The following is a 114,908-nucleotide window of genomic DNA, read 5'->3' on the forward strand; positions in this document are numbered from 1 at the left end:
TCCGCCGAGGGTCGCGGCCATGCTGGCGAAGCTGTCGGTCCAGGCACGCAGACGCGCCTGGTCGCGCGCTTCCAGTGCCTCCTGCAGGTCGGCATGGGCCTGCTGCAGCGTCTCGGCGAGGGCGGCGGCGCGCTGTTCCAGGCTGGCCGTGGCGGTGTCCAACGCCTGCGCGTTGCGCGTGGCCAGGGCCTCGTTGACCTCGCGTTGCTGCGCCAGCGCCGCGCTCCACGCCTGTTGCACGGCCTCGACGGTGGCGTCCAGGCGGGTCGCCACGGTCTCCAGCGCCTGCGTCGTGTGCGTGGCGAGGGTGTCGTTGATCGCGCGCTGCTGGGCCAGCGCAGCGTCCCAGCCCTGCCGTGCGGCCTCGGCGGTGGCGTCCAGCCGCGTCGCCACGGTGTCCAGTGCCTGCGCGTTGCGTGCGACCAGGGCCGCGTTGGCCTCGCGCTGCTGTTCCAGCGCCGTGCTCCAGGCTTGCTGGGCAACTTCGGCGGTGGCATCCAGGCGGCTGGCCACTGCGTCCAGTGCCTGTGCCTGGCGCGCGGCGAGGCCGTCGTTCGCTTCGCGTTGCTGCGCCATCGCCTCGGTCCAAGCCTGCCTGGCGTCGTCGCTGGCGGCTTGCAGGCGTGCCGCGGTCGCCTCGACCAGCGTGGTGGCACGTTGCTCCAGGCCGTCGCCGGCGCGTTGCAGCGCGCCGCCCAGTTCCTGCAGCAGTGCGCCGTTGACGCGTTGCTGCTCGGCCAGCGCGCTGTCCCAGCGCTGCGTGGCCTGCTCGGCGGCCTGGGCGAAGCCGCTGGCCAGGCCGTCCAGTTGCCGCTGCACCGCCTGGCCGACGCTGTCCTGCAGCGCGGCGGTCTCGCGTGCCACGCCGTCGAGCGTGCGTTGCACCACCGGTTCCAGCGCGTCGCCGAACGCCCGCGCGTGCGCGGCCACGCCGGCCTGCAGGGCGTGTTCGACCGCGCCGGCCAGGCGCGTGTAGGCGGCCTCGGTGCGGCTGTGGAAGGCGTCCTGGCTGCTGGCCAGGCGTTCGCCGCTGACCGCGCTGTGCTGTTCCAGCGCCGCCATCATCGTCTGCATGCGCTCGATCAGGCCCGGCATCAGCGTGGCCTGGGTCTGCAGCAGCCTGAAGGCCTCGTTGCGCTGGTAGGCCAGCGAATGCGTGCGCAGCGCGGTCGCCGCGTGCAGGTCCAGGTGCTGCACCGCCTGCAGGCGCTCGCGCCGGCACAGTGCGGCGAGCAGGCCGAGCATCGCCGAGGCGGCGACGCCGGCGATGGAGGTGCCGAAGGCGAAGCCCAGGCCCTTCAGCGGCGCCGCCAGCGAGGCGCGGATGGCATTCAGATCGGTGGCGCTGTCCAGTGCCAGGCCGGTGCCGCGCAGGGTGGCCATCATGCCCAGGAAGGTGCCGAGCATGCCCAGCAGCACCAGCAGGCCGACCAGGTACGGGGTCAGCGCCGGCACCGGCAGGGCCGCGCGCTCGCCTTCGATGCGCAGGCGCACCGCGTTGCGCAGGCTCAGGTGCAGCCGTTGCAGCCAGCCGCCCAGGTCGTCGCGCGCGGACTCGGCCTCGATCAGCGCGGTCTGCAACGTCGCCGTGGCTTGGCGATAGCGGTACAGCTCGGCGATGCCGGCCAGGTAGCACAGGCCGATCAGCGCGGCGAAGCTGGCGCCCAGCGGGTTGGAGCCGAGATAGCCGACGCCGATCCAGCAGACCACGGCGAGGCCGGCAAGGAACAGGACGGAATGGAGCAGGGTCTTGGGCATGAGGGTCGAATCAACGGCTGCGAAGCGCGGCGAGCAGCGCTTCGATGGGATGGAAACGGACGTCCAGCTCGGCGCGCAACACGCTGTGCAGGTCCTGGCGGAACAGGTCCAGCCAGGCCGTGTCGGCAGGCGCCGGCGGAACGTCGGTGAGGGATGGATCGGGGGCGGGCGCGGCGGCCGCGCGCAGGCGCTGGAAATGCGCTTCCAGCAGGTTGGGCACCGTCGCCAGCAGGGTCTGCTCGCGCGGGCTCAGGGTCAGTTCCATCACCGCATCGACCTCGGCCAGCCGCGCCATCTCCGGCGAGAGCGGGACCAGGGCATCGCGCAGCAGGCCGCGCAGGCGCCCGGTCGCGGTCAGCATCGCGCGCTGCAGCGCCTGGTAGCGCTGGCGGAACGGCGCGTAGTCGATCGGTGCGTCGGGGTCGTGCTGGCGCTTGCCCACGGGCTTGCCGGTTTCCTTGGCGATGTCCAGGGCGATGCTCTCTTCCAGTGCAGCGCGCACGCGGCCGCATTCGGCCTCCAGGGCCGACGGTTCCGGCGCCCCGGGGGCATCTTCGGCAGGCTCGGGCAGTTTGCCGTCCAGCGCCCGTGACACTGCCACCGCGCGGTTCCAGTCGATCCATTGGCCGAGCCGGTCGGCCAGCGCGGGGCTGGACGCGGGCATCGGCGCATCGCTCAGGCGCGCCAGCAGGCGAATGAAGGCCGGGCCCGGGACGGGCGCCCGTGGAGGGGCTTTCGCCATGTGAGTGGTCAAAAACCCGCAATTTTACACGCGAATGACATCGGCTGCCCGGAGGCGGCCGATGCCGACCCGCAAGGGGACGCCAGCGACCTCAGCGCGCCTGGCGTTCGGTGCGAATGCGTGGCCTCATTTGCACTGCGGCTTGTTCATCTTGATGTCTTTCAGATCGGCAGCGGTATACAGCGCCGCGGGGCGGTTCGGGTCGTTCTGCATGTTCTGGTAGAGATTGGCCAGTGCCTGCAGATGGCCGTTTTCGCCGCTGCCGAAGCTCTGCTGCGCCGATCCCCCGGCGCCATACAGGCCATTGCACAACAGGGCTTTCCTGAAGATCTTCAGCACTTCCACGCGCGCATAGTAGGTCTGCAGGCGCTGTGCGGCGTCTTGCGGCTGGTGATTGATCTTCGCGTAGTTGCTGTTGCAACGCGGACCGAGGTCCGTCGGATAGGCGGCGGCGATGCCCGCGCAACTGGCGACGGTGGCGGGCGGAGCGGCCAGCGCAGCAAAGGGCAGGAGTGTCGACAGCACGAGCAGAAGAGCGCGGAGCGATGGGCGCATGTTCATCGAAGGGAATCCTTGGTCGCAATGGGATGGATGGTCGGCTTGCGCGCCATGCAGACATGGTCGTCGCGCAGCCACTGTCGCTGCGTGCCGATATGTGCGGGATCGGGAAATGTCCGTAGATGCCCGGGCCTTCAGCCCGAGGAAGCGCGATGCAGCTTGCGGAGGATTGCCGCGTCTCTCGATGCTTCGGCGCCAGGAGTGGTCTCTGAGGGCGGGGCGCGGCGCTGGTGCATCCTGCCCAATGCCTTGCGTGCGGTCTGCACGCAAGGCACCCGCCGCAGCGGCGGAGGCAGGGCAGCGTCAGTAGGTATAGCTCAGCGTGAGCATGTACACGCGCCCGGTTTCCACGTAGGCACCGTCGGCACCGGGGTCGTAGGCCATGTAGCGGGTGGACTTGCCCTGGGTCTCGTAGAACGTGGCCGAATTCAGCAGGTTCTTGGCAGCGATGCCGACGTCGATGCCGTGCGGCAGGTGGTAGGTGGCGGTGAAGTCCAGCGACTTGACCGGCTGCAGGTAGTAGTTGAGCCGGTCGCTGGTCAGCCCGAGCAGTTGCAGGCCGGTGTAGTTGTAGCTCAGGTCGGCGCGCAGGCGGCTGTCGTCGTAGAACAGGCCCAGGTTGTAGATGCGCTCGGGCGCACGCGGCAGCCAGGTCTTTTCGGGCTGGTCGGTGCGCTTGCTGTCGGCGGAACTGTGTTGCAGGGTCAGGTTGGCGGCAACGCCGACGTTGCTCCAGAACCCAGGCAGATCCTGCAGGCGCTTGCTGCCGGCCAGTTCCACGCCGTACAGCGTCGCGGTGCCGCCGTTCTGCGGCATGGTCACCGGCACGCCGTCCTCGAAGGTGGTACCGGTCGGGACCAGGCCGCCGAGCGTGTTGTCGTTGCTGGTCGCCGACTGCGAGGTGTAGATGAAGCCGGTGATGCGCTTGTAGTAGGTCGAGGCGCTGAGCACGCCGCCGTTGCGGTCGTAGAACTCCGCGGACAGGTCTGCATTGTCGGCCTTGCTCGGCTGCAGGTCGGGATTGGGTTTGGAGATGCCGATGACCTTCTGGGTGGGGTCGACCGTGTACACGGTCTCGCCGGAGATCAGCCCGAACGCCGGGCGGCTGAAGCTGCGCCGCAGCGACGCGCGGTAGACGGTCAGCTCGTCCGGGCGGTAGTTGAGGCTGATGCCCGGCAACACCTCGCCGTAGCTGCGGCCGCTGCCGACGAAGCGGCCGTTGATGCCGTCGCCGTTGGATTGCCAGGCGTCGGCCGAGTAGCGGGTCAGTTCGTAGCGCACGCCGGGCAGGATGGTCACCGCGCCGACATGCAGCGTGGCCATCGCGTAGCCGGCATAGATCGCCTCGGTGCTGGAGGTGGTGTTGGCGTTGTAGTCGTTGGCGGTATAGACGCCGGCCCCATTGGGATCGTTGACGTACTTGTACGGCACCGCCTGCGCGCGCACCCAGTCGCGGTCGAGGATCTTGAACGGGCCGGCGTAGTGGCCATCGAAGGCGGCGTAGGTGAGGCGGCCGGGCAGCGCGCTCAGCGGCGGACCGCCGGCGTTGGGGAACACGTAGTTGCGGCCGCCGAAGTAGGGGCCGTTGTAGATGAAGTTGCCGTCCTTGTGGAAGAACGGGTGATCGTAGGAACCGCGGTCGGCGTGGTCGAGCGACAGGCCGGTCTTGACCTCGTCGAGCAGGTCGCCGTCCACGCGGTAGCTGATGTCGGCATGCGCGTTGGCGCGGTTGTCGTGGCTGCCGGCATCGTGGCCCTGGGTCTTCCAGAACAGCGCCGAATCCAGGCTGTAGAAGAAGTTCTTCAGCGCCGGCGAGCTCGGGCCGATGCTCGGGTAGGTTGGATCGCTGAGATCGAACGCGAAACTGCCAGGAGTGAAGCCGTACAGGCTGGCCGCGACATAGTCCGGGCGGCTGCGCGTGCCGCGCCCGAACGAGCTGCCGTAATCGAAGCGCAGGCGGTCCAGCGTGGTCTGCCCGCCCAACTGCAGCGTGGCCAGGGTTTCCTTGATGTCGTGGGTGTTGAAGTAGCCGCCGCGCACCGCGGTCGGCTGGTTGTTGACGGTTTCCAGGCGTGCGCTGGACTGATCCTGCTGGCCGGTGACGTTGTAGCTGCCGTAGATGGCGCGGGCGAAGAGGGACGTGTGGTCGCCTTGCCAATCGAAGGCGAGATTGCCGCCGTAGCGCTCGATCTGGCTGGTGTAGACGCTGTACTTGTAGCGCGCGCTGAGCAGCGGGCCGACGTCGCGCAGGTCCACCGCCTTGGCCTGGGCCGGGTCCGCCGGGAAGTACGCGCTATTGGGCGCAGGCGCCTGCGCCATGTTGTTGTTCTTGCCGTAGTAGGCCGAGGCATAGACGCCGAACGCGTGGTCGTTGCCGAACTTCCAGGCCAGCTCCTGTTGCACCGTGCCGCCGGTGTGCTTGCCGCCGAGGTCGGAGGCGAGCGCGTTGAACTGGCCTTGCGCGGTGGTCTTGCCGTAGAAATCGCCGTCGAAGTCGAACGCGCTGGGCGTGCGCATGTCGATCGCACCGCCGATGGCGTCGCCGGGCAGGTCCGGGGTCGGCGACTTGGAGACCTTGACCGACTGGATGCCGAACGGCGCCAGCATGTTCAGCGAGATCGCGCGCGTGGACGAATCGGTCTCGGGCATGCCGAAGCCGTTGAGGCTGTAGCTGTTGTAGCTGGCATCCAGGCCGCGGATGCTGACATAGGCATTCTCGCCGGTGGTGGCCTGGCCCAGGTGCATGTCGCTGTAGGCCGACAGCCCGGGCAGGTGCGCGACCACGTCGGCGATGCCGGCGGAGGGAATCGCCTCGATCTGCTGCTTGCTCATCACGCTGTTGACGCCGTTGGACAGGCGCTGTTCGTCCAGCGATCCGGGGACGGTGGCCTGCGCGGCCTGCACGTTGACCGAATCCAGGGTGGTGGTGCGCGCGCTGGCGTCATCGGCGTCGCTGGCATGGGCGGCTGGCGAGAGCGCAAGCGCGAGGGCGATGGCACAGCACAGGGGACGGGGGCGATGGAACGGGGACATTGGGGGCGACTCGTTGGGGGAAACAGCGGTTGCGATCCGAGGTCCGGACACGCCGATGCCGGCGCGCGGATCGCCCAGGCCTTCCATTGCGTGTGTGAAGGGCGTGGCCGCGCCGTCGCGCGGCCAATGGCGGTCAGTGGCGCAGGTCGATGCCGTGGCAGTCGGCCTGCGGACGTTGCGGATTGCAGCGGGCGACGGCGTCGCCGGGAAAGCGCACCACGTAGCCGGAGGCGGCCGGCTCGTGATCGGGGAAGTCGGTGCTGAGCAGTTGCGCGCCGCTGGCGAGCATGGCGTCGCGCCGCGTCGTGTCGGCGTGCGCGGCTTCCTTGAGGTCGGCATCGGTGCGCGTGCGCACCAGGTAACCGGCCTTCACCAACTGCGTGATCGCGTCGGCGCTGCCGTCGTTGCGCTCGACGAAGGCGGCATCATCGGTGCCAGGATCGGCGTTGGTGAAACACACGCGGCCGCGCAAGGCCGGATGGCCGGCGAGGTAGGCCGGGCCGACCGCGCGCTGGTCGAGCAGGAACACCACCTTGCCGCGCGCGGCCGCCAGCGTCGGCCAGCCATGCGCGAGCACGGCGGCGTTGAGCGTCGGCGCCGTGCCGCGCACCTGATCGGGGCTGATGTATTCGTTGGCCGCGAACACCGAGCGCAGTTCCGCGTCCAGCGCATCCAGCGCCTTGCCGTCGAACGGCTCCGGCTGCACCGTGGGAAACGCCGCCGGCAGCGGCGATTGCTTGGTTTCCAGCAGGATGAAGAGCGGCAGATGCCCGGGATGCCGCCGCGACCATGCCCGCACCTCGCGCAGGCAGGCCAGCAGCGGCTGGCAGGTGCTGCGCTGATCCAGGTCCTGGATATGCATGACCTTGAAGCCCGGTTGCTGCATCACCCCCGGCGCGGCGATCGGCGGCGCCGGCGGCAGCCCGGCCTTGGCGAGCTGATCGTTCATCGCCGGATGCGCATAGCGTCCGCCCTTGGCGTCGGCGTAGATGTCCAGTTCGATCTGGCGCACGCCGTCGTCCAACTGCTGCGTCAACGGCGGGTGCCGGTAGTCGAGCACCGCGAACGTCGCCGGGTCCAGGCGCTTCCACAGTGCGGCTTCGCTGGGCGCGAAGCCGGCGTGGTAGCTGTTGTGGCTGCCGATGTACTGCAGGTCGCTAAGCCTTGGTGCGGCGCACAGCGCAGATGGCAACAGCGCCAACACCGCCAGCAGGGCGCGCAGCGCAGCTGGCGCGCTGCGGAGTTTCGACGACATCGGGACAGAACGTTGGGGGAACATCGTGGCCACGCTTGGTAACGATATCTCGACAGCATCCCGAGTGGAGTTGACGCGGGTGTTGCCAAATCGTGTCATGGCCCGCGCTGTGCCACGATCGTGCGCGGTGTCCTATGCACGCATGACCGTCGTCACGTTGTTGCGGCTGGTTTGGACAAGCACCGCCGGCGATGCGGTTTTGCCGCAACTCAGTGCGAAGTGTTGTCGTTGTTGCGAGAGCGACTCAGCCGCGACGGGCATTCCCGATCGCGCGCGTTGCGGCTGTCGGCCCAGGGCACGTCTAGCCGCTTCTACACGTAAACCCTGCGTCGCCGGGTGGCTCCCTGCCGTTGCTGTGCGTGCGTCATTGCGGCGTGCGCGTGCGCTGCAGGGCGAATGCCAGCAACGTCGCTTCCAGCCGTTCGCCGAGGCTGCGCGGCGCGTCCAGCCCCATGCGCTGCATGCAGGCGGCATCCGCCGCGGGACGCGCCAGCACCGCGCTGGCCACCGTCTTCAGCTTGGCGCCGGTGCTGGCGGTGTGCTGCTGAAGCCAGGACAGGGCGCGCAGCAGGCGCTGCTCGACCTCGGTGAAATCGCTGCCCAGCGGATAGTCGGGCAGGGTGCCGTCGCGGCGGAACGGCGCCAGCGCGTCGCGCACGCGCGCAGCCTGATTGCGTTGCCAGTGCGTGGGTGCTGCGAAGTCGGCGGCCAGCTTGCCGTTGGCCTTCGCCGTCTCCAGCAACGCAAGTTGGGCCTGCACGTCGGCGATCCCGACCATCGCCGCGACGCAGTCCTCGTCGGTGAGGCCGCGCAGGTCGGCGATGCCGTACTCGTTGACGTAGAGGTCGCGCAGGTGTCGCGGAATGGTGGTGTGGCCGTAGTTCCAGCGCACGTTCGACTGCGGTGCGCCGGCATCGCTGCGGACGGCGCGGAACATCAGCACGCTGCGCGCGTCGTCCAGCGCGTGCGCCATGGACACGAAGTTGTACTGGCCGCCGACGCCGGACACCACGCGACCATCGTCCAGCGCATCGGACACCGCCGCGCCGAGCGCGGTGGCCATCATGCACGAGTTGAAGAAGCGCGCCTCGCGCCGCTGTACCCGGCGCAGCGCCTCGCCGCCGTAGAGCTGGTTGATCTCGCTGATGCGGCGCATGCCGATCGCCGCGCGCGCCTGCGGATCCATGTCGCGCAGCCAGGCGTAGAACTCCGGCGAGCCCAGGTAGAACGCGCCCTGCAGGTATTCGCCCTCGCGCTCCAGACGCTGCAGGTCCTGCGCATCGGCAGTGCCGTCGGCCACGCGCTGCAGCAGCGGCGCGTCGTCGAGCACCTTGCGCCGGATCACCCCGCACTGGACCAGTTGTCGGAAGCCTTCGTTGAGCATCTCGCTGCAGCCGAACAGGCCGATCGCGAACGGCTCCAGGCCGCCGCATTCGCGTACCGCCGGATGCCGCTCCAGTTCCGGATCCAGCGCCGCCAGCACCTGCCGGTAGCGCGCGTTGTCGGTATGCCGCAGCACCAGCGCGTGACACAGCGCATCGGCCAGGGTACCGATGCCGATCTGCATGGTGCCGCCGTCGCGCACCAGCGTGCTGGCGTACAGGCCGATGGCGTAATCGGCGTCGGCGACCGGCTGCCGCGGCAGCCCGAACAGGCGCGGATACGGCCCCGGCGGCGTCACCACTACGTCGAAGAAGCTCGGCTCCACCGCCGCGCAGCCGCCGATCCACGGCAACTGCGGATCGACTTCGGCCACCAGCAGCGGCCGCGGCAGGCCGCGCCGCTGCACCGCGGCCAGGGTGTCCTGGGTGATGTCGTTGTTGCACGAGAACGACAGCCGGGTACCGTCGGGTTCGAGCGCCACCTTCTGCACGATCAGGTTCGGCGCACGCTGCGCCACCGCATCGGCGGCATGCGTGTAGTTGAGGCTGGTGTAGCTGCGCTGCGCCTGGGTCGAGCGCAGCAGCGCGCCGGACTGCATGTAGAACTCTTCGACCTGGATGTGTGCCGGCAGCGCATCGCGCTGCATCGCCTGCACGTAGCGCAGGCGCGGGAAATCTTCGCCGAAGTGGCGCTGCACGAACGGCCGCGCGAAACGGCCCTGCAGCCCGCCGCCGGGCGCCGGCGGATTGAGCGACAGCGCGGTGTAGATCTGCAGCGGCCGCGTCGGATCGTGTTCGATGCGCTCGTACAGCGCGTTGAGCAAACGATGCGGCTTGCCCAGGCCCAGCGGTGCGCCCACGCGCAGCGGGCCGGCGATGCGCTGCAGGATCAGGTCGGCAGCGGCGTCGAGGTCGTCGAGGTGATCGGTCATCGGCATAGCTTAGAGGGTGTGCCGGCGATTGCGTGGATCGTGGTGCGAGCGATACGCGCGGTGCCGCGGCGTACGCGATTGGCGGCGACGACCTCCGGGCGTGGTGGCATGCCGATCGCCAGGACATCCGACGCTGCGCAAAAAACGCTTGACATGCGTTTTGTTTACGCGCGTAATCAGTGAAAATTTACGGGCGTAAACGAAATGTCGATCAGCGACGCGGAAGCCGTGGTCATGGAGGTGCTGTGGGAGCGGCACCCGCTCAGCGCCGAGGAGGTGTTCGCCGCCTTGTCCGGGCATGGCGGCTGGGCCGAACCCACGGTCAAGACCCTGCTCAACCGCTTGCTCAACAAGGGCGCGATCCGCGCCGACAAACAAGGCCGCCGCTATCTGTACACGCCCCTGCTGCAGCGCGCGCAGTGGGTGCAGCAACAGAGCGAAGGCCTGCTCGACCGCCTGTTCGGCGGCCGTATCGCGCCGTTGGTGGCGCACTTCAGCGAACGCGGCAAGCTCAGCGATGCCGATATCGCCGAACTCAAACGACTGATCCAGGAGCTGGACGATGAGCATTGACGGGATCGTGAGGGACCTCGGGAGTACCGCGCTGGTCGTCAGCGTGGCCATCGCGGCGGTGCTGGCATTGCGCGTGCCGATGCGGCGCGCGTTCGGCGCCGGCATCGCCTACGCGCTATGGATCGCGGTGCCATTGGCGCTGCTGGCGGCACTGTTGCCCAGCGGCTGGCGTCCAGCTTTGCCGGCGGGCTTGGCGCTGGACATGCCGGCGGTGCTGGTCGGCGTGACACGGGCGCAGATGTCGGTAGGCGACGGCGTGTCGGCGAGCGGGCATGCCACGGTCTGGTTGCTGTCGTTGTGGCTGGCGGGTGCGCTGGCCTCGGCGGCCGTATTGTGGCGGCAGCAGCGCCGCTACCGGCGCAGCCTGGGTCGCTTGCAGCCTGGCGAGGATGGCGTGCTGGTCGCCGAGCATGCGCTGCATGGGCCGCTGGTGCTGGGTGCGTGGCGGCCGCAAGTGGTGGTGCCGATGGACTTCGCCGCGCGCTATCCGCCGCCGCAGGCGCAACTGGTGCTGGCGCACGAACGCATGCATATCGCCCGCGGCGACACCCGCAGCAATCTGCTGCTCGCCGTGCTGCGCTGCGTGTACTGGTTCAATCCGCTGCTGCACTGGGCCGCCACGCGCTTCCGCCTGGATCAGGAACTGGCCTGCGATGCCGCGGTGCTGGTTCGTCATCCCGGCACGCGCCGGCACTACGCCGAAGCGATGCTGCAGACCCAGTTGGACGCGCTGGCCTTGCCGGTGGGCTGCCATTGGCAGGCGGGCAGCGTCCTGTGCCAGCGCATTGCCTTGCTGCGGCGCCCGGCGGTGCGTGGCTGGCGGCGTCGTCTGGGCCTCGCGGCGGTGACGCTGGCCGCGTTGAGCGGGAGTGCGATGGTCTTGGCGCTGCCAACCGCTGCGCCGGTCGGCGGGATGGCGCGCGACTTGGTGGCGAGCGAGATGGAGAGTGCGCCGGCGCCCGCGCCGCAGCGCGGATCTGCCAACGCGCGGGCGACGCGGCCGGCCAAGATGATCGACCTGACCCCGCCGAAGTATCCAGAGGAGGCAGTGCGTGCTGGCATCTCAGGGAAGGTGATGCTGCTGGTCGAACTTGACGCACACGGGAGGCCGAGCGATGTGCGCGTGCTCGACCATGGCAGCGGCAGTGCGGTATTGGATGCGGCGGCGGTGTCCGCCGCCTGGAAGTGGCGATTCTCTCCGGCGACCGAACACGGCCGGCCGGTGCCCAGCCGCATGAAGATACCGGTGGCGTTCGACGTGGAAATGGATCCCGTGGCGGCACCGGCGGGCGTCGCCGAGGCTGCGGACTACCGTTGGTACCGCCTGGGCGAAGGCGTCGGCGATGCGGTGGCGAGCCTGTGCGACAAGACGTTCGCGGGCACTGGCGGCGCCGCGCCGCTGTGCGGCATGGCGCGGACCGTGCGATGAGTGCGCACTTGCGGGCCGGCATGCTGCTGGCTCTGGTCCTTTCCGGCTGCGCCAGCCACGTGCCGAAAGACGCGCCGCAACCGACCCAGCGCATCGACTCGGTGGATCAGCGCATGCTGGAAACAGGATTCGGCGCGGCGCCCGGTGCGGCGGCGGTGCAGTCGTATCGGATGCAGCCGCAGGAAGTGTTCCGCATGCCGCAACCGCTGCAGGCGCCGACGCCGCAGTTGCCGAGCGAGTCGCCGCGCCGCACGCTGGCCCCGACCGCGGTCTGCGTGCGGGTGATCCTGTCCGCGCAAGGCACGGTGGAGCGCAGCGCCCTGTTGAACGATCGCCCGGACTGCAGCGCGGGTGCGCAGCCGGAGATGGCCGATCTGCTGCAGGTGGTGCAGGAGACGGTCGCGCAGTGGCGCTTCGTGCCGGCGGCGATCTGTACCTATGCCGATCCGGTGCAGCGGCCGGCGCAGGAGGGACGCTGCGACGATGCGCAGTCGGTGCAGGAGGTGCCGGTGACGCTGGCCTACGCGTTCACCTTCGAGGTCCGACAGGGCAAGGCCAGCGTGCAGTCGGGGCGCGTCGGCGGCGCGCGCTGAGCGCCGCGATCGCCGCGTGCGGTCTGCCTTGCCCGTTGCCGGGAACTACAGCATCTCCGGCTTGAACAGGCGCCGTCGCGAGATCTCCGCGCCCGACAGCATGAAGCGGCCGTCGCCCCGGTAGTGCAGGGTGCGCGGCCGCTTCGGCGAGGCGGCGACGTGCGCCTTGACCACCTCCCATACGAACAGGCCATGTTTGCCGATCTGGCTGCCGTCGTGCAGGCGGCATTCGAAGCTGGCGTAGCACTCGGCGATCAGCGGCGCCGCCACGTGCGTGGCGGGCACCGCGGTGAGGCCGAAGTGCGCGAACTTGTCCAGGTCCGCACCACTGGTATTGCCGATGCCGACCACGGTGTCGACCAGGTCGGCGGTGGGAAGGTTGATCACGCATTGCTTGCTGCGCCGGATCAGGTCGAAGCTGTGGTTGCCGCTGGAAATGCAGCAGGCGAGCAGCGACGGCGAGAACTCCAGCACCATGTGCCAGCCCAGGGTCATCACGTCGCGCTGCCGCTTCCACGCCGAGCTGACCAGCACCACCGGGCCCGGCTCGAGGAAGCGGCGCACGTCCTGGGTAGGAAAGTCGAGCTTGCGGTAGCGGCGCATGCGCAGTCTGCCGTGGCGGGGCCTTCAGTCTCGCCGGCCCGGGTGAACGCGACGTCTGCGTCAGTCCAGCCGATGCACCGCGTCGGCGATGCGCGCCACTTCCTCGGCCTGGTGGCTGACGTAGAGCATCGGCAGGCGCACGTCGTCGCGCACGCGCTGCAGGTAGGGGATCAGGTCGCTGCGGCGGTCGGCGTCCAGCGCCGACAGCGGTTCGTCGAACAGCAGCAGCGACGGCTGCGACAGCAGTGCGCGGCCGATCGCCACGCGTTGCGCTTCGCCGCCGGAGAGCGTGTCGGGGCGCCGCCCGAGCAGGGCGCCGATACCGAGCAGGTCGACCACCGCATCCAGTGCGAAGCGCGCCGGCCGGCCGCGGCCGTGGCGGCCATAGCCGAGGTTGCGGCGCACGTCCATGTGCGGGAACAGGCGCGCGTCCTGGAACACGTAGCCGATGCCGCGGCGATGCGCCGGCAGGTCGATGCCGGCAGCGCTGTCGTACAGCACGCGGCCATCGATGGCGATGCGCCCGCTGCGCGGCGGCAGCACCCCGGCGATGGCGTTGAGCAGGCTGGTCTTGCCCGCACCGGACGGACCGACCAGCGCGACCACGCGCGCCGGTTCCTCGATGCGCACGTGGCGCGCGAAACGGCCGCGCTGCAGGTGCAGGTCGATGCTCAGCATCGGTGCAGGCTCCGAGTGCTTGCGCGGCTCATGCATCCGCCTCCTCGCCGCGCTGGCGCCGGACCAGCCACTCGGAGGCCAGCAAGGCGCCCAGCGAGATCGCCAGCGCCACCGCCGCCAGCCGCCAGATGCCGGCTTCGGCGCCGGGCACCTGCAGCAGGCTGTAGATCGCCGAGGCCAGGGTCTGGGTCTGTCCGGGGATATTGGAGACGAAGGTGATGGTGGCGCCGAACTCGCCCAACGCCTTGGCGAAGCCGAGCACGCCGCCGGCGACCACGCCCGGCCATGCCAGCGGCAGGGTGACGGTGAAGAACACCCGCCAAGGGCCGGCGCCGAGTGTGGCGGCGGCCGCTTCGAGGCGGCGGTCGGTGGATTCCAGGGCCAGGCGGATCGCCCGCACCATCAGCGGGAAGCCCATCACCGCGCTGGCCAGCGCCGCGCCGGTCCAGCGGAACGCGAACTGCACGCCCAGGTGCTCGAACAGCCAGCCGCCGATCGGCCCCTGCAGGCCGAACAGTTGCAGCAGCGCGTAGCCGGTGACGATCGGCGGCATCACCAGCGGCAGGTGCAGCAGCGCGTCCAGCAACGATTTGCCGAAGAAGCGGCGCCGCGCCAGCAGCCAGCCGCAGGCCACGGCGAACGGCAGGCTGGCCAGCGCCGCGACCAGCGCGACCTTGACGCTCAGCGCGATCGCGGTCAGTTCCTGCGCGGTGAAGTCGAACAACGCCAGGCCTCAACGGGCGAGCGAGAAACCGTGGCGACGGAAGATCGCCTGTGCCGGTGGCGTGCCCAGCCAGCGCACGAAATCGGCGGCGCTCTTCGCCTGCGCGCTCGCCCGCAGCGGCGCCACCGGATACACGATCGGCGCGTGGCTGTCGGCCGGAAAGGTCGCCACCACCCGCACCTTCGGTTCGGCCTGGGCGTCGGACCCATAGACGATGCCCAGCGGCGCTTCGCCGCGCGCCACCAGCATCAGCGCGCTGCGCACGCTCTCGCTCTCGGCCAGTCGCGGCTGCACGCTGTCCCACTGACCCAGCGCCTGCAGTGCGGCGCGCGCGTACTTGCCGGCCGGCACGCTGGCGGTCTGGCCGACCGCCAGGCGCCCCTGCGCGCCGAGCGCGGCGAGCAGCGCGCCGTGTTTGCGCAGGTCGACCTGCGCCGTGCTGGCGGCCGGCGCCACCAGCACCAGGGTGTTGCCGAGCAGGGCGCGGCGCAGCGCCGGATCGATCAGCTTGCGCTGCTGCAGGTAGTCCATCCATTCCTGGTCGGCGGACACGAACACGTCCGCCGGCGCGCCTTGTTCCACCTGCCGGGCCAGCGTGGAGCTGGCGGCGTAGGACACCTGTACGGGGGTGCCGCTGGCGCGCTGGTAGGCGCTGGCGGCCTCGTCCAGCGATTCCTTGAGGCTGGCGGCGGCAAACACGGTCAGCGGCGTCTGCGCCGAGACCGGCGCGATCGCGGTGGCGACGATCAAGGTGCACAGGCACAGCAGGCGGCGCAGCGGTCGGGTCATGGGTCACTCCAGCGGGGGCAGGTAGGCGATGCGGCAGTGCGCGGCGGCGCGCGCGTACGGTCGCGCAGCGCTGTCGCAGCTCCGCATCCTAGCGCGCCGGCGGCGCGCTGCCTGCTCACGCCGGCGGCGGCGCCAGGTCGTCGGTGCGGCCGGCCTGGATATTGGCGCGCACCGACGGCTGCATCAGCCGCGGCTCGGCCAGCGTCGCATCGCGCGCCTGGCGCAAGGCCACGAAGGCCGCTTCGTCGATGCCATCGCGCACATGGATGTTGCTGCGGCGCTGTTCGCCGATGCTGGTCTGGCAGGCCACCGCGCGGCCGCCTGCGCCGTAGTCGTGGCACACGAACACGCGCGTCGCCTCCGGCAGCGCGTACAGCCGCTGGATCGAACGGTACAGCGTGGCCGCGTCGCCGCCGGGGAAATCGCAGCGTGCGGTGCCGCTGTCGGGCATGAACAGCGAATCGCCCGGGAACAGCGCATCGCCGATCAGGTAGGCGACGCTGTCGCCGGTGTGGCCGGGCACGGCGATCACCTGCGCCTGCACATCACCGACCGCGAAGCGCTCGCCATCGGCGAACAGGTGATCGAAGCCGCAACGCGCCTGCGCGTCCGCGTCCAGGCCGAACTGTGGCGCGAAACGGGCGCGCACCTCGCGGATGCCGTCGCCGATCGCCAGCGTCGCCTGCGGCCATCGCTGCTTGAACCACTGCGCGGCGGAGACATGATCGGCGTGGGCGTGGGTCTCGAGAATCCAGCGCAGGTGCAGTCCGCGCGCGTCCAGGCACGCGGCCAACGCCTGCGCCGGTGCGTGGTCCAGTGCGCCGGTCTGCGGGTCGTAGCCCACCACCGGGTCGATCACCGCGGCGTCGTTGCCATCCTCGACCACGTAGCTCCAGGTGCCGGAACCGGCATGGTGGAAGGCGTGGACGTGCGGATGCTGGCTCATCGATCGCTCCGGGTGGCGGCAGGTGGCGCGGCGCTGCAGTAGATGCCGTGCAGCACCTCGAGGATGCGCTGCACCGGGCCGGGCACCAGCGAATAATAGATGGTCTGACCCTCGCGGCGGGTCTGCACCAGTCCATCCTCGCGCAGCAGCGCCAGGTGTTGCGACAGCGCCGACTGGCTCAGCTCCACACGTGCGTTGAGCTCACCGACCGATTGCTCGTGGTCCACCAGCAGGCACAGCAGCAGCAGCCGCTTCTCGTTGCCGAGCGCCTTCAGCAGGCGCGCCGCCTCGCTGGCGTGCGCGCGCATCGCGGCAGGATCCAGGGCGGGCGCGGCGCGGCGCGGCATGGGCTCAGAAATCGACCGGGCCACCGGCCGCGGTCCAGCCCAGGAAGCCGCCGGTCAGCGAGCGCACCGCGGTGTAGCCCAGGTGCTGCAGGCTCAGTGCCGCCAGGGTGGAGCGGCCGCCGCTGGCGCAGTACAGCAGGATCGGCTGGTCGCGTCGGGCCAGCGCCGGATCGGCGTCGAGGCGGAATTCGAGGATGCCGCGCGGGATGTTGATGGCGTTGGGCAAATGGCCCATGGCGAACTCGCCGGGTTCTCGCACGTCGATGATCCACTCGCCGGGCAGCGGCGTGGCGGCGGCATCGGTGTGGACAGGGGTTTCGTGGATCTGCGCGCGTGCGCGGTCGACCAGGGCTTGGGCGGAGGAGGCGGGCATGGAAGCGCTCGAAGGGAAATGGTGCGGTGCATCATATCAGCCGACGCTAATATGCGCGCAGCCGCATGCATGGCCCGGACAGCGCCGCGTCACGTTCGGCCTGCGCTAGGTGCGTGTGACGCAGTCGCTGTGTCGACATGGTGTTGCTGGCGCGGGCGTAGAGTCGGCGGAGTCACTGGAATGGAGTACACGATGCCCATCGGCGATCCGATCCGCGTCACCCTGGAGCAGGACACGGACTTCGCGTTCCGCATTCGCTTCGACGAAACCGCGCTGGAGCCCTGGCTGAGCGACGAAACCGCGCCACTGGGCCAGGAGCGCGGCCCCAATCCCACGCGCATCCTGCTGGCCGGCATCGCCAATTGCCTGGCGGCCAGCCTGCTGTTCGCGATGCGCAAATACAAGAACGATCCGGCCGGCGTGGTCGCGCACATCACCGCCACGCCGATGCGCAATCCGGAAGGGTTCTGGCGCATTCCGCAGGCCTCGGTGGAACTGCAACTGCCCGGCGCCAACCAGGACTACGCGCAGCTGGAACGGATCCTGGCCCAGTTCGAGCAGTTCTGCGTGGTCACCCAGAGCGTGCGCCAGGGCATCGACGTGCAGGTCACGGTCAAGGATGCGCAAGGCACCGTGCTGCTGGGCGACAAGAGCATCGAGGCCGGCGCGTGACCGCGCCGCTGCATGTCGCCTGCCCACACTGCGCCGCGCTCAACCGGGTGCCGGAGGCGAAACTGGCGGACGCGCCGCAATGCGGACGCTGCCATCGTGGCTTGTTCGACGCCACACCGGTCACACTGACCGCCGAGACGTTTGCCGCGCATGCCGAGCGCAGCGAGCTGCCGCTGCTGGTGGACGTGTGGGCGCCGTGGTGCGGCCCATGCCGGACCATGGCCCCGCACTTCGCGGCCGCGGCCGCGCAGCTCGAGCCGCGGCTGCGCCTGGGCAAGCTGGACAGCGACGCGCAGCCGGCGTTGGCCGGGCGCTTCGGCATCCGCAGCATCCCGACGCTGCTTTTGCTGCGCCAGGGCCGCGAACTCGGCCGACACAGCGGCGCCATCGGCACCGCCGAGATCGTGCGCTGGACGCGGGCACAGCTGAATTCTGCGTAACGCTCTCGTAGCAGCGGCTTCAGCCGCGATGGGCTTGCCTGGGAAAGTCCATCGCGGCCGAAGCCGCTCCTGCACGGTGCGCCGGGCTTACTTGCCCAGCGCCGCGTTCAAGGTTGCCGCCAGGTCGGCACCGGCCTGGCGCAACTGCGCTTCGGCGACCGGGCGCCAGGTCGTCACGTAATCGGCCGGCAGCGTGGCGCCGGGCGGATAGAAGCCCGGACGCAGCATGATCCTGCAGGAGGCCTCGGCCCACGCCGCGGCCGGTGGCGGCAGCGCGCTGCCCGCCGGCGAGGGCGCCGGCAACGGCTGCTTTTCCAGCTCGGCCAGGTAGGCCTGCTCGTCCAGCCCGCGGCTGCGCAGCAGGCCGCTGTCCCACAGCGAATGCAGATTGCTGCCCTTGCCCTCGAACTGGATCTGCACGGTGTTGGCACCCTTGTCGCGGGCGTAGCCGGCATGCAGCGGCTGCTGCACGTCGCCGGCGAAATGCACGACGAACTTCAACGCCTGCGCACGCGCGGCCTGCGGCTGGCTGCGGTCGGCGAGGATCGCGGCCTGGCGGCGCAGCGCCTCGACCGCGCAGTTGCCGTCCGGGCAGTCGCGGGTTTGTTCGTAGTGGCAGTCGTTCTCGGCCAGGTTGACGTAATGCCAGCGCGCGCTGCGCTTGCCCAGGTCGGGATCGTGTTCGCGGAGCTGGTCGGCCCAGTTGGCCACACCGGCCAGCGTCGGGTCGGGTTCGCCCTGCAGCAGGGTGCGGACCTGCGCGCGGGCTTGCGGGGTGAGCTGGGTGTCGGCGAGATCGGCGACCAGGCGGTGGCCCAGCGGACCCCAGGCGAAGGCGGCGGACGGTGCGGCGGCGAGGGCCGCGGCGAGCGCGGTGCGAACGAAGGGAGAGATTTTCATGCGCCGATTCTAGCCGGCGCCGACGACGCGGCCATGACGCGCGTCAGGTCTGTTGCGTTGCCGCTCAGCACGGCGGACGCCGCTGCCAGACGGCGTCGCCGACCGCGCCGAGCCGCGTCCGAGGACACGACCCGGCTGCAGGCTCAGAAATACATCAGATAGGCGACGCCGTAGGTGACCGGATCGAGCTTGGCCTTGCCGAGCGTGCTGCCGTCCACCTCTACGTCGCTGCGCATGCCGGTCCAGCGCGCATCCACGCGGATCGCGCTGCGCTCGCCGACGGCGAAATCCACGCCGGCATGCAGCGCCGGGCCAATGCTGTCCTTGAACTTCACGTCGTTGGACGAAAACGCGCCCTTGCCGTCGCTGCCGAGGAAGGCGGTGTAGTTGAGGCCGGCGCCGACGAACGGGGAGATGTCGCCGTTGCCGTTGAAGTGGTACTGCAGGGAGATGGTCGGCGACAGCATCCAGGCGCTGCCGATATCGCCGCCGCGGTCCAGGCCGATCTTCTGCTGGCCGACCAGGCCCTGGATCTCCACGCCGAGGTTGCCGCGGAAGAAGTATTCGTAACTGAACGACACGGCCGGCGCGACGTCGGCGTCGAAGCGCTGATCGCTGCCGCGCAGCGTGCCGTTGGACGACCCCGGCACCATGCCGTGCAGGCCGTAGCTGGTGGTGAAGTGGCCGGCCGACTGCGCCGCGGCGGGCAGGGCGATGCTGGCGAGGGCGGCGACGGCAAGGCGACGGAACAGGCGTGGCGGCATGGGAGACCCCGGTGGACGACGAGTGGGCGGATGCGAACCCCGTGTCGGCCCGGCGGGCACCGATCCACATCCGTGTGGCGCGTAGTCTGCCAGAGAAGCGGGGCGGACGCGCTGCGCTCCGGCGAGGCCGCGTGTGCGGCCCGCGCGTCGATCCGGTACGGCCATGCTCCGGAATGGCGCCGCTGCCGCGAGCGGCGCCGATCCTGTTGCCGCCGGCGCCGCAGGTCGCAGCGGCGCCGGCGCCCGTCTCAGAACTTCATCACGTAGGCCAGGCCGTACACCAGCGGATCGATGTGCGCGGTGCCCAGGTCGCTGCCGTTGACCTTGACCTTGCTGTCAATGTCGATCCAGCGCATGTCCACGCGCAGCGCCGACTTGTCGGTGAGCGCGATGTCCACGCCGGCATGCGCGGCCAGGCCCCAGGAGTCGTCCAGCTTGAGCTTGCTGCCGGCCAGCGCGCCGGTGGTCTTCTCGCTGAAGAAGGTGGTGTAGTTGAGGCCGGCGCCGACGAACGGCGAGACCTTGCCGGCGCTGTTGAAGTGGTACTGCAGCGACACCACCGGCGGCAGGTGCTTGGTGCTGCCGACCTTGCCCACGCCCTTGACGCTGATGTCGTGCTCGAACGGCAGCGCGGCCAGCACTTCCACGCCCAGGTCCTGGTGCACGAAGTACTCGAAGGTCACCGTCGGCCGGATGTTGCTGTCGATGCGCAGCGGCAGGGTGCCGCCGGCGAGCGTGCCGTTGTCGGACTTCGGGTTGACCTGGTGGGCGCCGATGCCGATGGTCCAGTCGCCTTGCGACTGCGCCAGCGCCGGCAGGGCGCACAGGGTCAGGGCGGCGGCCAGGCCGGCGAGCAGGAGGGGGGAGGTGGTGCGCATGGTGGAGTCTCGGTTGGGTGTGGACGCAGTGTCCGGCGCGCCGCCCCATGCCGCCTTGATCCTGATCAAACCGGCGTGTCCGGCGTGGCGCGGCCGGCCTGCTAGAATGGGATTTCCCCTTCCATCCGCCGCGCCAGGCGCGGCCGCAGGAGCTACTGAAATGGCAATCAAGGTCGGCATCAACGGTTTCGGTCGCATCGGGCGCAACGTGCTGCGCTCGGCGGTGCAGAATTTCGGCAGCGACATCGAGATCGTCGCCATCAACGACCTGCTCGAGCCGGATTATCTGGCTTACATGCTGCAGTACGACTCCGTGCACGGCCGCTTCCAGGCGGAGGTGTCGGTCGACGGCAATCATCTGCTGGTCAACGGCAAGAAGATCCGCCTGACTCAGGAACGCGATCCGGCGGCGCTGAAGTGGGGCGAGGTCGGCGTGGACGTGGTGATCGAGTCCACCGGCCTGTTCCTGACCAAGGAAACCGCGCAGAAGCACCTGGACGCCGGCGCCAAGAAGGTGATCCTGTCGGCGCCGTCGAAGGACGACACGCCGATGTTCGTGTATGGCGTCAACGACAGCACCTACGCCGGCCAGGCCATCGTCTCCAACGCCAGCTGCACCACCAACTGCCTGGCGCCGCTGGCCAAGGTGATCAACGACAAGTGGGGCATCAAGCGCGGCCTGATGACCACCGTGCACGCGGCCACCGCCACCCAGAAGACCGTGGACGGCCCGAGCAACAAGGATTGGCGCGGCGGCCGCGGCATCCTGGAGAACATCATTCCGTCCAGCACCGGTGCGGCCAAGGCGGTCGGCGTGGTGATCCCGGAGTTGAACAAGAAGCTCACCGGCATGAGCTTCCGCGTGCCGACCTCGGACGTGTCGGTGGTCGACCTGACCGTGGAACTGGAAAAGCCGGCCACCTACGCCGAGATCTGCGCCGAGGTGAAGGCGCAGAGCGAAGGCGCGCTGAAGGGCATCCTCGGCTACACCGAAGACAAGGTGGTGGCCACCGATTTCCGCGGCGACGCGCGCACCTCGATCTTCGATGCCGATGCCGGCATCGCCCTGGACGGCACCTTCGTCAAACTGGTGTCCTGGTACGACAACGAGTGGGGCTACTCCAACAAGTGCCTGGAAATGGTCAAGGTGGTGGCGAAGTAAGCCGCCTGGCGTCGCCCACAAAGAAAGCGCCTTGCGGCGCTTTTTTTGTGGGCGATGACGTGCCCGGATGGAATGGCGCAGGTCCCGTGCCTGCATGTCCCAAAGGACATGACACGCTCCAGGTGTCGCACGCCGGCTTGCCGGACGGATCGTGCAGGTGCTTCCTGCCCCGGGTCGATGTTCGTGCGGTCGCGGCGGCACTGTTCAGGCTGGGGATCCGGATGGACTCGAGACCTGCCTGGCTTGAAGCCAATTCGATGCACTGCTATTGCCGGCATTGCTTCGCGAAAAGCTTCGGATAGTTCATTCTGGGGTCGATGCTTTTCAGGGGAATGGGCGTGGTGTTTTCGATTTCCTTTCCATCGAGGCCGATAAGCCTTGCGTGGCATTCCTTGTCGATCACCACAAGGCAGGTCTTGCCGAAGATGGATTTGTCTTTGACGAGCGTTGCGGATAGGTTGAAAAAAAGCCACGGACACTCGAATTCCGTCACGATCCTGCTGCCGTCCTCGTTGAGGATCGTCAGGCACGGCGGCTGATGATCGCGTTCGGGCAGCGCAAGGCACAGAATTTTCTTGTCGATGTACTTCGGATGTCTGGTCGAGGTCTTGCCGAAATACGAGGGTACCTGTCCCGCAATGTAATAAAATTCCCCGTAGTTATTGCCTTTCCTGTCGATCAGTACATCGCATGCCTCATAGCGGTTGAAATACCAGCTCGAAGATAGAAGGATGGGTTTGTCCAGAATTCTGTGAGTGATTCCCATGCCTCGTTGGGAGAGATCGAAACAGGTGTCTCCGCCGCCCTGTCCCCGGGTCGTTTCAAAATCTACCAGCGGTTCTCCTTCGGCGGTATATAGCTGGAAAATCTTGTGTGTGTAGTGATCGATGGGATTTTCGTCGTCGCGAATCCAGATCGAAAAGAAATACTCCGCGCCGCGCACGCGATGAACAGAAAATGGTTCTTCCCGGTAAGGGCCTTCCCATAGTTCCCGGCGTTCGTTTCTAAGCGTGTCGTAGAGGTGGATGCTGATCTGGGACAAGGGATTGTCCTTGTCCTTGGCCACTTGCAGCAACAGTCGTTGCGGCGTTATGGGGACTGCATGCAGGATGAGCTCGTCTTCAAGTAAGCGGACAAGGTTGCCGTTCCGAAGGGAGAAAATCGAGTTGGTAATGAATTTCCCTGAAAAATGGATTTCTATCCAGTAATCGATCTGACGGTTGAAATCCGTTTCCCACTTGTCCCAGTTGTAGGGGAAGTGGCTTCCATTTAAATCGGCGAACGTCTCTTCGGGCGATTGGTAGACGATGTCTCCATTGCTTTCGATCAGGTATGTCTTGTTCTCTTCGCCGGCTGCGTAATACAGGCCAAGCTTTTCCAGCCAGAAGAAATAGAGGTCCGGGTACTTGTCCTGTAGCGTAAGGCAATCCATATCTGCTCGTTTTTGAGTTGCAAATGGAGGGATGTTGGACGGTCATTGGCTGCGCATCGGCCTTGCGTGGCCAGTTTTCCGCCGTTTTCGTTGCGTCTTTATTGCTTTCCTCGACTTTCGCATGCAAGCAGGGGTGGTCGCTTGCCGCATCCACGATGATTGCATCGGTCCCAACGCGAGATCCACTCTTCATGGCCGGAGTGGTTCTGCGAGAGCCGATGGAGTCCTTGCGACGTGTTTCAGGCCCACCAGCGCATGTCGTCACAGTGCTCGTGGAGGTGCGATCAGGTCGATACTGACCAGGGCCGGTTCTGAGGTGCGTGCGGCGACCTTGTCCAGGTGCTGGAGTGGTCTCGGCCATGCGACTGGCGGGATGCGTCTGTTCCCGTGCAGCGCTCGGCCCGTTCTGGCGCTGTCACGTACACAGGTCGAGGCCACAACGCAAAAGGAGCGCTGACGCGCTCCTTTTGCGTTGTGGCGAGCCGCTGGCCTTGCCGCGGCGCGTCGGCTGCCGCAGGCTGGCTCGGCCTCGCGATTACAGCGCGTCGCGCGATTGGTTGCTTTCGGTCTGCTGGTAATCGGTGACCACGCCCTTGGCGTCGAATTCCACTTCCAGGTCGTACGACTTGACGTTGCGCGCGCCGACGCCATGCTCCTGCGCTTCGTTGATCGCCGGGCCGGTGTAGTAACCGGGCAGCATCCGCTTCAGCAGGCCGGTCGCGGTCTTGCGCGCCTTCTCGCCGTGAGATTCGCCGGGGCGATAGCTCCAGGACTTCTCGTAGCCGCCTTCCTTTCCGGACGTCCTGGAGACGTAATTGGGCTCGCCATAGATCGCGCGCACCTGCTCCTTGGTGGTCTTGCCGATGACGATGTTCTTCTTGACCGCATCGGCGGTGTAGAGATCCGGATTGTCGACCTTTTCGGCCAGGGCGGGAGCGGCGAAAGACCCGGCCAGCAGGGCCGAGATCAGCAGGGTGCGAAAGGGTTTCATGGTCATGTCCGTTTACCTGGGAAGTGGCGTCTGCAATCCAGAGTGCACCGGTCGCGTCGAGGCGATGCGTCGGCGCGGCATCAACGCGGCGCGACGAGCTTAGGCATGGCGAAATGACGCCGTCAATACAGTACGCACGGGCGTTCAGGCAGAGACGACGCCCTGCCGATGAGGTCGTCGCAGTCGTCGGCACACGGTCTGCGGGTGCCGGACAGGCGGCTGTGCCGACACCGCACGCGGCAGCCTGTGATCCGCTGCCGCTTTTGCGGTGGGCGCCAGTGTGTGCGGCCTACAGCGCCTGCAGGATCAGCGAGTGCCAGCCGGTGCGGTAGGTTTCGTAGCCGGGAGAGGCGGCGTGCGCGATGCAGTGCGGCCGGCCGTCGAGATCGATCAGCACCGCGCCGCGCGGCTGCTTGAACAAGGCATCGCGGCCGTCGAAGTCGATCCGGTCCTGCAGCATGCGCCCGGCCGAGTCGGCCAGCACCCGGCCCTGCGCATCGACGATGCAGACGCGGCTGCGGCCCCATTCGGATTCGGACAGCGGCGTGCGCTGCACGATCGTCTGCGCCAGCGCGTCCCAGCGGAACACGATGCCCAGCACGCCCAGCACGCGGCCATCGACGCGACCGCCGTCGCGCACCGTGCAGGCGTACACCAGCACGCGCTCGCCGTCGGCCAGCGCGCTGGCATGCACGTCCTGAAAGCCGAATTCCTCGCCGCTGCGCGTGCGCATCGCGTGTTCGAACCATGGCTGCGCGGAGACGTCGCTGCCGACCGAGCCGAACTGCCGTGGCCGGCCGTTGGCGCGGATGCGGCCATCGCTTCCGGCCAGGATCAGGTCGAAGTAGACCGTGTACGAATCCAGGATCTGGCCCATGCGCCGCGAGGCGTAGGCCAGCGCCTCGGCATCGCTGTCGGCACGCGACGCGGCGACCACCGCCGCGTCGGTGGCCCACCAGCGCACGTCGCAACTGCGCTCGTAGAGGTTGCGGTCGATCAGGTCGATGTTGCTCAGGGCCAGCTCGCTGAGCCGCGTGCGACGCACGTCGTCCTGCAGGCGGCCCAGTGTCTGCCGCATCTCCGCGCTGGTGCGCGCGGCGACCTTGTCCAGGTCCTGGGTGGCCTCGGCCACGCGTCGCGACAGCCCGTCCATTTCCTGCGCGATCACGCTGAAGCCGCGTCCGGCGGCGCCGATCCGCGCCGACTCGATGCGCGCGTTCATGGAGATCATGTGGGTGGTGCGGTTGATCGCATCGATCCCCTGCAGCGAGCGGCGCAACTGGCCGAGCAACTGGTCGGACAAGCCGACGACGGCGCGAATATGGTCATCGATCCCCGCGTCGGCGGGGTGGGCGGGTAGGTGCATTCATGCTGCCGGTGGGGTGGGAGAAAACAGCAGACGGACGACGCGATAAGGGGTGTAGCGGCCGCCGGTGCACGGGACTTGAGGGCGGTGTGAAGACCGTTTGTCGGAACGCCGGGCCTTGCGCTGACTGGGCTGCGGCCCCGTCCGTGGGCCGATGTCGGCGCCGAACTCGTCTACCATCTGCGCCAGGTCCGGCGCCGCCGGGCTCCCGGTGCGCGCCACGGGCGCCGCACCACCGCCTTTGGAGATGTGAGACGAATGGACAAGTTGGTCGTGCTGGTGGTGTTTGCGGCGCTGGTGGTGCTGGCGCTGCCACTGCTGTCGATCGTGGCCTTGGTCGGGCAGTCGCGCCTGCGCCAGCGGCTCGCCGCACTGGAGGCGCAGGTGGCGCGGATGGCCGCCGCCACGCCTGCCGCCGCAACGGATCGCGCCGATTCCGCGGCCGCTGCCGCAGAGGTTCAGGCCGCCGTCGCCGAACCTGAGCCCGAGGCGGAGGGCATGCCGTTCGTCGTCGGCCTCGACCTTCCGCGTCCAGACCCGTTCGCCGAGCACGCCGCGGCGCCGCCGCCGCTGCCGCCGCCCTTGCCGGTGCCTCCCAGGGACGAGGATTTCGCGACGCTGGCCGCCGCGGTCGAACGCGCCGAGCAGCAGCAAGCCCAGGCGCGCACCGCCGCGACGGCCCAGCCCGCCGCGCCGCGTGGGCCGGATCCGATCGAACGGCTGTTGGGCGGGATCAAACGCTGGTTCACCGAGGGCAATGTCCCGGTCAAGATCGGCATGCTGGTGCTGCTGGCCGGTGTCGCCGCGCTGCTGAAGTACGCCGGCGACCAGGGCTGGCTGCGCATGCCGATCGAGCTGCGCTACGCCGGCATCGCCGCCGCGTCGCTGGCCGGCCTGGCCTTCGGCTGGCGCCAGCGCACGCGCAAGCGCAGCTTCGCCCTCGCCCTGCAGGGCGGGGCGATCGGCGTGCTGCTGCTGACCGTGTTCGCCGCCTTCAAGCTGTCCGGGCTGATCCCCGCCGGCGCGGCGCTGGCGCTGAGCGTCGCCCTGGTCGCGGGCATGTGCGTGCTGGCGGTGGCGCAGGAATCGCGCACGCTGGCGGTGCTGGGCACGCTGGCTGGCTTCCTCGCGCCGCTATGGCTGTCCACCGGCAGCGGCAACCACGTCGCGTTGTTCTCCTACTACGCGCTGCTCAATGCGGCGGTGTTCGCGATCGCCTGGTACCGGCCGTGGCGGGTGCTGAACCTGCTCGGGTTCGGCTTCACCTTCGGCATTGGCACGCTGTGGGGCGTGTTGCAGTACCGGCCCGAGAAGTTCGCCAGCACCGAGCCGTTCCTGCTGCTGTTCTTCGCCTTCTATCTGGTGATCCCGATTCTGTACGCGCGGCGCCAGGCAGCGCGCAGCACGCTGATCGACGGCAGCCTGGTGTTCGGCACGCCGCTGATCGCGTTTTCGCTGCAGGCGGGGCTGCTGCGCGGCGACGGCCTGCCGTTGGCGCTGTGTGCGCTGGGACTGGCGGCGATCTATGCCCTGCTGGCGGCGGCGCTGATCCGGCGCGCGAGCTTCGCGGTGCTGGGGCAGGCGTATGCGGTGCTGGCGGTGGGGTTCGCCACGTTGGCGGTGCCGCTGGCGCTGTCCGCGCGCGCGACCGCCAGCGTGTTCGCGCTGGAGGGGGCGGCGTTGGCGTGGCTGGGCCTGCGCCAACGGCGCTGGCTGCCGCAGTTCAGCGGCGCCGGCCTGCAACTGGCGGCGTCGTTCGGTTTCCTGGTGGGCGTGGAGGACATCGCCCAGGACACCCAGGCGGTGGCCAACGCCACCTTCATGAGCGGGCTGCTGCTGGCGCTGGCCGGCTTCGCCAGCGCCTGGTGCTACCGCCGTGGGCGGGCCGCCGTGCCGGCGCTGGGCTACTACGTGTGGGGGCTGTTCTGGTGGTGCGGGATCGGCGTCACCGAGATCGTGCGATTCGTCGACGCCGACGCGCGTGCCGACGTGCTGCTCGCCTGGGTCGCGGTCAGCGGCTGGCTCGCCGCCGAGGCGCAGCGGCGCTGGCCGGCACTGGCGCTGGCCGCGACCACGCTGGGTGGCCTGGCCCTGGCCTTGCCGCTGGCGGTCTGGCAGGCCGATGTGCACGGGCAGCCGTTCGCCGGGCATGGCGCCTGGGCCTGGGCGCTGTTCGCGGTGCTCGGCGTGCGCAGCCTGCTGTGCCTGCGCGACAGCGGTGGCGGCGTCGCGCGTGCGGCGCAGTTCGTGTGGTGGCTGGTGTGGCCCAGCGTGGTCGGGCTGCTGTGCACCTGGATCGCGCTGCACAGCGAGCTCGCCGCCGGCTGGCGCTGGATGCTGTTGCTGGCGCCCTGGTTGCTGGCGACGGCGCTGTCGCTGTGGCGCTGGAACTGGCTGGCGGCTCCGCTGGGTGCGGCATTCGCGCCGTGCCGCAGCGCGCTGCAGAGCACCTACTTCGGCCTGCTGTCGGTGGCCTGGCTGTACAGCCTGGGCCTGCCCGGCAGCAGCGCGCCGCTGCCCTGGGTGCCGGTGCTCAATCCGCTGGAACTGACCCAACTGGCGCTGCTGGTCCTGGGCGTGCGCTGGACCCGCACCGCGGAGCTGCCGGGGCTGCTGCGGCCCTGGCGCACCCAGCTGTTGGCCGGTGCCGGCTTCCTGTGGATCACCAGCGTCACCCTGCATGCGGTGCATTACTGGGCGGCGGTGCCGTGGCCCGGCGTGCTCGGCAATGGCGTGGCGCAGACCAGCCTGACCGTGGTCTGGAGCGTGCTGGGCGTGCTTGGCTGGGTGCTGGGCTCGCGGCGCGGCCAGCGCGGCCTGTGGCTGGCCGGCGCGGTATTGATGGCGGTGGTGCTGGGCAAGCTGCTGCTGGTGGACCGCGGCAACCTCGGCAACGTCGCCGGCATCGCCTCGTTCATCGCGTACGGGTTGTTGTGTACGGTGGTCGGCTATCTGGCGCCGGCGCCGCCGCGCGCTGCCGAACCGGCCGAGGAGGCCATCCCATGATCCGACGTGCGCTGTTTCCATTGTTGCTGGCCGGGTTGCCGCTGTGCGCGTTCGCGACCAGCCAGCGCGACGACTACGCCCAGCAGTGGCCGCTGACCCTGCAGGACGCCGATGCCGGCGCCTATCGCGTGCAGCTCGACGATGCGGTCTACCGCAGCGCGCAGCGCGCCTCGCTGGGCGACGTGGAGGTGTTCAACGCGGCCGGCGACCCGCTGCCGGCGGCCCTGTTCGCCGCCGAGCAGGCCGAGACGGCGCCGCGCCGGCAGCCGTTGCCGTGGTTTCCGCTGCCGGCGGCGCCCGACGGGCGGACCCCGGATCTGGAGCTGATCGCCGAGCGCGACAGCGACGGCAGTGTGCGCCGCATCCAGACCCGCGTGGCCGGCGCTGGCTCCGACGCGGGCGCTGCCGGCTGGCTGGTCGATGCCAGCGCGTTGCATGCGCCGCTGCGCGCGCTGTCGCTGCAATGGGCCGCCGCTGCGCAGCCACAGCAGGCGCGCTACCGCGTCGAGGGCAGCGACGATCTGCGCGACTGGGAGGTGCTGGTGGCCGATGCGACCCTGGTCGACCTCAGCAACCAGGGGCGCCGGCTGCAGCAACTGCGCATCCCCATCGGCCGCGAAGTGCGCTATCTGCGCCTGCTGCCGCTGGCCGGTGCCGGCGCGCCGCCGCTGACCGGGGTGGAGGCCGAACTGGCACCGACGCCGGTCGTCGCCGATTGGCATTGGCAACAACTGGACGCGGCGAGCACCGATCCCGCGCAGCACGGCTATGCCTTCGTGTCGCCGGGGCGCTACCCGGTGACGCGCGTCGACATCGCTTTGCCCGGCAACAACGCCATCGAATGGCGCGTGCAGAGCCGCGACAGCGCCGAGGCGCCGTGGCAGGACCGCGCCGGTCCATGGCTGGCCTACCAGGTGGGTGGCGGCAGCCGCTCGCCGCCGCAGGCGCTGACTGCGCCGGTGCGCGACCGCTACTGGCGGTTGCTGGCGGCACAGGACCCGGGCCGGCAGCGGCCGGCGCTGCGCCTGGGCTACCAGCCGGAGACGCTGGTGTTCCTGGCGCAGGGCGCGCCGCCTTATGCGCTGGCCGCCGGCAGTGCGCGCACCCAGCGTGCGCAGGCGCCGCTGGCCGCCGCGTTGCAGGCCTTGCACACCCAGCGTGGGCCGCAATGGGCGCCGGCCACTGCCAGCCTCGGCGCGGCGCAGCCACTGGCCGGTGCCGCGGCGCTGCAGGCGCCACCGCCGCCGCGCGACTGGAAGACCTGGCTGCTGTGGGCGCTGCTGGTCGGCGGTGCGCTGCTGGTGGTCGGTTTCGCGCTCAGCCTGCTGCGCAAACCCGGCGCCGGCGAGGGCACGGGCTGATCGATCCCGCGGCGACGGCGCGCACGCCGCGCCGCGCGCGCGGGGCAGCGCACCGTCCCCCACCGATTTGCCGCTGTGCGGCCGACGCCGGACAATGGCGGTTTCGCCGCTGCGCGGCGATCGGCCGAACGGCGTGCACCCGACGTTCCGATGCCGACGCCGATACTGCACCGATGGCGCGGTTTTCCCTTTGCAATCCCACGAAAGCGAGCAATCACATGTCCATCCTGCGAATGACCGATCTCGACCTGTCCGGCAAGCGCGTGCTGATCCGGCAAGATCTGAATGTGCCGATCGACAATGGCCTGATCACCTCCGAGCAGCGCATCCTGGCCTCTGTGCCGACGCTCAAGCACGCGCTGGAACAGGGCGCGGCGGTGATGGTGACCTCGCATCTGGGCCGGCCCAAGGAAGGCGTGTGGACCCAGGAGGATTCGCTGGAGCCGGTGGCCATCCGCCTGGCTGCGCTGCTCGGCGTCGACGTGCCGCTGATCCGCGACTGGGTCGATGGCGTGGACGTGCAGCCCGGGCAGATCGTGCTGCTGGAGAACTGCCGCATGAACGTCGGCGAGGGCAAGGACGACGAGGCCCTGGCGAAAAAGTATGCGGCGCTGTGCGACGTGTTCGTGATGGACGCGTTCGGTACCGCGCACCGTGCGCAGGCGTCCACCCATGGCGTGATCAGGTTCGCCCCGGTCGCCGCCGGCGGCCCGCTGCTGATGGCGGAGCTGGATGCGCTGGCCAAGGCGCTGGAGCAACCGGCCAAGCCGCTGCTGGCGATCGTCGCCGGCAGCAAGGTCTCGACCAAGCTGGAACTGCTGTCCAACCTGGTGGACAAGGTCGATCAGCTGATCGTCGGCGGCGGCATCGCCAACACCTTCATCGCCGCGGCCGGGCATGCGGTCGGCAAGTCGTTGTGCGAGCCGGACCTGCTCGACACCGCGCGCAAGATCGTGGCCGACGCCAATGCGCGCGGCGCGGCGATCCCGCTGCCCAGCGACGTGGTGGTGGCCAAGCAGTTCATGCCCGACGCCGAGGCCACGGTGAAGGCGGTCACCGATGTCGCCGACGACGACCTGATCCTGGACATCGGGCCGCAGACCGCCGCGCACTACGCCGAGCTGATCGCCAAGGCCGGCACCGTGGTCTGGAACGGCCCGGTCGGCGTGTTCGAGTTCGACGCCTTCGGCAAGGGCACCGAGACCCTGGCGCGGGCGATCGCCGCCTCGTCGGCGTTCTCCATCGCCGGCGGCGGCGACACCCTGGCCGCGGTCGACAAGTACGGCATCGCCGAGCAGGTCAGCTACATCTCCACCGGCGGCGGCGCGTTCCTGGAGTTCCTGGAAGGCAAGACCCTGCCGGCGGTGGCCGCGCTGCAGGCGCGCGGCGCGTGAGCGCCGCCGACGTCCTGTTCTTCGACCTGGACGGCACCCTGGTCGATTCGGAGGCCGGCATCGTCGGCAGCCTGCGCCATGCCTTCGCCGAACTGGGCCAGCCGCTGCCGACCCCGGCGCAGTTGCGCGCCTGGATCGGCCCGCCGCTGCGCGACAGCTTCCAGCAGCACTTCGGCGGCGATGCGGCGTTGGTGGAGCAGGCCTTGACGCTGTACCGCAGCCGCTACGACAGCCACGGCTGGCGCGAGCACACGGTGTTCCCGGACATCGGCGCGGCGGTGGAGGCGGTGGCTGCGGCCGGTCACCGCTTGGCGGTGGTGACCTCGAAGAACGAACGCTTCGCGCGGCGCATCGTCGAGCAGTTGCCGTTCGGCGCCCGCTTCGAGGAGATCGTCGGTGCCAGCGACGACGGCGCGCGGCGGGCCAAGCCGGACCTGATCGCCGAGGCGCTGCGCCGGCTCTCTGTCGTGCCGGCGCAGTGCCGCATGATCGGCGACCGGCGCATGGACATCGACGGCGCGCGCCATCACGGCATGCGCAGCATCGGCGTGCTGTGGGGCTTCGGCGATGCCGAGGAGCTGCGCCAGGCCGGTGCCGATGTGCTGGCGCAGTCGCCGGCGCAGTTGCCGGCGCTCGTCGCGGCCTGAATGGGCACGTGCGCCGGTGCGTCCGGCGCACAGGGCGCTGGCTGCGCATGCTGCGTCGCCTGCCCGCGCGGTGGCCGCGCGGTGGCCGCGGGCCGGCGGCTGTTGGCGTGGCATGACCACATACTGTCCCGCATTGTCCGCTCGCTATGCCGGGAAGCGCGTGCGTCTATGCCGAAATGCCATGCTGTGTGATGGGCGCGTGTGCTAGCTTTGAGCGCTTTTTCCAAGGATGCCATCATGATCGAACGCCAGCGCCGCACCAAGATTCTCGCCACCCTCGGTCCGGCCACCGACCCGCCCGGCGTGCTCGAGGATCTGTTCCGCGCCGGCGTCAACGTGGTGCGGTTGAACTTCAGCCACGGCGATCCGTCCGGCCAGGCCAAGCGCGCCGCCGAAGTGCGCGCCGCCGCGGCCCGCGTCGGTGCCGAGATCGGCATCCTCGCCGACCTGCCCGGTCCGAAGATCCGCATCGAGCGCTTCGCCCAGGGCAAGGTCTCGCTCAAGCTCGGCGACCGCTTCGACCTCATCGCCGACCCCAATGCCGCGCCGGGCGACGCCAGCCAGGTCGGCGTCAGCTACCTGGGTCTGCCGCAGGACGTGGCGCCGGGCGACGTGCTGCTGCTGGACGATGGCCTGATGCAGCTGAAGGTGGTCGAGGTGCAGGGCGAGCGCATCGTCACCAGCGTGCTCAACGATGGCGTGCTGTCCGATCGCAAGGGGCTCAACAAGCAGGGTGGCGGCCTGTCGCTGGGCGCACTGACCGAGCGCGACAAGGAACTGATCGGCATCGTCGCCAAGATCGGCGTGGACTTCATCGCGGTGTCGTTCTGCCGCAACGCCGAGGACATGAACGAGGCGCGGCGCATCGCCCGCGCGCACGGCTGCGACGCGGCGCTGGTGTCCAAGATCGAGCGCACCGAGGCGATCGAGAACCTGAGCGAGATCGTCGAGGCCTCGGACGTGGTGATGGTCGCGCGTGGCGACCTGGGCGTGGAAATCGGCGACGCCGAGCTGCCGGGCCTGCAGAAGAAGATCATCAAGGAATCGCTGGCGCAGAACAAAGTGGTGATCACCGCCACGCAGATGCTGCAGTCGATGGTGGAAAGCCCGATCCCGACCCGCGCCGAAGTGCTGGACGTGGCCAACTCGGTGATCGACGGCACCGACGCGGTGATGCTGTCGGCCGAGAGCGCCGCCGGCGCCTATCCGATCCGCGCGGTCGAGGCGATGGCGCGCATCTGCCTGGGCGCCGAGCGCCAGTTCGAGACCGAGACCGACTTCGGCATGGCCCCGCGCAACCTCGAGCGCGCCGACCAGGCCATCGCCATGGCCACGATGTTCCTGTCCCAGCACGTGGGCGTGCGCGCGATCGTGGCGATGACCGAATCCGGCGGCACCCCGCGCTACCTGTCGCGCTTCCGCGCCAAGGCGCCGATCTTCGCGGTGACCCGCCACGACGGCGCGCGCCGGCACATGGCGATGATGCGCGACGTGTTCCCGATCAACTTCGACAGCCGCGGCCTGACCCCGCGCGAGGCCGCGCGCGGCGCGATCCGCGTGCTGGTCGAAGCCGGCCTGCTGGCGCCGGGCGACCGCGTGGTGTTCACCAGCGGCGAGCACATGGAAACCCACGGCGCGACCAACACCCTGCGCCTGCTCGAGGTCGGCCCGGACGGCCGTGCCAGCGGCCTGGGCGAACTCTGAAGGACGCGGCGCGGCGGCCCCGGCCGCCGCGCCGTCGGCAATACCTGTTCGATCGCGCATGGAACGGCGCGGCGCCCTCCCGTTCCCTGATCGTGCGACACCCCCATGACGTCCCCAAGCGCGCACGCCGAACTCGGGCTGGACCTGCCCGAGCGCCCCGGCACGCATTGCCTTGAACACCTGATCCAGGCCTCGGCCACGCGCGAGCTGGTGGTCACCGAGGATATCCGCGACCGCCGCGGCATCCTGCTCGTCGCCAAGGGCCAGCGCATCAACGCCGGCCTGCGCGAGCGCCTGATCGCGCGGCGCCTGCTGCGTCCGCTGGAATCCTCGCTGGCGTTCTGCGAGGAACTGCGCCCGAGCGAAGTGCAGCTGGCCGCGCAGCGCGAACTGGACGAACACCCGCACCTGCGGCAGTTGCTGGGCGAGCAGGCGCAGCCGGTGATGGCCATGCTGGCCCGCGCCCGCACGCTGGGCGCGCCGGGCACCTTGCTGACCACCCTCGGCCAGACCCGGCCGGCCGCGTTCTCGCACGCGGTGCGGGTGGCGATGCTGGTGTCCTGGCTGGCGGCGCTGCTGTCGCGCTCGGATGCGGCGATGCGCGAGGCCGCGGAAGTCGGCCTGCTGCACGATCTCGGCGAGATGTACGTGGATCCGGTGGTGCTGGAGATTCCGGAGGCGCAGCAGGACTTCGCGCAGTGGCGCATGCGCTGCGTGCACCCGGTGATCAGCGCCGCGCTGCTGGGCGAATCCGGCGTGTACTCGGCGCAGCAGGCCGCGGCCGCACGCGAGCACCACGAACGCATCGACGGCTCCGGCTATCCGGTCGGCGCGTCGGCGCTGTCGCCGCTGGGCCGGTTGATCTCCTGTGCCGAAGCGCTGGATGGGTTGTTCGAACGCGAGCAGGGCCATGCGCAGGCGCTGGCGCGGATGCGCATCGCGCTGCGCGTTGTGCCCGGACAGTTCCCGCGCGACGTGGTCGACCTGCTGACCGAGCGCCTGCGCGACTGCGCGCTGGAACAGGCGCCGGCGCACGATCCGCAGCACCTGCGCGAGGTGGTGGCGGCCCTGCTCGACGGCCTGGAGCGGGCGCGCGACGAGGCGTTGCGGCTGCAGCGCGGCGGCGACCTGCGCGAGGACGAGCGCGCGGCCTTGCAGCATCTGCTGCTGTTGATCGTGGGCTACATCATGGCCATCCACGATTCCGGCGCCGGCAAGATGGTCGAGCAACTGCCGTGGCTGATCGCCGCGCCGGAAGCGGCCGAGGAAGTCGATCGCGTCTGCTGCGAACTGCGCTGGCAGCTGCCGGGGCTGCGCCACCACGCCGCGTTGCTGGCGCACCGCCGCGCGCGCAGTGCCGACGACTGGCAGCCCTTGCTCGATGCGCTCGACATCGCCTTGCCGACAGCGCAGGGCGCGCCTGCGCCGGTGCCGGCCCTGGACATTGCGCCGCTGCAGACCGCGCAGGCCGAAGAAGAGGCGCAGTGTGACGCAACGACGGATGCACTTGGCTGACGTGCCGGGAACATGCGCGGTCTACGCCTGTAACCGCTTGCAATTCCCGCGGTAACGGAATGCATGCAGGCCGGCCCGGTATAATGGGCGTTCCCCCGCTGCAGCCATCAGGAACCGTATGAGCATCGAACAGCTTGCCGAAACCGCACAGGCAATGGTCGCCCCGGGCAAGGGCATCATCGCGATCGACGAATCCACCAGCACCATCGCCAAGCGCTTCGCCGGCGTGGGCATCGAGAATGTCGAAGAGAATCGCCGTGCCTACCGCGAGCTGCTGCTGACCACGCCCAAGCTGAGCGACCACATCTCCGGCGCGATCCTGTATGACGAGACGATCCGCCAGAAGACCAAGGACGGCGTGCCGTTCGCCAAGTACATGGCCGAGCACGGCATCATCCCCGGCATCAAGGTCGACAAGGGCACGCATCCGCTGTCCGGCATGCCGGGCGAACTGATCACCGAAGGCCTCGATGGCCTGCGTGCGCGCCTGGAGGAGTACTACAAGCTCGGCGCGCGCTTCGCCAAGTGGCGTGCGGTCATCACCATCGGCGAGGACATCCCGTCCGGCGTGTGCATCGAGACCAACGCGCATGCGCTGGCCCGCTACGCGGCGCTGTGCCAGGAGCAGGGCCTGGTGCCGATGGTGGAGCCGGAAGTGCTGATGGACGGCGACCACGACATCGAGACCTGCTACGAGGTCACCGAAGCCACGCTGCGTTCGCTGTTCGGCGCGCTGTACGAGCAGAACGTGGTCCTGGAAGGCACCATCCTCAAGGCCTCGATGGTCATCGCCGGCAAGGACTGCGACGAGCAGGCCAGTGTCGAGGAAGTGGCCGAGTCCACCGTGATGTGCCTCAAGAGCACTGTGCCGGCGATCCTGCCGGGCATCGTGTTCCTGTCCGGCGGTCAGACCGACGAGCAGTCCACCGCGCACCTCAACGCGATGAACCAGCTCGGCAACCTGCCGTGGCCGCTGAGCTTCTCCTACGGCCGCGCCATGCAGCAGGCCGCGCTGAAGCTGTGGGCGCAGGACATGAAGGGCAATTTCGCCAAGGCGCAGCAGGTGGTGTACGAGCGCGCCAAGGAAAACGGCCTGGCCGCGCTGGGCAAGTGGCAGGGCTGATCGGCCCCGCAACGCCTGCGAGTAAAGAAGAACGCCGGCATCGCCGGCGTTTTTCGTTTCGGGGCCATCGTGTTGCGGGAGCCGGCAGCGGAGCTTGCGCACTGGTGGCCAGGCCGCAGGGCGCGTCGGCGAGGCACGCCGCGGCGCTCAGGGCGCCAACGCCGCCGGCGCGTGGAAGCGATAGCCGCTGTTGCGCAAGGTCTTCACCGGCAGCGGGCGTCCGCTGATCTCCTCCACGCGGCGCCGCAGGCGGTACATCTGCGTGTCCAGCCGCCGCCGGTCGTACTCGAGGAAGTTCACCCCCAGCGCGTCGGCGATCTCGCGGTGGCCCACGCTCTCGCCGGCATGGCGCATCAGGCAGGCCAGCACCAGCAGATCCTGGCGCGACAGCGGCACCGGCGGCGCGTTGGGAACGTTCAGGCGTGCGGCGGCCAGTTCCAGGACCCAGCGCGCCGCCGGCGGCGGCAGGGCCAGACGCCGGCCCAGCGACGCCAGGGTGGCGGCGAGTTCGTCCAGATCGACGCCCTTGCCCAGGTAGTGGTCCACGCCGAGTTCCAGTCCCGCGATGCGGTCGCTGGCGGTGTTGCGTGCACTGAACACCACGATGCCCAGCCGATGGCCGGCACGCCGCAGTTCACTGACCAGTTCCAGGCCGCTGCCGTCGGGAAGACCGACGTCGATCACGGCCATGGTGTGGCGCGCCGGATCGAATCGTTGCCGGAAGCCGGCGATGCTGTCCACGCAGACGGCGATATAGCCCAGATCCTGCAGGAACTCGCCGAGTTCCTCGCACAGCACCGGCTCGTCCTCGAGCAGGATCACTTCGGACATGGAGTCGCGTCCTCGCGCAGTGCGGTTTGCTGTAACGTCATCGGCTGGCAACGGTGCGGTATGGCGAATGATGGCGCAATGGTGGCGCTGGCTGGTGGGCGTATGGCTCGTGGTGGGCGTGGCCGTGGCCGCCGACGCGGCGCCATCCCCGGTCGCGGCGCTGCCGTTGACCAGCGCGCACCAGGATGCGAGCGGGTATCTGCAGCGCCTGGACGATCCGCACGGCCGACTGGACGTAGTGCAGGCCGCCGCCGCGACCGGCTGGACTCGGCTGCCCGCCGGCCTCAACGCGGGATTCGCCGACGGTACCGTGTGGCTGCGCCTGCCTCTTCATGTTCAAAGTGTACCGCCCGGCGGCTGGATGGTGCGATTGAGCAATGCCTTGCTCGACGACGTGCAGGCCTACGTGCGGCCCGAGGGCGGCGCCTGGCGCGCGCTGGGGGACAGCGGCGAGCGCGTGCCGCGGCGCGATTGGCCGGTGGACTACCGCAGCCCGGTCTTCCAGTTCGCGCCAGCGCATGCGGGCGATTACGAGGTGCTGCTGCGGTTGCGCAGCAAGAACGCGTTGGTCACCCGTCTGGACGTCTGGCAACGGCTGCCGTTCGATAACCACTCGCGGCGCGAGGGGCTGCAGTTCGGCCTGTATTTCGGCTTCTACCTGTTGCTGCTGTGCCTGCACGTGCTGTTCTGGCTCGCCACGCGCGCGCGCATGAGTGGCCTGTTCGTGGCCTATCTCGGCGGCTGCGTGTTCAACGAAGCGATGTCCATCGGCCTGGTGCAGCAGGTCACCGGCATGCCGATGGCGTGGAGCGACACGCTGTTGGGCATCAGCATCGCCTGCAGTCTGCCGGTGGGATTCCAGGTCGCCAGCCGGCAACTGAACCTGCGCGCCTTTCATCCGCGGCTGGTGCGCTGGGGCACACGTCTGCTGTGGGCGGTCGCGTTGGGTTGCGCCGTGTTCGTGCTCGCCGGCCACTACGCCTGGGGCATGCAGCCGGTGCAGTCGCTGGGCCTGCTGGAGATCCTGCTGCTGGCGGGGCTGGGGCTGCACCTGCTGTGGCGACGCTATCGGCCGGCGCTGTTCTTCGTGCTCGCGTTCTTTCCGTTCTATCTGGGGGTGATGTTGGGCTTCCTGCGCAACCTCGGATTCGTCCCGGTCAATGCGTGGACCCAGTACGCCACCACGTTCGGCACCATGCTGCACATGACGCTGCTGAGCGTGTTCCTCATCGGCCGTTACGAGCGGCAGCGCCGATTGCGCGAACGGCGGCATGCCGAGGCCGCGGTGGCACTCGCGCGCAGGCACGGTCTGGCGCTGGAGCGTGACGTGGCCTTGCGCACCGCAGAGCTGCGCAACGAAATCGGCAGGCGGCAGGCGCTGGAGAACGACCTGCGCGGCTTGCTGCAGACCGAGCGCAAGGTCATGCAGGAGCAACGCGATTTCGTGGCGATGGTGTCGCACGAGTTCCGCACGCCGCTGGCCGTCATCATGACCTCGGCGCAACAGCTGGCGCGCAAGCTGGATGCGCCGCCGGAACGCAATCGCGTGCGCTGCGGCAACATCCGCGACGCGGCGCAACGGCTGCTGGCGCTGGTGGACGAGTATCTCGCCGACGACCGCATGGGCGAGGCGGCCTCGGAACTGCGGCTGCAGCCGTGCGCCCTGCGCGTGCTGCTCGACGACCTGTGCGGTGACTTCCCGCCGCAGCGCGTGGTCTGCGAGGTTCTCACCGACGACGATGGTCTGCTCACCGACACCGGACTGCTGCGGGTGGCCGTGCGCAACCTGCTCGCCAATGCCGACCGCCATTGCCCGGCGGGCATGGCCATCCGCGTGCGCGTCCGCGGCAGTGCCGGAGGGCTGCGGCTGGAGGTCGCCAATCCGGGCGAACGCATCGCGCCTGCCGAACGCGAGCGGCTGTTCCAGAAGTACTACCGCGGCGAAAGCGCGCGGCATGCGCCGGGCGCGGGGCTCGGTCTGTACCTGGTGCGGCGCATCGCCGAACGTCTTGGGGGATGGGTAGGCCTGGCCAGGCAGGCACCCAACGAGTCGGTCTGCTTCGTATTGCTGCTGCCGCGCCGCCCGGATGCACAGCTCGCAGTGTCGCGCGTGCCGCCGGCGACGGATGCCTGATCGCAGGCGGCCGTGCGTATCCCGACGCACGCTCTGCGCCAACAGCAAAAACAATCGGGCGCGTCGGCGACCGATCGCCGCGCGTTCGTGCAGAGAGCCCGGTGCCGATTCGTGTGCCGGCGAGGGCCGTGACGAAAGCGGTGCCATGACCCGACGACACCGCCGCGCGGTGTCGTCAGGTCATTCCCGGCTACTGCCGGATGATGCAGCTGTCCGCGGAGGCGTTGGACGCGCCCGGGCTGCAGGCGACCGCCGGGGCGCGGATGCCGCCGTCGACGATCAGGATCGAGTCGGTGGCGGCCGTCACGGTGCCGCTGCTGCCGCCATGTGCTGCGGCCGCCAGTTGCCTGGCCGTCTCGTCGGCCTTTTGCGGACTGGTCTCTGTCGTGCTGCCGGCATCGCTGGTCACCGTGGCGGCGGCGACCGAGGTGTTGATCGCCTGCACGGTGGTGGTCGGCAACTGGACAGCGCCGCCGCCATCGCCGTTGCCGGCGACCACGTTCAACAGGCCATCGACGTAGCTGATGGTGTAGTTGGACAGCCCCGCGCCGGTGGCGCCGGAGGCGGTGATGGCGTAGTTGCCGACCGCAGCGCCGCTGCCGGCACCGGCACTGTTCAGGGCGACGCCGGAGACGGTGTCGCGGTTGAGCAGGCCGGAGACACGGTAGCCGGTGAGGGTGGCGGTGCTGCCGACGGTCTTGCTGGCATCGCTGGCGACGATGCGCAAGGTGGCCGGATCGACGCGCAGGCTGCCGTCGACGTAGTTGACGACGTAGTTGGACAGCCCTGCGCCGGTCGCGCCGGAGGCGGTGATGGCGTAGTTGCCGACCGCGGCGCCGGCACCGGCGCCGGCGCTGCCCAGGGCGACGCCGGAGACGGTGTCGCTGTTGAGCAGGCCCGAAACGCTGTAGCCGCTGAGGTTGACGGTGCCGCCATAGGTCTTGTTGGCGTCGTTGGCGACGATGCGCAGGGTGGCCGGATCGACGCGCAGGCTGCCGTCGACGTAGCTGACAACGTAGTTGGACAGCCCGGCGCCGGTCGCGCCGGAGGCGGTGATGGCGTAGTTGCCGACCGCGGCGCCGGCACCGGCGCCGGCGCCGGCGCTGCCCAGGGCAACGCCGGAGACGGTGTCGCCGTTGAGCAGGCCCGAAACGCTGTAGCCGCTGAGGTTGACGGTGCCGCCGTAGGTCTTGTTGGCGTCGTTGGCGACGATGCGCAGTGTCGCCGGATCGACGCGCAGGCTGCCGTCGACGTAGTTGACGACGTAGTTGGACAGCCCTGCGCCGGTCGCGCCGGAGGCGGTGACGGCATAGTTGCCCACTGCGGCGCCGCTACCGGCGCCCGCGCTGCCCAGCGCGACCGCGGAAACGCTGTCGCTGCCGATCAGACCGGAAACGCGGTAGCCGCTGAGGTTGAGGGTGCTGCCGTAGGTCTTGGAGCCCGAGGTCGCCGTCACTGTCAGCGTCGCCGGGGTGATGGCGATGCCGCCGGAGACCACGTAGCCGATGTCGTAGCCCTGCTGCGAGGACGCCAGGCCACCGATCTGCAGCATGCCGTTGCCGGTGGTATAGCTGCCGACGCCATTGCCTGCGGTCGCGTAGCGCAGCGACGATCCGAACAGCAGGCTGGGGTTGAAGGCGCCGCCGGCCGTGTAGGACGAGATCGTGCCGCTGACACCGTTGCCGTCGTAGGTCTTGTCGAGCCCGGAGAGGCTGGTGCCGATCGTCAACGGGGTCAGGAAGCTGCGCAGCAGCGGCGTGCCCATGTGTTCGTACAGGCGCCAGGTCTGGCCGGTGCCGCCGCGGTTGTCGATCGCCCAGCCGGCATCGGTAAACGTGGACAGCGTGTTCAACGCGCTCCAGGACCTGCCGCCGCTGATCGCATCGATGCTGCCGGTGTTGCTGCCCGCCAAGCGCAGGCCGGCGTTGATCGGATTACCGCCGATGTCGGTGGCGAAGAAGCTGGCGTTGATCGTGCCACTGTTGGTGCCGACCAGGCCGCCGACGGCGTTGCTGCCGCCTATGTCGCCGATGGCGTAGCTGGCGTTGATGATGCCGCCATCGTTATAGCCGACCAGACCGCCGAGATACTGGGTGCCGATCACGCCACGGCCGCCGGCATAGGCCGCGTTGATGGTGCCGGTCAGGTTGTAACCGACCAGGCCGCCCGCATACTCGGTGGCGGCGATGAAACCAGTGGCATAGACACGGGCCAGACTGCCTCGAGAGTTGTACCCGACCAGCCCGCCGATGTACGACGTGCCGGAAACATCGCCGACGGCGTAAGCGTCGCTGAGGCTTGTGCTGAAGAGGTTACCGACCAGTCCGCCGACATAATTGACTCCCGATGCGCCACCGGTCGCGTGCGCGTTCGTGATGGTTCCCCTGTTCGCCACTCCGATCAGCCCGCCGACGTAGTTCGAGCCGGAGACGCTACCGCTGGCCTGCACATTGGTGAGGGTAACGGTGGACGCCTGGCCTAGCAGACCGCCCGCATGCGTGGTGGTCGCGGTGACGTTGCCGCTGGCCGAGGCGTTCTGGATCTGGCTCTGATTGGCGTTGCCGATCAGCCCGCCGACATGGTCGCCGCTGGCGGTGCTGGTGCTGGTCGCGCTGCCGCTGGCCTGCACGTTGCTGTAGTTGCCCTGGTAGTCGTTGCCGACCAGGCCGCCGACACTGCTGCCGCCGGAGACCGTGCTCGACGAGGACGACGCGTTGATCGTGCCGCCGGCGTTGCTGCCGATCAGTCCGCCGACGTAGTTGCCGCTGTAGGGGCCGCCGCTGCCGACCACGCTGCCGCTGGTCTGCGCGCCGGTGATCGTCCCGGCGTTGTTGTAGCCGCTGAGGCCGCCGATGAAGTTGCCGGTGCCGCTCATGGTGCCGGTGACGCGGATGCCGCTGAGCGTGCCGGCATTGAAGCCGGCGACGCCGCCCACGTAGGCAGTGCCGGTGACGGTGGCGCCGGTCAGGGCGAGGTTGACGATCCGGCTGGCAGCGCCAGTGTTGCCGAACAGGCCGACGTAGGACGTGCCGCCGCGGGCGATGGTCAGCCCGGAGATCGTGCGGTTCGCGCCGTCGAGGCTGCCGGTGAAGGCGTTGTTGCTGTCGCCGACCGGGCTGAAGCCGGCGCTGCTCCACATGCCGCTGGCGTTGCTGCCGGCGGTCTGGCTGGCGTCGATGTCGGCCGACAGGCTGTAGTTGGCCGCCAGGTTGTACGCCATCAACTGCAACTGGTGTGCGTTGCCGATGGTGGTGCTGTACTCGCTGGCCAGGAACGGGCGCGTCTGCCCCTCGATCATGATCCAGGCCGGACTGCCGATGCCATCGCTGGCGACGTAGACGTTGCTGGTGCCGGCGAGCAACGCCCAGGTGCCGAGATTGCCGTAGGTGCTGTGGCTGTAACGGTTGTTGCTGCCGAAGCTGGTCAGATTGGTGGCGCTGCCGCCGCCCCCGCTGCTGATGGCATTGGCCTGGCCGGTGCTGTCGACGTCCCACGACGCATTGCTGACGCTGCCCGAACTGGCGCCGATCAGTCCGCCCACGTTGTTGTTGTTGGTGCTGATGACGGCACCCGTGGCGTAGCTGTTGCTGACGCTGCTGGAGCTGACGCTGGCACCGCCCGCGTTATTGACGCCCACGAGCCCGCCCACCGAGGCCGTTGCGGTGACGCTGCCGGTGGCGTAGGTGTTGGCGATGGTGCTCTGGTAGTTCATGCCGACCAGCCCGCCGACCATGGAACTGCTGCCGGTCACGCTGCCGGTGGCGTAGCTGTTCTTGATCGAGCCGGCGTTCTGGTTAGTTCCGACCAGGCCGCCGACGGAACTGGTGCCGCTCACGGTGCTGGTGGAATACGTGTTGGTCAGGCTGCCGCCGTCGTTGTAGCCGACCAGGCCGCCGGTGTTGGAAGAACTGCCGGTCACGCTGCCGGTGCTGTGGGTGTTGCGGATCGTGCCGCTGACGTTGTTGCCCGCCACGCCGCCGACGGCGCTCTGCCCGTTGACGCTGCCGACGAACGCGCTGTTGTCGATCAAGCCCAGGTTGTAGCCGGCCAATCCGCCGACGCCGCCGGAGCTCCCGGTCACACTGCCGTCGACGGTGACGTTCTTGATCGCGCCCTGGCCGTAGCCGACCAGGCCACCGACGTAATAGCCGCCGGAGATGGAGACGTTGCCCAGGTGCACATCGCGGATGAGGCTGTTGCTGCTGGTGGTGCCGAACAGGCCGACGTAGCCGCTGGCGCCGGAGATGGTCAGGTTGTTGATGCTGTGGCCCAGGCCGGCCAGCTTGCTCTGGAAGGAGGACACCAGGGCGCTGCTGCGGGTGACGCCGGCCAGGTCGATGTCCTGGGCCAACGCATAGGCGCCGGGGCTGTTGAAATAGGTAGCCGCGTCGGCCAGCGAGTGGATCAGCGTGTACGCCTGCCCGTTGATCGCCAGGCTGGCGTGCGCGCCGCCGAGCGAGACGGGGGTGTTGACGTAGTAGTCGCCCGTGCCGCCGACGGTGCCGTTGTCGGTGTAGCCGCCGTAGTTCAGCACCAGGCCGGCCGTGTTGCCGGTGGCGGTGACGGCGGCATTGAGATAGATGCTGTGGTAGGCGTCCAGGGTCAGCGTGGAGTTGCCGCTCCAGCCGATCGCCGCATTGACGTTGATGTCGCCGCTGCCGTTGCTCACGGTGCCCGGGCCGCTGGCGTTGGTGCTGGAGGTGAGCAGGGTGACGTTGGTGCCGCCGTTCAACGCGCCGCTGATGGTGCTGGCGGCCGCGCTGTCCACGGTCAGGTCTTCCGGGTCGACCAGCCAGGTGCCGGCGCTGCCGGGGCCGGCGCCCTTGGCGCCGACGGCGATGCCGGAGAAGTCGACGGTGTGGCCGCTGGTTTCGAGCAGGCCGCCGCTGCCGCTGCCGGCCGCGTTGGCGCGCAGCGCGCCATGCACCGCGGTGTGGCCATCGGACCAGACCACGATGGAGCCGCCGTTGCCCTGGCCGGTCGCGCTGGCATCGAGCAGCGCGCCGTCGGCGACCGTGGCCGCATTGGCGTGTTGCAACTGTTCGCCGCCCTGGTAGCCGCCGCCGATGCGCACGCTGCCGCCGGCCGCGGTGCCGCTGGCGTCGATGCGGCCAGCGACGTTCACCGCGCCATCGGACAGCAGCTGCACGCTGCCGCCGTGGGTGCCGGAGACATCGATGCGGCCGCTGCTGGCCACGTCGCCGCCGCTGCCGACCAGGCGCACGCTGCCGCCGGAGGTGTCGATGCCGGTGGCTTCGAGCGCGCCGGTGTTGTTGACCAGCAACTGCGACAACCCGGTGCTGCCTGCCTGCAGCAGGATCTGCCCGCCATTGGCGCGCAGCGTGCCGCTGTTCTCCACCGCCGCCGCGCCATCCACCGACTGGCTGGCCGCCGCGACCATCTGCATGCCGATCGCGCCGGCCGCGTCCATGGTCACCTTGACCTGATCGGCGGAGAGCAGGCGGATGGCGCCGCCGTCGGCGCTGATGCTGCCGCGGTTGGCGACATGGTTGCCGACGAGATTGACCGAGCCGCCGTTGCCGGCGCGGATGCTGCCCTGGTTGACCACGCTGGCGGCGCCATGGTCGCCCCGCGCGAGCAGGTAGCCGTTGTCGTCGTCGCCGGCCAGGCCCAGCGAACTGGCGACCAGGCCGCCGACGTTCACCTGCGCGTGGTTGCCGAACAGGATGCCGGCGGAGTTGATCAGGAATACGTTGCCATTGGCACGCAGGCTGCCGTCGATGACGCTGGCGCCGCGGCTGGCGTCGATCAGGTTGAGCGCCACCGCCGAGCTGGACGGCTGCACGAACACCACGCTGGCGTCCTTGCCGACGTTGAAGCTGTTCCAGTTCAGCACCGCCTTGGCCGCGTTCTGGTCGATCTGCAGGGTGCCGCCGTTCTGCGACACGGTGGCGCCGGTGGCGCTGGACAGCGACGGCACGCCGCTGGCGTGAGCCGGCGCGGCCAGTGCGCAGGCCAGGGCGAAGGGCAGCAGCGGCGCGGCCAGGCGCGCCGCGCCGGTGCCGGTGGCGCCGGCGTGGCCGGTGGCGACTTCGGAGGCGACCTGGAGCACGCCGAGGTGGCGGTTGAAGACGAGGCGGTAGATGCGGTTCATGGAGATCCCCAGGTCAGAAGGTCAGGCCGAAGCGGGCCCAGTAGCGCACATCCTTGCCGTCGCCCGGCTTGGTGGTGCCGGTGGGCTTGGCCGCGGCCAGATCGAACGAGAGTCCGTGCCAGTCGGGCAGCCGGAAGCTGAGGCCGACGCCGGCGCCCTCGAAGGTGGTGACGCTGTCGTACACCGCGCGGTTGGCGCCGTTCGGGTAGACCCGGCCGTAGTCGTAGAACACGCTGGCGGTCAGCAGCTGACCCCAGGCGCGGCCGCCGAACGGCGAGGCGGCGCTGGCGAAGCCCGGTGCGTCCACCTGGTACTCCAGGCCGGAGTCGAAGCCGCGGTCGCCGAGCGCGGCGCCGAGCGGGAAGGCGCGCACGCTGGTCGGTCCGCCCAGCGAGAACTGTTCCAGCGGGGTCAGGGTGTCGTCGCTGTACTGGCCGTTGACGCGCAGCTGCAGCCGCTGCGTGGCGGTCAGCCCCTGCAGCCGGGTGTAGCTCAGGCGCGCGACGGTGAAGTGGCGGTCGTGGCGGGCGTACAGGTAATCGGTCTGCGGCGAATCGTCGTCGAGCGCGCCGCGCACGCTGAGCTGCAGCAGGTCGATGGCGTGGAGCCGGCGGTCGTCGTGGCGCACGCTGGTGCCGAGTTCGGCCACGTCGAATTTCTGCTTGGACAGCAGCACGCCCAGGCCCTGCAGGCGCGAGCTTTCCTTGACCAGGTGCAGCCAGCTCTGCACGCGCCAGGCATCGGAATTGACGAACTTCCAGTCCAGGCCCAGCGCGCTCTGCTGGGTCGGGCCCTGGATGTCGAGCGCGGCGAACGCGCCGTTGTCGAGGTTGACCACGCTGCGCGTGTAGGACGCGCTGGCGCTGAGGCCGTCGACGCCGGCGATCGGCACCTGGTAGGCGAGGCTGCCCTGCCAGGTATTGGCCGGATCCAGCGCATAGGCATAGCTGGCCGACAGGTGGTCGCCCAGACCGAGCGGGTTGTTCCAGTCCACGCCGAGCTGCGCGCGGTAGCGGCCGATGCTCGGGGTGCCGTAGTTGCTGGCGCCGACGCTGACCTGCAGCGGGCGCTCCTCGCTGGCCTGGATCACCACGTCGGTCTCGCCGGGGTTGGCGCCGGGCTTGAGCACGGAGGTGGCGGACACGCCCGGCAGGTCGCGGGTGTACAGCAGCGCCGACTGCAGATCCTGCTGGCGCAGGATCTGGCCCTGCAGGGCCAGGGCAGGGCTGGCGATCAGGCGGTCGTCGTAGCGGCGCGCGCCCTCGACGGTGATCTTGCCGACCCGGCCCTCGACCACGCGGATCTCGACCACCTGGTCCGGCCCCAGGGTCTGCACCGGCAGATATGCCCGGGCGACCAGGAAGCCGGCCTGGCGGTAGGCCTGGGTCAGCGTGTCGGCGATCTGCTGTAGTTGCGCGAAGCTGAGCTGGGCCGGCAGCGTGCCGCCGCCAAGTGCGCGCAGGCGCGCGTCGGCCAGCGCCTGCAGGCGCGCCGGATCGATCTGCTCGCGCGGATGGTCGCCGACGCCGGTGACGCGGATCGCCTGTACCGCGATCGGCGCCGCGGCGTCGGTGGTGCTGGTGCCGGTGGCCGGGGCGGCCTCCTGGGCCAGTGCCGTCGCGCAGGTCAGCGTCAAGGCCAGGCCGGCGGCCCACGGAAGCACGAACAGGGCATTCGCCAGCGTACTCGGACGCGGACGGCAAGAAATCGTCATGATGTTAAGGTGGCGTTAGGGTTGAGGCTCGCGCAATGTAGCCTTCCCACCGCCGATCAATCTGAGCGAATCTGAGCGCGCGATCACTCTTTGCGCGGTCCCCCGACACGCTGTCGGGATAATCCCCACAGCACGCTGTGCCAGCGCCGGGCGCTGGGCGGCCGCCATCTCAGTGAATCAGGGCGTGCCTGCGCCCGGGTGGAACGCAGGCCCTGTGGTGATTGGCGGGTACTCGCCGGGTCTCTGAGAGCGTCCGGGTCGACCGCTCAGGCTGCAGTGGCGCACTGCGCGTCGCGCAACGCCTGCCGGTACGCCTTGGCGGTGGCGTCGTTGTAGGCCACCAGGATGATCCGCTTGGGCACCGCATGCGCGCGCTGCCAGGCGTCGGTCTCGGCCACCGCGATACGCGCGGCCTGGTGCAGCGGGTAGCCGTAGACGCCGCAGCTGATCGCCGGGAACGCCACCGAGTGCAGGCCCATCTGTTCGGCCATGCGCAGGGCGCGCCAGTAGCAGTTGGCCAACAGGGCCGGTTCGTTGTGGGCGCCGTCGCGCCACACCGGACCGACGGTATGCAGCACGTGCCGCGCCTTGAGCTGGTGGCCCGCGGTGGCGCGCACCTCGCCGACCGGGCAGCGTACGCCCGGCTTGAGTTCCGGCAGGCGCCGGCATTCTTCCAGCAGTTCCGGGCCGGCGGCACGGTGGATGGCGCCGTCCACGCCGCCGCCACCGAGCAGGGACTCGTTGGCGGCGTTGACGATCGCGTCCACGTCGAGCTGGGTGATGTCGCCTTGCCAGATTTCGATCTTCATGCGCCGATCTTTAGGGGAGCCGAATGATGGATGCGTGAGGGTGTCGCCACCCGCCGCCGCGCGCTGCCACGGCCGCTTAACCGGCCAGCGGCAAGACTGACGCGCCCCCATCTCAGCACTTGCGACATGAACCCGAACCCGCCGCCGCCACAGGTCGCCGATGCCCTCGCGCAGGGCCAGATCATCAAGGCGATCAAGCTGCTGCGCGCGCACAGCGGCATGGACCTGCGCAGTGCGAAGGAGCAGGTGGATGCCTGGTTGCTGGCCGGTGCGGCGCGCTCGGTGACGGAGTTGCTCGACCGCCACGCCTCCGCTGCCGCAGCAGGCGCGACACCGGCAACGTCGGCCCCGGCGCAAACGCCGACCGAGGAACGGCGCCTGCCGCCGGCGGCGGAACTGGCGCTTCGCCGCGGCGAGCGGCGCACGGCCGCCAAGCTGGTGTTCGAGCACTATCCGGACATGTCGCTGCGCGAGGCACTGGAGATGGTGCAGCGGCATCTGCGCTCGGCGCCGACGCTGGGGGCTGCCTCGACCGTGGCCGCCGGCGACCGTGGCGGGGCCTGGCGTTGGGGGCTGCTGGCGCTGTTGCTGGCTGCGGCGGCGGCCTGGTGGCTGGCGCGCTGAGGCATGCCGACGCGGCCAGTGGCTACAGCCAGCGCGCGACCTGCGCGCAGTAGCGCGCATAGGCGCTGCCGAAGCGCTCGCGCAGGCGCGCTTCCTCGTAGGGGATCACCACCCGCTGCAAGGCCAGCAGCGGCAAGGGCAACAACAGCGCCGACCACGGCCAGCCGATCTGCACGCTCAGGCCGAGGTAACTCAGGGTCAGGCTGACGTACATCGGGTTGCGGGTCAGCCGGTAGGGCCCGTGGCAGACCAGGTGCGAGGGCGCGCGCTCGGGCAGCAGGGTGGTGCGGTCGCGCGCGAACAGCACGAAGCACCAGCATGCCAGCAGCAGGCCGGCGAGCGCGACGGCGCCACCGCCCAGTTGCAGCCAGGCCAGCGCGGTGCCCTGCGGCAACGGCAACGGCAGCGCGTGCTGCAGGCTGGCGCCGAGCAGCAGCGCCAGCAGGAAATGCGCCGGCGAGGTCGTGCGCACCAGCAACGGCACGCGCACCTGCGCGCGTGCGGGCGGTGGATCGGTGCGGTCGGTTCGGTCATGCATGCAGTCCTTCCCTGGTTCGGTTGCGGCCGCGCAAGTTTACGCGGCTGCCCACGGCGTCCGCGCGCGCGCGTCACGAATGGGCACGGGCGCGACCCGGCAGTGCCTCGTCGCGCGTGGCAGTGCGCGCAAACCCGATTACCCTAGCGCCCGTGCGGCACGTCGCCGGCGCTTGCGTTCGACGTGTCGCGTCGTTCCGCGTCGATCGCGCCCGACGCGCCGGTCGTTCCCTTTTCGCCACCACTGTCCCGCCTCATGCCAATCGCTTCCGCCAGCAGCACCGCCGCCCCGCGCCGCCGGGTCATCCTTGAAGACGACATCGACGGCTTCACTCCCGCGCAGCTGTTGCTGCTGCAATCGCCCGAGGTCGAGGTACTCGGCATCTCGGTGGTCAGCGGCAACATCTGGCGCGACGAGGCGCTGGCGCATACGCGTCGGCTACTGGAAATCGCCGGGCGTGGCGAGGTGCCGGTGCTGCCCGGCCCGGTGTTCCCGCTGCTCAACAGCGAGGTCGCCACCGAGCGCTGGGAAGCGCTGTACGGCAAGTTGCTGTGGAAGGGCGCCTGGACCCGGCAATGGGTCGAGCACGACACCGTGCAGAGCGCGCCGCGCTACCACGCCCACGACGTGGTTCCGGACCTGCCGCTGGGCAATCCCACGGTGGTGCAGGCGGCCAGCGAGCCGGCCGCCTTGTTCATGATCCGCAAGGTGCGCGAGTTCCCCGGCGAGGTCAGCATCGTCGCCACCGGGCCGCTGACCAATCTGGCCTTGGCGCAGCGGCTCGATCCCGACTTCGCCACGCTGGCCAAGGAACTGGTGTACATGGGCGGCAGCCTCAATCCGCGGCAGCGCCGCGACAGCGTCTCGGCGGCGCAGTTCGCGCGCGAGTTCGTCAATTCGCCGCGGCGCGAATTCAACATCCGCTGGGACCCGGAAGCGGCCAGCATCGTGATGCGCGCGCCGTGGCGGCGCATGGTGATGGTGCCGGTGGATCCGTCCACCGCCACCGAACTGACCCCGCAGCTGCTGGCGCGGATGGGCGCCGCCGACACGCCGATCGGCCATGCGCTGCGTCGGCGCGAACCTGGCTTCCCGATGTGGGACGAACTGGCCACCGCGGTGTGGCTGCGCCCGGAACTGGCCACCGTCAGCGAGACCCTTTACGTGGACACCAACACCGAGTTCGGCGCCGGCTACGGCGACATCCTGTCGTGGGCGCCGGGCTACCAGCCGGGCCTGGGCGAGCAGGCGCAACAGGTGGTGCGCGAGGTCGACGTGGAAGCGATCGAACAGTTGCTGATCGAGCGCCTGACCGCGCCGCAGCCGCCGGCGCTGGGCGCGCCGCTGCCGGTCTGAGGCATGGCGCACGCGGATTTGCAGTCCGGTGCACGCCACGTCGTCCTGCCGCTCGCGTGCGGGGCAGGCGGGACGCCGGCCTGCGGTGTGCCGGCATGAGCGTATCCGTGCCCGACGACCGCCTCGCGCAGGCGAAGGCCTTGGTCATGGCAGCGTTCCGGGAGCCGCAGCGTGCCGATGCGCTGCTGGCCGAGGCCGAGGCACTTGTGCGCGCCGCGGCCAGAACGGCACCCGCCGATCCACGCCCGCTCACCTGTCTGGGCGCGGTGCTGTGCGATCGCGGGCACTACCGGCGGGCAGCGGCGGCACTGCGCCGCGCCGTGCGCCTGCAGTCCGACGATCGCAGTACCTACTTCAATCTGGGCGTGGCCTTGCTCAACGTGGGCCAGCAGGCCGAAGCCATGGCCGCGTTCCGGCACGCGGCCAGCCTGCGCGCCGCGCCGATATCGTGGACGGCGTACTTCGATCCGCACGCACAGTAGCGATGCCGCGCCGATGCGGCAGCGCCAGGGCGCATGCCTGCCGCTGCGCGTTTACGGCAGGCCGGCCAGCCAGTCGTCGTCGCTGCCTTCGTTGATGTCGGCGAACAGCGGCGTGGAGAAGTAGCGTTCGCCGGTATCCGGCAGCATCGCCAGGATCACCGCGCCGGGCGCCGCGGTCTCGGCCACGCGCAGCGCGGTGGCCACCGTGCCGCCGCCGGAGATGCCAGTGAAGATGCCTTCCTCGGCGGCGAGGCGGCGCGACACGGTGATGGCGTCGGTGTCTTCCACGCTCAGCACCTCGTCGTAGACCTCGCGGTTGAGGACCTCGGGCACGAAATCCGGCGTCCAGCCCTGGATCTTGTGCGGCTTCCACTCCTGGCCCTGCAGCAGGGCCGCGCCGGCCGGTTCGGTGGCGGTGATGTGCACTTCCGGACGCGCGAGCCGCAGCACTTCGCCGACGCCGGTGAGGGTGCCGCCAGTGCCCCAGCCGCTGACGAAATGGTCGAGCCGGCGGCCGGCGAAATCGCGCAGGATCTCCGCGGCGGTGGTGCTGCGGTGGTAGGCCGGATTGGCCGGGTTGGCGAACTGCCGGGCCAGGAACCAGCCGTGCTGCCTGGCCAGTTCCTCGGCCTTGCGCACCATGCCGCTGCCGCGCTCGGCGGCCGGGGTCAGGATCACCTTGGCGCCGTAGGCGCGCATCAGCTTGCGGCGCTCGATCGAGAAGGTTTCCACCATCGTCGCCACGAACTTGTAGCCGCGTGCGGCGGCGACCATCGCCAGCGCCACGCCGGTATTGCCGGAGGTCGCTTCGACGATGGTGTCGCCGGGCTTGAGCAGGCCGCGCGCCTCGGCGTCGAGCACGATCGCCAGGGCGAGGCGGTCCTTGACCGAACCGCCGGGATTGAAGGCTTCGACCTTGACGTACAGGTCCACGTGCGCCGGCGCCAGCCGCTGCAGCTTGACGATCGGGGTGTGGCCGATGGTGTCGAGGATGTTGTCGTAGATGGCCATGGGCAAGGTCTCCGGGAATGGGGGGCGGGTCAGGCGGCGTGGGCCAGGGTAGGCGCCGCCTGCTTCGGGGAAGGTGAGGGCAGCGCGTGCAGCGGTGCGGCGCCGAACCAGTGCAGGGTGTCGGCCAGCGCGGCCACCTCGCCCAGGATCAGCAGCGCCGGCGCACGCACCGCATGCGCGCGGGCGGTGTCGGGCAGGTCGGCGAGGGTGCCGCGCACCACCCGCTGCTCGGCACGCGAGCCGTTTTCCACCAGCGCAAACGGCGTGCCGGCGGCGCGGCCGGCGGCGAGCAGGCGTGTGCGCACCGTGTCCAGGCCGGCCACGCCCATGTACACCGCCAGGGTCTGCCGTTCCTGTGCCAGTGCGGTCCAGTCCAGGGTGTCCAGCGAGGCCTTGCAGTGCGCGGTGACCAGGCGCAGCGATTGCGCGTGGTCGCGATGGGTCAGCGGGATGCCGGCGTAGGCGGCGCAGGCCAGCGCGGCGGTGATGCCGGGCACCACCGCGTAGTCCACGCCGTGCGCGCGCAGGTATTCCAGTTCCTCGCCGCCGCGGCCGAACACGAACGGGTCGCCGCCCTTCAGCCGCACCACCCGGCGTCCGCGCCGCGCGTGTTCCAGCAGCAGGGCGTGGATCTGCTCCTGGGCGACGCTGTGGCCATCGGCCGATTTGCCGACGGCGATGCGTTCGGTACCTGTCGGTATGAGCTGCAGGATCGCGGCGCTGACCAGGCGGTCGTGCAGGACCACGTCGGCCTGGCGCAGGGCGTGCAGCGCGTTGCCGGTGAGCAGGCCGGGATCGCCGGGCCCGGCGCCGACCAGGGTCACGCTGCCTGGGCGCAGCGGCAGCGTCTGCTGTGCGGCGGTCTCGGCGGCAGCGGCATTGGCCGCGGATGCCGGCTCGGCCGGCACGGCTTGCGCCAGCACCCGCCGTGCGGCCGCGGCCTGCAGCGCCTGGCGGTTGGCCATGGTGTCCTCGCTTGCGGCGATCAGGTACCAGACGCTGTTCAGCCAGGCGCTGTCGAAGGCGCCTTGCAGCCAGACCAGCCGTCCCTGCGCGGCCAGCGCATGCAAGCCCGGGGTCAGGGTCGGCGCGGCCACCCGTGGCAGGGCGCCGGCGGCGAGCAGTGCCTGCAGCTGGCGCTCGGCGGCCGCGCCGCCGCCGATCACCAGCACGGCCCGGTCGCGCAGGTCCGGATACAGGGCAATCGGGGCAGGGCTCACAGGGACGGCTCGCAACGCATGGCAGGCGGGAGCGACGACCGTAGCGCCGGCTCATAGCCCCAGGAAATGACTTCATGCCCAAGGCAGATAGCTTTCGGTTATAAGGTGAAAGGCCGAATTCCACTACAGTCGAGCGTCCCGCCTGGCGGCGCCTCGCCCTCGTCCCGATGACGCTGACCCAACTCCGCTACCTCGTCGCCATTGCCGATGCCGATCTGAACATCACCCTGGCGGCGGCGCGCGTGCACGCCACCCAGCCGGGGCTGTCCAAGCAGCTCAAGCAACTGGAGGACGAACTGGGCTTCCTGTTGTTCGTTCGCAAGGGCCGCAGTCTGGAGACGGTGACTCCGGCCGGGCGCGAGGTGATCGAGCGCGCGCGCGCGGTGCTGGCCGAGGCCAACAACATCCGCACCTACGCCGCCAACCAGCGCCGCGAGAGCCAGGGCCAGCTGACCCTCACCACCACCCACACCCAGGCGCGCTTCGTGCTGCCGCCGGCGGTGGCGCAGATCAAACAGGCCTATCCGCAGGTCAGCGTGCATCTGCAGCAGGCCGCCGAGAGCGCGGCGCTGGACCTGCTCAGCCAGGGCGACGCCGACATCGCCATCGTCAGCACCGCCGGTAGCGCGCCGGCGGCGGGCATCGCCGTGCCGCTGTACCGCTGGCGGCGGCTGGTGCTGGTGCCGCGCGGGCATGCGTTGGACGTGCCCAGGCGGGTGCCGGACATGGCGGCGCTGGCGGCGCAGCCGCTGATCAGCTACGAATCCTCGACCCGCGCCGGCTCTTCGCTGCAGCGCGCCTTCGGCCGGCTCGGACTGGAGCCGCGGATCGCGTTGACCGCGCTCGACGCGGACCTGATCAAGACCTACGTGCGCACCGGTCTCGGTGTGGGGTTGCTGGCGGAGATGGCGGTGAGCGCCAACGACACCGATCTGCGCGCGTGGCCGGCGCCGCCGGAGATTCCCGACTGCATCGCCTGGGCGGTGCTGCCGCGCGACCGCGTGCTGCGCGACTACGCGCTGGAGCTGGTGCACGTGCTGGCGCCGCAGATCGACACCCGCGACCTGCGCCGGGTGATGGAAGGCAACCAGCAGCCGGATTGGCCGGCGCCGCCGAGCTGGGAAGATCTGACTCAGACCATTACCAGCTAGAAGCCGGGAATGGGGAATCGGGACTGGGGAATCGCGACAGCGGCGTCCTTTGATCGATACGGCGATTGGCTTCGGACAGACGTCTGGGCAAAAGAAGTAAGGGCAACGGCGTCGCGGCCTGCACTGGAATGAAGACCCCGCACCGGCGTGGCTGCCTGCCGTGCGCGTTGCCGCAGCGCGAGCCGCCGCCTATCATGCGGCCCCTTCTGCCACCCGGCAGACCGCGACCCTGGGCGTGCCGGCGGCTGTCGGTACCACGCCGCCGCTGTGCGGCCGCCGCCCAGGGCGCGTCGACTTTCCCAACGCAAGGACGCCCGATGCATCCTGTTCTCCAGCACAACCTGTTCTTCGTCAAGGAACAGGTCGGCATGTTCAAGGCCGCCAACAACTACGACGTGTTCGATCCGCACAGCAACCGCAAGCTGCTGGAATGCCGCGAGCCGAACCTGGGCGTGTTCACCAAGATCTTCCGGTTCACCGACTACAAGCGCATGACCCCGTTCCAGGTGGAAGTGCGTACTCCGGATGGGCAGAAGGTGCTGACGGTCAAGCGCGGCTTCTCGCTGTTCCTGTCCAAGGTCGAGGTGCTGGACGAGCGCGATCGGCTGGTCGGTTCCTTCAGCCAGAAGTTCTTCTCCATCGGCGGCAAGTTCGACGTGCTCGATGCCCAGGGCGCGCCGGTGTGCACCCTGCGCGGCAAGTGGACCAGCTGGGATTTCCGTTTCGTGCAGGGCGAGCGCGAACTGGCGCAGGTCTCGAAGAAGTGGGCCGGGCTGGGCAAGGAACTGTTCACCAGCGCCGACAACTACATGCTGTCGATCGCCGAGAGCCTGCCGGCCGAGGATCCGCGACGGATCCTGATCATGGCGGCGGTGTTGTGCATCGATATGGTGTTGAAGGAGTGACTGTGAAGCCGGGAATGGGGAATCGCGGTGAAGCCGGGAATGGGGAATCGGGAGTGGGGAATCGCAAAAGCGGGATTCCCGCGGCGGCGGCTCCCCGGCCCCTCACACTGAGCGGCCGTGGCCATTGTGGGAGGGACTTCAGTCCCGACTGCAGGCTGCCGGAAGACCTCAGTACCTCACTGTTCCCTGCCAAGCCTTAGCGACTCAACGCTGCGCGGCTGCGCTTGACATCTTCCTTCTCCCCCGGGAGAAGGTGCCCCGAAGGGGCGGATGAGGGTACGGGCGCCAGTGCCAGTACCCGCGCTCAGCCCAGCGCAGCGCAGTTCAGGCGTCTCACACTGAGCGGCCGTGGCCATTGTGGGAGGGACTTCAGTCCCGACTGCAGGCTGCCGGAAGACCTTGGTACCTCACTGGTCCCTGCCGAGCCCTGGTCACTCAACGCTGCGCGGCTGCGCTTGACATCTTCCTTCTCCCCCCCGGGAGAAGGTGCCCCGAAGGGGCGGATGAGGGGACGGGCGCCAGCGCAAGTACACCTGCGCCAGCGTGGCTCGGGCGTCAGGCGTCCGTGCTCGCCGCCGGCAGCAGCACGGTGAAGTGGCTGCCGTGGCCCGGCTGGCTGCGCACTTCCACGGTGCAACCCAGGGTCTCGGCGGCGCGGCGCACGATCCACAGGCCCAGGCCGAGGCCGTCGCTGCGCGGGTCGGCCTGGCGGAAGGCCTGGAACAAGGTGCGCAGGCCCTCTTCGTCCATGCCGATGCCGCGGTCGATGATCTCCACCGCCACCTGGTCGCCGCGGCGCCGGCAGCCGATCAGCACCTTGCCCTGCGCGGTGTACTTGACCGCGTTACCGAGCAGGTTGCCGAGCAACGTGGACAGCAAGGCTGCGCTGCTGCGCACGCGCAAGGACGTCGGCACGCTGCGCAGCTGCACGCCCTTGGCCGCGGCCTGCGGCTGCCAGGTGGCCAGGATCGGTGCCAGCACGTCGGCCAGGGCCAGGGTCTGCAGCGCCGGCAGGCGCAGCTCGCCGGCGGCGGCGTTGGTGGCGAGCTGGTCGAGCCCGCTGGCGACCTGGTTCAAGGCGGTACGTGCGGTCTCCAGCGCACCATCCTGCGCCGCGTCCTGCTGGCGCTGCAGCTTGCTCAGCGCGTACGACGCGGTGCGCAGCGGGGTCTTCAGGTCGTGGCCGGCGATGGCCATCAGGCGACTGCGGTAATGGTTGGATTCCTGCGCCAGATGCAGCGCCTTGCGCAGTTCCAGTTGGCCCATCGCCTGCCGCGCCAGCGCGCGCAGCGCTTCGATCTGCTCGTAGCTGAGCTGGCGCGGGCGCCGGTCCAGCACGCAGACGGTGCCCAGGGCCAGGCCGTCGGAGGTCTTCAGCAGCGCGCCGGCATAGAAGTGCAGGCGCATCTCGCCGGTGACCAGCGGATTGCAGGCGAAGCGCGGATCCTCGCGGGTATCCGGCACCAGCAGCAGGTCGTCCTCGAGCAGGGCGTGCGCGCACAGCGAGGTCGCCAGCGGCGTTTCGCGCGTGCCCAGCCCGATCTCGCTCTTGAACCACTGGCGCTCGCTGTCGATCAGGTTGACCACCGCGATCGGCGCCTGGCAGATCAGCCCGGCCAGCCGGGTGATGTCGTCGAACGCCGGCTCGCGCGGGGTGTCCAGGATCGCGTAGCTGTGCAAGGCGTCCAGCCGCAGCGCTTCGTTGCGGGGCTTGGCCGCGCAATAGACCGGGTCGGCGGCGGGTTCGACGGGAGACATGCGGCGCGACTCGGGCGGAAAGGCACGCAGTCTATGGTACCTGTCACGGTTTTTGCCGACGCGGCGTTCACACGGTGCTCGCGTGCGCTGCACCTGCGCTTAGCGAATCGGCTGCGCCGGCGGTGTCGCCTGGTCAGCCCACCCAGCGGCCCTGCGCGTCGACCAGCGGCGTCCCGTCCTCTTTGGCGAAGGCGCCGCGCTGCGGCGACGGCAGGATCTCCAGCACGGTCTCCGACGGCCGGCACAGGCGCGTGCCCAGCGGGCTGACCACGATCGGCCGGTTGAGCAGGATCGGGTGCTGCAGCATGGCCTCCAGCAGCGCGCCATCGTCCAGCGTCGGGTCGTCCAGCCCCAGCTCGGCGTAGGGCGTGCCCTTCTGCCGCATCAGGTCGCGCAGCGGCAGCCCGCTGGCCGCCGCCAGCGCCTGCAGGGTGGCGCGGTCGGGCGGGGTCTTCAGGTATTCGATCACGGTCGGCTCGACGCCGCTGTTGCGGATCAGCCCAAGCACATTGCGCGAAGTGCCGCAGGCGGGGTTGTGGTAGATCGTGATCGTGGGCATGGGCGGCTCGCTGAGTGGGACGGAACAGGGGCGGCCGTGCCGGAATCCTGCACGCGGCCGCGGCCGATGGTGCCGCAATCGGGGCGCCATGCAAGCGCCGCGCTCGCCGGACACGGCGGTGCGCGGCGCCCGCGATGGTCGCCGCCGCGTCGGAAACGCCGGCCCGTCGTCGATCTGCAGAGAGCGCATGGTCTGGGCGGGCAGCGGATGGACCACCTTGCCGGGCGCCTGGGCGGCGGCAGGACGATGGCGATGCGGCCGTGCTCCGGGGGCGGTAGCGGCCGCTGGGGCTTCGGTCTACCGACCGAGGACGCTGCCGGTCCGGCACCGCCACGACGTGCATGCGTCACTTCGCCGCACACGGCATCGCACGCGTTTCAATGGCCGTCGCACCCTCTAGAATGCGCCGATGGTCCGTCTCCGTCAGCTGCCGTCGTGTTGGGCCGCGCTCGCCGCGCTGGCGCTCGGCTTGCTGCTGCTGGCGCCGCCGATCAGCCAGTGGCGGCAGGCGCAGGCCGAGGCGGTGGCATTGCAGGAGCAGGCGCTGTGCACCAGCGGCGGCTTGCGCCTGGCGGCGCTGGCAGGTGCTGTCTCCGCGGCGCATGGCGGCCACCACGACGATGCCGGCCTGGCGCACGCGCCGGCCTGCGATTACTGCCTGCTTGCCGCGCGTCTGCTGCCGTGGGTAGTCCTGTTGCTGGCGTTGCTGCCCTGGCGCTGTCCGCCAGTGCCGGTGGCGGCGCGGCACAGCCTTGTCGTCACGGTCACCGCACGCCGTGCACACCCGGTACGTGGGCCGCCGCTGTTCTCCTGATCCACGGGTTGCCGTTTCCGTGCCGCGGCATCGCTGCGGCACGCCCTCGTGCCGATGGAGTTTTCGCCATGTTCCGTTTTCCTGCCATGCCACCGGTGGTGGCGTGCTGTTGTGTGTGTCTCGCCGCGCCCGCCCATGCCGCCGACGCGCCGCCCGGCGCCGCCGGCGATTCCGTGCTGACCCTGGGCAAGGTCCAGGCCACCTCGCCGCTCGCCGCCGGATCCAGCGCGCGCAGCGTGTTCAGTTCCGTCGACATCCTTGGCGGCGACCTGCTGCAGGACCAGCATGTGGACTACAGCTGGGAGTTGCTGATGCGCGCACCCGGCGTGCAGGTGACCCAGTTCAAGATGGGCACCGACGCCGGGCGCTTCTCCTTCCGCGGCTTCAACGGCGAAGGCCGGGTCAATGCGGTCAAGCTGCTGATCGACGGCGTGCCCAGCAACGACAATGCCGGCGCCATGCCGTACCTGGACGCGGTGTTCCCGCTGGACATCGCCGCGATCGAGATCGTGCGCGGCACCAACGACCCGCGCTACGGCCTGAACGCGATCGCCGGCAGCGTCGACGTGCTGACCCGCAGCGGCGGCAACGACGGCCGCGCCAGCGTCACCGTCGGCAGCTTCGGCACCCGCGAGGTGCAGGCGACGCAGGGCATCGAGCGCGGCGCCTGGAGCCAGAACTACTTCGGCGCCTGGCGCGACAGCGACGGCTACCGCGACCACGCCGACGCGCGCAAGCACGCGCTCGCCGGCAAGTGGTTCTACACCGATCCGGACGGGCGCTGGCGTGCCGGACTCAGCGCGCGCGACTACCGCAACACGGCGCTGGAGGCGGGGTATCTGGACTACGCCACCGCGCAGCGCGCGCCACGCAGTTCGCCCGACTACGCGCGCGACGACCGCAGCCAGCGCCACACCACGCAGGTGTCGCTGCATCTGGACGCTCGCCTGGCCGAGACCGTGCAGGGCAGCGCCAAGGCGTACTGGAACCGCTACGACAACCAGCGCTGGGTGCGCTTCACCGCGGCCGGCGCGCAGCAGGAGCGCGACACCGACGAGCGCCAGCGCGGCATGCTGGCCAGGTTCAGCTGGCGCCCGGCGCTGGCGCGTGCCGACGCCTTTGCGCTGGAGGGTGGGATCGACGCGCAGTGGCAGGACAATATCTCGCAGCGCTACCGCACTGTGGCGCGCGTGCGCACCGCGCCGCTGCGCGACTGGGATTTCGATCTGCACACCGAAGGCGCCTACGTGCAGGCGGTGCTGCGGCCGACCGCGCGCCTGCAGCTGGTGCCGGGCTATCGGGTGGATCGGGTCGGCGGGCAGTTCCGCGACGTCGCCAGCGGCGCGCGCTATCCCGCCTACGCCTACGGCACGATCCGCCAACCCAAGTTCAGCGCGGTGTACGCGTTGACCGGGCAGGCCAGCCTGTACGCCAACATCGGCCGCACCTTCCAGATCGGCAGCGGCAACGGCGCCTACCGCACCCAGGCGCGCAACCTGGCGCCGTCCTACAACGATGGCTGGGAGACCGGCCTCAAGTTCGCCGGTGCGCAGCAGCGCTGGGACGCACGCGTGGCCTATTGGGAGCAGCGCGCGTCCGACGAAGTGGCGACCATCCTCGGCGTGAACGGCAGCGTCGGCACCGGCGAGGTCGGCAACGTCGGCAAGACCCTGCGCCGCGGCTGGGATGCGCAACTGAACCTGCGTCCGGACGAGCGCTGGACGCTGTGGCTGGCGTATTCGCGACAGCGCGCGGTCATCGTCACCCCCGACCCGAGCGCGCCGGCCACCCGCGGCAAGGAAATCGAGAACGTGCCGCACTACCTTGCCAACGCCGGCATCGACTGGCAGGCCACGCCGCGGCTGACGCTGTCGGCCTGGGGCAACGCACAGGGCGATTACTACGTGGAGCGCAGCAACACCCTCGGCCGCTACGGCGGCTATGCGCTGGCCAATCTCGGCGCGACCTGGCGCTGGCGTGCGCAGCGCGAGGTCTCGCTGCAACTGAAGAACCTGACCGATCGGCACTACGTCTACGCCTGGTACGACAGCGGGTCCTCCGGCTACTCGCCCGGCGACGGCCGCGCGCTGTACGCCACGCTGAGCTGGGGCTGGTGATGGCGACGCACTCTCCCGCGTCCGCTGTGGTGCCGGCACGCTTCTACCGCGCCGTGTGGCGCTGGCATTTCTATGCCGGCCTGCTGGTACTGCCGCTGCTGGTCTGGCTGGCGCTGACCGGTGCGGCCTTCGTCTATCAGCAGCCGATCGACGGCTACTTCCACCGCGCGCTGAAGACCGTGCCGGTAGCCGCCCACGCGCAGACGCTGGCGCCGCAGCGGCTGCTGGACGCGGCGCTGGCCGCGCAACCGGGCCAGGCACTGCGCTACACCACACCGCCGCGGCGCGATGCCTCGGCGGAAGTGACCATCGCCACCGCCGATGGCCGCCGCGAGGTCGTGTACGTGGACCCGTACCGGGCGCGGGTGCTGGGGCAGTTGCCCGAGCACGGCACCGTGGCCTGGACCATCCGCCGCCTGCACAGCCTCGACTACGTCGGCTGGTTCGCCAATGCGCTGATCGAGGTGGCCGCCGGCTGGGCGATCCTGCTGGTGTTCACCGGCGTGTACCTGTGGTGGCCGCGCGGGCGCCGCGGCGGCGTGACTACGGTGCGCGGGCGGCCGGCGCAGCGGCTGTTCTGGCGCGATCTGCATGCGCTTACCGGCAGCGTGGTCGGGGTGCTGCTGCTGTTCCTGGCGCTGACCGGGATGCCGTGGTCGTGGTTCTGGGGCGCACAGGTCAACCGCCTGGCCAATGGTCATCACTACGGCTACCCGTCCGGGCTGCGGGTGGACCTGCCGATGTCGACGCAGCGGCTGAGCGACAGCGAGGTGCCGGCGTGGTCGCTACGCCAGGCGCGCCTGCCGCAGTCGTCGCCGCCGGCCGTGGACCCGCACGCGGCGCACGGTGCGCATGGCGGACACGAGGAGCATGGCGAACACGGCGGCATGGCCGACATGCCGGACGCCATGCCGGCGGCGGGCGCGATCGGTCTGGATGCGGCGGTGGCGCGATTCCAGGCGCGTGGCATCGCGCCCGGCTACAGCGTCGCGCTGCCGCGCGGCGCACGTGGGGTCTATACCGCTTCGGTGTATCCGCCGGACCTGGCACAGCAACGGGTGATCCATCTGGACCAGTACAGCGGCCAGGTGCTGCTGGATATGCGCTATGCCGACTACGGCCCGCTGGCCAAGACGCTGGAGTGGGGCATCAACGTGCATCTGGGCCAGGAGTACGGTGCGCTCAACCAGATCGTGCTGATCGTGGCCTGCCTGGGCATCGTGCTGCTGTGCGTGAGCGCGGCGGTGATGTGGTGGAAGCGGCGCCCACAGGGCGGGCTCGGGGTGCCGCCGCTGCCCGCGGACCGGCGCACGCTGCGCGGCGTGGTCGCGCTGCTGGTGCTGGGCGGGATGCTGTTTCCGCTGGTGGGTGTGTCCTTGCTGCTGATGCTGGCGCTGGACTGGGTGCTGGTGCTGCGGCGGGAGCCGGTGGTGGGGGCTTAGCGGGTCGAGGTCGGAAGCTACGGTGATTCCGCTGCGACAAGCGACGCCACCGGCGCATCCCACCTTGTGCAGTCGGGACTGAAGTCCCTCCCACAAGGCGCAGCCAGTACTGTCAGCACCCGCAGGAGACCGGGATTATGAGCCGTAGAAGCAGCTTCAGCCGCGGCCGGGCGTTCCCATGAAACCCGGTCGCGGCTGAAGCCGCTCCTAAGGAAAAGACGCGGTGTGGCCGGTAACGCCCGTCGCAGTTGACGCCGCGCCTACAAAGAGCCCGAACGTGTGCTGGCACGTCTCACAGATCCTCGTGGATCCCGCATTCGCGCTTGAGGCCGAAGAAGCGGGTGTCTTCCTCGCGCATGCCCGGTTCCCAGCGGCGGGTGGTGTGGAAATCGCCGATGGAGACGTAGCCCTGTTCCCACAGCGGGTGATAGGGCAGGTCGTGCTGCTGCATGTATTGCCACAGGTCGCGGTCGCTCCAGTCGGCGATCGGGTTGATCTTGTAGCGCTCGCCGCGCTTCTGCACGAACGGTGTCTGCGCGCGGCTGTCGGACTGGCTGCGACGCAGGCCGGTGAACCAGGTACCGACCTTCAGTTCGTCCAGGGCGCGGCGCATCGGCTCGACCTTGCGCAGGTTGTTGTACTGCTCGATGCCGACCATGCCCTGTTCCCACAGGCGGCCGTGGCGCGCTTCCATCCAGGCGCGGCTGACCAGCGGGCGATAGATCTTGAGGTTGAGCTTGAGCCGCTCGGTCAGCGCGTCGGCGAAGCGGTAGGTCTCGGCGAACAGGTAGCCGGTGTCGATCAGGATCACCGGGATGTCCGGGCGCTGCCGGGTCAGCAGGTGCAGGGTGGCGGCCGATTGCGCGCCGAAGCTGGACGACAGCGCCGCTTCGGCCGGGCCGTGCTGCAACGCCCAGGCCACGCGCTCGGGCGCGGATAGCGTCGCCAGCAGCGCATTGGCGGCATCGAGATCCAGGGCCGGCACCGGTGCGTTGGCGGAGGCGTCTTGGGAGGCGGCGGGCAGAGCGCTCATGCGTGCAGTTCCGACGGAATCAGGTGACGGTGGGTGGGATAGGCGGGCAACTCGACCACGCCGGTGCGGTGCAGGAAATCGCCGAAGCGCTCGTCCTCATGCCGCTCGTTGGCATAGCGCGCGAACAGCGGTTCCAGCGCGGCGAGGATCTCCGGCTCGGCGATGTTCTCGCGGTAAAGGGTGTTGAGGCGCTGGCCGCGGTGGTCGCCGCCGAGCATCAGGTTGTAGCGGCCCGGCGCCTTGCCGACCAGAGCGATCTCGGCCAGGTACGGCCGCGAGCAGCCGTTCGGGCAACCGGAGATGCGCAGCAGGATCGGCGCGTCCTGCAGGCCGTGGCGCGCCAGCAATGGCTGCAACTGCGCGGCGAAGGCCGGTAGGTAGCGCTCGGCCTCGGCCATCGCCAGGCCGCAGGTGGGCAGGGCCACGCAGGCCATGGCCGCGCGCGCCAGCGCGGTGGGTGCGCGGTTGCCGGCGTCCAGCGCATGCGCGCGCACCAGCGCGTCGATCGCCTCGCGTTGCGCCGCGGGGATGCCGGCGATCACCAGGTTCTGGTTCGAGGTCATGCGGAAGTGCGCGCCGTCGCCGGCGTCGCGCAGCTGCGTGGCGATCGCGCGCAGGCCGCTGAGGTGCTGCGCGCCGTCGGCATGGTCGGCGATGCGCCCGGCCGGCAGCGACAGGGTCAGATGCCAGCGGCCGTCCTCGCCGGCCTGCCAGCCGGCGCGATCGCCGTTGTGCTCGAAGGCGAAGTCGCGCGTGGGCTGCAGGCGCACGCCGGCACGGCGCTCGATCTCCGCCAGCACCGTGTCCAGGCCGTGGTCGTCGATGGTGTACTTGAAGCGCGCGCGCTTGCGCACGGTGCGGTTGCCCAGGTCGCGCTGGGTGGTCACCACCGCGGTAGCGACATCGAGCAGGTGCGCGCGGTCGATGAAGCCGACCACGTTGGCCACGCGCGGGTAGGTCTCCGCATCGCCGTGGCTGGCGCCCATGCCGCCGCCGAGACTGACGTTGTAGCCGGCCAGCGTGCCGTCGGCGTCGAGCACGCCGATGAAGCCAAGGTCGTTGGCGAACACGTCGACGTCGTTGATCGGCGGCAGCGCGAAGCCGATCTTGAACTTGCGCGGCAGGTAGGCGTTGCCGTAGATCGGCTCCTCCTCCTGCCCGCTGCCGGCGACCTGCTCCTCGTCCAGCCAGATCTCGTAGTAGGCGCGGGTATTGGGCAGCAGGTGTTCGGACACGCGCGCGGCGTCGGTGTAGAGCGTGGCGTGCGCCTGCGAGGCGAGCGGATTGGCGGCGACCTGCACGTTGCGATTGACGTCGCCGCAGGCGGCCAGGGTGTCGATCAGCGCGGCGTTGATCGCCTGCATGGTCGCCTTCAGTTCGCGCTTGATCACCCCGTGGAACTGGAACGCCTGGCGCGTGGTGACGCGCAGCGAGTGGTTGCCGTAGGTGGTGGCGATGGCGTCGAGCTTGAGCCACTGCGCCGGATCGACCACCCCGCCCGGGGTGCGCGTGCGGATCATGAACTGGTAGGCCGGCTCCAGCTTCTGCCGGCGCCGCTCCTCGCGCAGATCGCGGTCGTCCTGCTGGTAGCTGCCGTGATACTTGATCAGGGTCTGATCGTCCTCGCGCAGCGCCCCGGTGACCGGATCGGCCAGGCTCTGCAGCAGCGACCCGCGCAAGCGCTGGCTGTGGTGCTTGATGTCTTCGACGGAGTGGGACATTGGGCAGGGAATCGAGAATAGGGAATAGGGAATGGCAAGAGCGGGTGCGTCGGATTACGGAAAGCCCGTCGAGGCCGGCTGTTGCCCATTCCCGATTCCCGTTTCCCGATTCCCCGCCTCAATAGACATCACGCGCATACCGCCCCTCCCGCTGCAGTTGGCTGAGGTAGGCGGCGGCGTCCTCGGGGCTGTGGGCGCCGTGCTCGGCGACGAGCTCCAGCAAGGTGGCGTGCACGTCCTTGCCCATGGCGATGGCGCCGCATACGTACAGGTGCGCGCCGTTCTGCAGCCAGTCGTAGACGGCACGGCCGTGTTCGCGCAGGCGCTGCTGCACGTAGACCTTGGAAGGAGAGGTGTTCCCGCGCAGCGGTTGCACGTCGCGCGAGAACGCCAGGTCCAGCCGGTGCAGTTCGCCGCTGCGCAGCGCCTGTTGCCATTCGGCCTGGTAGAGGAAGTCGCGGTTGAAGTGGCGGGCGCCGAAGAACAGCCAGTTGCGGCCGCTGGCGCCGCTCTCGGCGCGCTCCTGCACGAAGCCGCGGAACGGCGCCACGCCGGTGCCGGGGCCGATCATCAGGATGTCGCGGCTGGCGTCGGCCGGCACCCGGAAGCGTTCGTTGGGCTCGATGTAGATCGGGGCGCTGTCGCCTTCGGCCAGGGCGGCCAAATAGCCGCTGGCGGCGCCGCCGTGGGCATGGCCGTGCGCGTCGTAGGCCAGCACGTCGACGGTTAGGTGGGCTTCGTCGCCGACCCGCTTGCGGCTGGAGGCGATCGAGTACAGGCGCGGGACCATCGGCCGCAGCGCCTGCAGCAGCGCGGCGTGGTCCCAATCCGCCGGCCAGCGACGCAGCACGTCGATCACTTGGTGATCGGCGAGCAGCGCCGCCAGGCCGGCGGTCTGGGTGGGGTCGAGCAGCTCGGTCAGCGCGGTCGCGCCGGCGCGTTCGGCAACCGCGCTGAGCAACGGGCGCGAGGCCCGGGTCAGTTCGCGGTGGCCGCTGAGCCACTCGTGCAGGGACAGTGTCTGCCCATCGGCGGTGAGTTCGACGTGACCGTCCAGTCGCGTCGCGGTCAACACCGCCTCGACCAGTGCAGGCGGGTTGCGATGGCGCACGCCCAGGGCATCGCCGGGTTCGTAGTGCAGGCCGCTGCCGGCCAGCGACAGCTCCAGGTGGCGTACGTCCTTGTCGGCCGGGCCGTGCGCGGCGTAGCGCGGGCCCTTGAAGTCGCGGCCGCTGATCGGCTGGTTGGCCAGCACTTCGGCGGCGAACGGCTGGGTGCGGCTCCACGGCGCGGCCACAGCGCCGCGCAGCGGGGTCACTGTGGCCGACGGCGCCGCGGGCGTGTGGCGACCCAGCACGTCGCGTGCCTGCGCCAGCGCCTGCACGCGCCATGGCGCCGCTACGTTCTCGATCTCCAGGTCGGCCTCGCCCAGCGGCAGCAGGCGTTGCGCGCCGAGTTCGGCCAGGCGCGTGTCCAGGCGCCGGGCGATGCCGCAGAAATCGGCGTAGCTGGAATCGCCCAGGCCGAGCACGGCGTACTGCAGCTGCGGCAGCTTTGGCGCGCGCCGGCTCTGCAGAAACTCGACGAAGCCGATCGCATCGTCCGGTGGGTCGCCCTCGCCCTGGGTGCTGATGACCACGTACAGCAGGCGTTCGTTGCCCAGTTCGCGGGTGGGATAGACGTCGGCGCGCAGCAGGCGCACCGCCAGCCCGGCGGCTTCGGCCTCGGCGGCGACCTGTTCGGCGGCGCGGCGCGCGTTGCCGGTCTGGCTGCCGTAGACGATGCTCAACTGCGGCGCGGGCGAGGGTGACGCGGCGGCACCGGCGACCACGGCCAGCGCCGGCGTTGTCGGCCCCTGCGCCTGGGCCAGGCCGGCGGCGTAGCCGGACAGCCACCACAGGCCGGCCGCGTCCAGGCCCTCCACGGTCCGCGCCAGCAGTGCCTTGCGCTCCTCGGGCAAGGGGCTGGGCGGCAACGCGGGCGAGGCGGCGGTCATGGCCGGTCCGGGTGTTGGGAAGGGATGACCGATGTTAGGGAAGCGTTGCGCGGTGCAGAAAGGAACAGGGGTTATCGGCTCATGCCCGGGGCTTATTTCTGCCGGGCGGCCGGCGCGACGCACACTGCCGCCCCGACTGCCACGACCGCTGCTACGCTTCGGTCCGGTCTCCCACTGCCTGCCGCCGCCGTCTCGATGAGTGCGTTCCTCCTGTCCCACCTCGACCGCCTAGAGGCCGAGAGCATCCACATCCTGCGCGAGGTCGCTGCCGAGTTCCGCAACCCGGTGCTGCTGTATTCGGTGGGCAAGGACAGCTCGGTTCTGCTGCACCTGCTGCTCAAGGCGTTCGCGCCAGCGCCGCCGCCGATCCCGCTGCTGCACGTGGACACGCGCTGGAAGTTCCGCGAGATGATCGCCTTCCGCGACCGCCGCGCCGCCGAGACCGGCGTGGAGCTGCGCGTGCACATCAATCCCGACGGCGTCGCCCAGGACGTCGGCCCGTTCAGCCACGGCGCCAGCGTGCACACCGACGTGATGAAGACCCAGGCGCTCAAGCAGGCGCTGGACCTGTGGAAGTTCGATGCCGCCATCGGCGGCGCGCGCCGCGACGAGGAGAAGGCGCGCGCCAAGGAGCGCGTGTTCTCGTTCCGCAACGCGCACCACCGCTGGGACCCCAAGCAGCAGCGTCCGGAGTTGTGGAATCTGTACAACCCGCGCATCCATCCCGGCGAGAGCGTGCGCGTGTTCCCGCTGTCCAACTGGACCGAGCTGGACATCTGGCTGTACATCTACCGCGAAGCGATTCCGGTGGTACCGCTGTACTTCGCCGCCGAGCGTCCGGTGGTGGAACGCGACGGCGCGCTGATCATGGTCGACGACGCACGCCTGCCGTTGCGTCCCGGCGAAACCCCGCAACTGCGCCGCGTGCGCTTCCGCACCCTCGGCTGCTACCCGTTGACCGGCGCGATCGAGTCGCAGGCCGACACCCTGGAGAAGATCATCGCCGAGATGCTGCAGGCCACCACCTCCGAACGCCAGGGCCGGATCATCGACCAGGACCCGGGCGCCTCGATGGAGCAGAAGAAGGTGGAGGGGTATTTCTGATGGGTTGGGAATCGGGAGCAGGGAATCGGGAATCGCAAGTGCAGAAGCAAGCATCGCCGCCATCTGGCGCGTCGCAGGAGACCGCTGTTTCCATTCCCCATTCCCCATTCCCTATTCCCGTAGGCGGCGACGCAGTCGCCGCCTACCTGCAGCAACACGAACACAAGCCGCTGCTGCGCTTCATCACCTGCGGCAGCGTCGACGACGGCAAGAGCACGCTGATCGGTCGCTTGCTGTACGACAGCAAGCGGCTGTTCGACGACCAACTGGCCGCGCTCGGTGCCGACAGCAAGCGCCACGGCACCCGCGGCGGAGCCATCGACTATGCGCTGCTGCTGGACGGCCTGGCCGCCGAGCGCGAGCAGGGCATCACCATCGATGTGGCCTACCGCTATTTCGATACCGACCGGCGCAAGTTCATCGTCGCCGACTGCCCCGGGCATGCGCAGTACACCCGCAACATGGCCACCGGCGCCTCCACCGCCGATGTGGCGGTGGTGCTGGTCGATGCGTCCAAGGGCGTGCTGACCCAGACCCGCCGGCACAGTTACATCGTCGCGCTGCTGGGCATCCGTCACGTGGTGCTGGCGGTCAACAAGATGGACCTGGTCGGCTTCGCGCAGGCGACGTTCGACGCGATCGCCGCCGAGTACCGCGCGCTCGCCGCGCAGTTGGGCATCGCCGACGTGCAGTGCATTCCGCTGTCGGCGCTGGAGGGCGACAACCTGTCGCAGCGTTCGGCGCGCATGCCCTGGTATGCCGGCCCGGCGCTGCTCGAACACCTGGAAGGGGTGCAGTTGGACGCGCGCAGCGGCGACGGCGGCCTGCGCCTGCCGGTGCAGTGGGTCAACCGGCCGCACGCGCAGTTCCGCGGCTTCGCGGGCACCGTGGCGGCCGGCGCGGTACAGCCCGGCGATGCGGTGGTGGTGCTGCCGTCGGCGCGGCGCGCGCAGGTCGCGCAGGTGCTGATCGGCGCCGATGCGGTGCCGCGCGCGGTGGCCGGGCAGGCGGTGACGCTGACCCTGACCGAGGAGATCGACGTCAGCCGTGGCGATGTGATCGCCGCTGTCGGCGATCCGCCGGAGGTGGCCGACCAGTTCGCCGCGCACGTGCTGTGGATGGACGATGCCGCGCTGCTGCCGGGTCGCCCGTACTGGCTGAAGATCGGTGCGCGCACCGTGGCCGCCAGCGTCACCGAGATCAAGCACCGCATCGACGTCAACACGCAGGAGCGGCTGGCGGCCAAGCGCCTGGAACTCAACGAGGTCGGTTACTGCAACCTGGCGCTGGACCAGTCGATCGCCTTCGCCCCGTACGCGCAGGACCGTGCGCTCGGCGGCTTCATCCTGATCGACCGCCACAGCAACGCCACCGTCGCTGCCGGGACCCTGGATTTCGCGCTGCGCCGCGCCGGCAACGTGCATTGGCAGCACTTGGACGTGGACAAGGCCGCGCGCGCGCGGATCAAGGGACAGACACCGAAGGTGCTGTGGTTCACCGGCCTGTCCGGCGCCGGCAAGTCGACCATCGCCAACCTGGTCGACAAGCGCCTGCACGCGTTGGGCTACCACACCTTCATCCTCGATGGCGACAACGTGCGCCACGGGCTCAACCGCGATCTCGGCTTCACCGACGAGGACCGCGTGGAGAACATCCGCCGCGTCGCCGAGGTGGCCAGGCTGATGACCGATGCCGGCCTGATCGTGCTGGTCAGCTTCATCTCGCCGTTCCGCGCCGAGCGGCAACTGGCGCGCGAGCGCTTCGGCGAGGGCGAGTTCCTCGAAGTGTTCGTCGACGTGCCGCTGCCGGTGGCCGAGGCGCGCGACGTCAAGGGCCTGTATGCCAAGGCGCGCGCCGGCCAGATTCCCAACTTCACCGGCATCGACTCCCCGTACGAGGCGCCGGAGCGGCCGGAACTGCATCTGCACGCCGATGGCGACAACGTCGAAGCGCTGGCCGTGCAGGTGCTGGCGGCGCTGGGGTTGCGGGACTGAGGCGGGGGCAGGGCGTTGCGAGGGTCGATCGCCTTCCCGATGCCGCCGCACTGTAGGAGCCAACTGTCATGCACTCGCGCCGAAGAGCGCCCGCCAGGCACCCGACCTCGAGGCGTCGGGACTGAAGTCCCTCCCACAGTGCACCCAGCCAACGTGTCGTAAGTCTCGGCAGGAGCTGTTCCGTCACACGCGAATAGTGCTCGCTGTTGCGGAAATCAGCGTTGTTGTGTGTCCATCAGGATCAGCAGGCAATAAGCGCCACCACGCGCAGCGCATTTGTTGGCGGACACGGCAATGACCCAGGCGTGCGCAGCAGTCGCAGTTGCTTCGGGCTTTGCTATTGGCCTTTGTTGTTGATGTTGCTCTGGCTTTTGATTGACCGGATTCCCTTCCGCAGTGGCGGCCATCGCAGGGGAAAACCCCGCAGGGGCGGCGCACATGAACGTGCCCCGTTCGCGGCAGGGGCGGGATGCCTCTTCCGCGAATCCCCGGGATGGACGCGGACCCGGAGCGCGTCAGCGCGGAGGGCGCAAGGCAGGGTGTGCTTTACCACAGCCGAAGGCTGATCAAAGTAACTCGCCGCAAGGCGAAAGCCCTGGCTGTTGCTTGAGATGTAGGGGCCGGACGTGAAGAACCTCCGCGGTGCCCGCGGGCTAAATCACGAGCGGTCATCACGTGACAGCCGCGGCCGCGCATGCTTAAGTCGTCGCCCTCCCCATCGGCGAAGGCCCGTCCATGCCAGCTCTGTCCCGTCGCGTGCTGTTCTCCGTCCTCGCGCTGTGCTGCGGCGCGGCCTGTGCGCAGGCGCCCGATGCGGTGCCGACCGGACGCCTGCCGGATTGGGCGGTGCCGGAGCACTATGCGCTGGACCTGAAGATCGATCCGGAGCGCACCGACTTCGACGGCACCGCCACCCTGCGCGTGCGCCTGGAACGCGCCTCCGACCATCTGTGGCTGCACGGCAAGGAGTTGCGGGTGAGCAAGGCCACGCTGCGCACCGCCGATGGTGCGTCGTTCCCGGTGCGCTACACCCAGGCCGACGCGCAGGCCGGCGTGGCCCGCATCGCCTTCGGGCGCACCCTGCAGCCGCAGGAGCTGACCCTGAGCATCGTTTACAGCGCGCCGTTCAATCAGCAGTTGCAGGGCCTCTACCAGGTCAAGGCGCAGGGGCATGCCTACGCCTTGACGCAGATGGAGCCGATCAGTGCGCGCTACGCCTTCCCCGGCTTCGACGAGCCGGCGCTGAAGACGCCGTTCGCGCTGCGCCTGACCGTGCCCGAGGGCGAGCAGGCGCTGGCCAATACCCGCGCCGAGTCCACCGAGCCGGCGGGCAAGGGCTGGAAGACCGTGCGCTTCGCCGAGACTGTGCCGCTGCCGACCTACCTGGTGGCTTACGCGGTGGGGCCGTGGGACGTGGTCGACGGGCCGGCATTGCCGGCCACGCCGCAGCGCCCGCAGTCCACCCCCTTGCGCGGCGTCGCTGCACAAGGACAGGGCCCGCGCATCCGGCGCGCGCTGCAGCAGACGCCGGAGATCATCACCGCGCTGGAGGACTACTACGACTTCGGCTATCCGTTCGACAAGCTGGATCTGGTGGCCGCGCCGGACTTCTCCGCCGGCGCGATGGAGAACCCCGGTTTCGTCACCTTCCGCGACTGGCTGCTGTTGCTGGACGACCATTCGCCGCGGCACAACGTCGAGGGCTCGTTCAACGTCACCGCGCACGAGCTGGCGCACCAATGGACCGGCGACACGGTGACCATGGCCTGGTGGGACGACCTGTGGCTCAACGAGGCCTTCGCCACCTGGATGCAGCAGAAGATCACCATGCGCCTGCGGCCGCAGTACCGCGCCGACCTGGACCGCATCAGTGCCGCGCATGACGCGATGAACAACGACAGCCTGGTCAGCGCGCGCAAGATCCGCCAGCCGATCACCGGCAACGGCGACATCGAGACCGCCTTCGACAGCATCACCTACCGCAAGGGCGCCGCGGTGCTGGGCATGTTCGAGCAGTTCGTCGGCGAGGATACCTTCCGCAGCGGCATGCGCAGCTACATTCGCGCGCACCGCTTCGGCAACGCCACTGCCGACGACCTGGTCGATGCCATCGCCGCCGCGGCCGGCAAGGATGAGGAGTTCAAGGCCGCGTTCCGCAGCTTCCTCGACCAGCCCGGCGTGCCCTATCTGCAAGCGCAGCTGCAGCCCGAGGCGGGCGGCGCGGTGCTGCAACTGCACCAGCAGCGCTTCCTGCCGCTGGGCTCGCGCGGCAACGCCGCACAGACCTGGGGCGTGCCGGTGTGCGTCAAGTACGGCACGCGCCAGGGCGTGCGCCGCGCCTGCCAGATGCTGTCTTCCGGCGACGGCCGCCTCGCGCTCGCTGGTGCCGATGCCGACAGCTGGGTGATGCCGAATGCCGGCGGCACCGGCTACTACCGCTTCGCCCTGCCCAAGCCGCAGCTGGCCGCGCTCGGTCGCCATCTCGATGCGCTCGACGATGCCGAGAAGCTGGCCTATGCCGATGCCATCGACAGCGCGTTCCGCACCGGCGAGGCCGATACCGCGGACGTGATCGCGGCGATGCAGCAACTGGCGCCGGCCAAGGCCACGGCGGTGGCCACCGCGATGAACGACCGCATCGCCTGGATCTGGCGGGTGCTGGCGCGCGACGAGGCGCAGCGCGCCATGCTGCGCCAGGCCACCGACGCCGCGTTCGGCGCACGCCTGCGGGCGCTGGGCGATCGGCGCCGCGCCGGCGACAGCGATGACGACGTGGCGCTGCGCTCCACCCTGGCCGAACTGCTCGGGGTGACCATGGGCGTGCCGGCGGTGCGGCAGGCGCTGCTGGCCCAGGGCGATGCGGTGCTGGCCGGCAAGGGCGGTGCGCTGGATTTCGCCGCCGCCAACCCGGATCTGCTTGGCGCAGCGCTGACGGTGGCGGTGCAGGCGCGTGGCGCGCCCGCGGTGGACGCATTGATCGCCGCCCTGCGCGGTCACGGCGAACCGGCCCAGCGCAATGCGATGATCGAAGCGCTCGGCGCCGTGCAGGATCCGAAGCAGTTGCAGAAGGTGCGCGATTTCGCCCTGACCGATGCGATCAAGGTCGGCGAGATGAACAGCCTGCTGATGGGCGCGCATGCCGAGCCGGCCACGCACGCCTCGATGTGGCCCTGGTACACCGCGCACTTCGATCGCATCGTGGCGCGCTCCGGTTCCTTCGACGGCGGTCGCTTGCCGGCGCTGGCGGCCAGCGGTGGCTGCGATGCCGCCGAAGCGGACCGGCTGGAGGCGTTCTTCACGCCGCGCCTGAAGGCACTCAGCGGCGCTGACCGCGGCCTTGCGCAGACCGCCGAGACGATTCGCCTGTGCAGTGCGCTGCAGGCGCGACAGCGCGCCGCTTTTTCGCCGCACTGATTGCAGTTGCCAGGTTCCTGCGCCGCCCGCATGCTATGCGGCGCGCACTCGCGTGGCAGGCGCAGGGATGGCGGATTGGGTGGCGGACGACGCTGCCGGGCAACGTTCAGGGGGGAACGCATGGATCCGAAGCTGCATGACGTGTTGGCCAGAACCAATGTGGCCGAACTGGTCCAACCGGCGTGCGCCGAACAGGTGACGCATCAGCCGGTGCAGCCGGAGCCAGCGCCGCCGCCGCCGCCCAGATACGCCACCTCCGATCCGTTCCAGTACCACCTGGCCAGCACAGAGGTCGTCGGCAAATTAGCCGAGGGGCGTACGTCGCCGGCGCTGCGCTTTTTCGGCTGGCTGGTGTTCGGGCTGCCAATGGCCTCGTTCGGATTGATGATGCTGCACGCGATCTGGTATGACGCGTCGGCGCATGCCCTGTATGTGCCGCACACCCTGGGGCAGGCGGTGCGCATGCTGCTTGGGACTGCATCGGCGCTTGCCTTCGTGGTGGCCTATCCGTACTTCACCCGGCGTCGTACCGGCAAGACTGATTGAGCGGCCCAAGCCGCGCCACGCGTGCGCTGCGTCTCATCGCGCAGCGCATGCGTTGGCCGGCAAGGGTCGTCGGTCATGGTCGCGACGTGTCAACGCCCGTCACGCCAGGCCGTTAGACTGGGTCGAACTCCACGCGTCCGGGATCTCCATGCCGCACCGACCACGCGCCGGCGTCCGCCTGGTGTGCCTCCTGTTGTCCTCGCTCGCGCTCGCCGGTTGCGGCAAGGCCCCGGCGCCGGCCGCAGCCAGTGCCGCGATTCCGGTGACGCTGCAGACGGTGCAGCCCCGTGAGTGGAACGACAGCCTGGCCGCGCTGGGCACGGTCAAGGCCCGCGAGTCGGTGACGCTGACCGCCAAGGTCAGCGAGATCGTGGAGCGCGTGCATTTCGAGAGTGGCCAGGAAGTGGCGGCCGGCGCGCCGCTGGTGACGCTGCGCGGGCAGGGCCAGCAGGCGGCGTTGCGCGAGGCGGAGGCCACCTACACCGAGGCCGAGCAACTGTATCGGCGGCAGAGCGAACTGGTCGGGCGGCAACTGGTGTCGCGCGCGCAACTGGACACGCAACGCGCGCTGCGCGATGCCGCGCAGGCGCGGGTGCTGCAGATGCGCGCGGAGATCGGCGACCGCAGCGTGCGCGCGCCGTTCGCCGGCGTGCTCGGCCTGCGCCAGGTCAGCCCCGGCGCGCTGCTGACGCCCGACGCGACCATCGCCACGCTCGACGACGTGGCCCAGGTCTACGTGGATTTCCAGGTGCCGGAGGCGGCGCTGTCCACGGTGAAGCCTGGCGACGTGGTCGGCGGCCGCAGTGTGGCCTACCCGGGGCGCGCGTTCGAAGGCAATGTCGCCACGGTGGATGCGCGCGTGGACAGCGCCACCCGCGCGGTCACCGTGCGCGCGGCTTTCGACAATGCCGACCGCGCGCTGCGCCCGGGCATGCTGATGGACGTGCGCCTGTATCGGCCCGCCCGGCAGGCGCTGGTGATCCCGGAGATCGCGGTGGTGCAGGTGGGGCGTGACGCTTTCGTCTATCGCGTCGGCGTCGACGCCACCGTGGCCCGTGCCGACGTGCGCACCGGCGCGCGCCGCGACGGCCTGGTCGAGATCGTCGACGGCCTGCAGCCCGGCCAGCGCATCGTGGTCGAGGGCACCGGCAAGCTGCGTCCGGGCGTGGCCGTGGTCGATGCCGCCGCCGGCGTGAACGGCGGCGGCACGCGCAGCGGCAGCGCCGCGGCGGACCTGGCGCGATGAAGCTGTCCGACGTCTCCATCACCCGGCCGGTGTTCGCCGCGGTGATGAGCCTGTTGCTGGTGGTGCTGGGGGTGATGGCGTACAGCCGGCTGACCCTGCGCGAGCTGCCGGCGATCGATCCGCCGATCGTGTCGGTGGAGGTGCGCTACCCCGGCGCCTCGGCGGCGGTGGTGGAGAGCCGCATCACGCAGGTGCTGGAGGACGCGCTGGCCGGCATCGAAGGCATCGAGACGATCCAGGCGCGCAGTTCCAACGGCGTGGCCGACATCAGCATCGAGTTCCGCGCCACCCGCGACATCGAGGCCGCCGCCAACGACGTGCGCGACGCGGTCAGCCGCGTGCTCGACCGCCTGCCCGACGAGGCCGACGCGCCGGAGATCGCCAAGGTCGAGGCCGATGCCGACGCCATCCTGTGGCTCAACATGAGCTCCAGCACGATGGATGCGCTGCAGCTGTCCGACTACGCCGAACGCTACGTGGTGGATCGCCTGTCCAGCATCGACGGCGTGGCGCAGGTGCGCCTGGGCGGGCGCCAGCGCTATGCGATGCGGATCTGGCTGGACCGCGACCAGTTGGCCGCGCGGGATCTCACCGTGGCCGACGTGGAGAACGCGCTGGCCCGCGAGAACGTGGAACTGCCGGCCGGCCGCCTGGAGTCGGCCGACCGCGACTTCACCCTGCGCGTGGAGCGCAGCTACCGCGCACCGGCGGATTTCGCCACGATCCCGCTCGGCAAGGGCCGCGACGGCTACGTGGTGCGGCTGGGCGACGTGGCCAAGGTGGAACTGGCCTCGGCCGAGCGCCGCGCCTACTTCCGCAGCAACGGCGTGCCCAACGTTGGCCTGGGCATCGTCAAGACCTCCACCGCCAACAGCCTGGATGTGGCCCGCGCCGCGCGCGCGGCCGCGGAGCAGATCCAGCAGACCCTGCCCAAGGGCACGCAGATCTTCGTCGCCTTCGATTCCACCGTGTTCATCGATGCCTCGGTGGAACGCGTCTACCACACCCTGATCGAGGCGGTGGTGCTGGTGCTGGTGGTGATCTGGCTGTTCCTGGGCAGCGTGCGCGCGGCGCTGATCCCGGCGGTGACGGTGCCGGTGTGCCTGGTGGCCGCGTTCATCGCGCTGTATGCGTTCGGCTTCTCGATCAACCTGCTGACCCTGCTCGCCCTGGTGCTGTGCATCGGCCTGGTGGTGGACGATGCGATCGTGGTGGTGGAGAACATCCAGCGTCGCGTCGACCTGGGCGAACCGGCGCTGGTGGCGGCGCGGCGCGGCACCGCGCAGGTCGCCTTCGCGGTGATCGCCACCACCGCGGTGCTGGTGGCGGTGTTCCTGCCGGTCGGCTTCCTCGAAGGCAACACCGGGCGCCTGTTCCGCGAACTGGCGGTGGCGCTGGCCGCGGCGGTGGCGATTTCCGCCTTCGTCGCGCTGACCCTGACCCCGATGATGTCGTCCAAGCTGCTCAAGGCGCACGCGCGCGAGCAGCCCAACCGCGTGCATGGCTGGGTCGAGGCGCGGCTGCAGGGGCTGAGCGCGCGCTACCGGCGCGTGCTCGAGCGCCACGTCGGCCGCGCCTGGGTGTTCGGCGCGCTGATGCTGGCGGCGCTGGCGGCCAGCGCGCTGCTGGCGCGGGTGATTCCCTCGGAGCTGGCGCCGGCCGAGGACCGCGGCTCGTTCCAGGTGATGATCGATGCGCCGGAAGGCGCCGGCTTCGACTACACGGTGGGGCAGATGCACCAGGTCGAGACCATCCTCGACCGCCACCGCGGCGACGGCCAGCCGATCGCACGCGCCAATCCGCGCGTGCCCGGCAGTTTCGGCGCCAGCGAGGAGATGCACACCGGCCGGGTCAGCGTGTTCCTGCGCGACTGGAGCGAGCGCGACGTGGCCACCGCCGACGTCGCCGCGACGCTGCAGGAGGAACTGCGCGCCTTGCCCGGCGTGCGTGCGCGCACCCAGGTCGGCGGCGGCCTGGTCAATAGCCGCGGGCAACCGTTCCAGATCGTGCTCGGCGGCCCCGACTACGCCGAGATCGCGCAATGGCGCGACCGCCTGCTCGCGCGCATCGCCGACAACCCCGGGCTGGTCGGGGCGGACTCGGACTACAAGGAAACCCGGCCGCAGATGCGCGTGGAGATCGACCGCCAGCGGGCAGCCGACCTCGGCGTGCCGGTGACCGAGATCGGCCGCGCGCTGGAGACGCTGATGGGCGCGCGCCAGGTCACCACCTTCGTCGACAACGGCGAGGAGTACGACGTGATGCTGCAGGCCAGTCGCGACGGCCGCGCCGATCCGGCCGACCTGGCGGCGATCCGGGTACGCGCCGACAGCGGCCAGCTGATCCCGCTGTCCAACCTGGTGACCCTGCGCGAGGTCGCCGAGCCGGGCAACCTGCACCGCTTCAACCGCCTGCGTGCCATCACCATCAACGCCGGCCTGGCCCCGGGCTATCCGCTCGGCGAGGCGATTGCCTGGGCGCAGCAGGTGGCGCGCGAGGAACTGCCCGATTACGCGCAGCTCGACTGGAAGGGCGAATCGCGCGAGTACCAGAAGGCCGGCGGCGCGGTGCTGCTGACCTTCGCCCTGGCCTTGCTGATCGTGTACCTGGTGCTGGCGGCGCAGTTCGAGAGCTTCATCCACCCGCTGGTGATCATGCTGACCGTACCGCTGGGCGTGCTCGGCGCGCTGATCGGCCTGGCGATCAGCGGCGGTACGCTCAACCTGTTCAGTCAGATCGGCATCGTGATGCTGGTCGGGCTGGCGGCCAAGAACGGCATCCTGATCGTCGAGTTCGCCAACCAGTTGCGCGATGCCGGGCGCAGCGTGCGCGATGCGATTGTAGAAGCCTCGGCGGTGCGCCTGCGGCCGATCCTTATGACCTCGCTGGCCACCGTGGTCGGCGCGATCCCGCTGGTGGTCGCCGGCGGCCCCGGATCGGCCAGCCGCGCCACCATCGGCATCGTGGTGATCTTCGGCGTGTCGGTGTCCACGCTGCTGTCGCTGTTCGTGGTGCCGGCCTTCTATGCGCTGCTGGCGCCGTACACGCGCTCGCCGGACGCGGTGCAGCAGCGCCTGCAGCAACTGGAAGCGCAGACGCCGTCGGTCGGCGGCCACGCCTGAGCCGGGCCGCTCAGGCAGCCGCGCTCAGGCCGGATCGACGCGCGACGGCGCCAGCGGCTGCGGCGCGCAGCGCGGCTGCTGCAGCAGGTGCACGAACTGCGCGGCGATCACCGCGCCACCGAAATGGCGCTGCACGAAGTCGCGCCCGGCCTGGCCCATGCGCTGGCGCCGTTCGCCGTCGCACAGGCGCAGGATCGCATCGCGCCAGCCGTCCACGTCGCCGGGCGTGAGCAGTTCGCCGCTGACCCCGGGGTCCAGCGTCTCCGCGGTGCCGCCGACGTGGCTGGCCAGCACCGGCACGCCGCTGGCCTGCGCCTCCACCGAGACCCGGCCGAAGGTTTCCGGCGCCAGCGACGGGAACGCCAGCATCGACATCGCGTTGTAGTAGGGCGTGGTGTCGTTGACCCAGCCGACGAAACGGTGGCGCTGGCCGTGCGGCTGGGCCGCGGCCTGCGCCTGCAACTGCGCCGCGTCCGGGCCGTCGCCCAGCCACAGGCAGTGCAGGCGCGGTTCCTGCGCCATCGCCGCTCCTGCAGCATCCAGCAACGGGAAAATGCCCTTGCCGGCATGCATGCGCCCGCTGTAGCCAAGCACGATCGCATCCTCGGGCAGGCCCTGCGCGGCGCGAATGGCGCGGCCGCGTTCCGGATCCGGGCGCAGCCGTTCCATGGTCACCGGGTTGTACAGCACCTGCACCAGCGCCTCCGGCACGCCGCGCTCCAGGTAGGCCTGGCGCGCGTAGTGCGACACCGCGAAGAAGCGCGCCGCCAGGCGCGGGATCGCATAGCCGGACAGCGCACTCATCGCCGGCGTACGGTGGCGGAACAGCGTGACCGGGATGCCCAGCACGCGCCCGGCCAGCAGCAGCGGCCAGTATTCCTTGCCGAAGTTGCCCACCAGCCAGTCCGGCCGGCTGCGCCGCGCCACGCGCAGCAGCGGCCGGTAGCCGTCCGGGTCCAGCACGTTGCGGAAGTGCCCGACGTGCACGGTGATGCCGCTGCGGCGCAATTCGTCGGCGATCAGGCCGCCCTCGCAGGCGATGACCTCGACCTGGTGACCGACGCCGGCCAGCGCCTGCGCCAGCGCCACAAAATGCGTGGCCGCGCCGGTGTTTTCGGGATTGGTGCCGACGAACAGGAATTTCATCCGCGCCGGTCCTCGTAGGCGGTGAAGGCGCGCAGCGCGAACTGCGGCAGCAGGTGATGACGCGCGACCTGGATGCGCGGATAGCGCATCGGGTCCGAGCCGGCCGGGGCGCGGCCGCGGCGGGTGCTGGTGGCGGCGGTGTAGCCGGCCTCGCGCACCACGTCGGCGACGCGGTCGTCGACGTCGCCGTAGGGATAGCAGAACTGCGGCACCGCCTCGCCGAGCAGGTCCTCCAGTTCGCGCTTGCAGCCGCCGATCTCCTCGCGCAGCGCCGCATCGCTGCAGCCGGTCAGGTGCGGGTGCGAGCGGGTATGCGCGCCGATCTCCATGCCGCCGGCGCGCCACTGGCGCAGCTCGGCGAGGTTCATCAGCGGCTTCTCGATGCCCAGCTTCTGCGCATCCCACACGTTGTGGCGGCCGATGCAGCCGCTGACCATGTACACCGTGGCGGTGAAACCCAGCCGCTGCAGCACCGGCAGCGCCGCGTGCAGGTTGTCCAGATAGCCGTCGTCCAGGGTGACCACCGCGACCTTGCCCTGGCGCTCGCCACGCAGATAGGGCATGGCGTCGGACATGGACACGCCGCGGTAGCCCAGCCGCTGCAGCAGGCGCATCTGCCGGGCGAAGCGGCCCGGGCTGACGTACAGGCTGCGGTACACCTGCAGGTGCCGCGGCGCCTCGGCCACGTTGTGGTACATGAAGATCGGAATGCGGGCCGTGGCGGCGGTGTCGGAAGGCATCGGGGAACGTCTCTTTGGACGGAAGGGCGAGGTGCGGCGCGGGAGTCTACCGGGCCTGGCTTTCGCTGGTCTGTCGGGTAAAACCCTCAGCCGTAGACGATCGCGCCGCCGTGCAGGCCGCGGCCGGCAGCTATGCTGCGCTTCCCTTGCCGCAGGAGCCGCCGATGTCCGAGACCGCCGCTGTCGACCCCTGGCGCGGCCTGCAACTGCATCTGGAGGGCATCGTGCTGCGGCGCTGGCGTGCCGAGGACCTGGATGCGCTGGTCCGCCACGCCGACGACGCCCAGGTGGCGCGCGGGCTCAGCCGGCGCTTTCCGCATCCCTACACGCGCGCCGACGGCGAGGCCTTCCTGGGCGGGCAGGTGATCGACCTGAACGACCCGGTGCTGGCGATCGAGATCGGCGGCGAGGCCTGTGGCGGGATCGGCCTGCATGCAGCGGCGCAGCCGGCGCCGGAGCGGGCCGAGCTCGGCTACTGGCTCGGCCGCGCGCACTGGGGCCAGGGCCGGATGACCCGCATCGTCGCTGCCTACCTGGACTGGGCGGTGCCGGCGTTGCGCCTGCAGCGGATCGAGGCGTTGACGCTACCAGACAACCATGGCTCGGCGCGCGTGCTGCAGAAGAACGGCTTCGTTGAGATCGGCACGCGCCGCGAACTGTCGTTGCGCGATGGACAGCCGCGCGATTTGCGCCTGTTCGCGCGGACCCGGGCGGCGGCCTGAGTCGCGCGTCGCCCGTGCGAGCGACGCGCGCGGGCCACGGCTTCAGTAGGAAATGGTGGCCGAGGTCGCGGTGGTGTCCACCGCGTAGTTGCATTGCACGTCCAGGCCCGAGCTGTCGCTGTACGACACCCACGCCGGCGACGCCACCTTCTGCATGCGGTAGTCGTAGACGCCGATCGCATCGAAGGTGATGCTCCCGTCCGGCGGATATTGGTCGCAGCTGTCCACCGCATAGACTTCCAGCGCGCCGCCCACCACCAGGTGCGTCCGGGAGTTGATGTCGTAGGTGGTGCTGAGCCGCACGCTCTGACCGGTGGTGACGTTGCGCGTGTCCACGTTCCAGTTCGTGCAGGGCAGGCCGTTGTTGCAGGTGGCGTAGGTGTCGCCGACGATCCGGTCGCCGGCCCTGGCCGCGATGAAGTCGCTGTGCCACACCATGCCGTCCTGGCAGCAGTTCCAGCTGCTCAGGTCCCAGCTGTCGTTGTAGCCGCGGTAGCCGAGCACCGGTTGCAGGATCGTGGGATCGTCGCTCTGCATCCCCGGGAAGAAGTACACCGTCTGCTGCGCCACGTTGGTCGGGTTCTGCGGCACCGTCCAGCTGGCCACGATGCGCCCCATCTTGTTGCCGGTCACGTCGATGGCCGACTGCACCCAGTCGTGGGTGATCGGCGGCGGCACCGCGCCGTGCGCGCGTGCTGCCCGCAGCGCCGCGCCAGCGCGGATCGGCTGGCCGTCCAGACCACGTCCGTCGGGGTGGACGCGGGTGCCGTTGGGGGTGAAGTTGTCCTGGGTGCAGGCCTGCGCCTGTTCGCGCGCGCCATCGGCATGCTGCAGGGCGCCGTCGGCGAGCACGCGGTCGCTGCGATGGACCTGGCGCACGCAGGCCGGCGCGAAGTAGCCGAACGGCGTCTGGATGTAGTCGTCGGGGACGTTGGTGGGCTTGTGCGCGGCGGGCAGGGCGCCGACCCGCGCCAGGCGGGCGTCGGGCGCGGCGGTCTGGGCCAGTGCGCTGGCGCTCAGGCCGAGCAGGGGCAGCATCAGCAGCAGGGCGGTGTGCACGCAGCGGCGTGCGGACGAGGAAAACGGACGGATGTCGGAGTGCATGGGAATCGCCTTGTCGTGAGAATGCGGAGTGCGTTCTCGGGAGCCCGCGGAGCAAGGCGCTGCGCGATGCGGCGGCGCAGGCCATCGCAGGTATCCCGTCTGCGAAGCGAATGGCACGGTGATGGTGGGTCGATGGCGCCTGCATGGTGGCGGAAGGAGCGGCGACAATGGACCCGATGCGCACGCCAGGCTTGTCGGATTTGCGCATGCGCTGCCGCGAATTCCGCACGGTGGAAGGCGGGAGCGAACCACTTCACGGTGCGGCCGGAATGCGGGTTGCGCTTTGCGGTGCATGACGTAGACAAGTCTCGGGGCCGCGCTGCGTCATGCCGGGGCAGCCAGTGGGGCGCGGATGAGCGAAAATCCCCACAGCGCGCCGTCCCGGGCGCGCGCCCCGTGCGTTTTTCAGGAGAGTCCCATGCGTCATGCCCTTCGTTCCCGTTGTGCCGCGTCGGCGCGGTGCGCCTGCGCCGCGGGCGTGCGCCGATGACCTCGCCCTGGGGCAACCGCCCACGCGGTGGGAATCCCCCCTCTCCCCCCGGGAGAGGGGCCGGGGGTGAGGGTGCGGCGGCGACCAACCGCAACGAACTGCGCCTCTACGGCCTCAACGCGGTGCGCGCGGTGTACGCGCGGCGGCCGGAGGCGATCCGCAAGCTGTACCTGAGCGAGGCGCGGATCCCGGCATTGCAGCCGCTGCTGAAGTGGTGCGTGGCCAACCGGGTCGGCTACCGCGTGGTGGACGAGGCCGATCTGCACAAGCTCGCCGCCAGCAGCCACCACGAGGGCGTGGTCGCCGACGTGCTGCGCGTCGCGCCGCTGGCCCTGGCCGACTGGCTGCAGGCGCTGGCGCCGGGTCCGGCGCTGGCGCTGTGGCTGGATGGCGTGGGCAATCCGCACAATTTCGGCGCGATCCTGCGCTCGGCGGCGCACTTCGGCGTGGGCGCGATCCTGTTGCCGGAGCAGGCCGCACTGGCGCTGTCCGGTGCCGCCGCGCGCGTGGCCGAGGGCGGCGCCGAGGCGGTGCCGCTGGTGCGGCTGCCGCCCACGATGCAGGCGCAGACGCAATTGCGCGGCGCGGGCTTCGCCCTCGCGGCGACGCTGGTGGACGGCGGCGACGATCTGTTCGCCACTGCCTTGCCGCAGCGCCTGGTCTACGTGATGGGCGCCGAGAGCGACGGGATGGACCGCGACTTCGCGCAGGCCTGCGATCTGCGCCTGTCCATCCCCGGCAGCGGCGCGGTGGAAAGCCTCAACGTCGCCGCCGCCACCGCGGTGTTGCTGGGCACCTGGCGCAGCCGGCATCCGCACGGGCGTGCGGCGCGCTGAGCACGGCGTCACGCGCTGAGATGCGGCTGCATTTGGCTACGCAATAGTGTGCGCGCCGGCCGGTTTCGGGTTTGCGAGGGGCCTGCCGGCGGCGTAGCGTGCAGGCGCGCCTCGCCGATGCGATCGCGCCACGCGCGCTGGCGTCGGCGAAACCGCGCAGTCCCCCGCCCGAAAGGGCCATCGTCACTCCTGCGGAGATGTCGCTCATGAAGCTGCTGTTCTCCATCAAGCACCTGCTGTCGTCGAAGAAGCCGCTGAAGTCGTACGCCTGGTACATCTGGTACTGAGCGCCGTGTGCGATGCCGCGCGGCATGCCGTGCGGCCGGTGCCCGGCGGATGCACTGCGCCGGGCGTCGTTCCTCCAGGAGACTGGCGATGTCCGCCACCATTGTCGACCGCGATGCGCGCGCCACGGTCTTCGCGCCGCGTCTGCAGGCGTTGCTGCGCGCGCATGTGGGGCAGGACGCGTTCCGCCTGGATGCCGACACGGTCGGTGTCGCCGGCGCCGCGCTGAGCGACCGCCTGCTCGCGGCCCGGCCCGCCACCGAACACGAACGGCCGACCTTCAAGCCGTTGCACGGCCGCTCGATCGCGCGCAGCGAAGCGGCGAAACTGATGCAGGCGATCGGCCGCGACGTGCGCGAGGCGCTGAAGCGTCCGCCGCCGCCCACGCTCGATCTGTCCGGCCCATGGCCGCACATCGGCCATGTCTATCTGCGCGACCTGCTGCTCGGCGGCGACCCGTGGCGGCTGCGCCTGCTGATGGACCGCACCCTGGAACTCACGCCGCGCCTGACCTGGGCGGTGATCGCCGCCGGCGCGCTCGCAGCGCTGGCGCCGGGCGCGGAGGCCTCGGCGTTGGCCACGCTGCTGTCCGCGGCCGACGGCTACCGCGCGCGCCGCGATGCGATGGGCCTGTACCGGCGCACCGCCGCGCCGGTGTGCTTCACCATTTCCACGCTGGTCGCCAACGCGCTGTGGCTGGGGTCGCCGTTCGACGCGCGCGTCTGCAACCGCAACATCCTCTACGAAACCCTGCGCCTGCTGCCGCCGTCCTGGAACATCCTGCGCAATGCCTCGCCCGAGTACGGTGCGCTGGATCCGCGTATCGGCGCCGCCGACGACGTGCTGGTGCTGCCCTTGCTCAGCCATCGCGATCCGGCGCTGTGGGAGGAGCCGGAGGCGTTCCGGCCCGAGCGCTGGGACGGCGTGGATCCCGATGCGTTGCCCGGCTACCTGCCGTTCGGCCATGCCTCCGAGCGCTGCTGGGGCCGGCACATGGTCATGCCGCTGGCGGAGCGGCTACTGGACCTGCTGCGCGGTCAGGACCTGGTCGCGGACCCGCAGCAGCGTCGCGCCACTGTGCCGTTGACCGGGCTGCTCGGTGTGGCCCAGGTCGACGTGATCCGGCACACGCGCGCTCGAGGCGTTGCCTGCCGCACGCGGTGACGGCGCTCAGCGCGGTGCGGGCGGCGCGGTGGACCCGCGCGTGACCAGGGTGTAGTCCAGCACCTGATGGGTACCGCGGCTGGGCAGTCCGTCGCGGCGTTGGCGAATTTCGCCGAGCAGCAGCGTCACCGCGGCCCTGCCCATCGCCGCGACCGGCTGGTGGATGGTGGTCAGCTCCGGCCAGATCGTGGTGGCCACCGGCGTGTCGTCGAAACCGGCGATCGACAGATCCTCGGGCACGCGCAGGCGCAGTCCATGCGCGATCGCCAGCGCTGCCGCGGCCATGTCGTCGTTGCTGCACAGGATCGCGCTGGGACGCGGGGTGACCTGCAGCAACGCAGTGGCCGCGAGCAGGCCGGAGCGGTAGGTGAACAGGCCTTCGGCCACGCGCTCCGGCGCCACCGTCAGCCCGGCCCCGGCCATGGTGTCGAAGAACGCGCGGCTGCGCAGCGCGCTGGGCGTGTGCCCGGGATCGCCGCTGACGAAGCCGATGTCGCGGTGGCCCAGGTCGAGCAGGTGCCGGGTGAGCGCGCACGCCGCCTGGTAGTCGTCGATGCGCACCGAGCTGACCCCGGGCATCGGTGCGCCCGTGGCGACCGCCACCAGCGGAATGCCGCGCGCATCCAGTTCGGCGATGGTCTGCCGCGCATCGCACAGCGGCGGGGGCAGGATCAGGCCATCGGCACCGGCCGCGAGCAGGCGTTCGGTGGCGGCGCGCTGGCTGTCGCTGTCGTCGCTCTTTTCCACCAGCACCTGGCAGCCTTCCAGGCTGCTCTGCTCGAGCATGCCGAGCATGAACTGGTTGAGGTAGGCCGCGCTGGGATTGCTGTAGAGAACGCCGATGCGCGCCAGTCCTGCGGTGCGCAGCGAGCGGCCGGCGAGGTTGGGGCGGTAGCCGAGCGCCTTGATCGACGCTTCGACGCGCTCGCGCATGGTAGCGCTCACGCGCGGGTGGCGATTGATCACGCGCGAAGCAGTCATCGGCGACACGCCCGCATGGCGGGCTACATCCAGCAACGTCACCGCTGAGCCCGCGCGACGTTGCCGTATGCCCATCAAAGGTCCTGGCGCTGCTGCGGAGGGGAAGCCCCTGCGCGCGTCCTGCGCAGGTCCGGTTTACTTTACTCCCTGGGCGGTTCCACTGTCTTGGCCTGGCTGCCGAAACCGCCGTCGGCCTGCGCCGCCAGATATGCGAACACCGCATACGCGGCGACGTTCTGCGCCAGCGCCTTCGGGTCGATCTTGTCCAGGGTGTCGTCGGCAGTGTGATGCAGATCGAAGTAATCGCTGCCGTCCTGCGCCAGCCAGGCCCAGGCGCCGCCCTTGGCGGCGAGCGGCCCGACGTCCGGGCCGGGGCCGCCGGCGTCCGGCGCATAGGCGATGCCGAGCGGCGCCAGCGCCTCGGCGATCTGCCGGGTCGCCGCGCGCGAGCCGGCGGCATCGCCGGAGCCGGTGTTGAAGGCATAGATGCGGCCGGCGCCGAAGTCGCTCTCGGCGGCGATCTGGTGCCGCGCCACGTCCTTGGCATGCGCCTGCGCGTAGGCCTTGCCGCCGTACAGACCCTGCTCCTCGTTGGCGAAGGCGACCACGCGGATGCTGCGCTTGGGCGCCTGCTTGAGCTGGCCGATCAGATGCCCGGCGGCCATGCTGATGGCGACGCCGGCGCCGTCGTCGATCGCGCCGGTGCCCAGGTCCCAGGAATCCAGGTGCCCGCCGATCAGCACTACCTCGTTGGGCAGCGTGCGCCCGGTGATCTGCCCGATCACGTTGTAGGAGGTGGCGGTGCCGTCCCAGCCGCAGTCCAGCGCCAGGCGCAGGCGTACCGTGCCGCGCGCGAGCAGGCGCGCCAGCTGGTTGGCGTCGGGCACCGACAGCGCCGCCGCCGGCACCGGCGTCAGTCCTTCGTCGAAGCGGGTGATGCCGGTATGCGGCACGCGGTGCGAATCGGTGCCGGCCGAGCGCATCACGAAACCGATCGCGCCCTTGCGGATCGCTTCCGACGGCCCCTTGCTGCGCACCGCGCCGCCGTTGCCGTAGTCCTTGCCATCGCGGGTGCGCAGCATCTGGTAATCGACGAAGGCGATCTTGCCGCGCAGCGCATCGGCCGGCGCCGCCTGCAACGCGGCCAGGTCGGCGAAGCGCACCACCTCGGCCTCGACCGTGCCGCCTGGGCTGCCGCCCAGCGCGGTGACAGTGAGCGGTTGCGCATGCGCGCCGAGCACCTGCGCGTGTTCGCTGCGACGCTCCCATTTCGGGAACGTCACCGGCTCGGTCCACACCTTGTCGAAGCCCAGCGCCTTGAATTTCGCCGTGGCCCAGGCCACCGCGCGTGCGTCGGCCTCGCTGCCCGCCATCCGCGGGCCGATCTCGGTGGTCAGCGACTCGACCACCTTCCAGCCGGTGTCGTCGGCCAGTGCCCGCTCGCGCAAGGCCACCGCGTCGCGGAGTGCCGCCTCCGGGATGCGCGTGGCCTCGGCGGCAACCGCAGGAGAGGACAGACTCAGCACAGCAGCGATGACGACGGCAAGACGACGCATGGAAAACTCCGCGGACACAGGAACCGCGAGCTTAGCAGTGCCTCACCGCCGTGCACGACGCGGCCTCCATGGCGGAAGCCGCGTGTGCCGTCGCGCTTACTCCGGGCGCGGCTCGTGTTTGAGCGAATCGCGGATCTCGCGCAGCAGCAGCACTTCCTCGGTCGGGGCCTTCGGCGCCGGCGGTTCCTTGCGGGCGATGCGGTTGATCGCCTTGACCAGCATGAAGATGGCGAAGGCCACGATCACGAACTGGATGATGGTGTTGAGGAAATCGCCGATGCCGATCACCACGGCCGGTACCGGCTTGCCGGCGGCGTCCACCGTCGCCGCCTTCAGCGTCCATGCCCAGCGCGAAAAATCCACGCCGCCGACGAGCAGCCCGATCGGCGGCATGATGATCTTCTCGACCAGCGCGGTGACGATCTTGCCGAACGCGGCGCCGAGCACCACGCCGACCGCCAGGTCCAGCACGTTGCCGCGCATGGCGAATTCCTTGAATTCGCGGATCATGCTCATCGGGACTCCTCTCTTGTCAGTGCGGGCCTGTCGCCGCGGCGCTAGCCTAGCGCAGTCGCCGTGGTGGTCGAATCACAGGCGCGCGTATGTCGCGCGACAGGCGCGTCCTCAGCCGACGATGCGGCCGTGCCGCTCGGCCACGTTCTCCAGGCGCGCGCTGAAGCGATCGCCCGGGCGCAGCGCGGCCACGCCGGCCGGCGTGCCCATGAACACCAGATCGCCGGCGCGCAACGCGAACAGCTTGGACAGCTCGTGCAGGATCTCCGGCACGTTCCAGATCATCTGCTCCAGCAGCGACTGCTGGCGCACCTCGCCGTTGACTTCCAGCGAGAGGTTCAAGGCCTCCAGCGCCCCGACCTCGCCAGCCGGGATCAGCTCGCTGATCGGCGCGGAGGCGTCGAAGCCCTTGGCGATGTCCCACGGCAGGCCCTTGGCCTTGGCCGCGGCCTGCAGGTCGCGACGGGTCAGGTCCAGGCCCACGCCGTAGGCCAGGATCAGGGCCTCGGCGCCGTCCACCGGCAGCACGCCGGCGGGCGCGTCCTGGCCCAATGCCACCACCAGTTCCACCTCGTGGTGCAGGTCCTGGGTCGCGGACGGGTAGGGGATGGCCTCGTCGCCCATCACCAGCGCATCGGCCGGTTTCATGAAGAAGGTCGGCTGGCCGCGCTCGGCCTTCGAGGCCGGCGCGCTGGCGCCCATCTCACGCGCGTGGTCGGCGAAGTTGCGGCCCACGCAGTAGATGCGATGCACCGGAAACAGGCCCTGCCCACGCACGGGAACGCGCGGAGCCTCGGCAGCGGCGAACAGATCTTTCATGAGCATGCATCCAACGAGAGGGGATGCGGCAGTTTAGCGGGTCGGGTTCAACCCGATTCCAACAGGGAAGCGGATGTCGCTCTCGCGATTCCCCAATCCCGATTCCCCATTCCCAGCTCTAAAGCGGCAAGGCCGGCTTGCGCACCACCCGGTACTCGCCATCGACCACATGGCGGCGCGCGGTGGCCGGGCGCTTGCCGCGCTGGCTCAGCAGCTTCATGGCGATGCCGCCCAGGATCATCGCCGCGCCCACGAACACGCTGACGAACACCAGCCCGGCCAGGATCGCCAGGCCGAGCAGGCCCACGGCCAGCTTCACCAGCGGATGGCGCGGCTTGCGCGGCGCGAACAGGTGCCGGAATTGGTCGAAATTGAAGAGGCGAGCGCGCATGGCAGAACTCTGTTTCAGTTTGAACCGAAGGGGCGCAGTATCGGCGCTGTTTTATGTGACGGAGTGAAAACTTCGTTAAGCGAAAAATTAACACTTTGCGGTCAGGGGCTTGCATGTGCTCGCCGGGTGAAGGGTGTGCGGCGTCACGTCTGCCGATCACCCATGCCAGAATGACCACCCCTTGCTGCCCGCGCTGCGTTCCATGACCGAATCATCTGCCGTGCTGGCGCCGCTGCACGCCCTCGTTTCCGGCGAGCTGGCCGAGGCCGAGACGCTGATCGGCGGCGAGCCTGAATCGCTGCTGCTGTACCGCGAGGGCGACCGCGTGCGCGCGTGGTTGAACGTGTGTCCGCATGCTGGACGCCGCCTGGACTGGGCGCCGGGCCAGTTCCTGAAGAGCCGCGAGGGCCACGTGGTGTGCGCCGCGCATGGCGCCGCGTTCGAACTGCAGGGCGGCGAGTGCGTGTCCGGCCCCTGCCGCGGCCAGAGCCTGCATGCGGTGCCGGTGGACGTGCGCGACGGGCAGGTGGTGCTGGTTTAGCGCGCAGCGCAGGTGCTTGCGACGAGCCGCGCTACAGCGCGTGCCACCAGCCCATCGACATCAGGTTGACCATCAGCACCACCACCAGGGTGTAGACCAGCGACAGCGGGCCGCCGACGCGCCACAGTTCGCGCGGCTGGTAGTTGGCCGGGCCGGTGATCATCGAGATCACCGGATTGGACGCAGTCATCAGGTTGTTGGACGCCGACAGCGCCACGATCAGCGCGAACGCGGTGGGATTGCCGCCGGCCGCCAGCGCCAGGTTGACCGCGATCGGCACCATCACGATGGTCGCGCCGACATGGCTGATCACCAGCGAGAACGCGGTGGTCAGCAGGCCCAGCGCGATCTCCAGCGCCCACACCGGGATGCCCTCGGGCAAGCGCGCGATGGTATGGCCGGCGACCCAGGCGGCGGCGCCGCTGCTGTCCATCGCCCAGCCCAGCGGGATCAGCCCGGCCATCAGGAACACGGTCTTCCAGTTGATCGCCGCGTAGGCCTCGTCCATGCGCAGCACGCCGGTCAGCAGCATACCGGCCACACCGGTCATCAGGGTCAGCGCCACCGGCAGCCTGGAGGTCAGCGCGATCAGGATGGTCAGGGCGAAGATCGTCATTGCGATCTTGAACTTGTGCGGGCGGTGCTCGCCCTTGGGGTAGTCGGTGACCACCACGAAGTCGCGGCTTTCCGAGGCCTGCGCCAGATCCTGCCAGATGCTGTGGAACACCAGCATGTCGCCGGCGCGCAGCGGCACCTTGCGCACGTCCTCGCGGATCACCTGCTTGTCGCGGTTGATCGCCAGCAGGCTGATCCCGGCCTGCTTGCGCAGGCGCAGTTCTGCCGCGCTCTTGCCGATGAAGCGCGAGGTCGGCGGGATCACCGCCTCGGAGATGCCGGCGCGGCTGGGGTTGAACAGATCGCCGAGATTGCGCAGGCGCGAGGACAGGCGCAGGAACTGGTTCTGCGCGAAATCGGCGACCTGCTGGCGCGCGCCCATCACCCCGAGCACGCTGCCGACCCAGATGCGCATGTCCGCCGGCGGCGCCAGGCGGGTGTCGTTGCCGGTCTTCAGGGCGAGCAGCAGCGGCGCGTTGTGCACGGTCTCGGCCTCGCCCAGGGTCATGCCGACCAGCGGGCTGTCGGCGCTGACGATCAGCTCGAACACGTCGCCTTCGATGCCGTAGGTGCGGGCGAAATAGCTCTCGGTGCGCGCCGGGGTGACGCCATCGTTGATCAGCCGCTCTTCTTCGGCCAGCGCCTTGTCGCCGCGCACGCGGAAGTAGATCAGCGACGCCGCCAGCAGCGCCACGCCGATCGGCAGCGGCGCGAACATGCGCAGCGGCTCGATGGTGGCCATGCCCGAGGGCAGGTTGTTGTTGGCCGACTGCAGCAGGTCGTTGAGCAGGATCAGCGGCGAGTTGCCGACCATGGTCAGCGCACCGCCCATCACGATGGCCGCGGCGATCGGCAGCAGCAGCCGCTGCAGGGTCAGCCCGGTGCGCCCGGCCAGGCGCGAGGCCACCGGCAGGTACAGCGCCATCACCGAGGGGTTCTGCATGAACGAGGAATTGAGCCCGGCGATGGCGGTGGTCAGCAGCATCAGCCGCTCCTCCACCCCGCGTGCGCGGCGCAGCAGCCACGACGCCAGCCGGTTCAGCGCGCCGGTGCGCTCCAGCCCGGCGCCGAGGATGGTGGTGGCGATGATGCTCATCACCGCGTTACCGGAGAAGCCGCTGAACAGCTCCTCCGGCGCGATCAGACCGGTCACCCCGAGCACCACCAGCACCACCAGCGCCACCACGTCGGCGCGGATCCGCTCGAACACGAACATCGCCATGGTGAAGCCGACCAGCCCGAGCACGAGCTTCATATCGGTGGTCAGCGTCAGCGCGGTGTCCATGCGAGGCCGGGAATGGGGAATCGGGAATGGAGAATGGCAGAAGCGGCCGGTCGTCGCAGGTCGTCGCTATCGGGGGGCGGCAGACGAGGGCTCTTCCGATTCCCCATTCCCCGTTCCCGATTCCCGGTCGTACAGCAAATCCCACACCCCATGCCCCAGATTCTGGCCGCGGGTCTCGAAGTGGGTCTGCGGGCGCCAGTCCGGGCGCGGCACGTGGCCGCGCGGGCCGGCGCGGTTGACCAGGCCGGGGGTGGCGTCGAGCACGTCCCACATCTGCTCGGCGTAGTCGGCCCAGTCGGTGGCGCAGTGCAGGCGGCCGCCGGCGCGCAGCTTGCGCACCAGTAGCGCGGCGAAGGCCGGCTGCAGCAGGCGGCGCTTGTTGTGGCGCTTCTTGTGCCAGGGGTCGGGGAAGTAGATGCGCACTTCGTCCAGGCTGCCGTCGGCGATCTCGTGCTGCAGCACCTCCACCGCATCGTGGTGGTACAGGCGCACGTGATCGGCGCCGTCCTCGGCCAAGGCGTTGAGCAGGCGGCCCACGCCCGGCGCGTGCACCTCGATGCCGATGTAGTCGCGGCCCGGATCGTGCTGCGCGGCATGGCGCAGCGCGGCGCCGTTGCCGAAGCCGATCTCCAGCACCTTGGGCGCGCTGCGGCCGAAAGTGGCGTCCAGATCGCGCGGCTGGCCGCTGTAGTCCAGGCCGAAGCGCGGCCACAGCGCGTCGAACGCGCGCTGCTGGGCGGGAGTGAAGCGGCCCTGGCGCAGCACGAAGCTGCGCACCTGGCGATGGCCTTCCTCGACGGTGAAGGGTTTCGGCGGGGTCTTGGCGCCGGCACTGGAGAACGGATCGGTCATGCCTGCGGCCTCACCCGATCAGTCCGTCGACCGGCGAGGAGGCGCTGGCGTAGCGCTTGCGCGGGATGCGCCCGGCCAGGAACGCCTCGCGGCCGGCCTCCACCGCCTTGCGCATGGCGCTGGCCATCAGCACGGGGTTGCGCGCGCCGGCGATGGCGGTGTTCATCAGCACGCCGTCGCAACCGAGCTCCATCGCGATCGCCGCGTCCGAGGCGGTGCCGACGCCGGCGTCGACGATGATCGGTACCTTGGCGTTGTCGATGATCTCCAGCAGGTTGTAGCGGTTCTGGATGCCCAGGCCGGAGCCGATCGGCGCGGCCAGCGGCATCACCGCCGCGCAGCCGATCTCTTCCAGGCGCTTGGCCAGGATCGGGTCGTCGCTGGTATAGACCATCACCTCGAAGCCGTCGGCGACCAGGATTTCCGCGGCCTTGAGGGTCTGCACCACGTCCGGGAACAGGGTGCGCTGGTCGCCCAGCACTTCCAGCTTGGTCAGGTTGTGGCCGTCGAGCAGTTCGCGCGCCAGCCGGCAGGTGCGCACCGCGTCCTCGGCGGTGTAGCAGCCGGCGGTGTTGGGCAGGATGGTGTACTGCTCCGGCGGCAGCACGTCGAGCAGGTTGGGCTCGCCCGGGTTCTGGCCGATGTTGCTGCGGCGGATCGCCACGGTGACGATCTGCGCGGCGGCGGCCTCGGTGGCCAGGCGGGTCTGTTCGAGATCGGCGAACTTGCCGGTGCCGGTGAGCAGGCGCGAACGGTAGGGTTTGCCGGCGATCACCAGCGCATCGTGGGGGGCGGGAGCGTTCATCGGCGGATTATCGCCCATCGCACCGGCCCTGCCGAGCCCGCGCACGGCGGTGAGATTCAGCCGCCGCCCAGCGCGTGCACGATCTCGACCCGGTCGCCGGCGTGCAGTTCGTGCTCGGCATGCGCGCCGCGCGGCACGATCTCGCCGTTGACCTCGACCGCCACGCGCCGCTGGCCCAGCCCTTCGGCCTGCAGCAGCGCGGCCACGGTGGTGGCCGGCGCCAGCGTGCATTGTCTGCCGTTCAATTCGATGTTCATGCCATCATTGTGCAATGCGCGCCGTGGGCGTGCGAGTCGCAATCTTGCGGCAGTGCAACGTGAGCGTGTCCGGCAGAGGTGGAATGATGTCGGCCATGCGGCTACGTATGGTGCGGCCGCTCCCCCGTTTCGCTGCATTTCTCGTGTTCCATTTCTGCCCGGGAGGGCTTCCATGACTTCGTCCATCCGTCCGCTCCGTTCGCTGCTCGCCGCCGCGATCGTGCTCGCCGCCGCGCCTGCGTTCGCGCAGTCCACCTACAGCCGCACCGTGTTCTTCGGCGACAGCCTGACCGACGCGGGCTACTACCGTCCGCTGCTGCCGGCCTCGGTGCGTGCGGTGACCGGCCAGTTCACCACCAACCCCGACTTCGTCTGGGCGCAGTACGTGGCCGAGTACTACGGCACCAACGCCGCCGCCAACGGCAACGGCCAGATCGGCGACGACTACGCCGCCGGCAATGCCCGTGTCGGCGTGGCCAACCCGAGCGCGCTGGGCGTGGCGCCGTCGCTGGCCACCCAGGCCAGCAACTACCTGGCCGCCAACGGCGGCAAGGCCGACCCGAACGCGCTGTATTCGGTGTGGGGCGGTGCCAACGACCTGTTCGCCATCGCCGGCGGTGCGCCGGCGCAGGCCACCATCGGCAATGCCGTGACCGCCGAAGTGGGCATCGTCGCCAGCCTGCAGAACGCCGGTGCGCGCTATGTCATGGTCAACAACCTGCCGGACGTCGGCATCACCCCGCGCTTCCGCGCCGGCGGCGCCGCGGCGATGGCGCAGGGCACCGCGCTCGCCACCGCCTACAACACCGCGCTGTTCTCCGGCCTCAAGAGCGCCGGGCTGCGGGTGATCCCCGTCGATACCTTCCACCTGCTGCAGGAAGTGGTGGCCAACCCGGGCGCCTACGGCTTCACCAACGTCACCGGCACCGCCTGCCAGCCGCAGATCACCGCGCAGTCGCTGACCTGCAACCCGACCAGCTACGTCAGCGCCGATGCCGCCGACACCTACGTGTTCGCCGACGGCGTGCACCCGACCGGCCGCACCCACGAACTGCTGGCGCAGTACGCGCTGTCGATCCTGGAAGGCCCGCGCACCCAGCAGATCCTGACGCACTCGGCGCAGATGGTCGGCCGCTCGCGCGCCGACCAGGTCGCCTGGCACGTCGACGGCCGCCCGGAAGCGGATGGCGTGCGCTGGTGGGGCAACCTGCGCGGCGACATGCAGCGCTACCAGCACGGCGACCTGTACGACGGCATGGCCCCGGCCGGTCTGTTCGGCGTGGACTGGTCGCGTGGCGAGTGGGTGTTCGGCGGCTTCGGCGGCTTCGGTCGCACCGATGCCGACTTCGGCAACCGCGGCGGCGACTACACCCAGGACGACAGCACCCTCGGCGGCTTCGCCGGCTGGTACGGCGAGCATGCCTGGGTCAACGCCCAGGTCAGCTACACCTGGCTGAGCTACGACGTCACCCGCAAGGTCAACCTCGGCCCGGCCACCATCGAGCACAAGGGTTCGCCGGACGGCAGCAACCTGACCGCGGCGCTGCAGGGCGGCTACGAGTTCGGCGAGGGCAGCTTCAAGCACGGCCCGGTGGCCGCGGCGATCTGGCAGAAGGTCAAGCTCGACGGCTACACCGAGAGCAACCCGAACTCCAGCGCGCTGGGCTACAGCGACCGCGACGTCGAGTCGATGGTCGGCCGCATCGGCTGGAAGGCCAGCATCGATGCCGGCACGGTGAAGCCGTACCTGCAGGCCACCTACGACCACGAGTTCAAGAAGAACCAGGAAGCCACCGCGTGGCTGCAGACCATGTCCGATCTGGGCGAGTACGCAGTGCCGGGCATCAACTTCGACCGCAACTACGCGTCGGTGGTGCTGGGCGCGCGGACCAAGCTGTGGGGCTTTGAGAGCAACGTCGGCCTCGCCACCACCACCGGCCAGTCGCGCGCACACGACACCTCGCTGTTCGTGAACTTCGGCGGCAGCTTCTAAGCACTGCCCGACGTTGCCTGCCTTGCCCGGCTGTGTGCCGGGCAGGGTGGGGCAGATGGGGTGACGTAAACCAACGGCATTGGATGCCAGTTGTGGGAGGGGCTTCAGCCCCGACGCCTCTGATCTCGAGCCGTCGGGACTGAAGCCCTTCTGCATTTCTCCGACACCCCTGCCGGGCCGTGTCGGTTTCGTCCGTGCGCTGCAGCCCTGCGCCGATTTCTTGCGCAACCCCCGGCCCAGCGCATAGACTGCACCGGCAACGCGGGCGTAGCTCAATGGTAGAGCTGTAGCTTCCCAAGCTACTGACGTGGGTTCGATTCCCATCGCCCGCTCCAGTCTCGCAAATGCTAGCGCTAAGTTGTTGACCGCGCTGACTATTCCTCCCGACTGAAGACCGCCTCGAACGACATCCCAAGGTATCGTTTCAGGTATCGTTTTTGCCCAAGCCCCTCTTGCTACATCGGCCATCAGGCCTCTATGTGCGCTTCTTGGTTCCTGCTGATTTGCGGGGGCAAGTCGGCTCGCGATATCTCGTTCGTCCTCTCCATCTTCGTCCCGGCGACGCTGCGCGTCTGGTGTCTGCCTGCATGGGGATGGCACTATCGAACGCGTTCCAAGCATTGAGGCAGGGGAAGCCGGTGGATCTGGACGAAGTGCTGCGCCGCATCCGAGAGCAAGGACTACGCGAACTCACATTGACCGATGTGACGCTGCCTAATGGCACGCATTTGGGTAGAGCCCAGATCGATACCCCCGAAGGCGCAGCATTGTTCGCTGAGTTGTTGCGTGAGCCAGCCAGCGGAAATGCCGCGACCAACAAGCCAAGTGGCTGGCGCACCGGAAAGACCAAAGCGTCTGGCCCGCTGTTGTCCAAAGCGATTGCGGATCACTTGGGGGACTTGGGTCGCGCCAAGCTCCACAGCAAGACCGTGCTTGAAAGCCGGCACTCGCTGCGTTGTTCGCGGGCGCTGTGGGGCAAGACCTGGCGGTGTCCGAGTTGACGGCAGACCATGTGCGCGCCTTTTTCGATGTCGTGCGGTGGTGGCCGTCGAATGCGACCAAGCGCGCACCCTACAAGGGCCTTGCGGTCATGGAGGTCGTGGCGCTTGCCCAAGCCAATCAAGTTCCCGAGCCTGCCGCCTGGACGGTTGCCAAGCACCGTCAGCGCTTGTCGGTGTTCTTGGTGTCGCTGGTGTCGGCAGGGCTTTTGCCAAGCAATCCGTTGGCAGGCATCCGGGCGATTGCCACGCCTGACGCAGATGACACAGGTGAGCCCTTCACGGATGCTGAGTTGAAGGCCATCTTCGATCCGGTGGCCTTCCCGGCATGGGCCAAAAAGTATCCGCACCGGTGGTTTGGACCGATGCTTGGGCTCTACTCAGGGGCGCGCGTGAACGAGATCGCGCAGCTTCGGGTGGAGGACATCGACACGATCGATGGGGTGCCAGGGTTCTTCGTGCGACAGGGTGGAAAGGGCCAAAGCGTCAAGAACAAGAACAGCCGCCGTTTTGTGCCGTTGGCCAAGCCGGTGATCGATGCTGGCTTTCTGGTCTACATCGATGAGGTGCGCCAAGCAGGACACACGCAGATCTTTCCGCATCTGCCCAACAGCACCGGACTGGGCTTTGGTCGACAGTTGAGCCGACAGTTTTCCGTCTACATTAAACGTCAAGGGATCACGGCGAAGGGGCAAGGCTTTCATGGCTTTCGCCACATCATTGCGTCTCGTTTGGACGAGGCGGGCGTATCGGCCTCAGCCATTGCGGCAATCACGGGTCACGCGCGAGGACAGGGGGTGTTGGAGAAGTTCTACATCGATCGTCGGACACTACCGGATCGTGTGGTGACACTGGCACGCTTTATTGTCCTGGTTAGGCTTCCTCATTACATTGCTAGGCAATTCTCTGTTTGGCCTAAGTTTTGACTGAGAAATTTAAGGGAATCTCGTGAATAACGAAGAAAAAACTCCGATTGATGACGAAGAGTTTGATGCTCAGTCGATTGTCAGAGAATATTGGGGCGTGCTTATAGTTAAAATAGACGTTTATGATAAAACGGGCGTTAAGTTCGCGAAGCAGCCCGGCGGCAGGTTCCGGATTATATCAAAGAATGGTGTGAACCCTTCCGTTTATAGGACTTTCAATTCGGCTTCTGAGGCTTGCTTTTTTTAATCGAATAACGCAGCATGTCAAGTCGTTGGTTCTATCTTATTAAAGGGCGTCTGTGAGTAAAAAATCTTTGGAATCGATCACCTCCGCCAAGGCCAAGTTGGAGGAAGAGCTTCGCAAGCTGGAAGAGCAAGAAGCCCAACTTCGGCAGGATCAGGCCACCGAGGCTTTCACCGAAGTGGTGAAGCTGCTCGGCGAGTTTGCTGAGTATTTCAACGCCAAGCAGCGCTCTGAAATTGCGGGCTTTGTCATCAATGGCGCGGCAAAGCCCAGGAAGGCAGTCAGCACGAAGAAGGAAGTGGCTCCCAAATATTGGCTTCCGCACACGCAGGAGACTTGGAGCGGGCGTGGACGCACGCCCTTGGCGTTTAAGGCTTGGGAAGGGACCTCGGCTTATCAAGAGTGGAAAAAGAACCACCCGGAAGAGAAGTTTCCGAAGTATCCTGGCTGATATCTCAGTAGGCGGTAGACCCGAAGCCCCGATTAGCTCGGGGCTTTTTTTGCGCGTAGACTGCATGGCGCTTCGTAATGCGACATCGGTTACTTGATCGGCGCGCATGAGTATGATATCTATCAAGACGGTTGGGCCCGCCAATGGCATGGATTGCTAGGGGCGTTGTTTTCGATCTGAATTGATCGAACGGCGCGCTTCGCAAAAAGGAGTTGCGATGAACAAGATCAAGAATGCGGCACTGGCTGTCATCTCATTAATGCTTTTGCTTGTCGCTCAGACGGGCCTTGCGCAAGAGAGTGATCAGACTTTCACTCTTTATGATTTGGACGGAAAGCAAGTTGGCATATATGAAACACAGCAGGAAGCTGAGGCAGCCATCTCGACTATCCCGGCGCCCGTGTCATTTTATGATGGGATATTCTCTTATGTTAAAGAGATAAGGGATGTTGAGGATATAGGGCAAGGGCTCATTAAGATCAATTATTGGATAGGGATAAAGCAGCCCAACGATAAAGAGTGGGCCTATCAGATGGCCAACTCCTGGCCAACTGAGCAAGAAGCGTTGCAAGAGCAGCTGGATATAACATACTCCAACGAGCCGACGTGCCCATATCCGAGTATCGAGTTAACCAGCGACTGGTATGCGACCGATTCTGATGGGACGTATGGTGGTCAAGCGCAGAACAAGGATTACACGCTGACGCGCTACTCTTCAGACGATTGCGACTTGCGTCAAGATCATATGCAGCTCGTGCGGACTAGATATTACGACTGTCCGCCAAAGCAATATTTTACCAACTGGAAGAACGCGTTCGGCGGCTGCGTCAACGAATGGGCTATCGCATCAATCGTCACGCAGAAATCCGAATGCCAAGCTGACGAAGGCGCGCCGAGTGCCCAGGTCGGTGACCCGTGCGATATCAAAACAGGGGAGCAAGTAGAGCAGGAGAGTGACGCAAGTTTGGCCTGGATCGACCTAACTCGATCCTACCACTCGGGCTACTCAACCCAGGCTGGCGCCTACGGTCCCGGTTGGTCGGACAGTCATAGATTAAGACTAAACGCAACCACAGCGAGCGCCATCCTGATCAATGGCGCGGGCTACACAACCACCTTCTCCCCAGTAGACAGCACAAGCTACTCTGCCACTGACGGAAGCGGAGATGTCTTGGTCTCGTCGAGCACGGGCTGGGATCTGAGAAGAGCCTCTGGAATTTATCAGTTTGACCAGAGTGGACGCTTGCAGTCGTTTGTCCAAGAAAATGGACAGACACTCAACTACGAGTATGACCAATACTCGAGGCTTTGGAAGGTCCACTCCGGGCAGGGCAGGTATATAGAATATAAGTATAGTGACGATTCGAGTGGCGCATTGATTACGTCGATCGAATCCTCAGGCGTGGTCTTAGCGTCCTTTGCTTACGCGGATCGTATCCTCCAGTCGGTGACATACCCCGATGGCAACTCGCGCATCTACCATTATGAAGACAGCCGCTTTCCAGGCCATTTGACTGGAATTACCGACGAGTCTGGATCAAGACAAAGCACCTTCACCTACGATGCAAAGGGGCGCGCAATAAGCAGCAACCTGGCAGGCGGTGTCGGGGCGACCTCCATCACCTACACGCCAAGTGGTGCTCAGGTCACCAAAGCGTTGGGCGAAGTTGAAACCTATGCAATTACCACGGTGGGAGGCTCTCGGCAGATAACCTCGATCGCTGACTCGGCGGGAACGCGGACGTATTCATATTTCGGCACAAATAGTTCGAACGCAGGGCGTCTTTCCTCATCAAGCAGTCGATCGGGGATTGTGACCAACTACGCGTATTCGTCAGAGTCCGTAAATGGGACGAGCTACCGCTTGCAAAGCAGAACCGAAGCGGCGGGAACACCATCAGAGCGTGTCGTTGTCGAACGCATCATGGACCAGTCAAACCGCGTGGCAAGCGTGCAGGATGGCGGCGGGTCCACCGAACTCATCAGAAATGAGAGGCTCCAACTAGCAGCGGCAAGCCAGATAGGTGCAGGCGGGGTTGGAGAAAGAACCACCACCTACTCCTACTGTGAGGCTGCGGATGTTGCAGCGGGTGGCAACTTTCCGCTTTTGGGGCTGCTCAAGGCAATTGATGGTCCGCGCCTCGACGTGAACGATGTCACCCAGTATTTCTACTACGCCTCTGACGATCCTTCTTGCACAACCGGTGGTGCTTGCGCTTATCGTAAGGGCGATCTAGGGAAGGTGGTTAATGCTCTGGGGCAAATCACCGAGATGCTTTCTTATGATCCGATGGGGCGCGTGACCTCGGCCAAAGATAGAAACGGGGTTGTGACATCTACTACGTATACGCCGAGAGGCGATATATCTTCCGTCACCATTCGAGCCCAAGGCGTGCCGTCATCGTATGATCGGGTCACGCTATATGAGTATTGGCCAACCGGGAAAGTTAAGCAAATCACAAGCCCGGACGGCACTTGGAGGAAGTTCGACTACGACGCCGCTTGGCGCCTGATAAAGGTCACCGACAATTCCGGGGCACAGCTTTCCTACACGTTGGATAACGATGGAAATCGTATCCAGGAGACCGTAACCGACAGCAATAACGTGGTGCGTCGTCAGAATTCCACGATCTACAACTCATTGGGCCAGGCTGTAACCCAGGCCGATCATGATGGCAACGCGACCGAGTTGGGGTATGACGCCGAGGGCCGGCTGACCTCGACCACGTCGGCTTTGAACATCGTCGATGAACGGCACTACGATGCGTTAGGACGACTGACGCAGGCTGTAAGGGACGCGACGGGTCTTAATCAGAAAACTGACTACCATTATGATACGTTGGGCAACCTGGACTCGGTGAGGGATCCCAACGGACTGACCACAACTTACTCGTTCAATACGCTTGGCGATTCTGTCGGAATTGAGAGCCCGGACACGGGGATCAGCACACATGGCGTAGATGCTGCTGGCAATAGGATTGAGACGACGGACGCGCGTGGTGTGGTCACAACCCGAACTTTTGATGCGCTCAACCGTCTGACCTCAGTAAAGGCCGGTAGCGACGCCTTAATCCAGTATGTGTATGACGAGGTGCAGAATAGCTGTGCTCAGGCGGAGGCATTCGCCGTGGGAAGATTGACTCGCATGCTGGATCAGAGTGGCGAGACGAAATACTGCTACAACAGTTTTGGAGACCTGGTTCGGACGTCTTTCACCGCAAGTGACGGCACGCTTCTGAGCTTTGTGGACACCTACGACACCGCAGGAAGGATTTCTTCAAGAACCTATCCGGACGGCTCAATCGTCAACTATGCCTACGGTGCGCAGGGGCGTGTCTCTGCTCTGCGTGTCGATACGCCAAGCACCGGTGTGGAGACGCTGCTTGAGGGGGTGACTTATGCGCCCTTCGGACCTGCTATCGCTTGGTCCTACGGCAACGGCAGAACCTTGTCGCGGACTTTTGATGGCAGTTATCGGGCCAAATCGATCAAGGACGCTGGGAACGGTGGCATTGATGTTGGCCTAAGCTACGACGCATCGGGGCGCTTGGTTGGGCTTGGCTATGCTGCTGGAACGACGCAGCGCGCTACGCTGGACTACGATGGTGTAGGACGACTCACGCACTTCCGAGACGGCGCGACTGGGGTTTCGATCGAGTCCTATTCTTATGACGCGGTTGGAAATCGCTCCGGGCTGTCAACAGCCTCCGGAAACCAGGCCTACTCGTATCAGGCAAACACCAATCGGCTGTCGAGCATCGCTGGGCAGGCGCGTTCCTACGATAGCGCTGGCAACACGACGTCGATTGGGGGAGCTTCGAAAGAGTTCATCTACAACGACGCTGGTCGGATGTCCGAAGCCAAATCCAGCGGTGCTGTGCTTGGAACATACGTCTATAACGGCCATGGCCAGCAGGCGAAGCGCACCACCGCAAATGGCGCAATTCACAGGCTTTACGACCCTGCGGGTCATTGGTTGGGTGACTTCGATGGTGCCGGGCAAGCCATCCAGCAAGCGATCTGGCTTGACGACCAGCCAGTTGGCCTGCTGCAAGGTGCCAGTAGTTCAACCAATCGTTTGAAGTATGTGGAGGCAGATCATCTTGGCACTCCACGGGTCGTCATTGACCCTTCCCAAGACAAGGCGGTATGGAAGTGGGACTTGATGGGCGAGTCCTTTGGGGCGAGTCCTCCAAACGAAGATCCGGACATGGACGGGGCTGGATTTTCTCTGGATATGCGCTATCCGGGCCAGCTGTATGACCCCGCAAGCGGTCTTAATCAGAACGCGTTCCGGGATTATGATCCGGTTAGTGGTCGCTATATTCAATCCGATCCAATAGGGTTAAATGGAGGCGTTTCCACTTTCAGCTATGCGGGTTCTCAGCCGTTTTCGGCAGCCGATCCGTTCGGGTTGGAGTGGGAGCCTGCGGGCGATGAGGTCCCGGGCTGGTGGAATAAGCTGATGGTGGGCACAGCGGCTCATTATCTTTTTAGTGCAAAAGTCACCAGCATGGGATACGGAGCCAACGACACGTATGGCGGAACCTTTGAGAGCGGCCGCCCCGACGCTTATGATCCAGTCGACAAGACGGTCTTTGAGTTGAAGCCAATCTCGAATCGGGATAACGAAGAACTGTACCGCCGGATAGCAAAGCCTCAGATAGCTCGTTACTTGAAGTCTGCGAACAGGCCTGTCACAGACGAAAAGAGTAAGATGTGCACGGGCTGGACTGCCGGTCAGTCGGGTGACAATATTTTCAGTCAGGGCCAGTATCTTGGAACCATTCAGGTTGGCGGGGGCTTTTTGCGTCAAGTCTACGAAATAACGCTCTATCACGACACGCATCCTGGGAATACTGGCTTGGTTTTTTATAGGGCGGACCTGGTGGATTACCCAGTGGGTCAAGAGATTGATCGCACCCTGAGGGATATGAAAAACGTATCACCTTGGTATGTGTTGCCCACATTCGGAAACCGGTTGTATCCGGAAAAGTAAGAGATATTTATTTTGCAAATTTCAAACGAAAAGCTAGGCCTGGCCCCGATTGATGAGATTTTCGTCAATCGGGGATTTTCCAGTATTCAAGGTGAGATGGCACTCGCGGCGGCTATTTTTGGGGCGGATAGCTACTATAAATTTATTGAAAATCAGTCTTCTCCGGAGCATTTTGTTGCTGCCAAGGAACGGGTGAGCGAGCTTAGCCTTCGAGTTGCGGAAGGGAAAGCCACTTCTCGGGATGAGGTGGGAAAAGCCATTTCCCTTATTTTGGATGATCCTATTCTCGACTTCTTGCGAAAGCGGAATTTGCTCGTGCGTTTTTTTCCTGAGCAGTTTGGACAGATGCTTTCAGTGCATCTGCCGGCCTATCAAGAAAGCGTTGAGCAAGAGGTTGAAAATCTCTGTGTCGTCACGCATGGAGCCGCTATCGATTTGACAGGAGGGGAATCGGTTGTTGCGCGAAAACAGATATTCAATGAAGTGGCAAGGGGTGCTTTTCCGAGAGTCGGGCTATCTGTTGCTGGCGAAAAGGATGGGCTACTTCGCTTCTCTGGTGTAGCAAGCGATGGTGCCAAGATTTCGGCGCAGATGGAGACTTCATCCCTCACTAGAATATACATGACGTATATGTGGCCGACCATTCGATACTGGCCTTTGATGCAGTTTAGCTTCGTCGTCAAGAAGAGAGCTAAAGGCGAGAAGAAGGCGGCATTCATGATGCCGCCTGAGGTCCAGTCATTGGCGGCGCTGCGTCTAGGGAAATACGAAGACAGTCACTCGCTAGAAATTGCTGCGCGCGCCTTGGCGCTGTGGATAGAACTGGGATTTTTCGGTGGCCCGCCCAAGAAGGATTGAAGTTTCCCAAGTATCCTGACTGATCTACTTGATAGGTAGTAGACAAAAAGCCCCGAGTTGATTGGGGCTTTTTTGTGGGTGCATAGAAAATCTTGCCGTGCTGGTTCCGTTGGTCATCCGGTCCATCTAGGATGTTGTGGCTGGCACATCAAAGGCACGCCTTCTATGTATAAGCAGGTCAAGTTTACTCGGGAAGAACTTTACGAGATGGTGTGGGCGCGCCCTGTCCTCGTCCTTGCCAAGGAAATCGGCGTATCCGATGTCGCCCTCTCCAAGGCATGTCGAAAAGCAGGGATCCCACTTCCGAACAGAGGGCACTGGGCAATCGTCCGGACTGGTCGCACCGTCAAACAGCCGCCTCTCCCGGATGCCAAGGAAGGGCAGCCGAGCGTCGTTCACTTCACCGTTGCCGAGAACCCTCCTCCCAAACCACCTCGACCCGAGGTGCCGCTTGGGCCACCTGTTGAGGTTCCCCAAGAACTCATCAAGCCCCACCGTTTGATCGCTGAGGTCAAGGCGGCGGCAAAGGCTGCCCAAGAGGACAAGGGCGTCTTGCAGTTGAACTACCACAAGGTGCTTCGGCTCAGAACTTCGGCGGCTCAGCTACCCAGAGCCTTGATCCTGTTGGACGTCTTGATTAAGCAGTTCGAGGCCAAAGGCTGCAAAGTCCACATCAACGAGGAGGGGGCTTCAACAGAGCTGGTGTTGAAAGAAGGAACTGTATCCTTTCGGTTGAGCGAAAGGACCAAGCAAACGCTTCCTCCACCCCCTCCACCTCGCCCGCCCGGACGGCGAGGAGAGTATTACTACGAACCATCTAGGCCAGCCTACATCTTGGTAGGGACAGGGGAATTTGCCTTGGAGTTTGACCAATGGCTTGGCAACAGTCGCCACACTTGGAAGGATCGGGCAGGGAACCCCTTGGAGGCTCAGCTCCATGAGGTGATTGCAGAAGTCCCAATGTGGGAAAACGCATTGCGCACGCGGCGCTTGGAGAACGAAAAGCGAGCTGCTGATGCGAGAGAGCAAGAAGCCAGGCGCATTGAAGCGGAGCGAGCAAAGGCCATCTCGCGCACACAACGAGCCGGCCTGGTGCAGAACATGCTTGCTTGGGAGCGCGCTGAGCGAATTCGCCACTTCATCTTGGCAGTCGAGCAAAGCGCAGATCAGACACCGGAAGCGCAGGCATGGCTGGTCTGGGCCAACGAACAAGTGAGGCGCTTGGATCCAATCGCCTCGTCTCTCCCGAACGTGATCAGTCTAGACGTAAAGCTCGATCCCTACTTCAGTGGCTACTCGCACTGGAACAAGCCTGAGAAGGATTGGTGGGATTGATCTTGAAGCAGACTAGCGTTTCTCAGCCAGGGGAAGGGCCGAGCCGCTTTCTTGGCTTAGGTGGCGATCACGTGCGCGCATGCTGGGTGAGGCCATGACCAATATCAGCAAGGCGGAAAGTTTCGAAGACGGATTTTTGCGGGCTGCGCTTGAAGTCATCGCAAAGCGCGATGAGCGCGAGGCCATCATCGCTAGCCAGGATTTCGATGGCCTGAAGCAACGACTTGATCGCTCACCGAGCACGACGCGCTTCACCCAAGCCATGGCGGAGTTTTACCTCAGCATCCCGAGACGCCAATTCGACCAATTCAAGCGTGAGCACGGCAATCCGTTTTTGATCAGAAAGAGCACGCCACGATCCATCACCAAGGTCGAGCTTTTGACCTGGTATGCCCAAGTCACCAAAGCCCGAGAGAAGATCCAAGAACCGATCTCGGGCAATTTCGGTCGAACGGAGAAGGGCATCCCCTTCATTGTGATTCGCGAGTCGGCTGGCAAGATCAAAAGTGTGATCTCGCACGCCGGGATCACGGGGGGCGATATGAGTGCGATTGAAGAAGCCTTCCAGCAGGGAGCAACGATCTTGGCTCTGACTATGGATCAGGCGTTAGCGCTCCCTTGGCAGTCGAATGCAGAGAAAAGACTTTGGCGGAACGCTTATCGAGTTCATCTGACTACGGTCCATGCCGCCCAGATGGCATTGCTGGATCGCCAAGAGCTAGACGAAGACACGAAGCCCGTTTAGCGCGCTGGGTCGCCCTAAGGCGCACTGACTGCCTGATGCATCTTGCCGCCAGGATTGCCGGCGACGGATGAACGCTTGTTCAGCGATCAGGGGCGATTTCGTCCTGTAGCGGCGCGTGCGCGGTGCATAGATTGCGTTCCGAGGCTTGGCGCGGCGCCAACACGGAGAGCGGCATGAAATACGTCATCGAGATCAATGCGACGGTCCAAGTCGCCCACTACATGACAGTCGAAGCAAGCTCGCCGCAGGAGGCCCTTGCTCAATGCGATGTCAATACAATTGCAAACAGGGACTTCGATTTCGAAGAGTGGTTCAGCGCTCCCGAGATCCATCGCATCGAAGATAAAACCGGCACGCTCATTGCGTGCGACTACGAGGATGGGGTTCCTAACATTAGTGAGCTGTAGTCGTCATGGTGACCCTTGACCCCTACTGTGCCACGGTGAGTCCCAAAATTTGATCATCATTGGGGAAGGGGCGGCATAGCAGCAGCCCATTCTTTGGAGAGTTCGTGGAAGGCATCTAAAGCTTTCAGGGCTTTAGAGTGCGCACTCTTAAGATGAGGGATGATCTCTTTCAATCTGATGGGGTCTTCGGTGCCGATGCCCAATCCCCAGCTCCCATCTCCATGGTCTATCCAAGTCGTGCGCGTTGTGACTCCGATGATCAATGATCGAGGAGCCCCATGCTGATAGTCATTCCTGAAATTACTACTGGCTTCGTTTAGTTCTTCAACTTGAAGAGCTGAGAGAGCTGCGGCCAGTGCGGGCCATGCTGACCAGTGACCTGCAACTTTCTTGGCAACGCGCATGTCGACATTGCTCTTTCCATTCCATCCATGCTCTTTTCCTACAAACGGGTTGGCCAATGCCCCGCACTCGACCGCTGCGAAGATAAATTGGCCTCGTATAGACTGGGGCGCTGATATCGCAAGATTGGCCAAAGGCTCAATGTGCTCAAGTGACAGGGAAAAGATCTGTTCGTCATCAAGGCGTTCGATTAGCAGATCCCAAGCCTCCAACTTCTTGATCATGGACCCAAAGGTGTTGATATGGTTCGCAAGTTCACGAAGAGCGCGGCATAAGCACTCACTGAAAACCATGGCAGCCCCTGGGATGCTCGCCAAATCTCGGAGCGGATCATGGTAAGGGGCTGAGGGCAGGCTAGGGATATGATTTTTGATGGCACGGTAGAGTTTGTAGCGACCCACCTGATATTTGTCGTCATCCGTGAGTTCAGCCTCAACATCCAGAAGGGCGCGGTTACGAAGCTTGAAGCGCTGAACATCATCTAACTCGGTCACGTGTGCCGCTCCGTTTCAGGTCGATGGAGGGTTGATTAGAGGATGTATTCCCTAAAATCTCTTAGCCGCATGTAGATGCCATGTTCGCGCTTCCACTTCGCAAGGTTGCTATCGCGGAACTTGATGACGGCACTCTCCCACTGCTTGAGATCGCCAAGTTCGAACCAAGGAAGCTTTCCTGGCTGGATGTATTGCATCTCACCACGTTGATGTCCATCGGGCGTTTGATAGATGAGCGGCTTGTCGGCTTTGAACTTCTCCCCCGGATACCAAGTGAAGCTAATGATGGTTGCGTTCTGAGGCATCTTGCGCCATTCGACATACGCGTAGACCTTGATGTCAGGATTTTCAAGCTGCCGCTTCTGCCGCTTCTTCTCTTGTGCATCACTCAGCTTGCTGGTCACCACAGTCACCCAAATCGCTTGATCAGCGAAGAACTCAGGATGCTTCTTCAAAGCGTCCAGCGTTGAACCGTTGGAGACCATCGGAACGGCTTGTTTCTTTCCGATCTCTTGGAGCTTCTCTAGACGATCAAGCTCGGTCGGTTCGATCGTTCTGGCGTCACTCCACAATACTTCGAACCAAGCCTTCGCCTCAGCCAATGATGCTTGGTCACTGGTGCGCAAGCCAAGTTCTTTCCAGTGCAAGTGTTCAAATCCGGCGACACCAAGTCCGCCAGATGATGCATTCGCACTCCCGATCACCATCTCATCTGTGCCGATATAAACCTTGGCATGGAGGCGATCCAGTGTCTTGATCTGGACGCCGCTCAGCGTCATCAGGATCCTGACTTCTGCGATGTTTGTAGCTCCCTGGCTTAGCTCCAAGATGACGCGAACGCTTCGGCCAGGCTTGTTCAGTTGCAAAACTGTTGACGCGCTCTTTCCCCAAAACGCAACTGCAAGATCAAGGTCAGCATTCTGGCCTTTAACCCACTCGACTAGATCCGTTTGATCCTTGATGAGAACTACCATGTTGCGGAGCCTCCATTCTTGTTAAGGCTACTTTGGCTGGGACTATCCGATCCCAGTCGGTTGTGTAAGCTCAGAATGTATAGATCGCTTGGCTGATCTTTCCTTGGAGATGCTCATGGCGTGTTTCTGAAAGAAAGGCTTCATTCAAAATCTCGCTTGAAGCAGATCGTTCTTGTCAAAGCATCTGGTCCAGCATCGCGAAATGCCCGGCTCCTGACCAAAGCGATCGATTGCCAATGACATACACCGCCTCCTTGGCGCGCGTGACTGCAACATTGAGGAGGTTTGGCGTCGATCCAGCCCATCCTCTCGCACCGTGCTGGGAAGACTGCGGAGCACCCAATACGAAGATCACGGCTTGCGCTTCCCGACCTTGGACTGTGTGCACGGTGCCAATGCGCTCTTTGGTCCACTCGTAAGGGTTGTCCACCCAGCCGTTGAGCAAGCCCGAGCGACGGGCTAAATCTCGAAGTTCGTCCTGCACCACGACAAATGGCGTGACGATATAGAGATCAGGATCGATGCTGGCTGCGTGCAACGCGCGCAGGAGCGCGACCACTTGCTCGCCTTCCTCAGGCGAATACTTATCGTGTCCACTTCCGTGAACATCAATCCAGCGCGATGGACCCAAGACATCCCGGATGACCGAAGCCTCAGGCACTTTGGCTTGAACCATGAGGTTGTTGTAAGCAACTCGGTTGGAGACATCGAACATCGGCGAGGCGCAGCGCCTGTGGACCAGAAGCGGCGCGCCAACCGCGCGAGAACCTGAGGTGGTTTCAAAACGCGCGCAATGCAAGCTTCCGTCGTCAGCAAGCGTTTGAGCAGAAGCGTTAGGAGCAGCAAAGCGATCCGGGTCAACCTTGAACTCGCGCATCACAGCTTGCGTGAGCACGGGCGGCAGCGGCACCACAGGCTCTACCTGTAATGGATCGCCCACAATGAGCGCGTGCTTGGTGCGAAGCAACGCGCCAACAACCGACTGAGGTGTCGCTTGGCCAGCTTCATCGACGAGCAACCAACCTAGGCTCTCGTCAGGAAGCTGATTGAACATACGCTCGACTGACGCGAAGGCGGTGGAAATAACCGGCACCACAAGAAATAAGCTTGCCCAAAGATCTGCTGCCAGGTGCTTGCGATCAGCGCCTAGCTTGAAGTTGCCGCCGACAAGGCCATTCAAGTTGCGAAGGAGCGGCAAGGCTGCCGCATCGATGAACGCGCGGTGGACAGCCACTGCGGCCTCAAATAGCTCGGATCGTTGAGCTTGAAGCTGGCGATCCAGCCAAGGCAACGCCAAATTCTTCGCGCCGTGCTCAAGATGGTGGAAGCTTGCATCAAGTACACAGGCACCATCACCCACTTGAATGCTTTGGCATTGAGCAAGGGCCTTGTCCAGTGCAGCCTTTGCTGCGTCGTGAGATGCGGTGGCATTTCGGGCAGCTTGGTGCGCTTGCTCAGATGCTTCGAGCGCCGCACCTTCTTCTGATTTTGCTTTCCGATAGGCACCTTGTGCTTGCTCATGTGCGCGAGCAAGAGGGGTATGTGCAGCTTCCCACTGCTTAGCGCTGCTCGAACCAAACAGGCGCTTCAGGGCAAACAGTGCAGGACGCCCTCGCTCGTGTTGAATCAGTGCTTCCCGACTGCTTTCAAGCTGGCTCCTACTGTCGCTTGATGCTGCTTGCGCTGTCTGCGAAGACTTCATAGCTACGGCAGCACTTCGCTCAGCATCGGTCCTTCGCCGCGAGGCGTGTTGCTCGCGCTCCCGCAGAGAAGGCAGCGCGCCAAGCGCCTGTCGAAGCGACTCCAACTCTGTCAGGCGCACGCGCACTCGCGCTGAGCAGGTCTGGAAGTGCTGCTTCGCTTGCTGCCAACGCGTCCGCGCCTCAGCTGGATTTGAGGGGGCTTGGCAAAGCTCAGCTAGACCTTCGGGGTCAGATTCTTGGCGCGGCGTGACGCCACTGACGCGTTCTAGGTAGGTCTTGAACGAAAGATGCGACTCAGCCCAAAACGCTTTCCGAAAGCGCGAGCGATTGGTTGCATTGCCTAAGACAGCTGCGGAAAGGCCCCAGGCGTTTTTTCCAAGCATCTGGGTTGCCAACGGTTCGAAGTAGCGAAGCGTGCTTCCGGAGGCAATTGATTTGAGAGCAGGGATCTCTTCGCTGACATTCTCGACCGCTTTGTTGTTCGAGCTTGCTACGACCATTTCAAAGCCACGAAGCGATGGGTCCGGCGCGAAAAGCTCTTGGGTTTCGCCCTTGATGCGTTTGCTCCATGAGGATTTGAAGGCCTTCTTGGGATCATCGAAGGCGCACATGGCCTCAGCTCGACGCGTCAGCTGGTCGGCCACGACATCGCGCAGTAGCGTGCTCTTGCCCGTGCCAGGCGGGCCATTGACGCCAAGCAGCGGGCTCGTCCTAGGCAATTGCGAGGCTAGGTTCACCGCCACCTGCTGTAAGAGCGCCGGACGCTGGTTAGGTGGAGTGACCCAGCGCCCAAGGGGCGCAATGGCAGGCGACAACGCTTGGTCAAGCGCTTGGGGGTCGTGCAAAAGATCATGCCGCTCCGATGGCTTGGTCTGCCCCAAAAAGCGCGCCAATGCGGGCGGAAGCTTTTGACGCACCGCGCGATCCTTAGCTTGGGCTAAGTCACGCAAAAAGAAGCTATTGAGCAGCAGGGAATCCGGGACGAGGCTGCTTCGAAAGCCCATATAGGCAGCGACAGCAAATTGTGGACCCTGCGCTAGGTCGGTAGGAAGTCCGAGAGTTTGCACCAGCCAGTAGAATGCCTTCTGTAGCGTGGCGTAAGCGATCGGAGTATCTGACCCACTTGGATCCGGGCGGAGTTGTTTGGTCAGGCCCCCAATCAGGCGCCCTTCCTCCTGTGTCCAAGCAGCCAAGCGTTGCAATGAGCCGCTGAGTGCCACAGGCAATCCCCAGCCAAAAGCCGAGATGGATACCGGCATGTCGCCAGCCAGCAGTCCGTCCTTGTCGACCAAGATCGACGCCAGAACCGCTTCGCCCTTGATATTGGGTGGGTTGGGGCGTGCATCTTGAAAGCGCGTTAGAAGCCTGCCGAAAGCGGGTTCGGCGGCAAGTGTTCCGAGGACGATGTGAAAATAGACTTTGAAGTTCGGCTTGGAGCGGGCCGAGCCGCCATCCCAAGGCAGCCCCGGTCCAATTGAGACGATATTCTGCGCAATGTTGCTTGCAAGCTCTGCGCGGCGCTTGAAGGTCGTGGGCGACAGCGCTTCCAGAGCCGACCAAGCATCCAGGATGTCGCGGGCGCGATTGGTGTAGCTCATCGCTTCAAGTTCAGGCGGGGGGATGGTGGGCCCAGCCTGCTGCTCTGCCGAATCGCGCGGCTCAGGGCGAGGGCGCGCTGGCTCGGTTGGGACCTGGCGTGGCGTAGGCGCTGCCTGGTTGTGCACGCTGTCAGCCCGGGCCTGTGCCCTATAGCGATCCAAGGCATTGACCACTTCGGTGGCAAGCTCCTTGGCACGCGGAGTTCGGCGAAAGCCAAGTTCCTCCGCGAGTTCGGCAAGCGTGGCCTCGTCGAAAAGGGAGGCAGCGTAAAGCTCTTCGAGTTGGTCGATGGATTTAGATAGATGCGGGCGGCTCATCCGTGGGCTCAGGTCTGCGGGCTACTCATGCAGTGTAGGACAAGCTTTGGCGCTAGCAAGGCTTTGTGATCAAGGTAAGTGTCGGCTCAACACATGTTCGATCCAGTTCTAAGCACTATCCAGTGTTGACGCGGCGTGCTGAATGATAAGCTATTACTCGTCCCTGGCAAGTGACGGGGCATCTTCCTCAATCCTAAACAGTGGAAAAGGACGTCTAAATGGCAAGTTCAGATTGGAACTCTCTTGATCGTTATGTACCGCCTTCGCAGCGCCATTACTGCGCTTTTCTAGACATCCTGGGTTATAAGGAAAAATCCAGAAAATTCTTCGCGGGTCAGTACAACCTTAGTGAGAGGATAAATCGCGCCTACGAAAATGCGTTTGGAACGATGAATATGACCTCGCACCTCTACGATACATCGGGAATCAAGGTGCGCTTCTTCTCCGATAGCATTGTAATAACAGCGGATGTCAAAGAAAAAAGCGAGGATGAGCTTTTTGGCGTAGTGCAGTTTTGCTCACTCCTTGCGACTTTTCTGAGCTACGAAGATCTGTTCGTGAGGGGCGGCATCTCCAGTGGTGCATATTCTGAGCGAAACGTTGCACAGCACAGTTTCATTTCCTCGGTCGGGCTGGAGAAGGCCTACTATCTGGAGAGCACAGTCGCCAAAAATCCCCGGATTATGTTCGACAAAGATCTTTATGATGAATTGAGTGCCGAGGGCAAGAAATATATTTTCATGGAAAAGGGGGAGATGGTGCTGAACTTTGCCCGAAGCTTCATTTTCACGAACCCTGAGCACAGTAATATTTATAAGGAAATGGTCGATGTCTTCAAAAGCAGGGGGGCAGAGTCCGATGCAGGGGTGCGCGAAAAGTATACTTGGGTCCTCGATTATTATTATTGGTCGGTCAAAAGCATCCAGGGGATTGATCTTGGGAGGTTCAAACAATTCTGGTCTGGCCAGGATCGAGGCTTTTCTTTGATCGATTAGTACTGAGGCAAGAATTGATCATCAACCAAGGGTTGATGATCATCGCCATCGAAGATTTTTTGCGTCTGCCCAATTCATCTTGCGTAAGTCAGGCATGCACCCGCTTATGCGGCAGCAGCTGCCCGATCTGACTGACCCGCTGTATCGGCAAGCACGTCAGCACATCTTTGAGATAGGCATACGGATCATGCCTATTCATACGCGCCGACTCGCTGCCACGGCCATCGTCGACGATGCTACGCACGAGGCGGTGGCGATCGAGGTGGAGCGGGTCATCTCCGGTCACAGCGTGGTCCGGATGCTGGATCGGCTGGCGCTGACACGGGGTCTGCCGCAGGTGATCCGCATCGACAACGGCAAGGAGTTCTGCGGCAAGACAATGGTGACGTGGGCCCACGTGCGCGGTGTGCATTTGCGCTTGATCCAGCCAGGCAAGCCGAACCAGAACGCCTACATCGAGAGCTTCAACGGCCGCCTGCGCGACGAATGCCACAACGATCACTGGTTCCCGACGCTGCTGCACGCCCGCACCGAGATCGAGACCTGGCGACGAGAAAATAACGAGGAGCGACCGAAGAAGATCTCGGGCGGCCTGACCCCGGCCGTCTATGCTCAACAGCTAGCTGCCAAAGCCGCTACGGTGAAACCCTGACTCTAAAGAGCCAGGCTACTGAAAGCGGGGGGGGGGCGGGGGCGTCTATTCCACCTAAGGTAGCAACTAACCGGTGAACTTGCTCGCTTGAGGGGTGGTAGACTCGGGTATCTTTTTTGGGTCCCTGTTCTACCTGAGAACTGGGTGGATCAATGGGTTAGGGAGAGTTGGATTCTGTTCCCATCGCCCGCTCCATCTGTTGCCAGCGCTTTTGCGCTTTGCGGTGCTCCGCAAAACTGCGTTCGCTCCGCACTTCTACTCCTTTCCTGGCCGCGCTTCGACACATTGTCGATGTGGTCGCGTCGTGCTGCGCAGTCCTGTTCGAAGACCCTGAGCCGGACTGCGTCTGTCGCAGCGAGGACGTCGCTGTCAAACCCGCTTCATCGACCAGCGCTAGGCTGGCCGACGCCTGAGCGTTCGCTCGTTGCCGGTGTTGCTTCTCGTGGTCGATCACAGCCGTCGTCGTTTTCTCACCCGCACGTCCATGGTCCTCGGGGCCGGCGCGACCATGCCGCTGTTGCCGGGCGTCATCCGCAGTGCGCTGGCGGTGCCGCCGGCGCGGGTCACCGGCACGCTGCAGGACGTGCAGCATGTGGTGATCCTGATGCAGGAGAACCGTTCCTTCGATCATTACTTCGGCTGCCTGCGTGGAGTGCGCGGCTATGGCGATCCGCGGCCGCTGCGGCTGCCCAGCGGCAAGCCGGTCTGGTACCAGCCCGAGCGCAAGGGTAGCGATCGTTACGTGCTGCCGTTCCGGCTCAACAGCCAGACCAGCAGCGCGCAGTGGATGAAGGATCTCAACCACGACTGGAAGGGCTCGCACGAGACCTGGAAGCACCACGATGCCTGGATCGCGCAGAAGAGCGCGATGAGCATGGGCCACTTTCAGCGCGAGGACCTGCCGTTCTACTACGCGCTGGCCGACGCCTTCACCCTTTGCGACGGCTACCACGCCTCGCTGTTCGGCCCGACCAATCCCAATCGCATGTATATGTTCACCGGCACCAGCGGCCTGAGCGTCGGCAACGATGGCGAGCAGGCGGTGAACAACCGCGACGATGGCAACTGGACCGCGGACATGGCGCGCGACAATCCGCGCTTTCCCGGCTACACCTGGAGCACCTACTCCGAGCGCCTGCAGCAGGTCGGCATCAGTTGGCAGGTCTATCAGGAGTTCGACAACTACGGCGACAACAGCCATCCGTACTTCGCCAACTTTCGCAAGCTGGATCGCGCGTCGCCGTTGTACCGCCGCGGCCGCGCCATCGTGCCTGGCTCCACCGCCGACAACGCCAAGGCCTCGCGCGGCGAACACCTGGTGGCCGCGTTCGAGCGCGACGTGCGCGCCGGCACGCTGCCGCAGGTGTCGTGGATCGTCGCGCCGTACCTGCTCAGCGAGCATCCCGAGGCCACCCCGGCCTATGGCGAATCCTTGAGCGCGCGGCTGCTGGAGGTGCTGGCCGCTTCGCCGGAGGTCTGGTCGAAGACGGTGTTCCTGATCAACTACGACGAGAACGACGGCTTCTTCGACCACGTGCCGCCGGCGTTGCCGGCGATCCGGCCGGAGCTGGGCGCCAGCAACGTGGATCTGCATGGCGAGGACTATCACGGCGTGCCGGTCGGGCTGGGGCCGCGGGTGCCGATGCTGGTGGTGTCGCCGTGGAGCCGCGGCGGCTGGGTGAACTCGCAGGTGTTCGACCACACCTCGGTGCTGCGCTTCCTGGAGCAGCGTTTCGGCGTGATGGAGCCGAACATCAATCCCTGGCGCCGCGCGGTTGCCGGCGATCTGACCTCCACGCTGGACTTCGTCGGCCACGATTCGGCGCCGGTGGCCTTGCCGGACACCCGCGATTACATCGCCCGCATCGATGCCACCGCGACGCTGCCGCCG

At 67.6% G+C, this 114,908-nt stretch carries 89 protein-coding genes, 1 tRNA gene and 3 pseudogenes (2 of these 93 cut by a window edge); 45 read left to right on the forward strand and 48 right to left on the reverse strand.

Annotation, left to right across the window (positions count from 1 at the left end; all coding sequences use genetic code 11):
* From ACHWVH_RS17025 to ACHWVH_RS17050, 6 genes are all read right to left on the reverse strand, one after another.
* Positions 1-1,758, reverse strand: the 5' portion of a protein-coding gene (locus ACHWVH_RS17025) for a DUF802 domain-containing protein (protein WP_394687599.1). Its footprint begins 699 nt before the window's first position; the window shows 1,758 of its 2,457 coding nt (coding positions 1-1,758); its start codon is at positions 1,756-1,758; the stop codon falls past the left edge of the window.
* 10 nt (positions 1,759-1,768) lie between these two features.
* Positions 1,769-2,500, reverse strand: coding sequence for a DUF3348 domain-containing protein (locus tag ACHWVH_RS17030; protein ID WP_152236136.1), 732 nt, complete (start codon positions 2,498-2,500; stop codon positions 1,769-1,771).
* A gap of 126 nt (positions 2,501-2,626) precedes the next feature.
* Positions 2,627-3,061 (reverse strand): hypothetical protein, encoded by a 435-nt coding sequence (locus ACHWVH_RS17035; protein WP_394687600.1) that lies wholly within the window; start codon positions 3,059-3,061, stop codon positions 2,627-2,629.
* 300 nt (positions 3,062-3,361) lie between these two features.
* Positions 3,362-6,091 (reverse strand): TonB-dependent receptor, encoded by a 2,730-nt coding sequence (locus tag ACHWVH_RS17040; protein WP_394687601.1) that lies wholly within the window; start codon positions 6,089-6,091, stop codon positions 3,362-3,364.
* A 133-nt stretch (positions 6,092-6,224) separates the two neighbouring features.
* Entirely contained in the window at positions 6,225-7,346 is a 1,122-nt protein-coding gene (locus tag ACHWVH_RS17045) for a phosphatidylinositol-specific phospholipase C1-like protein (protein WP_394687602.1), read from the reverse strand.
* A 364-nt stretch (positions 7,347-7,710) separates the two neighbouring features.
* Entirely contained in the window at positions 7,711-9,666 is a 1,956-nt protein-coding gene (locus tag ACHWVH_RS17050) for an acetyl-CoA hydrolase/transferase C-terminal domain-containing protein (protein WP_394687603.1), read from the reverse strand.
* Between the two features lie 198 nt (positions 9,667-9,864).
* Here ACHWVH_RS17050 and ACHWVH_RS17055 point away from each other — a divergent pair, with 198 nt between their 5' ends.
* From ACHWVH_RS17055 to ACHWVH_RS17065, 3 genes are read left to right on the forward strand one after another with little or no spacing between them, the layout of a single operon-like run.
* The gene (locus ACHWVH_RS17055; RefSeq protein WP_010340889.1) at positions 9,865-10,233 is read left to right on the forward strand and encodes a BlaI/MecI/CopY family transcriptional regulator; all 369 of its coding nucleotides are present in this window, start codon (positions 9,865-9,867) and stop codon (positions 10,231-10,233) included.
* The gene (locus tag ACHWVH_RS17060) at positions 10,223-11,662 is read left to right on the forward strand and encodes a TonB family protein (RefSeq protein ID WP_394687604.1); all 1,440 of its coding nucleotides are present in this window, start codon (positions 10,223-10,225) and stop codon (positions 11,660-11,662) included. The genes ACHWVH_RS17055 and ACHWVH_RS17060 overlap by 11 nt, the downstream gene beginning before the upstream one ends.
* A complete protein-coding gene (locus ACHWVH_RS17065) occupies positions 11,659-12,255 on the forward strand; it encodes a hypothetical protein (protein ID WP_320744937.1) in 597 nt (198 codons plus the stop codon). Before ACHWVH_RS17060 ends, ACHWVH_RS17065 begins: the two co-directional genes overlap by 4 nt.
* 45 nt (positions 12,256-12,300) lie before the next feature.
* On the opposite strand, the gene ACHWVH_RS17070 is transcribed toward ACHWVH_RS17065, so the two are convergent.
* From ACHWVH_RS17070 to ACHWVH_RS17100, 7 genes are all read right to left on the reverse strand, one after another.
* Positions 12,301-12,858: a flavin reductase family protein gene (locus ACHWVH_RS17070; protein ID WP_394687605.1), complete on the reverse strand. Its 558-nt coding sequence runs from the start codon at positions 12,856-12,858 to the stop codon at positions 12,301-12,303.
* 60 nt (positions 12,859-12,918) lie between these two features.
* On the reverse strand, positions 12,919-13,536 hold the full coding sequence (locus ACHWVH_RS17075; protein ID WP_295928164.1) for a molybdenum ABC transporter ATP-binding protein: 618 nt from the start codon (positions 13,534-13,536) through the stop codon (positions 12,919-12,921).
* A gap of 28 nt (positions 13,537-13,564) precedes the next feature.
* Positions 13,565-14,260, reverse strand: coding sequence for a molybdate ABC transporter permease subunit (modB, locus tag ACHWVH_RS17080; protein WP_267083768.1), 696 nt, complete (start codon positions 14,258-14,260; stop codon positions 13,565-13,567).
* A 9-nt stretch (positions 14,261-14,269) separates the two neighbouring features.
* Entirely contained in the window at positions 14,270-15,049 is a 780-nt protein-coding gene (gene modA, locus ACHWVH_RS17085; RefSeq protein WP_394687606.1) for a molybdate ABC transporter substrate-binding protein, read from the reverse strand.
* A gap of 115 nt (positions 15,050-15,164) precedes the next feature.
* Positions 15,165-15,995 carry an MBL fold metallo-hydrolase gene (locus ACHWVH_RS17090; RefSeq protein ID WP_394687607.1) on the reverse strand — a complete coding sequence of 277 codons (831 nt, stop codon included), beginning with the start codon at positions 15,993-15,995 and terminating at the stop codon, positions 15,165-15,167.
* Positions 15,992-16,342, reverse strand: coding sequence for a helix-turn-helix transcriptional regulator (locus ACHWVH_RS17095; RefSeq protein ID WP_267098080.1), 351 nt, complete (start codon positions 16,340-16,342; stop codon positions 15,992-15,994). The genes ACHWVH_RS17090 and ACHWVH_RS17095 overlap by 4 nt, the downstream gene beginning before the upstream one ends.
* 4 nt (positions 16,343-16,346) lie before the next feature.
* Complete coding sequence (locus ACHWVH_RS17100) at positions 16,347-16,715, reverse strand: rhodanese-like domain-containing protein (RefSeq protein WP_019800082.1); 369 nt, start codon at positions 16,713-16,715, stop codon at positions 16,347-16,349.
* A gap of 192 nt (positions 16,716-16,907) precedes the next feature.
* On the opposite strand from ACHWVH_RS17100, the gene ACHWVH_RS17105 reads away from it, so the two are divergent.
* Positions 16,908-17,387 (forward strand): OsmC family protein, encoded by a 480-nt coding sequence (locus tag ACHWVH_RS17105; protein ID WP_019801935.1) that lies wholly within the window; start codon positions 16,908-16,910, stop codon positions 17,385-17,387.
* Positions 17,384-17,827: a thioredoxin TrxC gene (gene trxC / locus ACHWVH_RS17110; RefSeq protein WP_152181047.1), complete on the forward strand. Its 444-nt coding sequence runs from the start codon at positions 17,384-17,386 to the stop codon at positions 17,825-17,827. Before ACHWVH_RS17105 ends, trxC begins: the two co-directional genes overlap by 4 nt.
* A gap of 87 nt (positions 17,828-17,914) precedes the next feature.
* Here the strand turns inward: trxC and ACHWVH_RS17115 are convergent, their stop codons facing one another.
* The 3 genes from ACHWVH_RS17115 to ACHWVH_RS17125 all read right to left on the reverse strand — a co-directional run bounded on the left by ACHWVH_RS17115 (position 17,915) and on the right by ACHWVH_RS17125 (position 20,369).
* Positions 17,915-18,727 carry a S1/P1 nuclease gene (locus ACHWVH_RS17115; protein WP_267115154.1) on the reverse strand — a complete coding sequence of 271 codons (813 nt, stop codon included), beginning with the start codon at positions 18,725-18,727 and terminating at the stop codon, positions 17,915-17,917.
* A gap of 143 nt (positions 18,728-18,870) precedes the next feature.
* Entirely contained in the window at positions 18,871-19,491 is a 621-nt protein-coding gene (locus tag ACHWVH_RS17120; protein ID WP_150409931.1) for an OmpW family protein, read from the reverse strand.
* A 248-nt stretch (positions 19,492-19,739) separates the two neighbouring features.
* On the reverse strand, positions 19,740-20,369 hold the full coding sequence (locus ACHWVH_RS17125) for an OmpW family protein (RefSeq protein ID WP_017917377.1): 630 nt from the start codon (positions 20,367-20,369) through the stop codon (positions 19,740-19,742).
* Between the two features lie 160 nt (positions 20,370-20,529).
* Here ACHWVH_RS17125 and gap point away from each other — a divergent pair, with 160 nt between their 5' ends.
* On the forward strand, positions 20,530-21,531 hold the full coding sequence (gene gap, locus ACHWVH_RS17130; protein ID WP_017911669.1) for a type I glyceraldehyde-3-phosphate dehydrogenase: 1,002 nt from the start codon (positions 20,530-20,532) through the stop codon (positions 21,529-21,531).
* Between the two features lie 265 nt (positions 21,532-21,796).
* Here gap and ACHWVH_RS17135 read toward each other — a convergent pair whose 3' ends face one another.
* From ACHWVH_RS17135 to ACHWVH_RS17145, 3 genes are all read right to left on the reverse strand, one after another.
* Positions 21,797-22,963 (reverse strand): hypothetical protein, encoded by a 1,167-nt coding sequence (locus ACHWVH_RS17135; protein WP_295928150.1) that lies wholly within the window; start codon positions 22,961-22,963, stop codon positions 21,797-21,799.
* 535 nt (positions 22,964-23,498) lie between these two features.
* The gene (locus ACHWVH_RS17140) at positions 23,499-23,954 is read right to left on the reverse strand and encodes a hypothetical protein (protein ID WP_232757275.1); all 456 of its coding nucleotides are present in this window, start codon (positions 23,952-23,954) and stop codon (positions 23,499-23,501) included.
* Between the two features lie 289 nt (positions 23,955-24,243).
* Entirely contained in the window at positions 24,244-25,320 is a 1,077-nt protein-coding gene (locus ACHWVH_RS17145; RefSeq protein WP_394687608.1) for a cache domain-containing protein, read from the reverse strand.
* Between the two features lie 258 nt (positions 25,321-25,578).
* On the opposite strand from ACHWVH_RS17145, the gene ACHWVH_RS17150 reads away from it, so the two are divergent.
* The 7 genes from ACHWVH_RS17150 (at position 25,579) to ACHWVH_RS17180 (ending at position 36,070) form a co-directional block, all read left to right on the forward strand.
* On the forward strand, positions 25,579-28,326 hold the full coding sequence (locus tag ACHWVH_RS17150) for a DUF2339 domain-containing protein (RefSeq protein ID WP_295928147.1): 2,748 nt from the start codon (positions 25,579-25,581) through the stop codon (positions 28,324-28,326).
* Complete coding sequence (locus ACHWVH_RS17155) at positions 28,323-29,687, forward strand: DUF3999 domain-containing protein (RefSeq protein ID WP_295928145.1); 1,365 nt, start codon at positions 28,323-28,325, stop codon at positions 29,685-29,687. The genes ACHWVH_RS17150 and ACHWVH_RS17155 overlap by 4 nt, the downstream gene beginning before the upstream one ends.
* A gap of 218 nt (positions 29,688-29,905) precedes the next feature.
* Positions 29,906-31,081, forward strand: coding sequence for a phosphoglycerate kinase (locus tag ACHWVH_RS17160; protein ID WP_026144302.1), 1,176 nt, complete (start codon positions 29,906-29,908; stop codon positions 31,079-31,081).
* Positions 31,078-31,728 carry an HAD-IA family hydrolase gene (locus tag ACHWVH_RS17165; protein WP_152236159.1) on the forward strand — a complete coding sequence of 217 codons (651 nt, stop codon included), beginning with the start codon at positions 31,078-31,080 and terminating at the stop codon, positions 31,726-31,728. Before ACHWVH_RS17160 ends, ACHWVH_RS17165 begins: the two co-directional genes overlap by 4 nt.
* A gap of 237 nt (positions 31,729-31,965) precedes the next feature.
* Positions 31,966-33,432: a pyruvate kinase gene (gene pyk, locus ACHWVH_RS17170; protein WP_010341498.1), complete on the forward strand. Its 1,467-nt coding sequence runs from the start codon at positions 31,966-31,968 to the stop codon at positions 33,430-33,432.
* 105 nt (positions 33,433-33,537) lie between these two features.
* The gene (locus ACHWVH_RS17175; RefSeq protein WP_394687609.1) at positions 33,538-34,947 is read left to right on the forward strand and encodes an HD domain-containing phosphohydrolase; all 1,410 of its coding nucleotides are present in this window, start codon (positions 33,538-33,540) and stop codon (positions 34,945-34,947) included.
* Between the two features lie 118 nt (positions 34,948-35,065).
* Positions 35,066-36,070 (forward strand): class I fructose-bisphosphate aldolase, encoded by a 1,005-nt coding sequence (locus ACHWVH_RS17180; RefSeq protein ID WP_295928140.1) that lies wholly within the window; start codon positions 35,066-35,068, stop codon positions 36,068-36,070.
* Between the two features lie 147 nt (positions 36,071-36,217).
* On the opposite strand, the gene ACHWVH_RS17185 is transcribed toward ACHWVH_RS17180, so the two are convergent.
* On the reverse strand, positions 36,218-36,901 hold the full coding sequence (locus ACHWVH_RS17185) for a response regulator transcription factor (RefSeq protein ID WP_295928138.1): 684 nt from the start codon (positions 36,899-36,901) through the stop codon (positions 36,218-36,220).
* A gap of 94 nt (positions 36,902-36,995) precedes the next feature.
* Here ACHWVH_RS17185 and ACHWVH_RS17190 point away from each other — a divergent pair, with 94 nt between their 5' ends.
* Entirely contained in the window at positions 36,996-39,035 is a 2,040-nt protein-coding gene (locus tag ACHWVH_RS17190; RefSeq protein ID WP_394687610.1) for a 7TM diverse intracellular signaling domain-containing protein, read from the forward strand.
* Between the two features lie 190 nt (positions 39,036-39,225).
* Here ACHWVH_RS17190 and ACHWVH_RS17195 read toward each other — a convergent pair whose 3' ends face one another.
* The 3 genes from ACHWVH_RS17195 to ACHWVH_RS17205 form a co-directional block, all read right to left on the reverse strand.
* Positions 39,226-45,150 (reverse strand): MBG domain-containing protein, encoded by a 5,925-nt coding sequence (locus tag ACHWVH_RS17195; protein WP_394687611.1) that lies wholly within the window; start codon positions 45,148-45,150, stop codon positions 39,226-39,228.
* 13 nt (positions 45,151-45,163) lie between these two features.
* Positions 45,164-46,864, reverse strand: a complete 1,701-nt coding sequence (locus ACHWVH_RS17200; protein ID WP_279361380.1) for a ShlB/FhaC/HecB family hemolysin secretion/activation protein — start codon at positions 46,862-46,864, stop codon at positions 45,164-45,166.
* 266 nt (positions 46,865-47,130) lie between these two features.
* Complete coding sequence (locus ACHWVH_RS17205) at positions 47,131-47,673, reverse strand: O-acetyl-ADP-ribose deacetylase (protein WP_152181057.1); 543 nt, start codon at positions 47,671-47,673, stop codon at positions 47,131-47,133.
* Positions 47,674-47,799: 126 nt separating this feature from the next.
* On the opposite strand from ACHWVH_RS17205, the gene ACHWVH_RS17210 reads away from it, so the two are divergent.
* A complete protein-coding gene (locus ACHWVH_RS17210) occupies positions 47,800-48,297 on the forward strand; it encodes a hypothetical protein (RefSeq protein WP_295928129.1) in 498 nt (165 codons plus the stop codon).
* Positions 48,298-48,319: 22 nt separating this feature from the next.
* Here ACHWVH_RS17210 and ACHWVH_RS17215 read toward each other — a convergent pair whose 3' ends face one another.
* Positions 48,320-48,835: an isoprenylcysteine carboxylmethyltransferase family protein gene (locus ACHWVH_RS17215; RefSeq protein ID WP_152236166.1), complete on the reverse strand. Its 516-nt coding sequence runs from the start codon at positions 48,833-48,835 to the stop codon at positions 48,320-48,322.
* Between the two features lie 252 nt (positions 48,836-49,087).
* Here ACHWVH_RS17215 and ACHWVH_RS17220 point away from each other — a divergent pair, with 252 nt between their 5' ends.
* Both ACHWVH_RS17220 and ACHWVH_RS17225 read left to right on the forward strand, forming a co-directional pair.
* A complete protein-coding gene (locus tag ACHWVH_RS17220) occupies positions 49,088-50,188 on the forward strand; it encodes a nucleoside hydrolase (RefSeq protein WP_152181059.1) in 1,101 nt (366 codons plus the stop codon).
* A 95-nt stretch (positions 50,189-50,283) separates the two neighbouring features.
* Positions 50,284-50,670, forward strand: a complete 387-nt coding sequence (locus ACHWVH_RS17225) for a tetratricopeptide repeat protein (RefSeq protein WP_017908607.1) — start codon at positions 50,284-50,286, stop codon at positions 50,668-50,670.
* A 51-nt stretch (positions 50,671-50,721) separates the two neighbouring features.
* Here the strand turns inward: ACHWVH_RS17225 and cysK are convergent, their stop codons facing one another.
* Together cysK and cobA are read right to left on the reverse strand one after the other, a co-directional pair.
* Positions 50,722-51,681, reverse strand: a complete 960-nt coding sequence (cysK, locus tag ACHWVH_RS17230) for a cysteine synthase A (protein ID WP_017908608.1) — start codon at positions 51,679-51,681, stop codon at positions 50,722-50,724.
* A gap of 29 nt (positions 51,682-51,710) precedes the next feature.
* The gene (gene cobA / locus ACHWVH_RS17235) at positions 51,711-52,901 is read right to left on the reverse strand and encodes a uroporphyrinogen-III C-methyltransferase (protein WP_394687612.1); all 1,191 of its coding nucleotides are present in this window, start codon (positions 52,899-52,901) and stop codon (positions 51,711-51,713) included.
* 167 nt (positions 52,902-53,068) lie between these two features.
* Here cobA and ACHWVH_RS17240 point away from each other — a divergent pair, with 167 nt between their 5' ends.
* Together ACHWVH_RS17240 and ACHWVH_RS17245 are read left to right on the forward strand one after the other, a co-directional pair.
* Complete coding sequence (locus ACHWVH_RS17240; protein WP_017916788.1) at positions 53,069-54,052, forward strand: LysR family transcriptional regulator; 984 nt, start codon at positions 53,069-53,071, stop codon at positions 54,050-54,052.
* 317 nt (positions 54,053-54,369) lie between these two features.
* A complete protein-coding gene (locus ACHWVH_RS17245; RefSeq protein WP_017908488.1) occupies positions 54,370-54,957 on the forward strand; it encodes a phospholipid scramblase-related protein in 588 nt (195 codons plus the stop codon).
* 555 nt (positions 54,958-55,512) lie between these two features.
* Here the strand turns inward: ACHWVH_RS17245 and ACHWVH_RS17250 are convergent.
* Together ACHWVH_RS17250 and arsC are read right to left on the reverse strand one after the other, a co-directional pair.
* On the reverse strand, positions 55,513-56,715 hold the full coding sequence (locus ACHWVH_RS17250; RefSeq protein ID WP_394687613.1) for a GAF domain-containing sensor histidine kinase: 1,203 nt from the start codon (positions 56,713-56,715) through the stop codon (positions 55,513-55,515).
* A 133-nt stretch (positions 56,716-56,848) separates the two neighbouring features.
* Positions 56,849-57,274: an arsenate reductase (glutaredoxin) gene (gene arsC, locus ACHWVH_RS17255; RefSeq protein WP_394687614.1), complete on the reverse strand. Its 426-nt coding sequence runs from the start codon at positions 57,272-57,274 to the stop codon at positions 56,849-56,851.
* 409 nt (positions 57,275-57,683) lie between these two features.
* Here arsC and ACHWVH_RS17260 point away from each other — a divergent pair, with 409 nt between their 5' ends.
* The 3 genes from ACHWVH_RS17260 to ACHWVH_RS17270 all read left to right on the forward strand — a co-directional run bounded on the left by ACHWVH_RS17260 (position 57,684) and on the right by ACHWVH_RS17270 (position 61,647).
* Complete coding sequence (locus ACHWVH_RS17260; protein ID WP_394687615.1) at positions 57,684-58,088, forward strand: DUF2946 family protein; 405 nt, start codon at positions 57,684-57,686, stop codon at positions 58,086-58,088.
* A 68-nt stretch (positions 58,089-58,156) separates the two neighbouring features.
* A complete protein-coding gene (locus ACHWVH_RS17265; RefSeq protein WP_394687616.1) occupies positions 58,157-60,205 on the forward strand; it encodes a TonB-dependent receptor in 2,049 nt (682 codons plus the stop codon).
* Positions 60,205-61,647: a PepSY-associated TM helix domain-containing protein gene (locus ACHWVH_RS17270; RefSeq protein ID WP_394687617.1), complete on the forward strand. Its 1,443-nt coding sequence runs from the start codon at positions 60,205-60,207 to the stop codon at positions 61,645-61,647. Before ACHWVH_RS17265 ends, ACHWVH_RS17270 begins: the two co-directional genes overlap by 1 nt.
* A 292-nt stretch (positions 61,648-61,939) precedes the next feature.
* Here ACHWVH_RS17270 and ACHWVH_RS17275 read toward each other — a convergent pair whose 3' ends face one another.
* From ACHWVH_RS17275 to ACHWVH_RS17285, 3 genes are all read right to left on the reverse strand, one after another.
* Positions 61,940-62,680, reverse strand: coding sequence for a phosphoadenylyl-sulfate reductase (locus tag ACHWVH_RS17275; RefSeq protein ID WP_010341781.1), 741 nt, complete (start codon positions 62,678-62,680; stop codon positions 61,940-61,942).
* A complete protein-coding gene (gene cysI, locus ACHWVH_RS17280; RefSeq protein ID WP_295910279.1) occupies positions 62,677-64,401 on the reverse strand; it encodes an assimilatory sulfite reductase (NADPH) hemoprotein subunit in 1,725 nt (574 codons plus the stop codon). Before cysI ends, ACHWVH_RS17275 begins: the two co-directional genes overlap by 4 nt.
* A 118-nt stretch (positions 64,402-64,519) precedes the next feature.
* Complete coding sequence (locus ACHWVH_RS17285; protein WP_394687618.1) at positions 64,520-66,397, reverse strand: assimilatory sulfite reductase (NADPH) flavoprotein subunit; 1,878 nt, start codon at positions 66,395-66,397, stop codon at positions 64,520-64,522.
* 195 nt (positions 66,398-66,592) lie between these two features.
* Here ACHWVH_RS17285 and cysD point away from each other — a divergent pair, with 195 nt between their 5' ends.
* Both cysD and cysN read left to right on the forward strand, forming a co-directional pair.
* Positions 66,593-67,501, forward strand: coding sequence for a sulfate adenylyltransferase subunit CysD (gene cysD / locus ACHWVH_RS17290; protein ID WP_394687619.1), 909 nt, complete (start codon positions 66,593-66,595; stop codon positions 67,499-67,501).
* On the forward strand, positions 67,501-69,495 hold the full coding sequence (cysN, locus tag ACHWVH_RS17295) for a sulfate adenylyltransferase subunit CysN (RefSeq protein WP_394687620.1): 1,995 nt from the start codon (positions 67,501-67,503) through the stop codon (positions 69,493-69,495). The genes cysD and cysN overlap by 1 nt, the downstream gene beginning before the upstream one ends.
* 215 nt (positions 69,496-69,710) lie before the next feature.
* On the opposite strand, the gene ACHWVH_RS17300 is transcribed toward cysN, so the two are convergent.
* The gene (locus ACHWVH_RS17300; RefSeq protein ID WP_394687621.1) at positions 69,711-69,902 is read right to left on the reverse strand and encodes a hypothetical protein; all 192 of its coding nucleotides are present in this window, start codon (positions 69,900-69,902) and stop codon (positions 69,711-69,713) included.
* Between the two features lie 328 nt (positions 69,903-70,230).
* Between ACHWVH_RS17300 and ACHWVH_RS17305 the strand changes: the two genes are divergently transcribed.
* The 4 genes from ACHWVH_RS17305 (at position 70,231) to ACHWVH_RS17320 (ending at position 77,823) form a co-directional block, all read left to right on the forward strand.
* A complete protein-coding gene (locus ACHWVH_RS17305; protein WP_394687622.1) occupies positions 70,231-72,909 on the forward strand; it encodes a M1 family metallopeptidase in 2,679 nt (892 codons plus the stop codon).
* 120 nt (positions 72,910-73,029) lie between these two features.
* The gene (locus tag ACHWVH_RS17310; RefSeq protein WP_017915324.1) at positions 73,030-73,455 is read left to right on the forward strand and encodes a hypothetical protein; all 426 of its coding nucleotides are present in this window, start codon (positions 73,030-73,032) and stop codon (positions 73,453-73,455) included.
* Between the two features lie 148 nt (positions 73,456-73,603).
* Positions 73,604-74,701 carry an efflux RND transporter periplasmic adaptor subunit gene (locus ACHWVH_RS17315; protein ID WP_394687623.1) on the forward strand — a complete coding sequence of 366 codons (1,098 nt, stop codon included), beginning with the start codon at positions 73,604-73,606 and terminating at the stop codon, positions 74,699-74,701.
* A complete protein-coding gene (locus ACHWVH_RS17320; RefSeq protein WP_394687624.1) occupies positions 74,698-77,823 on the forward strand; it encodes an efflux RND transporter permease subunit in 3,126 nt (1,041 codons plus the stop codon). The genes ACHWVH_RS17315 and ACHWVH_RS17320 overlap by 4 nt, the downstream gene beginning before the upstream one ends.
* Before the next feature lie 24 nt (positions 77,824-77,847).
* On the opposite strand, the gene ACHWVH_RS17325 is transcribed toward ACHWVH_RS17320, so the two are convergent.
* Positions 77,848-78,969: a glycosyltransferase family 4 protein gene (locus tag ACHWVH_RS17325; RefSeq protein WP_267083735.1), complete on the reverse strand. Its 1,122-nt coding sequence runs from the start codon at positions 78,967-78,969 to the stop codon at positions 77,848-77,850.
* On the reverse strand, positions 78,966-79,709 hold the full coding sequence (locus tag ACHWVH_RS17330) for a polysaccharide deacetylase family protein (RefSeq protein ID WP_010341794.1): 744 nt from the start codon (positions 79,707-79,709) through the stop codon (positions 78,966-78,968). The genes ACHWVH_RS17325 and ACHWVH_RS17330 overlap by 4 nt, the downstream gene beginning before the upstream one ends.
* Positions 79,710-79,873: 164 nt before the next feature.
* On the opposite strand from ACHWVH_RS17330, the gene ACHWVH_RS17335 reads away from it, so the two are divergent.
* Positions 79,874-80,431 (forward strand): GNAT family N-acetyltransferase, encoded by a 558-nt coding sequence (locus ACHWVH_RS17335; RefSeq protein WP_394687625.1) that lies wholly within the window; start codon positions 79,874-79,876, stop codon positions 80,429-80,431.
* Positions 80,432-80,473: 42 nt separating this feature from the next.
* On the opposite strand, the gene ACHWVH_RS17340 is transcribed toward ACHWVH_RS17335, so the two are convergent.
* Complete coding sequence (locus ACHWVH_RS17340; protein ID WP_394687626.1) at positions 80,474-81,535, reverse strand: hypothetical protein; 1,062 nt, start codon at positions 81,533-81,535, stop codon at positions 80,474-80,476.
* Positions 81,536-82,021: 486 nt separating this feature from the next.
* On the opposite strand from ACHWVH_RS17340, the gene ACHWVH_RS17345 reads away from it, so the two are divergent.
* From ACHWVH_RS17345 to ACHWVH_RS17355, 3 genes are all read left to right on the forward strand, one after another.
* On the forward strand, positions 82,022-82,861 hold the full coding sequence (locus tag ACHWVH_RS17345) for an RNA methyltransferase (RefSeq protein ID WP_267083732.1): 840 nt from the start codon (positions 82,022-82,024) through the stop codon (positions 82,859-82,861).
* A gap of 197 nt (positions 82,862-83,058) precedes the next feature.
* Complete coding sequence (locus ACHWVH_RS17350; protein ID WP_017911958.1) at positions 83,059-83,148, forward strand: tryptorubin family RiPP precursor; 90 nt, start codon at positions 83,059-83,061, stop codon at positions 83,146-83,148.
* An 88-nt stretch (positions 83,149-83,236) separates the two neighbouring features.
* Positions 83,237-84,310 carry a cytochrome P450 gene (locus tag ACHWVH_RS17355; protein WP_394687627.1) on the forward strand — a complete coding sequence of 358 codons (1,074 nt, stop codon included), beginning with the start codon at positions 83,237-83,239 and terminating at the stop codon, positions 84,308-84,310.
* Between the two features lie 6 nt (positions 84,311-84,316).
* On the opposite strand, the gene ACHWVH_RS17360 is transcribed toward ACHWVH_RS17355, so the two are convergent.
* From ACHWVH_RS17360 to ACHWVH_RS17380, 5 genes are all read right to left on the reverse strand, one after another.
* Complete coding sequence (locus tag ACHWVH_RS17360; protein WP_394687628.1) at positions 84,317-85,366, reverse strand: LacI family DNA-binding transcriptional regulator; 1,050 nt, start codon at positions 85,364-85,366, stop codon at positions 84,317-84,319.
* Positions 85,367-85,431: 65 nt separating this feature from the next.
* On the reverse strand, positions 85,432-86,847 hold the full coding sequence (locus tag ACHWVH_RS17365) for a M28 family peptidase (protein ID WP_394687629.1): 1,416 nt from the start codon (positions 86,845-86,847) through the stop codon (positions 85,432-85,434).
* A gap of 96 nt (positions 86,848-86,943) precedes the next feature.
* Positions 86,944-87,363 carry a large-conductance mechanosensitive channel protein MscL gene (gene mscL, locus ACHWVH_RS17370; protein WP_017910415.1) on the reverse strand — a complete coding sequence of 140 codons (420 nt, stop codon included), beginning with the start codon at positions 87,361-87,363 and terminating at the stop codon, positions 86,944-86,946.
* A gap of 108 nt (positions 87,364-87,471) precedes the next feature.
* On the reverse strand, positions 87,472-88,179 hold the full coding sequence (locus tag ACHWVH_RS17375) for a fumarylacetoacetate hydrolase family protein (RefSeq protein ID WP_394687630.1): 708 nt from the start codon (positions 88,177-88,179) through the stop codon (positions 87,472-87,474).
* Between the two features lie 118 nt (positions 88,180-88,297).
* Positions 88,298-88,570 carry a hypothetical protein gene (locus ACHWVH_RS17380; protein ID WP_010341808.1) on the reverse strand — a complete coding sequence of 91 codons (273 nt, stop codon included), beginning with the start codon at positions 88,568-88,570 and terminating at the stop codon, positions 88,298-88,300.
* Positions 88,571-88,772: 202 nt separating this feature from the next.
* On the opposite strand from ACHWVH_RS17380, the gene ACHWVH_RS17385 reads away from it, so the two are divergent.
* Positions 88,773-89,111, forward strand: coding sequence for a Rieske (2Fe-2S) protein (locus ACHWVH_RS17385; protein ID WP_267083726.1), 339 nt, complete (start codon positions 88,773-88,775; stop codon positions 89,109-89,111).
* 31 nt (positions 89,112-89,142) lie between these two features.
* Here ACHWVH_RS17385 and ACHWVH_RS17390 read toward each other — a convergent pair whose 3' ends face one another.
* The 4 genes from ACHWVH_RS17390 to thiS all read right to left on the reverse strand — a co-directional run bounded on the left by ACHWVH_RS17390 (position 89,143) and on the right by thiS (position 92,925).
* Positions 89,143-91,011, reverse strand: a complete 1,869-nt coding sequence (locus ACHWVH_RS17390) for an SLC13 family permease (protein WP_267099908.1) — start codon at positions 91,009-91,011, stop codon at positions 89,143-89,145.
* A 66-nt stretch (positions 91,012-91,077) separates the two neighbouring features.
* Positions 91,078-91,863, reverse strand: coding sequence for a tRNA (guanosine(46)-N7)-methyltransferase TrmB (trmB, locus tag ACHWVH_RS17395; protein WP_152243252.1), 786 nt, complete (start codon positions 91,861-91,863; stop codon positions 91,078-91,080).
* A gap of 10 nt (positions 91,864-91,873) precedes the next feature.
* Positions 91,874-92,668, reverse strand: coding sequence for a thiazole synthase (locus tag ACHWVH_RS17400; RefSeq protein WP_295928072.1), 795 nt, complete (start codon positions 92,666-92,668; stop codon positions 91,874-91,876).
* A gap of 56 nt (positions 92,669-92,724) precedes the next feature.
* On the reverse strand, positions 92,725-92,925 hold the full coding sequence (gene thiS, locus ACHWVH_RS17405) for a sulfur carrier protein ThiS (protein WP_017914741.1): 201 nt from the start codon (positions 92,923-92,925) through the stop codon (positions 92,725-92,727).
* A 172-nt stretch (positions 92,926-93,097) separates the two neighbouring features.
* Here thiS and ACHWVH_RS17410 point away from each other — a divergent pair, with 172 nt between their 5' ends.
* From ACHWVH_RS17410 to ACHWVH_RS17450, 9 genes and pseudogenes are all read left to right on the forward strand, one after another.
* Complete coding sequence (locus ACHWVH_RS17410; RefSeq protein WP_267099906.1) at positions 93,098-94,918, forward strand: autotransporter outer membrane beta-barrel domain-containing protein; 1,821 nt, start codon at positions 93,098-93,100, stop codon at positions 94,916-94,918.
* 261 nt (positions 94,919-95,179) lie between these two features.
* Positions 95,180-95,253 (forward strand) — tRNA-Gly (locus ACHWVH_RS17415).
* 252 nt (positions 95,254-95,505) lie between these two features.
* Positions 95,506-96,842: pseudogene (locus tag ACHWVH_RS17420) on the forward strand (site-specific integrase).
* A gap of 299 nt (positions 96,843-97,141) precedes the next feature.
* Positions 97,142-97,537, forward strand: coding sequence for an H-NS family nucleoid-associated regulatory protein (locus ACHWVH_RS17425; RefSeq protein ID WP_295928066.1), 396 nt, complete (start codon positions 97,142-97,144; stop codon positions 97,535-97,537).
* Between the two features lie 217 nt (positions 97,538-97,754).
* The gene (locus tag ACHWVH_RS17430; RefSeq protein WP_394687631.1) at positions 97,755-102,536 is read left to right on the forward strand and encodes an RHS repeat-associated core domain-containing protein; all 4,782 of its coding nucleotides are present in this window, start codon (positions 97,755-97,757) and stop codon (positions 102,534-102,536) included.
* A 12-nt stretch (positions 102,537-102,548) separates the two neighbouring features.
* Complete coding sequence (locus tag ACHWVH_RS17435) at positions 102,549-103,394, forward strand: hypothetical protein (protein WP_394687632.1); 846 nt, start codon at positions 102,549-102,551, stop codon at positions 103,392-103,394.
* Between the two features lie 165 nt (positions 103,395-103,559).
* Positions 103,560-104,729: a hypothetical protein gene (locus ACHWVH_RS17440; protein WP_295928056.1), complete on the forward strand. Its 1,170-nt coding sequence runs from the start codon at positions 103,560-103,562 to the stop codon at positions 104,727-104,729.
* 94 nt (positions 104,730-104,823) lie between these two features.
* Positions 104,824-105,474 (forward strand): hypothetical protein, encoded by a 651-nt coding sequence (locus ACHWVH_RS17445; protein WP_394687633.1) that lies wholly within the window; start codon positions 104,824-104,826, stop codon positions 105,472-105,474.
* Positions 105,475-105,647: 173 nt separating this feature from the next.
* Complete coding sequence (locus tag ACHWVH_RS17450; RefSeq protein WP_295928049.1) at positions 105,648-105,881, forward strand: hypothetical protein; 234 nt, start codon at positions 105,648-105,650, stop codon at positions 105,879-105,881.
* 56 nt (positions 105,882-105,937) lie between these two features.
* On the opposite strand, the gene ACHWVH_RS17455 is transcribed toward ACHWVH_RS17450, so the two are convergent.
* From ACHWVH_RS17455 to ACHWVH_RS17465, 3 genes are all read right to left on the reverse strand, one after another.
* The gene (locus tag ACHWVH_RS17455; RefSeq protein ID WP_295928047.1) at positions 105,938-106,777 is read right to left on the reverse strand and encodes a hypothetical protein; all 840 of its coding nucleotides are present in this window, start codon (positions 106,775-106,777) and stop codon (positions 105,938-105,940) included.
* Positions 106,778-106,812: 35 nt separating this feature from the next.
* A complete protein-coding gene (locus ACHWVH_RS17460; RefSeq protein WP_394687634.1) occupies positions 106,813-107,751 on the reverse strand; it encodes a phospholipase D-like domain-containing protein in 939 nt (312 codons plus the stop codon).
* Positions 107,752-107,926: 175 nt separating this feature from the next.
* Positions 107,927-111,370: a DEAD/DEAH box helicase gene (locus ACHWVH_RS17465; RefSeq protein ID WP_295928042.1), complete on the reverse strand. Its 3,444-nt coding sequence runs from the start codon at positions 111,368-111,370 to the stop codon at positions 107,927-107,929.
* A 218-nt stretch (positions 111,371-111,588) separates the two neighbouring features.
* Here ACHWVH_RS17465 and ACHWVH_RS17470 point away from each other — a divergent pair, with 218 nt between their 5' ends.
* Positions 111,589-112,365, forward strand: a complete 777-nt coding sequence (locus ACHWVH_RS17470; RefSeq protein ID WP_295928039.1) for a hypothetical protein — start codon at positions 111,589-111,591, stop codon at positions 112,363-112,365.
* Positions 112,366-112,453: 88 nt separating this feature from the next.
* Here ACHWVH_RS17470 and ACHWVH_RS17475 read toward each other — a convergent pair.
* A pseudogene (locus tag ACHWVH_RS17475) lies at positions 112,454-112,576 on the reverse strand (transposase domain-containing protein); the annotation flags it as partial.
* Positions 112,577-112,585: 9 nt separating this feature from the next.
* Here ACHWVH_RS17475 and ACHWVH_RS17480 point away from each other — a divergent pair.
* A pseudogene (locus ACHWVH_RS17480) lies at positions 112,586-113,017 on the forward strand (integrase core domain-containing protein); the annotation flags it as partial.
* Between the two features lie 442 nt (positions 113,018-113,459).
* Positions 113,460-114,908, forward strand: partial view of a phosphocholine-specific phospholipase C gene (locus ACHWVH_RS17485; RefSeq protein ID WP_394687635.1) — the 5' portion only. The gene runs 642 nt beyond the window's last position; only the first 1,449 of its 2,091 coding nucleotides appear in the window; it begins with the start codon at positions 113,460-113,462; its stop codon lies beyond the right edge, outside the window.

This window comes from uncultured Xanthomonas sp. (genome assembly GCF_964278005.1).
GTDB lineage: Bacteria > Pseudomonadota > Gammaproteobacteria > Xanthomonadales > Xanthomonadaceae > Xanthomonas_A > Xanthomonas_A sontii.

Coding starts and splice junctions, on each gene's coding strand:
- ACHWVH_RS17030 (WP_152236136.1), bottom strand. CDS start 2,500: ATGGCGAAAGCCCCTCCACGGGCGCCCGTCCCGGGCCCGGCCTTCATT.
- ACHWVH_RS17035 (WP_394687600.1), bottom strand. CDS start 3,061: ATGAACATGCGCCCATCGCTCCGCGCTCTTCTGCTCGTGCTGTCGACA.
- ACHWVH_RS17040 (WP_394687601.1), bottom strand. CDS start 6,091: ATGTCCCCGTTCCATCGCCCCCGTCCCCTGTGCTGTGCCATCGCCCTC.
- ACHWVH_RS17045 (WP_394687602.1), bottom strand. CDS start 7,346: ATGTCGTCGAAACTCCGCAGCGCGCCAGCTGCGCTGCGCGCCCTGCTG.
- ACHWVH_RS17050 (WP_394687603.1), bottom strand. CDS start 9,666: ATGCCGATGACCGATCACCTCGACGACCTCGACGCCGCTGCCGACCTG.
- ACHWVH_RS17055 (WP_010340889.1), top strand. CDS start 9,865: ATGTCGATCAGCGACGCGGAAGCCGTGGTCATGGAGGTGCTGTGGGAG.
- ACHWVH_RS17060 (WP_394687604.1), top strand. CDS start 10,223: ATGAGCATTGACGGGATCGTGAGGGACCTCGGGAGTACCGCGCTGGTC.
- ACHWVH_RS17065 (WP_320744937.1), top strand. CDS start 11,659: ATGAGTGCGCACTTGCGGGCCGGCATGCTGCTGGCTCTGGTCCTTTCC.
- ACHWVH_RS17070 (WP_394687605.1), bottom strand. CDS start 12,858: ATGCGCCGCTACCGCAAGCTCGACTTTCCTACCCAGGACGTGCGCCGC.
- ACHWVH_RS17075 (WP_295928164.1), bottom strand. CDS start 13,536: ATGCTGAGCATCGACCTGCACCTGCAGCGCGGCCGTTTCGCGCGCCAC.
- modA (WP_394687606.1), bottom strand. CDS start 15,049: ATGACCCGACCGCTGCGCCGCCTGCTGTGCCTGTGCACCTTGATCGTC.
- ACHWVH_RS17090 (WP_394687607.1), bottom strand. CDS start 15,995: ATGAGCCAGCATCCGCACGTCCACGCCTTCCACCATGCCGGTTCCGGC.
- ACHWVH_RS17095 (WP_267098080.1), bottom strand. CDS start 16,342: ATGCCGCGCCGCGCCGCGCCCGCCCTGGATCCTGCCGCGATGCGCGCG.
- ACHWVH_RS17100 (WP_019800082.1), bottom strand. CDS start 16,715: ATGCCCGCCTCCTCCGCCCAAGCCCTGGTCGACCGCGCACGCGCGCAG.
- ACHWVH_RS17105 (WP_019801935.1), top strand. CDS start 16,908: ATGCCCATCGGCGATCCGATCCGCGTCACCCTGGAGCAGGACACGGAC.
- ACHWVH_RS17115 (WP_267115154.1), bottom strand. CDS start 18,727: ATGAAAATCTCTCCCTTCGTTCGCACCGCGCTCGCCGCGGCCCTCGCC.
- ACHWVH_RS17120 (WP_150409931.1), bottom strand. CDS start 19,491: ATGCCGCCACGCCTGTTCCGTCGCCTTGCCGTCGCCGCCCTCGCCAGC.
- ACHWVH_RS17125 (WP_017917377.1), bottom strand. CDS start 20,369: ATGCGCACCACCTCCCCCCTCCTGCTCGCCGGCCTGGCCGCCGCCCTG.
- gap (WP_017911669.1), top strand. CDS start 20,530: ATGGCAATCAAGGTCGGCATCAACGGTTTCGGTCGCATCGGGCGCAAC.
- ACHWVH_RS17135 (WP_295928150.1), bottom strand. CDS start 22,963: ATGGATTGCCTTACGCTACAGGACAAGTACCCGGACCTCTATTTCTTC.
- ACHWVH_RS17140 (WP_232757275.1), bottom strand. CDS start 23,954: ATGAAACCCTTTCGCACCCTGCTGATCTCGGCCCTGCTGGCCGGGTCT.
- ACHWVH_RS17145 (WP_394687608.1), bottom strand. CDS start 25,320: ATGCACCTACCCGCCCACCCCGCCGACGCGGGGATCGATGACCATATT.
- ACHWVH_RS17150 (WP_295928147.1), top strand. CDS start 25,579: ATGGACAAGTTGGTCGTGCTGGTGGTGTTTGCGGCGCTGGTGGTGCTG.
- ACHWVH_RS17155 (WP_295928145.1), top strand. CDS start 28,323: ATGATCCGACGTGCGCTGTTTCCATTGTTGCTGGCCGGGTTGCCGCTG.
- ACHWVH_RS17160 (WP_026144302.1), top strand. CDS start 29,906: ATGTCCATCCTGCGAATGACCGATCTCGACCTGTCCGGCAAGCGCGTG.
- pyk (WP_010341498.1), top strand. CDS start 31,966: ATGATCGAACGCCAGCGCCGCACCAAGATTCTCGCCACCCTCGGTCCG.
- ACHWVH_RS17175 (WP_394687609.1), top strand. CDS start 33,538: ATGACGTCCCCAAGCGCGCACGCCGAACTCGGGCTGGACCTGCCCGAG.
- ACHWVH_RS17180 (WP_295928140.1), top strand. CDS start 35,066: ATGAGCATCGAACAGCTTGCCGAAACCGCACAGGCAATGGTCGCCCCG.
- ACHWVH_RS17185 (WP_295928138.1), bottom strand. CDS start 36,901: ATGTCCGAAGTGATCCTGCTCGAGGACGAGCCGGTGCTGTGCGAGGAA.
- ACHWVH_RS17195 (WP_394687611.1), bottom strand. CDS start 45,150: ATGAACCGCATCTACCGCCTCGTCTTCAACCGCCACCTCGGCGTGCTC.
- ACHWVH_RS17200 (WP_279361380.1), bottom strand. CDS start 46,864: ATGACGATTTCTTGCCGTCCGCGTCCGAGTACGCTGGCGAATGCCCTG.
- ACHWVH_RS17205 (WP_152181057.1), bottom strand. CDS start 47,673: ATGAAGATCGAAATCTGGCAAGGCGACATCACCCAGCTCGACGTGGAC.
- ACHWVH_RS17210 (WP_295928129.1), top strand. CDS start 47,800: ATGAACCCGAACCCGCCGCCGCCACAGGTCGCCGATGCCCTCGCGCAG.
- ACHWVH_RS17215 (WP_152236166.1), bottom strand. CDS start 48,835: ATGCATGACCGAACCGACCGCACCGATCCACCGCCCGCACGCGCGCAG.
- ACHWVH_RS17220 (WP_152181059.1), top strand. CDS start 49,088: ATGCCAATCGCTTCCGCCAGCAGCACCGCCGCCCCGCGCCGCCGGGTC.
- ACHWVH_RS17225 (WP_017908607.1), top strand. CDS start 50,284: ATGAGCGTATCCGTGCCCGACGACCGCCTCGCGCAGGCGAAGGCCTTG.
- cysK (WP_017908608.1), bottom strand. CDS start 51,681: ATGGCCATCTACGACAACATCCTCGACACCATCGGCCACACCCCGATC.
- ACHWVH_RS17240 (WP_017916788.1), top strand. CDS start 53,069: ATGACGCTGACCCAACTCCGCTACCTCGTCGCCATTGCCGATGCCGAT.
- ACHWVH_RS17245 (WP_017908488.1), top strand. CDS start 54,370: ATGCATCCTGTTCTCCAGCACAACCTGTTCTTCGTCAAGGAACAGGTC.
- ACHWVH_RS17250 (WP_394687613.1), bottom strand. CDS start 56,715: ATGTCTCCCGTCGAACCCGCCGCCGACCCGGTCTATTGCGCGGCCAAG.
- arsC (WP_394687614.1), bottom strand. CDS start 57,274: ATGCCCACGATCACGATCTACCACAACCCCGCCTGCGGCACTTCGCGC.
- ACHWVH_RS17260 (WP_394687615.1), top strand. CDS start 57,684: ATGGTCCGTCTCCGTCAGCTGCCGTCGTGTTGGGCCGCGCTCGCCGCG.
- ACHWVH_RS17265 (WP_394687616.1), top strand. CDS start 58,157: ATGTTCCGTTTTCCTGCCATGCCACCGGTGGTGGCGTGCTGTTGTGTG.
- ACHWVH_RS17270 (WP_394687617.1), top strand. CDS start 60,205: ATGGCGACGCACTCTCCCGCGTCCGCTGTGGTGCCGGCACGCTTCTAC.
- ACHWVH_RS17275 (WP_010341781.1), bottom strand. CDS start 62,680: ATGAGCGCTCTGCCCGCCGCCTCCCAAGACGCCTCCGCCAACGCACCG.
- cysI (WP_295910279.1), bottom strand. CDS start 64,401: ATGTCCCACTCCGTCGAAGACATCAAGCACCACAGCCAGCGCTTGCGC.
- ACHWVH_RS17285 (WP_394687618.1), bottom strand. CDS start 66,397: ATGACCGCCGCCTCGCCCGCGTTGCCGCCCAGCCCCTTGCCCGAGGAG.
- cysD (WP_394687619.1), top strand. CDS start 66,593: ATGAGTGCGTTCCTCCTGTCCCACCTCGACCGCCTAGAGGCCGAGAGC.
- cysN (WP_394687620.1), top strand. CDS start 67,501: ATGGGTTGGGAATCGGGAGCAGGGAATCGGGAATCGCAAGTGCAGAAG.
- ACHWVH_RS17300 (WP_394687621.1), bottom strand. CDS start 69,902: ATGGCCGCCACTGCGGAAGGGAATCCGGTCAATCAAAAGCCAGAGCAA.
- ACHWVH_RS17305 (WP_394687622.1), top strand. CDS start 70,231: ATGCCAGCTCTGTCCCGTCGCGTGCTGTTCTCCGTCCTCGCGCTGTGC.
- ACHWVH_RS17310 (WP_017915324.1), top strand. CDS start 73,030: ATGGATCCGAAGCTGCATGACGTGTTGGCCAGAACCAATGTGGCCGAA.
- ACHWVH_RS17315 (WP_394687623.1), top strand. CDS start 73,604: ATGCCGCACCGACCACGCGCCGGCGTCCGCCTGGTGTGCCTCCTGTTG.
- ACHWVH_RS17320 (WP_394687624.1), top strand. CDS start 74,698: ATGAAGCTGTCCGACGTCTCCATCACCCGGCCGGTGTTCGCCGCGGTG.
- ACHWVH_RS17325 (WP_267083735.1), bottom strand. CDS start 78,969: ATGAAATTCCTGTTCGTCGGCACCAATCCCGAAAACACCGGCGCGGCC.
- ACHWVH_RS17330 (WP_010341794.1), bottom strand. CDS start 79,709: ATGCCTTCCGACACCGCCGCCACGGCCCGCATTCCGATCTTCATGTAC.
- ACHWVH_RS17335 (WP_394687625.1), top strand. CDS start 79,874: ATGTCCGAGACCGCCGCTGTCGACCCCTGGCGCGGCCTGCAACTGCAT.
- ACHWVH_RS17340 (WP_394687626.1), bottom strand. CDS start 81,535: ATGCACTCCGACATCCGTCCGTTTTCCTCGTCCGCACGCCGCTGCGTG.
- ACHWVH_RS17345 (WP_267083732.1), top strand. CDS start 82,022: ATGACCTCGCCCTGGGGCAACCGCCCACGCGGTGGGAATCCCCCCTCT.
- ACHWVH_RS17350 (WP_017911958.1), top strand. CDS start 83,059: ATGTCGCTCATGAAGCTGCTGTTCTCCATCAAGCACCTGCTGTCGTCG.
- ACHWVH_RS17355 (WP_394687627.1), top strand. CDS start 83,237: ATGTCCGCCACCATTGTCGACCGCGATGCGCGCGCCACGGTCTTCGCG.
- ACHWVH_RS17360 (WP_394687628.1), bottom strand. CDS start 85,366: ATGGGCATACGGCAACGTCGCGCGGGCTCAGCGGTGACGTTGCTGGAT.
- ACHWVH_RS17365 (WP_394687629.1), bottom strand. CDS start 86,847: ATGCGTCGTCTTGCCGTCGTCATCGCTGCTGTGCTGAGTCTGTCCTCT.
- mscL (WP_017910415.1), bottom strand. CDS start 87,363: ATGAGCATGATCCGCGAATTCAAGGAATTCGCCATGCGCGGCAACGTG.
- ACHWVH_RS17375 (WP_394687630.1), bottom strand. CDS start 88,179: ATGAAAGATCTGTTCGCCGCTGCCGAGGCTCCGCGCGTTCCCGTGCGT.
- ACHWVH_RS17380 (WP_010341808.1), bottom strand. CDS start 88,570: ATGCGCGCTCGCCTCTTCAATTTCGACCAATTCCGGCACCTGTTCGCG.
- ACHWVH_RS17385 (WP_267083726.1), top strand. CDS start 88,773: ATGACCGAATCATCTGCCGTGCTGGCGCCGCTGCACGCCCTCGTTTCC.
- ACHWVH_RS17390 (WP_267099908.1), bottom strand. CDS start 91,011: ATGGACACCGCGCTGACGCTGACCACCGATATGAAGCTCGTGCTCGGG.
- trmB (WP_152243252.1), bottom strand. CDS start 91,863: ATGACCGATCCGTTCTCCAGTGCCGGCGCCAAGACCCCGCCGAAACCC.
- ACHWVH_RS17400 (WP_295928072.1), bottom strand. CDS start 92,668: ATGAACGCTCCCGCCCCCCACGATGCGCTGGTGATCGCCGGCAAACCC.
- thiS (WP_017914741.1), bottom strand. CDS start 92,925: ATGAACATCGAATTGAACGGCAGACAATGCACGCTGGCGCCGGCCACC.
- ACHWVH_RS17410 (WP_267099906.1), top strand. CDS start 93,098: ATGACTTCGTCCATCCGTCCGCTCCGTTCGCTGCTCGCCGCCGCGATC.
- ACHWVH_RS17430 (WP_394687631.1), top strand. CDS start 97,755: ATGAACAAGATCAAGAATGCGGCACTGGCTGTCATCTCATTAATGCTT.
- ACHWVH_RS17440 (WP_295928056.1), top strand. CDS start 103,560: ATGTATAAGCAGGTCAAGTTTACTCGGGAAGAACTTTACGAGATGGTG.
- ACHWVH_RS17445 (WP_394687633.1), top strand. CDS start 104,824: ATGACCAATATCAGCAAGGCGGAAAGTTTCGAAGACGGATTTTTGCGG.
- ACHWVH_RS17450 (WP_295928049.1), top strand. CDS start 105,648: ATGAAATACGTCATCGAGATCAATGCGACGGTCCAAGTCGCCCACTAC.
- ACHWVH_RS17460 (WP_394687634.1), bottom strand. CDS start 107,751: ATGGTAGTTCTCATCAAGGATCAAACGGATCTAGTCGAGTGGGTTAAA.
- ACHWVH_RS17465 (WP_295928042.1), bottom strand. CDS start 111,370: ATGAGCCGCCCGCATCTATCTAAATCCATCGACCAACTCGAAGAGCTT.
- ACHWVH_RS17470 (WP_295928039.1), top strand. CDS start 111,589: ATGGCAAGTTCAGATTGGAACTCTCTTGATCGTTATGTACCGCCTTCG.